Here is a 115,343-nt window from a genome sequence, read left to right as displayed (position 1 = left end):
TGCACGCATGGCGGTAAAGGCTTCGTGTCCGGGTGTATCTAAAAAAGTGATTTTTTGCCCATTGGAAAGCTTAACATTATAAGCCCCTATATGTTGTGTTATCCCTCCGGATTCACCGGCAATTACATTGGTATTTCTTATATAATCCAGCAAAGAAGTTTTTCCGTGGTCCACATGTCCCATCACTGTAACGATTGGAGCTCTGGTAACCAAATCTTCTTCTTTATCTTGTTCTTCTTCAATAGCAGAATCATCTACTTCAGAATCGGTAAATTCAATTTTATAACCAAACTCATCGGCTACCAATACCATGGTATCAGCATCTAACCGTTGATTCATGGTTACCATAACACCTAAAGAAAAACATGCAGAAATAATTTCAGTTGCTGCAACATTCATTAAACTCGCCAACTCGTTAACTGTAATAAACTCAGTTACTTTAAGAGTGTTATCTTTTCTTTCTTGTTCGTGTAATTCAGCTTCTTGCTCTCTTCTTTGAATTCTTTTATCTCTTCTGAATTTTGAACTCTTAGATTTTCCTCCTTTGGATGTTAATTTTTCTAAGGTTTCTTTTATTTGATTTTTTACTTGTTCATCCGTTAATTCTGCCGGACGAACATTTCTGTTTCCTCCGCCTGAATTTGGACGTCTGTTTCCTCCGCCTTTTTTAAAGTTTTTATTTTGTCCTTGACCTGATCCGCCTTTTTTATCTCCGTTGTTGTTTATTGATTTAGCAACCGCATTTACATCAACTTTAGAGTCTTTAACAATTCTTTTTCTTTTCTTTTTCTCAGAATTTGAATTTTCTTTATTGACTTTTTTAGGTTTTTGAAATTGTGTTAAATCAATCTTTTGACCTGTAATTTTAGGTCCGTCCAACTTTTGGTATTGGGTTTCTAACTTTTCAGGTTCGTCATCTTGTGATTTTTTTTCATTCTCCTCAACTACCGGTGAAGAAGAAACGACCTGTGGTTTTTCTGATTTTTTTTCTTCTTTAATTTCCTGTTTCGGCTGCTCTTCTGCATTTTTCTCTTTCTGTTTTTTAACCGGATGTGTAGGTTCCTTAGCTCTTTGTAGGTCTTCAGGAGATATTTTTCCAACTATTTTAATACCCGATTTTTTTTCTTCTACAGGTTTAGTTTCTTTTTGCTCAACATTTTGAGAGGAAGTTACTTTTTCTTCTTCTTTTTCTTTCTCTTTTCTAAAATCTTTTTTAGTCTTTCTATGAGCATCTAGGTCTATTTTACCTATTGTTTTAGGTGCAGCTATTTCATCGGCTTTAACCTTAAATATTTCCGGTTGCTCCACCTTCTCTTCCTTTCTTCTTTCCGGAATTTTGTTTATGACCACATCTAAAGACGCATCTTTTTTCATTTTATCTTCTGAGAATTCAGTAACTAAGAGCTGATACGCTTTTTGATCTAACTTTACGTTAGGGTTTTTCTCAATCCCGACATTTTGAGAATGTAAATATTCTACTGCTCTGTCAAGAGAGATATTAAGGTCTTTTAATACTTTACTTAATCGAATACCCGACATATTATACTTTGTTGTTATTCTATTTTTTTTACAAATATGATAATTTATTGAAAGAAATTTACATTATTCTTCAAATTCTTCTTTTAAAATACGGATCACATCTATAATGGTTTCTTCTTCTAAATCCGTAAGTTCTAATAAATCATTTACATCTTTTTCTAATACAGATCGTGCTGTATCTAATCCTACTTTTTTCAATTCTTCAATAACCCAGCTTTCTATTTCATCGGAAAATTCTGTCAATTCAATATCTTCTTCTTCCGGCTCATCTCTTCGTACATCAATCTCATATCCTGTTAACCAACTAGCCAATTTAATATTTTGTCCACCTTTACCTATCGCTTTAGATACTTCTTCCGGTCTTAAGAAAACTACTGCATGTTTGTTTTCTTCGTCTAATTCCATGGAAGATACTTTTGCGGGACTTAAAGCTCTTTGGATAAATAATTGCTGATTGTTGGTATAACTGATTACATCTATATTTTCATTTCTCAATTCTCTTACAATTGAATGGATTCTAGATCCTTTCATACCGACACATGCTCCTACCGGATCTATTCTGTCATCATAGGATTCTACTGCTACTTTGGCTTTTTCTCCCGGTATACGAACAGTTTTCTTAATAGTAATTAATCCATCATATATTTCAGGAATCTCAAATTCAAACAGTTTTTCCAAAAATTTAGGTGAAGTTCTTGAAAGGATAATTAATGGTTTTCCTCCTTTAAAGCCTACTTCTTCTACCACGGCTTTTACGGTTTCTCCTTTTCTGAAGAAATCGGATGGTATTTGATTTTCTTTGGGAAGTATCATGTCATTTTGATCTTCATCCATTAAGATAACCTGCTTATGACGAATATAATGGACTTCACCGCTTACAATTTCTCCTTCTATTGATTTGAATTTTTCATATAAATTAGAGTTATCGTATTCGGCTATTTTTGTGTTCAATACTTGTTTGAATGCAAGAATATTTCTTCTTCCTAATTCGTTTAATTCAATCTTTTGGGTATATTCTTCTCCAACTTCAAAACTTGGATCAATTTTTCTAACTTCACTGATTTCTATTTCTAACAAATCATCTTCAGACATTTCATCTTCAACGATTTTTCTATTTAAATATATCTCCAAGTCCCCTTTATCCGGGTTAACAATAACATCAAAATGATCGTCTGAACCATATCTCTTTCTTAAAACGGTTTTCATTGATTCTTCAACGATTGCCATTAAAGTAATTCTATCTATATTTTTCTCGTCTTTAAAATCTGCAAATGATTCTATTAACTCTATACTATCCATCGGTCCGTTCTAATTTAAATTAAAATTTTATATTAATTGTTGCTCTTTTTATATTGCTGTAAAATATTTCTTCTTTGACTTCTATAGTTACTTTTCCTTTACCTACTTCTTTAGCCCTTCTTTCCTTCCATGTAAGAACTACTTTTTCTTCGTCTGCATCAACTATAGTTCCATTTAGCTCTCTATTTTCTATAGTAATAATCTGTAGATCCCTTCCCTTATTTTTCACATACTGTCTTGGATATAATAAAGGATTGGTTATACCGTAAGAATAGACTGACAATTCAAAATCTTCTTCTTCTCTGTCTAAGTTATTTTCAATTGCTCTACTGCAATCTAAACAATCTTGCACAGAAACCCCTTCGTCTCCGTCTATGGTAACTTCAATTTTATTAGTTTGAGAAACTTTACAAGATATTAAAAACAAATCTGCTCTAGTTTGAAGAAATTCTTCTAATAATACATTTACTTTCTCTTCCAATGCCATAATAACACCCTCTAATAAACAACTAAATCTTAACAATAATTTACTATACTATTTTTTCTAAGAATAAAGTACAAAAAAAAGCCCTTGTAGATAGGCTTTTAATAATCTTTTAAATCCCAAAAACTTTACAAATGTAATACTTATTTTCTAAATAATAAAATTATACTCTCTATGTATAAGATAATTACAGTTTTATATTTTATAAAATTATTTAATAAACTCTGCCATATCGATTTTAACTGAAAATATATTAGAATATAATGCAACTGAAGAATTTCCGATATTAGTAAGTGCATAATCTACCGTTACTCCTTTATAACGAAACCCTATACCTGCATTGGGCTGAATTGTTAATTTTCTTGAATCGTCAAAACGGGTTTCATATTGCAAATTATTTAAACCTGCTCGTAAAAAAACCACATGATCATAATCTAATTCTATCCCTAAAGATGGGGACATACTCAACGCTTCTGATGAAAGCCAATCATTATTTTTATCAAATTCAAAATTTAAATCTAACTCAGCCAACAATCCGAATTTATCATTTAAATCGAATTTTTTGGCTGCGCCTAATTTTAATTTAGGCATGGTTAACTCTATTTTATCTTTAGGCGCTTCATTAAGTGTTTCTCCGTCTAATTCTAATTTATTTAATTTTTTTTCATTTACGGACCATGCATTAAAAGTGGTTGTTATATCTCTGGCCATAATTCCAAAATAAAATTGATCTTGGGTTCGATATTGCAATCCCGCGTCTAATCCAAAACCGAATGCATTAGCAAATTTACCGATATGCCTATATACTATTTTTGCATTTGCTCCTATTGAAAGATTAGGGTCATTGAATAAATTACCGGCATAGGAGGCCATAAACGCATAATCTGCCGTTGAAAATCGACTTATTTTATTGTAATCTATATTCCCTTGATTATCGATCAATTGAGTGGTATTCATAATATCATCTACCGCAAATCGATAGAGTGAAAAACCAATCGTTCCTTCCGTTCCACTGTTTAAAGGAATTGCTGCCGCAGCATATTCATATTTGGCGATGGATTGAAAATATTCTGCATGCATCAAAGCTCCTTGCCAAGCATCTCTAACTTCCGTCAACCCTGCCGGATTCCAATATCCTGCATTTACATCCGATACATTAGCTATCACTGAATTTCCCATCCCAAATGCACGAGCATCTGCTCCTATATTTAGAAATTCATTTGAATACTTTCTAAATGCTTGCGCATGAAGATTCATATTAAAATGAACAGCCCAAATGAGGATGCTTAAAGTAATTTTTTTTTGAATTTTCCCTTTCAACAAATAGTATTTTTTTTGTGTAAACAAACTATCGTATAAACGTTGAAAACCGTTATTTATTACTTGCGCTGCCTCGGATTTTTAAAAATAATTATTACTTTTATAACTTAATTTGCTTTGTATTTAACAATACATTATTCATAAATACCTGAAAAAATGAAATATCTTCCTAATACACTAACTCTTGCTAATTTACTTTGTGGTAGCATTGCGTGTATTTTAACTATAATAAAAGCTCCCATTGAATATATTTTAATCCTGCTTTTATGTTCTTTGATTTTTGATTTTTTCGATGGTTTTGCCGCCCGTCTTGCAAAGGTTTCCGGACCTTTTGGTAAGGAACTTGATAGTTTGGCAGATATTGTAACGTTTGGCGTATTGCCCGGTTTATTTATGTTTACCATGTTGGGAGGAGATGATTTTTATTCTCGTATAAGTACGTTTTCAAACGGATTTATTCATAATAAATACATCGTTTTATTTCCATTTTTTGGATTGTTGATTACTTTATTTTCCGCTCTTCGTCTTGCTAAATTTAATTTAGATGAGGAACAAAGTTATTATTTTAAAGGATTGCCTACTCCTGCAAATACTATCTTGATATTTTCATTATACTATTTACATCAAAATCATACGTATTTATTATTGGATAATTCTTGGTTTTTGTTATTCATTACTGCCTTATCAAGCTATTTACTGGTTGCCAATATTCCCTTATTGGCTTTTAAATTTAAAAACTTAACCTGGAAAGATAATTCTCTTGTATACTCTTTCCTTATAATTTGCATAGTATTATTAATTTTCCTTAAAATATCAGCTATACCAATACTTATATTAATTTACTTAATTTTATCAATTATATTTCGAAAAAAAATTATTTCAAATGGAACTAAAACTACATAAATCAATCTGCTTTTTCGATCTTGAAACTACCGGAATAAATATCAGCAAAGACCGGATAGTTGAAATTAGTATATTTAAAGTAAACCCTGACCAATCAAAAGAAAGTAAAACTTGGAGAGTTAATCCTGAAATTCCAATTCCAAAAGAATCGTCTCTAATTCATGGAATTTATGATAAAGATATTGTCGATGCTCCAACTTTTAAAGAAATTGCTCCTCAGGTTCTCGAAATGATTAAAGATTCTGATCTTTCAGGATATAATTCCAACCGATTCGATATTCCATTACTTGCGGAAGAACTTTTGCGAAACGGGTTTGAATTTGACATAAAAAAACACCGCCCGATTGATGTTCAAGTAATCTTTCATAAAATGGAACCCAGAAATCTTTCCGCAGCTTACAAATTTTATTGCGATAAGAATTTAGAAAATGCTCATTCTGCTTCTGCAGATACTTATGCTACGTATGAAATATTAAAGGCTCAACTTGAAAAATATGAGGATATTCAAAACGATGTGAAATTCCTTCATGAGTTTACCATGCAAAATAAAAATGCTGATTTGGCAGGATTTGTTGGAATAGATAAGGATGAAGACGAGGTTTTCAATTTTGGAAAATATAAAGGTAAAAAATTGAAAAATGTGTTTTTAAGTGATTTAGGATATTATTCCTGGTTAATGAATGCTGATTTTCCTTTATATTCGAAAAAAATTTTTACAAGAGCAAAATTAAAAAGTGTTTTATGAAATTTATCTGTGTAGGAAGAAATTATAGCAATCACGCGAAAGAATTAAACAATGAGATACCTAAAGATCCGGTTTTATTTATTAAACCGGATACCGCTTTAGCCAGACCCGGTGATGATTGGTATATTCCAGAATTCACTGAAAACCTTCAGCATGAAGTGGAGGTTCTTATAAAAATTTCTAAAGTTGGAAAATACATTCAACCGGAATTTGCCGGAAATTATTACTCCGAAATTGGACTTGGCATTGATTTTACTGCTAGAGATTTACAAGACCGATTAAAAGAAAAAGGGCTTCCCTGGGAAAAATCCAAGGCTTTCGATCGATCTGCTTTAATTGGAAATTTTGTAAGTAAAGAGAAGTTTAATTTAGATAATTTGAATTTTTCTTTAGTAAAAAACGGCAATATTGAGCAAAAAGGAAATACTTCAGAAATGATTTTTTCATTTGATTACCTCATCTCTTATATTTCTCAATATTTCACTTTAAAAATGGGCGATATTATTTTTACCGGAACGCCATCGGGAGTTTCAAAGCTTAGTGAAAATGATTTTCTGGAAGGTTTTATTGAAAATGAGAAGTTTTTTGAGATTAAAATCAGGTAATAGTTTTAATCATTAACCTTCAATTTATAATCCTGACTTTTTGGTACAATAAAAAATTTATTCGGAGACCACTGTGCAATGAAAATTTTGGACACATCATCATATCCTTGTTTTCGTAATTCATTTTTTAGCCAATCTTCTGTTTTATCAATTCCTTCTAAATAGACATGGTTAATTTTGCCATCAATAACCAGTAAGACTGCGTATTTATCATAATCATCCGTAAATGCGGTAATGGAACCGTCTTGTTCCATTTGAGCAAAATATACTTTAGATATATCGTATATACCATTATTTTTGAGTACACTGGCATAAGTCATAATATCAATCTTTGCTTTTTTAAATCCTTCTATATTAAATTTTCCTTTTAATACTAAAGGTATAATAGGACCTTCTACTAACCCTCTTAAACGACTATATTTTTTTGTGAGAAAGGCTATTAAATATACAATGAATGTCCAAATAAACAACACTAAGGCAAATTCCATAATTGAAATATTCGGATTATATATAATTCCACCTACCAAGCCCCCTAAGACTATATTCTGAATTAGATCAATTCCGGAAACTTGGTTTAAAATGGTTCTTCCTACTAATTTAATGTAAATTAAAACAGCGATAAATGCTACTACTAATTTTATCGATATAAATATGTTATCATATATATTGAAGCTTCCGAAAACTGCATTTTTTAAATCCATGATATTCTATATTTGTAATTTAGTGTTATATACAAAAATATAAATTAATTTAATACATTAATGTATAATTATCAAAATGTTTCTTATTTTATTTTAAAGAAATATATACATATAATATTATAATATAATGAAAATAAGCTGAAAGCATAATGCTTTCAGCTTATTCTTAACACATAAAATGTATAATCAACTTTTGTTTCTTATCCTATTTTAGCTATTTAAAATTAAAATACTACTAAGACAATTATGATTTAGTTTTAATAAATCATTTTTAAGTTTTAATTTATCGAACTCTAGAATTTTTTAAGTTTTCATTGCATTCTAACCTTTGGTTTAAACTACTTTAAAGAAGTTAGATCATATTTAAAAACATTTGTACGTATTACACCGGCCTATACAATGAAGATCGTTTAGTATTGTTCTCGCATTTCTGTTGCTGCTCCTACCATTTCAATTAATGCTTTTTCTGTTTCTTCCCATCCTCTTGTCTTTAGTCCGCAATCCGGGTTAATCCACAATTGCTCTACCGGTATACTTTTTATTGCTTTTTTCAATAAGGAAACCATTTCATTTTTGGACGGTATTCTCGGAGAGTGGATATCATAAACACCCGGACCAATATCGTTAGGGTATTTAAATTCTGAAAAAATGTTTAGCAACTTCATATCTGATTTAGAGCATTCTATGGTAATTACATCTGCATCCATATCTGCTATGTTTTGTATGATATCATTAAATTCAGAGTAACACATGTGAGTATGAATTTGTGTTTGATCTTTTACCCCACAGGATGCAATTCTAAATGCTTTTATAGCCCACTCTAAATAGGTTTGCCAATCTTTTTTTCGTAACGGCAGCCCTTCTCTTATGGCCGGTTCATCTATTTGAATAATTCGTATTCCCGCTTTTTCCAAGTCTACTACTTCTTCTCTAATGGCTAATGCAATTTGGAAACAGGTATCTTTTCTCGGTTGATCGTCTCGTACAAAACTCCATTGCAATATGGTTACCGGACCGGTCAACATACCTTTTACATTTTTATTTGTTAACGATTGTGCATAGGAAGACCATTTCACAGTCATAGGATTAGGCCTGAATATATCGCCATAAATGATAGGTGGTTTCACACAACGGCTTCCATAACTTTGTACCCATCCGTTTTTGGAAAATGCAACTCCTTCTAATTGTTCTCCAAAATATTCCACCATGTCGTTTCGTTCAAACTCCCCGTGAACCAATACATCTATACCTATTTTTTCTTGGAATCGTATTGTTTTTTCAATTTCCTTTTTAATCAGCTCTTCATATTCTAAAGGAGTTATCAATCCTTTTTTTAGTTTAGATCTCCAACTTCTGACTTCGGATGTTTGAGGAAATGAGCCGATCGTAGTTGTTGCAAATAAAGGCAACTGCAAAGCTTCAGATTGCTTTTTCTTTCGTTCTGAAAATACGGAATTTCTTTTATCTTCTACTTTTTCAATATTCCTTATTTTTTCTTTTACTTTTTCGTTATGTATTAAGGCTGATGTTTTTCTGCTGGTTGCAGCTGCTATATTTTCCTGTAATTTTTTTTGTAAATCCGGGGAATCTTCTTTAGACGCAAGCTTTTTTAAGGTTACTACTTCATCGATTTTCTGTTTTGCAAAAGCCAACCAATTTTTAATTTCCGATGAAAGGGCTTTTGTATCTGTTTCCAATTCCAAGTCAACCGGACTATGAAGAAGTGAACAAGAAGGAGCTATTAAAATTCGGTCTTTACCAATTTTGGAAACAGCTTTTTGAATAAGTTTCAAAGATTTTTCGAAATCATTTTTCCATATATTTCTTCCATCAACGATCCCTAAAGAAAGGATAAGTTTTTCCGGAATATTTTCTAAAACTTCATCTAATTGTTCCGGACAACGTGCCAAATCTATATGTAATGCTTGTACGGGTAGATTAAAAGCAAGTGCTAAATTGTCTTTCAATCCGTCAAAATAGGTAGTTAGTATTTTATTTATATAAGGAAATTGTTTATGAATTTCTTTATAGGCATATTGGAAGGATTCTTTCGCTTTTTCATCTAAATCCAAAGCTAAGAAAGGCTCATCAAACTGCACCCATTCAACACCTTCTGCCTTTAATTTATTTAGGATTTCTATATAGACAGGAAGAATATTTTTTAGTAAATCCAGCTTATTGAAGTTTTCCTCTTTTTCTTTTCCCAACAACAAATAAGATACAGGGCCTATTATTACCGGCTTTGTATGGATTCCCGCATTTTTAGCTTCTAAATATTCATCAATAATTTTTGTTGAAAACAAGGAAAATTTCTGATTACTTTCAAATTCAGGGACAATGTAATGATAATTGGTATCAAACCATTTGGTCATTTCCATGGCTTTTATATCAATACCTTCTTTTTGATGTCCTCTGGCCATGGCAAAATATAAGTCTAATTCTGTATTTGATTTATCCAGTATTACCTTATTATATCTTTTAGGGATAGCTCCGACCATTAGTGACATATCAAGCACCTGATCGTAATAAGAAAAATCATTAGATGGGATCCAATCAATCCCTAATTTTTGTTGAGTTACCCAGTTTTGGTGCCGGATATCTTTACTTGTTGTCATCAGTTCTTCGACTGACGCTTTACCTGCCCAATATTTTTCACAGGCTTTTTTAAGTTCTCTGTCACTACCAATACGCGGATAGCCAAGATTGTGTGTTTGCATTTTTATAACTTTTTAAACGATTATATTATAAAAAGCTCTTATTGCTAAACTTCACAATGCTCTCTTTCTTTGTTAAATAAAATCAAATTTCAAAACAATTTTGACATACAAGTAAACTAATTATTCTAATGATCTTAAAGTTTCTTGTAGCCCAATTATATTTTTTGTGATCTTGCTTTTACTCGCGAAAGCATTGTCAATTAAGAACAGGCAGGTCTCCTGGCTTATAACATTTTATCTACCTTCTCACCTTTTAAATCGGCAATGGTTTTTATTGATAAAATTTTTTTTAGGTTACTTACAGTTGCGCGTCAGCTCATGATTCACACATGATTCCCTATTAAGTCGTTTTTACACAGCACCTTATTCTTGTTGATAAAGAAATTAAGTAAAGAACTTATATATACAAAGATAAAAAACCTTTGTTTTTATTTCTTTATTAAAATAAATAAAAATTAAAACTTGGTTTTTGTTTTTATTTTACTACTATTTTATGTTTTTATTAGTACAATTCTTTAAGTTGATCCTTAGAAAATCCTTTAAACTCAGATAAGTTTCCATTTTTAATTTTTAATACCCATTCAGGATCTGCAAGTAGCGCTCTTCCTACTGCTATTAAATCAAATTCGCCCGCATCTAGTCTTCTATTTAATTCGTTAAGAAAATTATCAGACGCCTCAAAACTTTGTCCTTTGAATGCTCCTAAGAAATCTCCGGTAAGCCCCACAGATCCAACACTTATGGAAGGTTTGCCCGTTATTTTTTTTGCCCATCCTGCAAAATTTAAATCGGAATTTTCAAATTCGGGTTCCCAAAATCTTCGTTGTGAGCAATGAAAAATATCAACTCCGGCATCTGATAACGGTAGTAACCATTTTTCCATTTCTTCCGGTGTCTTTGCCAATTTAGCGGAATAATCTTGTTGTTTCCATTGTGATAAGCGTAAAATTATAGGAAAATCTTCTCCTACCGCATTTCGAACCGCTTTTACAACTTCAATGGCAAAACGGTTCCTTTCGGACAAGGTAGCTCCTCCCCATTTATCATTTCTTTTATTGAGCTTATCCCAAAAGAATTGATCGATCAAATATCCGTGCGCTCCATGCAATTCCAGGGCATCAAAACCTATTTTTTTGGTTTGGTAAGCTGCTTCCGCAAAAGCCTCAATTGTATTTTCAATATCACTTTCGCTCATTTCTTTTCCGCCTTTTGTTTCCGGATTTAAAAGTCCGGATGGCCCCTCAAAAGACTCTGATGGTTTCCAGTTTTTATGGGCCGGTATTATTCCCATATGCCAAAGTTGTGGAGCTATTTTTCCACCTTTAGCATGAACTTCTTCAACCACCTTTTTCCAACCTTCTAAGGCTTGTTCTCCATAAAATACAGGTATATTTGGGTCATTGGAAGATGCCGCCCTGCGAACAACGGTTCCTTCTGTTATAATTAAGCCCACTTCGGCCTGTGCTCTTCTTTGATAATAATCAGCTATTTGTTTTCCGGGTATTCCATCATAAGCAAATGATCGGGTCATAGGCGCCATGACTATTCTGTTTTTTAATGACAGTTTTTTTGATGTAAACGGTTGAAATAATTTATGTACCATTTTAATTTATATCGTAGTTATTATTTAATTTCATATTCTAAACGAATGGTAATGCTTGCTGTTTTTTTCTTGGATGATACATTAAATGCTCCTCCCCAAGAGTAATCATCTTCAGATGAATTTTGAGCAGTTATTTGAAAAACCCCTTGATTGGCATTTTTTAATTTGCCTAATTTACAACCGGCGTTAATTGCTATTTCTTCTGCTCTTTTTTTTGCATCTTTGGTTGCATCTGAAATCATCTGTATTTTTAAATCAGATAATTTAGTATAGTAATATAAAGGCGATCGGGAATAGAGCTCTACTCCGTTATTAATCAATTCTGTAATTTGACGGGAAAGATCTTCTACTTTTCTCACATTTTTAGATTCTATGGTTATGGTTTGATTTAATTCATACCCCGTAAATATATTTTGATTTATTCCTTCATTGTATCTACTATCATATTGTTTACTTATTTCTACTGAGGAAAAAACTATTTCTTTATCGGAAAATCCTTTGGAAATCAGATATTCTCTTACTTTTTTTCTATCTGCATCTAATTCGGCATAAGCTTGTTTTAAATCGAGATTTTTCTTAGAAAAATCGGCTTTCCATACTATTAAATCAGATTCAAAATCTTTTGTGCCTAATCCTTTTACTGTTATTGTATTGGATTGATTTCTTTTTTGGTAAGAATTACCTAAAAAATATGCAGCAAGAACGATTGAAATGGATGCTAGTAATGTTGATACTATTAGATAATTTTTCATACCTCTTTTTTTTCAAATATACAAAAAAAGCACCTCAAATAAAGGTGCTTTCATTTTTTATAAATAAAATTTATATTTTTTTACTATAATGTGTTGATATTATTTAAATCTTCAAAAGCTTTTTCCAATCTTTTTGAGAATCCTTCTTCACATTTTCTCATCCAAACTCTTGGATCATAAAATTTCTTATTTGGTGCTTCATCTCCGGTTGGATTTCCTACTTGAGTTCTTAAATAATCAATATTTTTTTCTACATAATCTCTTGCCCCTTCGGTATAAGCGAATTGTAAATCTGTATCAATATTCATTTTTACTACTCCGTAGCTTATAGCTTCTCTTATATCTAACAAGGAAGAACCTGATCCTCCATGAAATACAAAATTAATCGGTTTTGAAGGTCCGCCCACTTGTTTTTGAACGTATTCTTGTGAGTTGTGAAGTATTTTAGGCTCTAATTTAACATTTCCCGGTTTATACACTCCATGTACATTACCAAATGCTGCTGCAATAGTAAAATTAGGACTTATTGCGCTTAATGCTTTATACGTTTTATAAACATCCTCAGGTTGTGTATATAATTTTGAGCTTTCTATATCTGAATTGTCAACTCCGTCTTCTTCTCCACCTGTTATCCCTATTTCAACTTCTAGAGTCATTCCTAATTTTGCCATTCTTTCAAAATATTTGGAAGAGATTGCTAAATTTTCATCTAAGGGCTCTTCTGAAAGATCTAGCATGTGTGAAGAGTATAGTGTTTTTCCTTCTTTTTTATGGAATTCTTCACATGCATCTAATAACCCGTCAACCCAAGGTAATAGTTTTTTTGCACAATGATCTGTATGTAAAATTACAGTTGCCCCATAGGCTTCTGCCAACGTATGGACATGTTTTGCTCCAGCTATAGCCCCTAAAACATCTGCTCTAAGGGAAGAGTTTTTATATCCTTTACCTGCATTAAATTGAGATCCTCCGTTTGAAAATTGTATAATTAAGGGAGCATTTACTCTAACAGCTGTTTCAAGAGCTGCATTTACATTGCTAGATCCTATAACGTTACAGGCCGGTAAAGCAAACTGATTTTCTTTAGCATAATCGAATATTTCTTTTACTAGCGAACCGGTTGCTACTCCTGCTGGAAATTTTCTGCTCATGATATTATAATTTTTTTTGTTATACTTTTTTAAATTGTAAATGTAAAAACTATTTATATCCCAAAGAGTTATTTTATGTTGAAATTTCTCATGTTTTATTTTTTTTAACAAAAAGTTATAATTTTATTGAAATTATCGGGTTAATTTCTCATTATACATCTAACGTTTTATAAAAACTTTAGTACTTTTTTAGAATTTACTATATTTCTTTTAAAATATAAATTTTAATTACTATTTCAAGAGTTAATAACATTTTTTACTTTACATTGAATTCAAATAATTAGTATTCTCAATTATCATACTAATCTTTCATTTGGAGAAATTAGATAAAAATACAAATGCCTCATATTTGAAAAATATAAGGCATTCCTTTTTTTGATAGATTTTTTATTTTAATATAGCTGTTACTTTTTCATAATTAGGCTCATGAGTAGTTTCAGCTACTTGTTCTTCATAAATAATTTCTCCTGACTCATTAAGAACAAGTACTGATCTGCTAAGTAATCCTTTTAACGGGCCATCTGCAAATTCTAAATTATATACCTTACCAAAATCTGAACGAAAGGCAGAAAGCGGAATAACATTATCTAAACCTTCTGCGGCACAAAAACGTTTTTGAGCAAAAGGAAGGTCTTTTGAAATACATAAAACCACAGTGTTTTTCATTTCAGATACTTTTTCATTAAATTCTCTGACAGACATAGCGCATGTATCTGTATCCACACTTGGAAATATGTTTAAAACAACTCTTTTTCCTGTATAATCCGATAATTTTTTTTCTGATAAATCCGTATCCACTAATATAAAATCTGGAGCCTTACTTCCTATTGATGGTAGGTTTCCCAATGTATGAACTTCATTTCCTTTTAATGTTATTGTTGCCATTGTATTATTTTTATTTACGGTTAATTATTACTATGAAAGATTTACAAAGACTAATGTATGAAATAATATTAATTTTGAAGATTTGTAAAATATTATATTATATAATTCTTTTATTAATAATTTCTATTTAAATGTTACTATTTATTTTGAAAAGTATTTTCTATTATTTTCATATAAAATAATTTTTGATAACTATATTTTTAAAATACTTAATTAAATTTGGGTATTAAAACTTATGTGATATGCAACCCATTTTCAAATTCTGCCCAAATTGTAAAAGTGATCATTTAGAATATCCGCATGGATCTAAAATTGTATGTTTAGATTGTAATTTTGAATACTATCACAATACAGCCGGAGCAACCGCTGTGGTTATTCAGAAAAATGACGAAATATTATTTACTATTAGAAACAAAGAACCTAAAAAAGGCTTTCTAGATCTGGCAGGAGGATTTATTGAAGCCGAAGAAACCGCTGAACATGGAAGCTTTAGGGAATTACAAGAAGAATTAAATATATCGATTGATTTATCTAAATTAGAATATATATGTTCCCATCCTAATACTTATTTGTACAAAAACATCCTATACAATACCATTGATTTATTCTTTCTTTATAAAGATGAAAACTTATCTATCGGAGATTATGACCCGATTGAATTAAAAGGATATGTATGGAAAAAATTATCAGATATAGATCTTAATGAAATTGCTTTCGACAGTCACAAGAAAACGCTAACTCTTTTGAAAAATAATTTAAAGGGATCTTAAGTATACTTGTTTTCTTGTAATTTATGAAAGTGTAAAGGTATTTTGATTATTAATTTTATATTCAATTTTAAACCACTATAATTTAAAAACAAGTCTAAAAAAGAAAAGATTCTAATTAAATTAGAATCTTTTCTTTATTTTTACTTTCAAATTTAATAAAAAACAATAATTATTTATAGAAAGTAAAAATCTCAAATTCTCATTTTTTTTGATATGTTTGAAGCCTAAACTTCCTGTTCTGCTAATTTAATAAATTATATTTTATATATAAAATTTAAAGCAAATAATTTAATAATAATCAATAAATTTTATTCTTTACTTGTAAAATTATTAATAGAAGAACACAAAACGTATTATCTTTTTTTCTTACTTTTCAGTACTTAAAATGTTTTAAAAAAATTTAGTTACATCGCATTTTATTTGCTTACACTAGTTAGTTATTGAAAATTATTTTTTTCATTTATTCCATGGAATCTACCAATTTTTATGAAAGGGTATATGAAATTGTACGAAAAATACCTTACGGTAAAGTAACCACTTACGGACATATTGCGGCTTATTTGGGAGTTAAAAGTTCCTCCCGAATGGTAGGTTATGCCATGAATTCTTCCCATTCAATATCAGACATTCCTGCTCACAGAGTTGTAAACCGAAACGGAATGTTAACGGGAAAATTCCATTTTCCCACCCCTACACTTATGGAAGAACTTTTAGAAAATGAAGGAATCCCAATTAAAAACGATAAGATCATTAAATTTAAAGATTATTTATGGATACCTGAAAATGATTGATATTATTATTTTACAATGCAAAAATTTTATTTAAATTTGCAAATATTAGAAAAGCCTAACAATTGAGTAAGAAATCTCTTCAAGAAGTTCATGAAAGTATTAATACCGAAAATCCAAAAAGATGGAAAAGGATACTTTCTTTTTTCGGGCCGGCTTACCTAGTGGCCGTTGGATATCTTGATCCCGGAAACTGGGCAACTGACATTGCCGGGGGCAGCAAATTTGGATATGCTTTAATCTGGGTTCTATTAATGAGCAATATTATGGCATTATTGCTTCAAGCATTAAGTGCTCGTTTAGGTATTGTTCGCGGATTAGATTTGGCTCAAACTAACAGGGAGTATTATCCGAAATGGATGAACTATATTTTATATGGTTTTGCTGAAATAGCGATAGCTGCAACAGACTTAGCCGAAGTTTTAGGAATGGCCATTGGTTTACAGCTTCTTTTCGGACTTGATCTTATTTGGGGTGTTTGGTTGGCTGCATTGGACACATTGCTGTTACTTGTTTTACAACGGTTTGGTATACGAAAAATGGAAGCGTTTATCATCGCTTTGGTGGCTATTATAGGAGGTTGTTTTCTTATTGAAATGTTTTTAGCTAAGCCTGATCTTATTGAAGTTTCTAAAGGATTTAAACCTACTCTTCCCAATACTGAGGCTTTATATATTGCAATTGGAATTATTGGGGCAACTGTTATGCCGCATAATTTGTATCTTCATTCCGCTTTGGTTCAAACCAGAAAAATTAAACGAGATTATGAATCCATAAAACGAGCCATTAAATATAATTTTTTTGACAGTCTCATCGCATTAAACATGGCTTTTTTTGTAAATGCTGCCATTTTAGTGCTTGCTGCTTCAACTTTTTACAGTGCCGGATTACATGATATAGAAGGATTACATGATGCATATAAAATGCTATCCAATTTATTAGGTCCTCTATCTCCTATTCTCTTTGCTATTGCTTTAATTGCTGCCGGTCAGAGCTCTACCGTAACCGGAACGCTTGCCGGTCAAATTGTTATGGAAGGGTACTTGCACTTTAGAATGAATCCTGCTTTACGAAGGTTATTAACACGTATTATAGCTATTATACCGGCTGTGATTGTAATAAGTCTGCTGGGCGAAAGTTCCGTTGATGAAATGCTTATTTTTAGTCAAGTGCTTTTAAGTATGCAATTAGGTTTTGCCGTAATCCCTCTAATCCATTTTGTTAGTGATAAAGAAAAAATGGGAAAATTTGCCATTAAATTACCTTTAAAAATTATATCTTGGATAGTATGTACAATCATTATCTTGTTAAATATAAAGTTAATTTACGATGAAGAAATTAATGTTTATTACAATGAGGATATAATTTTAAGTGTAAAAATTATTTTGGGAATTATATCTTTATGCTTACTATTATTCTTGATTTGTATTGTTTTATATCCTTGGATAAAAAAGTCCCAAAAAATAAATTTTGGTATTCACCAATTACCTTCTCAAAAAAGTATTGATAAATTACATCCATTCAAAGTTATTGGCATAGCATTGGATTTTACTAAAGGCGATCAGCGGGTTCTGAATTACTTACCAATTTTCGCTGATATTAGTTCTCGAATCGTATTGTTTCATGTTACTGAAAGTGCTTCTGCAAACTATAACGGTAAATTAGCGAATGATTACGAAGTGAAGTTTGATCAAAATAAATTGGATGATTATAAAAATTTTCTACTAAAAGAAGGATATATGAATGTCGAGACTAAATTAGGCTTTGGTAATCCTACTATTTCACTTCCTAAATTAATTAATGATACTAAAGTTGATGTCTTACTAATGGCAAAACATGAATATAAGGGAATCCCTGATTTTACGTTTGGTATAATGGCTAATCGATTAAGCAATAAAACGAACGTTCCTATTTTAGTAGTATAAATTACGAATTTAGAATATTTTACTTCTATATTTAGCTTTATAATGATCATTTCACGCATCATACATGGTTTTACAATTATTTAAAAAGTGTGTATATTTTATTTAAATCAATTGTAAAAACGAACTCTAACTTTTTATGAAACTTATCTTATAAAATTTTTACACGAGTTAATCTTTAGTAAATTTACCATTCATGAGAATATTTTTTAATTTAATACTTATTTTTTTGGTGTTTTTCAGTATTGGTACAGAAACCTATAATTACGTCTATGGAGACATTCATCCATCGATCTTAAATGAAAAATCCAAATTCAATCGATTGATTTATTATTACAGCTATTTTACTGTTCAATCTAATATTGCGGTTGGTATTAGCTCTTTAGTCTTGCTTTTTAAACCTGATTATTCTAAAAAATGGTTTCGCATTTTAAGAATAGACGGTATTATTTGTATAGCTATTACATGCATCGTTTATAATTTAATGCTCAGGCATGACCATAATGTAAAAGGGATTATGCGATTTACCAATGAAGCTTTGCATGTATTCATACCTTTTTTGGCTGTATTGTATTGGTTATTATACGGTCCCAGAAAATTATTGGATAAAAAAACTATTTTTTTTGCGATTATTCCTCCTTTAATTTATGTTATATATATTTTTATAAGAGGTCATTTCACCAATATGTATCCTTATTCATTTTTGGATGCCGGTGAAATAGGCTTATTTCAAGCTTTATTGAATACGGGAGCTATTGTATTGCTGTTTTTATTTCTAGAATTTATCCTTATTTATATAGATAATCAATTGATAAAAAGGATCAATCTTAAATTAAAGTTTTAATTTTTAGAATTGTGGAAGATCCTTATTTAAAATAAAAAAGACTGCAATATGCAGTCTTTTTTATATATACTATTTTAAAATTATAATCGTATAAATCCGGTTATTTTAACTTCAGGATCAATTGATTTTACATAATCTTCTACTGAAGTTTTTTCACCCATAATATAATCTTGTTTTAACAAAGTGTTATCTTTAAAGAACTTGTTAAGTTTTCCTTTGGCTATATTTTCAAGCATAGCTTCCGGTTTTCCTTCTTGACGTAATTGATCTTTAGCAATTTCAAGTTCTTTTTCAATTACACTAGAATCCACCTGAGTTTCATCTAATGCAATAGGATTCATAGCTGCAACTTGCATAGAAATATTTTTAGCTACTTCTGCTGCCTGATCAAAAGACTTTGATAAACCAACTGCTGAAGCTATTTTATTTCCCGCATGTATATAGGAACCTACAAATGGAGCTTCCAAAGTTTTAAATCCGGATATTTCAATTTTTTCACCGATTACACCTGTTTGTTCTATAAGCTTTTCACTTACAGGAATACCATTGAAATCGGCAGCTAATAATTCTTCTTTTGTATTGAAATTTAAAGCAAGGTTTGCAAAATCCTTAGCTAATTTAACAAAATCTTCGTTTTTTGCAACAAAGTCAGTTTCACAACTTAATTTTATTACAACAGCTTTTGTATTGGATTCGTTAACTGCAGCTATTACAGCTCCTTCAAGATTTTCTCTATCTGCTCTGTTTGCAGCAACTTTTTGTCCTTTTTTTCTTAATAAGTCAACCGCTTTGTCGAAATCTCCTTCTGCTTCAACTAAAGCTTTTTTTGAGTCCATCATTCCTGCTCCTGTAGCATTTCTTAGTTTTGCTACATCAGCTGCTTTTGGTGAATATGACATCTTTATTTTTATTTAAATTTAACTTTATTCTGCGTTATTTTCTTCTTGATTTTCAGAAACTTCAGAGTCATTAGTGTCTTGTACTAAAACATCTTCTTCTTCTGCAGCACCTTCTTCTTTAGCTTTCGCTTTTTCTGCTTTTCTTACACTTAACCCTTCTTTAATAGAGTTAGTAACAGTTTCTAAAATCAAATCAATTGATTTGGATGCATCATCATTTCCGGGAATTGGGAAATCAACCAATTGAGGATCTGAATTCGTATCTACGATTGCAAAAACAGGAATACCTAATTTTTTTGCTTCTGTTACAGCGATATGTTCTCTTAGTATATCTACTACGAAAAGAGCAGATGGTAAACGAGTCATATCAGCAATAGACCCTAAGTTTTTTTCAAGTTTAGCTCTTTGACGATCTACTTGTAATTTTTCTTTTTTAGATAGAGTTTCAAAAGTACCGTCTTTTTTCATTCTATCGATTGAATTCATTTTTTTAACAGCTTTTCGGATGGTAACAAAGTTTGTTAACATTCCTCCCGGCCATCTTTCTGTAATATAAGGCATATTTACAGATTCTGCATGTTTGGCAACAATGTCTTTTGCTTGTTTTTTGGTTGCAACAAACAAGATTTTTCTTCCTGATGTAGCAATTTTTCCTAAAGCGTTTGATGCCTCATCTAATTTTACAGAGGTTTTGTGCAAATCAATAATGTGGATTCCATTTTTCTCCATAAAAATGTAAGGAGCCATATGTGGATTCCATTTTCTGGTAAGGTGACCAAAATGCACTCCGGCATTTAAAAGGTCTTTTACATCTACTTTTGCCATACTTTTTTTTAGTTTACGTTCCGCAGTTTTTGCAATCAACTTAAAGTTTAACTTTAAAGTTTGGATGCTAAACTAAACGGCAAGTTTAAATTGTTTATAAAATTGTTATTTTTTAATATAAAATAACCACTACAAAATAGTGGTTATAAGTATCGTTATTAGTCAGATTAACGTTTAGAGAATTGGAATCTTTTACGTGCTTTTTTCTGACCGAATTTCTTTCTTTCAACCATTCTAGGATCTCTAGTTAGAAGACCTTCTGGTTTTAAAACTGTTCTGTTTTCTTCATTTAAAGAAACTAAAGCTCTAGATATTGCTAATCTGATAGCTTCAGCTTGTCCTGTTACTCCTCCTCCATATACATTTACTTTAATATCATATTGACCTAAAGTTTCAGTTAATTGGAAAGGTTGTGCAATTTTGTATTGTAATACTTCTGTAGGAAAGTAAACTTTATAGTCTTTTCCGTTTATGGTAAACTCTCCTTTTCCTTCAGAAAGATATACTCTTGCAACAGATGTTTTTCTTCTTCCTATTTTATGTGTAACTGCCATTATTTTTTAGATGAAAGCGTTAATATCAAATGTTTTAGGTTGTTGAGCTGCTTGTTCATGCTCTACTCCTTCATATAAGTATAAATTTTTAAGTACTTTTCTTCCTAATTTATTTTTAGGAAGCATACCTTTCACTGCATACTCCAACAATCTTCTAGAATCCTTTACCTTAACTTCGGCAACACTTGAAAATTTTTGTCCACCGGGATATCCTGTATGTCTTACATATTCTTTTTGATCTGTTTTATCTCCGGATAAAACAACTTTTCCTGCATTGATAACAACAATATTATCACCACAATCTGCATGTGGAGTAAAATTTGTTTTGTGTTTTCCTCGCAAAATTTTAGCTATTTTAGAAGCTAAACGACCTAATTTTTGTCCTTCTGCATCAATAAGTAACCACTCTTTATTTGCAGTCTCTTTATTTGCCGATATGGTTTTGTAACTTAGTGTATTCACTTTTCTTATTTTTCCTTTATTAAAAAATCGCCCTAAATAGGGTTGCAAATTTAAAAAATATTTTTAATTTAACAAATATCTCCTGAACATTTTATCGTTTTATTTAAGTTATTGTATATACCTCTAGATCAATGAGTCTTCAACTCCTCTAATTTTCCCGCTTTATAAAGTAAATATCTTAAAATTTTAATTATGTAAAATTCTGTTTTTAATTTAAAATAATCTTAATTTTATTTTCTAACTTATTATAATGCACAAAAATAATTGTTATTTTTCAAGGTTAATTCTTTTCAATTTAAATTATTATTTATTACTCCTATTGCTTCATGAAATTTTACTGATTTGAAATTTCTAAAATTCAAAGACTATAATCCAATTTTATTTTTAAATAAAATAAATCTGTTATGAGATATTTTTCCCATAAATCTATTAATTTTACAAGCATTACATATAATTTCTATGAAAAAGCTTAGTTTTTTAATTTTATTAATTTTTACCGGTCTTTGCAATAGTCAAAATACCAGATGGAAAGATTATTTTTCTTATTTTAATATTAAAGCTATTCAAAAAGTTGACAATCTTATTTTCAGTGCAACTCAAAACGGTTTGTACTCTTATAATGAATCAACCGGGGAAATTAAGAAATTTTCAAAAGCTAATGGTCTTCATGAAGTTAATATTACTGCTTTCGCTTATAATTCAGATAATAAAGCTTTACTCATTGGCTATAAATCCGGTAAATTGGACATAGTAAAGCAAGACATGATCCAATTAATTGTGGATATTCCTTTTGATCGAAATTATCAAGGAAATAAAAGAATTAATCATATATATACTGAAGGTGATTATGCGGTACTTTCCATGGACTTTGGAATTACTTTATTCGATTTAAAGAAGCTTGAATTTAAAGAAACTTGTTATTTTAAACAAGGTCTTAACTATTATAAAGTACAGGAAAGCGTAATTGTTAATAATAAAATATTTGCCGCTTCAACTAATGGGATTTATTCTCATCCTATAGATCATTTAATTCCAAATTTTACTGCTTGGAATCTTACCAATTCCGGAAATAATTTTAATCAAATAATTAAAAATAATACAACTTTACTTATAAGCTCCAACCAAACCATTTATAAAAGTGATGATGAAGGGATTAGTTGGCAAAATAAAGGCAATTACATTGATTTAAAAGATATTATTTCTATTGATGAGGGCTTTTTATTGATTCAAAAAAATAAATTGGTTGTATTAAATGAATCTTTTCAAGTTTTAAAATCTATGAAATTTTCAGATGACCTTACTACCGGTTTTTACTCTAATGGAATTTTTTATGCAGGAACTCAATTAAAAGGCCTTATTAGAAATAACGCATACCTGGTTCCGGACGGCCCGTTTAATAACCGTTCTTATTCATTAACTATCTATGATAATCAATTATGGGTAGCACCAGGAGGAAGAAATATTGATAATTATTTCGAATTGAATCCCAACTCTTATGGTTTTTATCATTTTAACGGTCAAAAATGGAATCATATAGATTCTAAGAGTATTAACGATGAAAGTTATATTATGAAAGTTATACCTAATATTAACAATATTCATGAAGTTTTCATTATTTCCTATAGTAATGGGTTGATAAAAATGGTAAATGATCAGATGAAAATTATTTATAATCGGACCAATTCACCTATAATTGAATACGAGCGATTAGTTGGCGGTGACTTTGATTCCAATGGTAACTTAATTATGGTTCAATCATTTGCTGCGGAATCTAACAACGGTTTTAATAATGCCATTATCATAAAAACGCCTAATGATCAATTTAAATTTTTAAGTCTTTTACCTAAAAGATTTCACTTAGCCGGAGGAGCTATGAATCCGTATATTGATTCCCAAGGATATATATGGGTTCCTTCTCCAAGAAATAATGGATTGGTTGTATATAAATATAATCGAACCCCGCTTACTACGTCTGATGATAATATTTATTTAATAGATTCCAATAAAAATAGCGGAAACTTACCTTCTAATAATATATTATGCGTAGAATTAGATAAATTCGGAACTGCTTGGATAGGAACCGACAGCGGTCTTCGTATTTTTAGAAATCCTTACCAATCATTAGAATCAGGAAATTATAATACCGAAAGAATTATTATTACTCAAAACGGTTTAGGTGAAGAAGTTTTACGAGAAACTAAGATTACGGCAATAAAAACCGACGGTGCTAACAGAAAATGGATTGGTACACATAGTTCAGGTGTTTTTTACTTATCGGAAGACGGAACAACTCTTTTAAATAGGTTTACGGAAGAAAATTCTCCTTTACCTTCAAATCTTATTACGGATATACAAATCGATAAGACCGGTGAAGTTTATTTTGTTACTCCTTCAGGTATTGTTTCTTATAGAGGAGACATTATTGATTCAGGTGATGGTTTTGGAGAAATTGTTGCCTATCCTAATCCGGTTAGACCCGGTTATACAGGAAATATCACGATACGCGGATTAGCCCATGATGCTTTTGTTAAAATTACTGACGTAGCGGGTAACCTGGTGTATGAGACTAAAGCACCCGGAGGCGTTGCAACCTGGAATGGAACTAATTTTAATGGAAAACCTGTTGCTTCAGGGATTTATTTAGTTTTAATGAGCAATTCTGAAGGAAAAAAACATGCTACAACCAAAATTGCAATTATTCGTTAAGTTTAAAAGAAATGATTGAAACTACTAAAGCTATCGTATTGTCTTTTTTAAAATATGGAGATTCTTCCCTTATTGTAAAATGCTATACCGAAAATTTTGGTTATAAAAGTTTTATTTTAAAAAATTCTTTTTCTAAAAAAAATAGAAAAAGCCATTTTATCTTTTTATTTAATGAAATTGAAGTTACTTTTTATTCTAAAAAAAACCATTCTTTAGAATTGATTAAAGAAATTCATCAAGCTCATATTTTCAATACCATTCATACAAATATTATCAAGTCTTCGATAATAACGTTTATTGGAGAAATGGTGAACCAAACGCTAAAAAACGAGGAAGCACAGGACACATCTTTATATAATTTTATTAAAAGCAGTTTAATTGATTTAGATACAAAAGACAGTTACTTTTCTGATTTCCATCTTTATTTTTTACTGCATTTTTCGAAACATATTGGGTTTTATCCCTTAGAAAATGATTCAGAATTTCCTTATTTTAATATTAAAGAGGGTATTTTTTCTTTAAAAGCTGATACTGTTTCAAGGGAAGAAAATGCTCATTTATGGAAGCAATTACTTTCTTATGATTTTAACTCTTTAAAAAATTGCTTTACTAATTCAGAGCGTAAACAGATGCTTTCAGAAATAATAACTTATTTTGAAATGCATTTGTCTAATTTTAAAAAACCTATTTCTTTAGATATTTTAAAATTAATTTTTGATTAATATTACTAATTAAAATCAAGAGATTACTCCGCTTCCGATTAATTCATCTTCAACATACCAAGCCGCAAATTGTCCTCGGGTAATTGCTGATTGCAAATTTTCAAACTCAATGAAAATTCCTTCTTCAAATTGATACAAAACTGCCTCTTGCAAAGATTGTCTATATCTTATCCTGACTCGAACTCTCATTGTTTCTCCTATCTTCATTGGTAGGTCTTCTCTAACCCAATGCACTTCTTTTTGATCTATAAATAAGGCCTTTCTTAATAATCCGGGATGATTTTTACCCTCACCTACATAGATTGTATTGTTTTGCACATCGGTATCTAATACAAAGCATGGTTCGATATGCCCTCCTATTCCTAAACCTTTTCTTTGACCGATGGTATAATAATGCGCTCCTGAATGTTCACCGATCACTTTGCCATCCTCTATAGTATATTGAAAAGGAGTTGACAAATAAATCAATTCTTCTTTTTTAGTTGAAAATGATTGTTCTTCTTTTTTATATATAGGATTATCTGAAAAAATTTCAACCAGATTTCCTTTTTTAGGTTTTAATTTTTGTTGTAAAAAATCAGGTAATCTTATTTTCCCAATAAAGCATAATCCTTGAGAATCCTTTTTATTTGCAGTAACTAAACCAATTTCACTTGCAATTTGCCTTACTTCCGGCTTGGTTAAATTTCCTATAGGAAATAAGGTTTTGGAAAGCTGGTATTGATTAAGTTGACATAAAAAATAGGATTGGTCTTTGTTGGAATCTATACCTGCTAAAAGCTGATAAATTGTTTGTCCTTCGTTATTCAATGAATGAACACGTGCATAATGACCGGTTGCCACTTTATCTGCCCCTAAAGATAAAGCTGTTTTAAGGAATATATCAAACTTGATTTCTCTGTTGCATAATACATCCGGATTAGGGGTACGTCCTGATTCGTATTCATGAAACATGTAATCAACAATTCTTTCTTTATATATTTCAGAAAGGTCTATGACTTGATAGGGAATATTAAGTTTTTGAGCTATTAGCAGTGCATCATTGCTATCTTCTACCCATGGACATTCATCTTCCAGTGTAAATTCAGAATCGTTCCAATTCTTCATGAATAGACCTATAACTTCATGACCTTGTTGTTGCAATAAATATGCTGCAACACTTGAATCTACTCCTCCCGATAAACCTACTACTACTTTCATTTTATATAATTAAAAAGCATATTCTATGGTATATAGAATATGCTTTATGATTTATTTATAATCGTTTACTTCTTTGCAGGTGCATTTTCCGGATATCTTGCTATAGATAATTCTCTGGAAATTGCTGATTTTTCGATTTTTATTTTTCCCGCCATAGTTTCAATAATAAGTCCATCATCCATTATTTCCGCAACTTTACCATGAATACCGGAAGTGGTAACTATTCTTGTTCCTTTAGCTATATTATCTTGAAAATTCTTTTCTTGTTTTTGTCTTTTTGTTTGCGGCCTAATAAAAAAGAAGTAAAACACCACAAATAGAAGGACTAGGGGAAGGAATGCTCCTGCTTGTTCCATAAAACCTCCTTTTGCTTGTAAAATTATTGTTAACATTTTTATTTAAATTTATTTTTAATTAACTTTTGCTTGAAATTTAATTACTTTAGTTTCAAAGTTTCCTGAAACAGCTATTGTTTTAAGTACTTCTCCTTCAAAATTTGAAGAATCAAAAGTAACTGTAATTTCTCCTTTCTTGCCCGGATATACAGGTTCTTTAGTATATTTTGGAGTGGTACACCCACAGGAAGGACGTACTTCTGAAATTAATAAAGGACGTTTTCCAACATTGGTAAATTTAAAAACATGGGAGACTTCTTGCCCTCTTTTTATATCCTTAAAATCATACGTATCTTCATTAAATTTTATAATAGATTCTTCGGTTATTTTGGGTACACCATGAGTATTTTTAGTATTCGTATTATCTTGTACGGTACTTTTGATTTGCTTTTGAGAAGAATTTTCTTTTTTGCAACCGATGGTGAATAACATACCTATTAATAAAAATATTATTGCTGACTTTTTCATTTTTCAGGATGTTTAAACTTTATTCATATCTCTAGCATATCTGTCTAAAATACCATTAATAAATACATTACTTTTAGCGCTAGAATAAACTTTTGCTAATTCAATACATTCATTAATAACAACTTTAGCCGGAACTTGAGGGAAATAATTGAGTTCTGTAAATCCCATTGCCAATATGATTTTATCTATTTCCGCAATTCTATCCAACTCCCAGTTATTTGATCTTTTTTCAATTAATTTTAAACTTTCCGGATAGTGTTTAACCGTGGTCCTGAATAGATTTTTTGCAAATAAAATACCCTCATCCGATTTTAAAACTTGAATTAATGTATCAAAGGGTGCTCCTTCCTCAATAGACTTGATAGTCTTAAGGGTCATATTATTGGCAATATGAACATCATCTGCCCAAGAAAGTTTTAATTCCTCAAACCATTCATACATGATGTCATTATCTGCTATATGTTTTAAAAACAGTTTAAGCAATACCTTTTTTTCCGACTCAAAATCTGTTTCTTTACTTTGCATATACTCTAAATAACTTCGCGATGTTTGAAATTTTTTAAAGATAATTGCCGGATAATTATTATTTAAATGCCACGATAATTCTAAATGTTTGTCCGAATACTCTTTTCTAGCTTTGTTTTTCTCTAACAGCTCAAATATCTTATTATTAACAAACTTAAGATTAGGATTTTTTTCCTCATCTGTGGCAAAACGTTTTTGCTTTTTCCTTTCTATTACTTCAAGAGCATAATCTCTCACAGCCAATAGAAGATTTAATTGATATATATATAAATCATATATCTCATCTATAGACTGAAACATTCTATTTTCAACATATTCTAACTCATTCCCACTTATATTATACGCATACAGAACCTGTAGAATTTTTTCTCTAATTTGCCTTCTTCCTAACACAACAATAAATTTTTAAGAACTTTGTTAATACTATATTTTTAGTGTTAATTATTACAAGTATATTTTACTTAACGTTAGTTTTAGGCAAAGCCTGTTCTTGTTGAGGGGTTGAAGACTGTTTTGAGTTTTGGGTTGGAGTTGATGTATATATAGTTGGCTTTGCAATCAATACCGATGCAAAAATTGACAATACTACTATTACTCCTCCTAAGGTCCAAGTTGCCTTCTCCATAAAATCATTTGTTTTCTGAACACCGAACATTTGTGTTCCACTACCTCCGAAAGTTGAACTTAAACCTCCTCCTTTTGGATTTTGCGACAAAACAACTAATATTAGCAAAACGCATGCGATAATGATAAATATCATTAGTATTCCATATACTGCTGTCATATTATTTTGAATTTTTTATCTTTTTTATTCTTCTTATTTCCGAGGCAAAATAACTACTTTTTTCTGGATATTTCAAACTTAATATCTTAAAAGCTGTTAATGCTGTATCATATTTACCTTGCTCTACATATAATTGAGCTAAGGTAATAGTCATTAAATTTGCAATGTCCTGAATTTCTTCTTTTTTAAATTCTACGTCTTTACTATATTTCGTGTCTTTTGCAACCGGTTTTATCTTGGGATTATTTTCAATAAAATTTGAAATAATGCTATTTTGTTTTTCTTGTTGTGGTATTACTTTTTCAGATTTTAAAGCTTTTTTTTGCTTGGAAAGTGAGATCCATTGATTAAAAGTTAATTTGTCCGATTCCAAAGTAATTTCCTCTTGCTTGTTTTCAATACTTGGTTCGCTTAACTGAATTTCATTGATTTCATTTCCAACCAAATCTTCCTTTACTTCTTCTTCTTTAATTTCCGAATGTTCAATTTCAGTACTTTCTTCCCTATTCTCGAAATTTTCTTCATTTTCTTTTTCTAAGCTTGAAGTAAATAAATGTGATATTCCTAACTTTTCTATATTGGTATAGGTGACATCACTGTTTAAAAAGATTTTCTTATTATCCTTAGCATCTTCATTAGTTAAAAGTAATTGAATTTTAGAATGATCTTCTATAGGTTCAATTTCTATATTGTTGTTATTTACTAATTCTTCGGATATTTTTTGTTCATTTATAATTTCAGAATTTGAATCTATTGCTTTCAATTGGGTTAAACTGCTATCCTCTTCCATAAATTCATTACTAACAATATTTTCAAGAACTATAGTTTCTTCAAATTTATTATCATCTGCTTGTAAAATTTCATCTTCTTTTTTATCGATCAATTCCTCTGCTGTAATTGGTTCTACTAACTTCTTGTTAGTATCAATGGATTTTTTTATTAATTCTCGATAGTTCGTATAAATTGAAACCTTTTTAATATCTTCATTAGTTAACGGTTCTGATACATATCTATTTTTCCAATTTAAATAAATTAAATGAAACGATTGAGAAAATGGATAGTGAGTTATTAAATCTTCCACATAATTCTTATCGGAAAATTTAAGTTTTTCAGGGTTTTCTATTAACTGTATAATTCTACTATTATCCATAATTTACCAATCGGCTACTATCGCTAAAAATATTTGATCAATAATTCTTTGATTGATTTTCTGGGCAAGATCATCTTGAACGTTAATCAATAATTCTTTGCTAGAATAATCTTCATAATCGGAAAAAGTTTTTTCGAAACTCTTTTCAGGCTGCTTTTTATTTTCGTATCTAACAGAAACGCTTATCGTCAATCTGTTTTGCGTTGCTTCGTCGGAATTACTTTGTATATTTACCGGACTGGTTGAAAAGTTTGTTATTTCTCCTTCTAAAATGATATCCGGATCTATATTAGTCTCTACAAGCTTCGTTCTTTGATTAAATCTACTTTGTAAGGCGGTAGTAAAATCTACGCTTAAATTCGGGCTTTGATAAGCTGAATAATTAGGAAATGATTTTATTTCTATAGTTTTTATATCGGGATCCAAAGAAGCCCCTGTGAATGAATAACATCCGGACAAAGATATAAAAAAAATTCCTATTAAGAGTAATATGATTTTATTCTTCAATATCATATTGTTTTATTTTTCTATATAATGTTCTTTCCGAAATCCCCAACTCTTTTGCTGCTAATTTACGTTTTCCATTATACTTTTCTAAAGCTTTTTTAATAAGTTCCTCTTCCTTTCTTTGTAAAGATAAAGATTCTGAATTGTTGGACACATCTTCATATTCGTAGTCATCCAAAATTTCGTGATACTCATTAACTGATGAAGGAACTGTCGGTATGACGGGTTTTTCATCATAGTAAACAAGAGAATCTCCCGATTTAGGAATATCATAATCTTTATATACTCGTTGGAAAAGATCCTGATCATTTGAGTTTAGCATCAAATCGCCTTTATTTTTAATGAGTTCTAAAGTCAACGCTTTCAAATCGTTGAGATCTTTTTTCATATCAAATAAAAACTTATATAATATTTCCCTTTCACTGGAAAAATCGGAATGATTTTCATTTTGCTTTGAAAAGTTTACTAAAGACGTGGTTTGTGGAATATCTTTTAAATATTCTTTTACCTTATCTATAGACAAATTTCTGTTGGTTTCCACCACCGTAATTTGTTCGGTAAAATTTCTTAATTGACGGATATTTCCCGGCCAATAATAATTTTGAATATAGGACATGGCTTCTTCCGATAAACTCACTGAAGGCATTCTATATTTTTCTGAAAAGTCAACTGCAAATTTTCTGAAGAGTAAAGGAATATCATCCTTCCTTTCCCTTAAAGCAGGTATATCAATTTGTACTGTATTTAACCTGTAATATAAATCTTCTCTGAATCTGCCTTTTTTAATTGCTTCTAATAAATTAACATTAGTCGCAGCTACAATTCTTATATTTGTTTTTTGAATAGTAGATGATCCGACTTTCATAAATTCACCACTTTCCAACACTCTTAATAAACGAACTTGCGTTTGCAAAGGCAATTCTCCTACTTCATCTAAAAAAATGGTTCCTCCATCTGCTACTTCAAAATATCCTTTACGAACTTTATCTGCTCCCGTAAAAGCTCCTTTTTCGTGACCAAAAAGTTCTGAATCTATGGTCCCTTCAGGAATTGCTCCACAATTAACAGCAATATATTGTTTATGTTTTCTTGGTGAAAGATTATGAATTATTTTAGGAATAAACTCTTTTCCTACCCCACTTTCTCCAATTACCAAAACAGAAATATCTGTAGGTGCTACTTGCATAGCTTTTTCTAAAGCCCTGTTAAGTGCAAGGTTATTTCCAATTATTCCGAATCTTTGTTTTATTGCCTGTAATGAATCCATAATATTTATGTTACGTGATCTCTCCTATCAAGGTAGCTGAAGTGCAATCATTTACCAATACATTAACAAAATCTCCAACTTTTGTTTGATCTGTTTTAGTAAAAACCACCACTGCATTTTGAGAAATCCTTCCGTACCATTGATCTTTACTTTTTTTACTGGTTCCCTCTATCAAAACTTCGTGTACTTTGTTAGTATACGTTTTCATTCTTTCTAATGAAAGTTCTTGTTGAAGATTTATAATTTCTTTAAGTCTTCTTGACTTTATTTCCGCAGGCACATCGTCTTTCATTTTTTTATGAGCCAACGTACCGGGACGTTCAGAATAAGCAAACATGTATCCGAAATCGTATTTTGCATATTTCATTAGAGATAAGGTTTCTTGATGCTCTTCTTCCGTTTCACCACAAAAACCCGCTATGATATCATGTGAAATCGCGCAATCAGGTACGATTTCCCTTATTTTATCCACCAAATTAATATATTCTTCGCGTGTGTGTTGACGATTCATTCGCTGCAAAACTGTAGTGCTCCCACTTTGAACAGGTAAATGGATGTATTTGCAAATGTTATCATGTTTAGCCATTACGTGCAATACTTCTTCATGCATGTCTTGCGGATTAGACGTTGAAAATCGTATTCTAATTTCAGGACAAGCTTCAGCTACCATGTTCAATAATTGTGCAAAATTTATCGCTGTTGCTCTTTGCAATTCACTAGCTTTTAAGAAATCTTTTTTAGGACCTCCTCCATACCATAAGTAACTATCTATATTTTGTCCTAAAAGTGTAATTTCTTTATATCCGTTTTCTCTCAACTCTTTACATTCTTTAAGAATTGAATGTGGATCTCTACTGCGTTCTCTTCCTCTTGTAAAAGGAACCACACAGAATGTACACATATTATCACATCCTCGGGTTATGGACACAAAAGCTGTAACTCCATTTCCGCCTAAGCGTATCGGACTTATATCTGCATAAGTCTCTTCTTTTGATAAAAGTACATTAATGGCATTTCTTCCATCATCAGTATTTTTCAATAAGTTCGGAAGATCTCTGTATGCATCGGGACCTACCACTAGATCAACTAAATGCTCTTCTTCCAAAAACTTTGTTTTTAATCTTTCTGCCATGCAGCCGAGAACGCCTATAACCAGATCCGGCTTTTTTCTTTTTATTGCATTAAATTGAGAAAGTCTTTTTCTAACCGTTTGCTCTGCTTTTTCACGAATAGAGCAAGTATTGAGAAGAACTAAATCTGCTTCTTCCAGTTGAGAGGTGGTATTATATCCTTCGTTACTAAGTATTGAAGCTACTATTTCACTATCGGAAAAATTCATTTGACAACCATAGCTTTCTAAAAACATTTTTTTGGTGTTTTTAATAGAACTTTCTTGTATTAAGATTTCTCCTTGTCTTCCTTCTATAATTTCTTTTTCCATATTTAAACATTCCCTACGAAAAAAAGTACCGGGATATTACTAAATCAAAATAAAAATAGTCTGCAAAGATAAAACTTTATATGCCAAGTTGACAGATTATTGTTTTAAATATTTCTTAAAATATATGTTAAGTAAATATAATTTTATTTATCTGCTTGTTAAGACCATCTCAAAATACCCTGTAAAATTTTGCAAAAATAACACCCAAGCCATGATTACTATAGTTCCTACTATTGCTGCATAAAAACCCCCAAAATAAAAGTCTGATTGCTTAAGCATCCCTGTACTGTATACTATTGCATTGGGAGGCGTTGACACGGGCAGGAATAATCCGCACGAAGCACAAAGACCAATTACTAAACCGATCGGCAATATTTGTTCCGGAGGAAGTACTACCGCAGCAATATTTATGACGATGGTTGCTGTAGCCGTACTACTCATTATGTTAGAAAAAATCACAGTCACTATAGCAAAAATCATCATCATTAAATATTCATTAAACGATGCATCTCCCAATAATTCGGAATAATAGGGCGCCAGCAATTCCTTTATTGCAATCCCTAGTGATAATCCACCGGCGACCAACATTAAGGTATCCCACGGAAGCTTTCTTATATCTTCAGCCGTTATAATCCCTAACATAGGAAGGAAAACAATAGGAATTCCTGAAGTGGCTGCACTTGGGATTTTCAATTTTGAACCCATCATCCAAAAGAAAACGGTTATAAATAAAATTAGTATTACAAAAAACCTCTGCAATCTAATCTTTTTGGGAATCGGGGCTAATTCTTCTAAGAAATTTAAATTAATTTTTTCAACTTTAGAAGTATATTTTTGCTTAAGCAGAATCCAAAAGAACAACAACAAAACTATTGCTACGGGCAAGCCCAAGATCATCCAATCAAAAAAAGAAACCTCAATACCTTTGGATTTTAAAACATCTACTACAATCAAATTGGGAGGAGAAGATATTAAGCTGCCCATTCCTGCAAAAGTTGCCGAAGCCGGTATACTTATCAATATTGCTTTTGTCATGGGTGAATCTTTCCCTTCTCTGTCTAAAAAAGGCATAACAGCTGCCAAAATCATGGCTGATGTTGCCGTATTGGATATAATTAATGATAAACAGGAAGTAGTTAGCATAATTCCTAACAACATATGCGACGGCTTACTACCAAAAATAGATATGGTACCTCTAAATAAAGAAATATCTATTCCTGTTTTTCTCATACTTTCACTGAGAAAAAAACCGCCCAAGAAAATCCATATAACACTATCAGACCATGTATTAGAAATAGTTTTCGGATCAATTGTTGATCCTTCTATATTCCCCATGGTATAAATGAGAAAACCTGTGATCAGTATCCCTACGGCAAAGGGGGGTATTGCTTCGGTAACCCATAGAAGTATTGAAAACATCAGAATGAACAGGGTGTATTCTTGAGCTTTAGTAAATTCTTGAGGAGAAAGAAAATAAGTACCTAATAAAGCAATACCTAATGAAAAAAAGAATAATCCAACTTTAGTTTTTATATTCCAAACATCTAAAGATTTTTCTATAAGAAGATCACTATAGACTCTAATATTCGTATTAATCTTTTTAAAATCTTTATTAATTCTATGAAAATCAAAATCCATATATAGCCCTAAATTAAATTTTATCTACTCTTGAAAACTTTGCTTACCTTAATGACACATAGCAAAACTCTTTATAAATTTACTATTTATTTCTAATAGTTTACTCTTAATTGAGAAATTAATTTTTAAATTTGTATCCTAATTCTCACATTAATAATACAGGTAAAGTTTACCTCTAATATAAATTATGAATAATTTTTCTAAGCTCTGGGTTTTTCAATCTAGAAGATTTCTTACCATTGAAGAAATTCAAGATATCAACAAAATTCTTACTGACTTTTTGAAAACATGGGCGGCACATGGTGCTGATTTAAAATCTGAGCTTACGATTATTAAAAATAAATTCATAATTATAGCGGTTGATGAAAATCAAGCGAAAGCCACCGGATGTTCTATCGATAAATTGAATCAATGCATTAGACAAATCGATCAAAAATATCAATTAGAACTTTTAAACCGATTATGGGTAAGCTATGAAGATGATAAAGGGGAAATTACTACTGTTCCTATGAATTCTTTCAAGGAAAAAATCAAATCCGCCCAAATTTCTCCTGAAACCTATATTTATAACCTTGCTATAAGTACTTCCAAAGAATTCGAAGAAAAATTTAGACTTCCTCTTAAAGAAAGCTGGGCAAGAATATTTATGTAATTTTTATTTATATAAGGTTTTTATTTATTAAAACGCGATATTAGTTGCTTCTTAATAAATAATTTCTCTTTTTAAAATAATTTCAGATTCTATATATCTTATTTTCAATAAATAAACTAATTTTATCTTATAAAATTAGACATTCCCATTTATTGACTTCATTATATTATTTATCTTGATAATTTTGATTTATACTATACTATAAATCAAAAACCCTGTTTTTCATTTTATCTATTTTTTAAAAACTGTTGATAGTAAAATTACAATTTATAATTTTATAATTAATAATCATAAATAAACATTAATATTATTGCTTATTAATTTATAATATATATTTTTGTTTTCATAATAACATACAAAAATAGAAATACATGAAAATTTTCTTATTAATTATTAGTGTTTTTCTGCTTAGTATATCTCTTTCAGCACAAAATTATTGGAAGAGAACTAGCTTAACAGGAAAAAAGATTAGAAGTGAAAATATTAATTTACCCATTGAAGAACTATATACCGTTGATTTTTATTCTTTAAAAAAACAATTAAAATCTTCCGTATTAAGAGAAACTAACCAAGCTCCTATCATAGTATACGTTCCAACATCCGAAGGAAAAATAGAAAGATTTTCGGTTTATCATGCCCCTGTAATGGATGAAGAAATTGAAAATAAATACGAAATGTATTCATATGCAGGAATCGGTTTAGACGATGCGAACAAATATATTCGATTCAGTATTTCCCCCAATCAATTCAATTCAATGATTATGGATAATACGGGTACCATTCAGCTCATTGATCCTTATACAACCGATGGAGAAGTTTATTCAGTTCGTATTAGAAAGAAAAATAGCTTTAATGATTTCAATTGTAATACAGTTGATGAAATTATTTCGGAAGAATCAAATTCTTATAAAATAATATCGAGTGATCGAAAATTTCGCACGTATAGATTAGCTCTATCAGTAACCGGTGAATATACTCAGCATTTTGGCGGGGTGACCGGAGCTTTACAGCAGATAAATATCACCATGACCCGGGTGAATGGTATTTTGGAAAGAGATCTGTCTGTAAATCTTAAAATGATTAATAATATTTCTCTTATATATGAAGATCCAAATACAGATCCTTATTCTGATGCTTCTTTTATAAATAACTGGAATATGGAACTTCAAAAAACATTAACAGCAGTAGTTGGAGAAGATAACTATGATATTGGTCATCTTTTTGGCGGCAATGGTGGAGGGGGAAATGCCGGTTGCATAGGTTGTATATGTATTAGTCCTAAAATGGATCCAAACGGAATTCCTACTTCTGCAGGAAAAGGCAGTGGGATAACTTCTCCTTCAAATAATAATCCTTCCGGTGATCATTTTGATATTGATTATGTAGCTCATGAAATGGGACATCAGCTGGGAGCTAATCATACTTTTTCCTGTTGGCTTGAAAATACAGGGGTTAATATTGAACCGGGAAGCGGAAGTACGATAATGGGATACGCAGGTATCACTTCAGCCAATGTGCAATTAAATTCAGATGCTTATTTTCACTCAGCCAGTATTCAGCAAATTAATAAAAATCTACAGCCTAAAACCTGTGGAACAATCAATCAAATTCCTAATCATCCGCCTGTAGTAAATGTAGGCCCCTCTAGCGTGACCATTCCTATGGGGACACGGTTTTATTTGGATGCAGAAGGTACAACAGATCCTGATGGGGATAAGCTGACTTTTTGTTGGGAACAAATTGATAATGCTCGTAAGGATGTTATTCGTGTCGATTCTTCACAAACATACGGTCCTATATTCAGATCTTTTCTACCGACAACTTCTACAAGGAGATATTTTCCCGCTTTAACTACCGGTATTTACTCTCCAAATACATGGGAGACTGTTTCCAACGTCAAAAGAGCCCTGAATTTTACTGTAACCGTGCGAGATAATAATCCTAATAAACCTCAAACTAAGATTGAAACTAAAGAAGTTATGGTTTCTGATAGTGGGGGACCATTTATCGCAACATTTCCTACAGCTGATTATATAGCTAAGAAAGGAAGTTCAATCAACGTATTATGGAATGTTGCTAATACAACAGCACAGCCATTTAATACACAGTATGTAAATATTTCATTAGTTACAGATGAGGGGCAAACTATAACTCCTTTGGCTGATCAAATTCCGAATTCAGGAAATGCAACCGTGAATTTACCTGCTGATCTTATCGCTAAAAAAGCAAAAATAATGATTGAGGCCAGTAATAATATCTATTTTGCCTTAACCGAATATTTTTCAATAGGATATGAATCAGAAGTAATCTGTAAAAAATATAATTCAACCTTTACTCCTATTGCTATACCTGACGGGAATGGTGATCATTCAAATTCGAAGTATGCTGTTATGGCAGTTACTGTTCCTGATAATGAGAATTATGATAAACTGATTAAACTACAAGCTACTGTTGATGTAGATCATCCAAATATTGAAGATTTATTTATTGTATTACAAACTCCAGGTCAAAATGATTATAAATCTGCGGTTTTGTGGAATCATTCGTGCCCAAATAATTCAGGTTTAAATGCAACCTTTGATGATGTTGGAATTACAATGAATTGTTCCTCTCCAACTATAGGTACAATAAAACCTTATAATCCACTTCATTCTTTATTTAAGAAAAATTATAGCGGGCAATGGCTATTAGGGGTAGCAGATCATTATCCTAAAAATACGGGTACTTTAAAATCTTTTTCTTTGAATTTATGCAGTTTGAATTATAAGCAACTCCAAACCGATGAAAATTTTTCAGAAACCCCAACATTTAAAGTTTACCCTAATCCTTCTGAAGGAGTTTTTACTATCGATTTAGGTGCTATTCAATTTAGAGGGAATACAAGCCACGTTAAAGTTTATAATTTGGCCGGTAGCTTATTATTTTCAAAAGTTGAAAAAAATAAGCTTTTTTCTATAGATCTTACTAATTATCCTGCGGGTATATATACCATAAATATTACGGGGAATGGTAATTCTATATCCAAAAATGTAATTAAGAAGTAATCCTTTAAGCTAAAATAAATAAAGCACTCTTTTATGTTTTATGAGAGTGCTTTAAATTTTTCTTTATTTTTAAAATTTAAATTCTTTTTCAGGAATGATCTTGTTAATTTCAAGCGATTTAAATACAAGATTAAATTCAGAGTCATCCTCCTTGTTTTTGACGACCAAACGATAAGGAAAGATTAGTCCGGAGACTAATTTAAAGTCTGAATACAATTTACTTTCATTTGAAGTATCTTCTCTAACTAATTGATAGCTGGTTTTATCAAAATAATAAATTTCTGATTCTCTGTTGTTAGTTAGCTTAATTTTATAACAATTCTTGTTATCAATACGTTCTTCTCCGAGAAATATCGGAAGAAACCCTTTTGCAGAATAATCAATTAAATCCGATTCAAATGCTTCAGGAACGTAATTATTATTTTCTTCAAGAGAATTCGTTTGAAAGTTATATTGTATAGCTTTCTTTCCGTTGTAAGCATTTAAAATAATTTTTTTTCCCTGTATTTCAATACAAGTTTTATTAAGATTAGGCCTCTGCTGATAAATTTCTATAGGATATGACTCATTTAATCCTAAAATTATATCTCCTTTAATTATTATTGAATTCAATTCTTTCCAATGATCTGTTCCTCCGGTAACTTCCAAATGCTTTTTAATTATTTCTTCTACCGTCTGAGAATAACATATGTTCAAAAGGAATATCAGAAAAGCAAAAAAAAGTTTCTTCATATAAGATTAAAATGGGTTGACTGTAAAAAAATTCCAGGCAACTTTAAAGTTCTCCCGGAATTATCATTTTTCTTCAATTTATATCTTTACATTAATTGAACTATTATTTTTCGAATAATAGTATTTACATTTCTTCGTAAAGTGCTCTTAATTTTTCTTTAGTCATTATTTTCTGCCAATCTTTACCTAATGCATTTTCCCAAAGCGGTGCCATTCCATAAGAAACATTTATCATAGTATTGAATTGTTCATCAGACAATCCTTTGCATACACCTTGCGGAATTTCAATCTGATTTTTTTCAACCATATATTTAAATTCCTTAACTCCTTCCGGATAATACTCTTCTAATCGGTCAAAAACAATACAATTACCTACTCCATGATGAGTTCCTAGTAAATAAGAAAGTCCGTAACTCACCGCATGAGCAATTCCTACTTGTGAATAAGCGATGCTCATTCCTCCATGCCAAGATGCCATCATTAAATCTTCATCAGACTCATCATCCCATTCAGATTTATGAACATATACTTTTTGGCAAAGTTCTAATGCTTTTTCTCCGTAACTTTTACTGAAAGCATTAAGATATGTTCCTGTTAAAGACTCTATGCAATGAATATAACAATCCATACCGGTAAAAAATGCTTGATTCTTTTCTACTCCTTTTACTAAAGATGGATCCAAAATAACTTGATCAAAAGGGGTAAAATCTGAATTAATACCTAATTTTCTTTCCGGCCCGGTTAATATACAAGTTCTGGAAACTTCTGCTCCTGTACCACTAATTGTTGGTATACCTACATGATAAACAGCCGGATTCTTCACTAAATCCCATCCTTGATATTGAGAAGAAGAACCTTCACTATTCATCATGATTGCAACAGCTTTTGCCGAATCCATTACACTTCCTCCTCCTATTCCAATAACTCCGGAAACAGTTCCATATTCCTCTTTTAATGAATCTCTGATCGCATCAATTCCTTTGGTTTTGGGTTCATCAGTAGTATCTATAAATATAATTTTATCTTTTCCTTTTAAGGGAATTCTTTTTTCTAATTCTTTTCCTTCAAACACTTTATCTACTAAAAAAATAAATGGATAATCTTTATTTCTTTTTTCTTCAATAATTTCTGAAGTTTGATCAAAGCTTCCACGTCCATAAATTACACGGGGAACCATTGGAAAATTTCTGAATTTCATATTTTTATTTTTTCTCGTTTATCTGTTTTTTTAATATTTCATTTGCTTTTTCTAAATCCTCCGGCGTGTCTATTTCAACTCCTACAAAATCAGTCTCTATTACCTTAATTTTCATGCCATACTCTAAATATCGTATGCACTCCACCTTTTCTGCTTGTTCGTTTTGTAACATCGGTAATTTTGCAAAATCTAGTAAGGCTTGTTTACGGAAAGCATATACACCTACATGCTCATAGTAATCCGCTTGAAATGATTTTTCACGAGGATAAGGTATAACTGAACGTGAAAAATATAGTGCAAAGTCATTTTGGTCTTTAACTACTTTTACATAATTTGAATCTTCAATTAAATTCCAATCGTCCATTTTACGAATCAAAGTAGCAACATCAATTTTATTATCTTGATCTTTCTTAAATACTTCAATTAGCCTTGCTAACGGTTCGGTTTTTACAAAAGGTTCATCTCCTTGTATGTTTATGATGATATCGCATTCTAAATTTTCAACAGCTTCTGCAATTCGATCACTTCCTGTCTCATGTTCCTTTTTACTCATAATGGCTTTACCTCCGTTTCTGGTAATTTCATTATGAATTATTTCGGAATCAGTTACCACAAATACATCTGAAAAAAGCCGGGTTTTGATTGCATTTTCATAGGTTGACCGTATGACTGTTTTTTCCCCTAACATACCCATCAGCTTAGCAGGGAAACGAGAGGCTGCATATCTTGCAGGAATAACTGCTATTATTTTCACGTTATTTATAATTTAATTACAAAGTTAACTAAAATAGCTTTTGTTAACCGGTATTATCCTTATTAAAAAAACATTTTAAATGTGCTTATTTTTTATCTTTAAAATTTCTTTAACAGCTATTATTTTTTTATAAATCATTAGTTAATAATTGTATTATTTTATTATGCTTTTATAAATAATGAATAAAAAAAGTCATCCAAAATTTGGATGACTTTTTTATTAGAAAAGTTTGTTTAGTAAATTATCTTCTTCTTTGACTAGGAGTTTTTACTTTAACTTCTTCTGTGATTGATACTTTTGAACCGGTTTGATCTAAGATCACAACTCTTCTATTTTCTCTATCACAAGTTTCTTGATCCGGATAAAGAATATTTCCTTTATCGTCTTTCTTAGCATTGATATCTTGTTGTTTACATAACAATTCTGATTTACCGAATCCTCTTGCTATCAATCTATCTTTACTTACTCCGTTTTTAACTAATTCGTTGACTACAGATTGTGCTCTTTGTTTTGATATTCTATTGTTTACAGCTACAGATCCTACTCTGTCAGTATGTCCGTCTACAAAGAATTTTTTACCATCAAAACTTCCGTCATTTAACATTTTTGCAGCATCATTAACTAATGGTAAAGACTCTGCTGTTAATTTAGAACTATTAAATTCAAAATTAATATTTTTTAATTTGAATGTAACGTCTTTAGTTTCCCAAGGACAACCATTATTATCAATTGGTCCTTTTACTGTTGGACAATTATCATCAATATCAGGAATACCGTCTCCATCTGTGTCAGGACATCCTTGGAATTGTGCAGGTCCTGCTGCATTCGGACATCTGTCTTGATCGTCAGGGATACCGTCTCCATCTGTATCAGGACATCCTTGGAATTGTGGTAATCCCGGTGTATCCGGACATCTGTCTTGATCATCTGGAATACCGTCGCCATCTCTATCGCTTGGTGCTACCGGTGGTGGTGGTAATGGTTGTTCTTTCTTAGCTCCAAATTTAAATATTAAGGATGCTGAGTGTTGAAAGAAGTCAGAATAATCTTTTGATTGATTAGTTACCCAGTTATATTGAGATTCTATGTTTAAACCAAAGTTTCTGGTAAACCAAAAGTTAATACCTACACCCCCGTTTACTACGAACATATCATTTTTTCCTGTAAATTTTCCTCCTAACTTATAATTTTTATCTGAGTTATAATCATCATCATAAGCATCTAAGTGAGTAGAAGGATCATCCTCAACAATTTTAATTCCTTTATAAGAATATTTGTGATAGTTTGCACCTACTCTCACATATGGGTCCAGCCATCTTAATGATTTTGACTCACTAAGTGGTGTAAATCTAAGACCTAAACCTGCTAAAACAAAAAATTCGTCTTTTATTTTTAATCTTTTGTTATCCATATCACTTATTGAAGCTTGTAAATCAACTGCAAAGTTTTTACCAATACTTCTTGCTACAGTTAATTTTGATAATGGAAAAGAAAAACTATAATCATCGGTATCAAAATATCCGTCAAAGATACCACGCACTGACGTATGGTCAGTTGCATGCATCCCTATCCCCACATACCACTTTTCTGTAGTATTTTGAGCTTTAGTTACAATGGCCATTATAACAGCTCCTATTGTAATCAATAATTTAAATTTTTTCATATTAATTTCTTACTACTATGATTTATTTTATTCTACTAAACAAATTCTATTCCAATATATAAAAAAACCATCCTAATAAGGATGGTTTTTTTATTTGTAGATCAATTATTTCTTAATTTTCACTTCTTTTGTTACGGAAACTTTATCTCCTGCCTGATCTAAAACTACCACTCTTCGATTAGATCTATCACAAGATTCTTGGTCAGGATATAATATATTTCCTTCTTCGTCTTTTTTAGTATTGATATCTGCTTGTTTACATAATAATTCTGTTTTTCCAAAGCCTCTAGCTATCAATCTATCTTTTTCTACACCTTCATTAACTAATTCGTTAACTACAGATTGTGCTCTTTGTTTTGATATTCTATTGTTTACGGCCACAGATCCTACTCTGTCGGTATGTCCGTCTACAAAGAATTTTTTACCATCAAAACTTTCGTCTTTTAATAATTTAGCTGCATCTTTTACTAATGGTAAAGATTCTGCTGTTAATTTAGAGCTGTTAAATTCAAAGTTGATATTTTTTAATCTGAAAGTAACGTCTTTAGTTTCCCAAGGACAACCGTTGTTTTCAATTGGTCCTTTTACGGTTGGACAACCATCGTCTACATCAGGGATACCATCGCCATCTGTGTCAGGACATCCTTGGAATTGTGCAGGTCCTGCTGCATTCGGACATCTGTCTTGGTCGTCCGGAATACCGTCTCCGTCTGTATCAGGACATCCTTGGAATTGTGGCAATCCCGGTGTATCAGGACATCTGTCTTGATCGTCTGGAATACCATCGCCATCTCTATCACTTGGTGCTTCTACCGGTGGAGGTGGCGGAAGTGGTTCTTCTTTCTTAGCTCCGAATTTAAATATAATCGATGCTGAATGTTGGAAGAAATTTATATAATCTTTAGAATATGCTGTTGCCCAGTTATATTGAGATTCTAGATTTATACCAAAGTTTTTTGTAAACCAGAAGTTAATACCTACTCCACCATTTAATATGAAATTATTATCATGACCTGTAAATTTACCTCCCAGTTTATAATTTTTCTTAGGATTATAATCATCATCGTAAGCGTCTAAGTGAGTGGTTGGATCGTTTTCAACGATTCTAATTCCTTTATAAGAATATTTGTGGTAATTTGCCCCTACTCTAACGTATGGATCTAACCATTTTAAAGATTTGGATTCACTTAATGGGGTATATCTAATACCTAATCCTGCTAAAACAAAGAATTCATCTTTAATTTTTAATCTTTTATTGTCTATTTCTCCAATTGAAGCTTGCAAGTCAACTGCAAAGTTTTTAGCTATGCTTCTAGCTACTGTTAATTTAGACAACGGTGGTACAATACTATAATCATCGGTATCAAAATATCCGTCAAAGATACCACGAACAGAAGTATAGTCTACCGCATGAGCTCCAATCCCGATATACCACTTATCCGAAATGTTTTGAGCAAATACAGTAGTTGCTAACGTTGTAGCCAATCCTGTAAGTAACAAATTGAACTTTTTCATATATAAAAATCTAATTTTTAGGTTGCAAAGTAACATTTTTATTATCTAACTCCCAAGAAAAAATTAATATTTCTTTACCATTCTGTTAATATTTCGTTTGGATTCTCTTTCTTTTATCGCTTCTCTTTTGTCATATAATTTTTTCCCCTTCGCAAGATATACTTGGATCTTCGCGATTCCTTTTTCATTGATATACAATTTTGTAGGAACAATCGTTAATCCTGTTTCTTTAGTTTTTCTTAACAGTTTGTTAATTTCCTTTTTATGTAATAACAGTTTTCTTTCCCTTTTTATTGTATGATTATAACGAGTTCCGTAATAATATTCGTCAATGGTCATATTTATTACATATAATTCGCCATTAATAATCTGACAAAAACTCTCTGCAATACTTGCTTTCCCTAATCTAATAGATTTTATCTCAGTACCATGTAAAACTATTCCTGCCTCATATTTATCCAATAATTCATAGTTAAATCTTGCTTTTCTATTCAGTATATTTACTTTATTTTCAAATTTCATAATCAAAGTTTTTCTTACTACTTTTGTACAAATTTATTAAAGTATATGCTTACAGTATCAAATTTATCTTTACAATTTGGAAAAAGAGTACTCTTTGATGAGGTTAATGTAAAATTTACGAAAGGAAACTGTTATGGAATTATTGGAGCTAATGGAGCAGGAAAATCTACATTTTTGAAAATTCTATCCGGCGATGTTGAACCGACTACAGGAAGTGTAAGCCTTGAAACAGATAAAAGGATGTCTGTATTGGAACAAAATCACTTTGCTTATGATGCATATCCTGTACTGGAAACGGTTATTAAAGGGAATCAGAAACTTTTCCACATAAAGGAGGAAATGGATGCTTTATATGCCAAACCTGATTTTTCTGATGAAGATGGAGTTAAAGCGGGAGAATTAGGTATTATTTATGAAGAAATGGGAGGTTGGAATGCTGAGTCTGATGCAGGAACTTTATTATCTAATCTTGGAATAAAAGACGATGCACATTATAAAATGATGTCTGAATTGGAAAATGCTGACAAAGTAAGAGTATTACTTGCTCAAGCTTTATTCGGGAATCCTGATGTTCTTATTCTTGATGAGCCTACGAATGATTTAGACATTGAAACCATATCTTGGTTAGAAGATTTCTTGGCGGGATATGAAAATACTGTAATTGTTGTTTCGCACGACCGTCACTTTTTGGATGCAGTTTGTACTCATACCTGCGATTTGGATTTCGGAAAATTAAATTTATATACCGGTAACTATTCATTTTGGTATGAGGCCAGTCAATTAGCTGCCCGTCAAAGAGCTCAACAAAACAAAAAGGCTGAGGAAAAAAAGAAAGAACTTCAAGAGTTTATTTCCAGGTTTAGTTCTAATGTTGCTAAAGCAAAACAAGCCACGGCTCGTAAAAAAATGATCGAAAAATTAAATATTGAAGATATTAAGCCGTCCTCTAGAAGATATCCGGCTATTATTTTTGAACAAGAACGTGAAGCCGGGGATCAAATATTGGACGTTAAAGGATTGGAAAAAACTAAAGATGGTGAATTGTTATTCAGCAATATTGACTTGAACCTAAAAAAGGGGGATAAAGTTGCCGTTCTATCCAGAAATTCTTTGGCTATTACTGAATTTTTTCAAATATTATCCGGAGAGTCAGAACCTGATAAAGGGAGTTATTCTTGGGGTATAACTACTAAGCAAAGTTACCTTCCTTTAGATAATACTAAATATTTTCAATCGGACGATAACCTTGTAGATTGGCTTCGTCAGTATGTGAATACAGATGAGGAGAGACATGAAGAATATATCCGAGGATTTTTAGGTAAAATGCTATTTAGCGGTGATGAAGCTTTAAAATCTTGCAAAGTTCTTTCGGGAGGTGAAAAAATGCGTTGTATGTTTTCAAGAATGATGTTATTTAAAGCTAATGTTTTACTTCTTGATGAGCCTACCAACCATTTAGACTTGGAAAGTATTACGGCTCTTAACAACTCGTTAACCAATTTTAAGGGTACTATTTTACTTTCTTCTCATGACCATGAATTATTATCTACTGTTTGTAACAGAATCATTGAATTAACCCCTAAAGGTATCATTGACCGCTATATGAGCTACGATGAGTATTTATCTGACGCAAAAGTTAAAGAACTTAAAGCGCAATATTATAGCTAAGAAATTATTGGGCGAAATTTAAATCGTAAAGATTTTTATTTCACCAAAATGATAATACTATAAAACCTTTTAATCTTTAAGATGATTAAAAGGTTTTTTTATATAATAAACTTCGAATTATCCGGCTGGCAAGCGTGTTATTCTAAACAATATTTTTACTTTAACTTAAAGAATCCTTTGTGCTTTTTTAAATTTATTTTTCCAATAAGTTTCTTCGAGAGAACTAATTATAACCCCTTTAGATGTTGAGGCATGTATGAATGTTATTTCGCCTGAACCGGATATGTTATAGACTATACCTACATGATTTATTGAACTCCCCCCTGTATTAAAAAACAATAAATCGCCTTCTTTTATTCGAGAGATACTTACATCTTTTCCAGCATTAGACATATCTATGGAACGTCTTGGTAATTTTACATCTATTCTTTGGTAAGCATTGCAAACTAAACCGGAACAATCTATGCCACTGAAAGTATTTCCTCCATATTTATAAGGAGTCCCTTTATATTTTTCTGCTTCTTTCAAAACCAAAATAACATCCGTAGATTTTATATTTTTATGAACTCCGTATTTTTTTGATTCTAAATTCGAATCTTTCTTTATCGGTTTTGAAATATGGGGTGATTTATGCGATGGTTTTGATTTTGAAATATGTTTATTTGTTTTATTGGAATTATAAGTATATCTTTTCGAATGAGGATGTTTTGATTTTTTATATGAAGAAGTTGCCTCGTAAGATACACAAGATGTAATAAATGAAAAAAACATCAATCCGAACACATAGATTACCATTTTACTTTTCATATATCTTATTTTTTAATAATCTTTGTGCTAATTTATAAAATTATGAACATTTTTTTAACACGTTATTTACTAATTTATTAACAAATTATTTTTCTAACGGTTTAGACTATTTAATTAAAAAATATTTTTATTGTCTGATATAAGATTTTCATATCCCATATCAATGGACAGATTTTCTCCTTTAGCTGCAGCAGTTGCTAACTGATCCGCCTTTTCATTATAAAAATGCCCATGATGACCCTTTACCCAGTGAAAGGTTACTTTATGTTTTTTGTAAATTCTAATAAATCGAATCCATAGATCCGGATTTTTAACTTTTTCAAATCTTTTTTTCTCCCAACCATAAATCCATTTATTATTAACGGCATCGACTACATATTTTGAATCAGAATATATTTCAACTTCTTGATCGGGTTTATTAATTTTTTCCAAAGCAATAATCACGGCCAATAATTCCATTCTATTGTTGGTAGTCAAGCGAAATCCTTCTGAAAAGTTTTTTTCATATGAAGTTCCTTTCAGCTTCATTATTATGCCATACCCTCCTTTTCCCGGATTTCCAGAAGAAGCTCCGTCTGTATAAACCTCAATCATAATATCTATTTAATCTATTTAAAAGATATTTTTTAATTCTAACAAATTTTTAATTATCGGAATTTCTGCATTTTTATAATGATCTTCTTTTTTGTAATTAAAATAGACCGGATACATCCCTATTCTTTGAGAACCTAATACATCTGCCTCCCAATCATCTCCGATAAATGCGGATTCATTCACTAATGCATGGGCTTTTTTAAGGCCTAATTCAAACACTTCTTTAGCCGGCTTTCTTTTATTTATTTCTTCTCCGCTGGTTAGGGTGGTTATATAATCTTTAATACAAGTTTCTTGAACTTTTTGTTCGGTTTGTTGTATAAAGCCATTGGAAACAACATGTAATTGATAACCTTTTGTATTTAGATATTTCAAAATTTCATCTGCATACTCGATTAAATTATTGTTTTCCATGATCTGAGTTAAAAAATTGGCATTAAAATAATTCCAAATTTCAGGGTCATTTATATGAAATTCCAAAAACGTATCTTTGAATCTTTTCTCCAATATATCTGCTTTGCTTACCTTATCTTGCCTATATAAAGACCATAGATTTTCATTCCTGTTGTAATAACTTATATAAAAATCTGAAAATTGTAATTGATACTTTTCTTCAATTTTTAAATTTTCATAAATATTTTTAAGAGTTAACTTTGAATTTTTATCCGTATCCCAAAGCGTATTATCAAGATCAAAGAATATGTGTTTTATGTTATTTTTCATGTATAGTTTTTTTTAAAGACTTAATCCCATTCCAAAGAAAACGGAAAAACATAAGGCTAACAATGCTGTAGGTTTTAAGTATAAATCTAAATCTTTGGGGTTTTGGGTGTAAAGAATTTTTCTGCGTACTATAGTATTCGGAATAAATAGTATAAAGAATAAAAATGGTTTTAATGATGACCAACTATCGAGTTTTATAACAAATTCTTTCTGATGTATTAACAGGAAAATGAGACAAAGTATAAAAGGAAGATTCATTAGTACCATTTGATAATACTTAGCATTTTGAAATCCTAATCGTAATGCCAGCGTTTTTTTATGACTGATTCTATCCGATTCAATGTCTCTCATATTATTTAGATTCAAAACGGCTACACTAAATAAGCCAATTGCAGAGGCGGGAAGCAAATTATCCCAAGTAAAAGACTTTGTATAAAGAAATTCACTTCCTAAAACAGAAACCCATCCAAAAAAAATAAAAACAAAAAAATCCCCTAATCCCATATATCCGTAAGGCTTTTTTCCCATTGTATAAAATATAGCTGCTAATACACAAGCAATTCCCAAACCAATGAATATAAAAAATTCACTTTTATAATTGGGGATAAAAGCATACCAAAGCAGAACTACCGAAGAAAGTAGGGATAGAAATACAGTAATTAAAATTGCACGAAACATGGATTGTTGCGTAATAGCCCCCGATTGAATAGCACGAACCGGACCAACTCGTAACTCATTATCGGTTCCTTTGGTTCCATCGCCATAATCATTGGCAAAATTGGACAAAATTTGAAATAATATGGTTGTAAGACAAGAAAGCCCAAAAATAATTCCATCAAAATTTCCTTTCCATTTGGCAAGTAATCCTCCTAAAATGATTCCACTTAATGAAAGCGGTAACGTTCTTAATCTAGCGGCCTCAATCCAATTTTTCATCTGTTTTTCTTCTATTTTTTAACTTTTTACAAAAATACACTAATTATATGATAGATTAAACGCATCCTGAATTGGATAAATAATTGCGTCAAAATATATAGAATTATTAATTACTCTAAGATTACCGACTTATCAATATATTAAGGTAAGAAATTCATCAAGTGTGATTTTCCCAAAATATGTTGATAGATCAATATCTTTTAATGAATCGGCAACGGAAGCTTTTGTGTATTTTTTTCCTATTAATCTGTTCTCTATATCTTCAAGGTTTCCCACTCCGAAAAAATCTCCGTATATCTTAATTGCAGTAATGTTTCCTTCTTCTACATTTAATTTTAAATCAATGGAACCTATTGGAAATCGTTGACTTCTTTCCATATAAAATTTAGGAGAACGTCCATAATTCCAATCCCAATTTGAATACCTTTGATGTGAAATTTTATTTATTTCTTCCCAATCTGCTTCCGTCAATTCATATTTATTGACATCTTCTGTTTTATCTACATTAAAAATTGAAAGTAGTAATTTATCTCTAAATTCTTCTATAGTTAAATCTGTTGTGACAAAATCAGATATATTGCAAACTCTGCTTCTGATTGATTTAATTCCTTTCGATTCAATTTTATCTTTTCTTACCTTTAAAGAGTTAACAACTTCATCCATGTTGCTATTGAATAATAGTGTTCCATGGGTAAACATTCTTTTGTTTGTGGCAAATTGAGCATTTCCGCTTATTTTCTTTCCTTCTACTACTATGTCATTCCTTCCCTTAATTTCTGCATTGACTCCCATTTGCTGCAACGCTTCTAGTACAGGATGTAAATATTTTTGGTAATTTGAAAAACTATTACCATCGTTTTTGGTAATAAAACTAAAATTTAAATTACCTCTATCGTGATACACAGCTCCTCCTCCCGATAACCTCCTAACGACTTTTATGTTTTTTTCTTCTACATATTCTGTATTGATTTCTTCTATAGTGTTTTGGTGTTTTCCTATGATTATGGAAGGATCATTTATATAGAAAAGAAGATATGAATCTTCCTCAATTGGCAAGTTCATTACAAGATACTCTTCAATAGCTAAATTAATTTCGGGATTGTAATTGTTTTTATTATCTACAAATAACATTCTCATTTTTTTGGATCAAAAATACAATAAATAGTTTTTACGGCTTCTTTACTGAATATACAGCGGCTCATGGGTATTCATTATAAGTAAACCAATGTGATATTAAATATTATAATATATATTTAATTTGTTTAGTTAAAACCGTAAAAAAAGTATAATTTATGCTTATAAATGGAACATATTCATCGAAAAATTATAAATTTGCCTGTTGAAAAATCTAACATATGAATTCTTTTATTGAAGAGTTAACTTGGAGGGGATTAATTCATAATATAATCCCGGGAACAGAAGAACAATTAAATAAGGAAATGACGCTGGGTTATATTGGTTTTGATCCGACTGCAGATTCTCTTCATGTAGGAAGCCTGGTGCCTATCTTACTTTTAGTTCATTTTCAAAGACATGGTCATAAGCCTGTTGCTTTAGTGGGTGGTTCCACAGGTATGATCGGTGATCCATCCGGAAAAAGCACAGAGCGCAATTTACTGGACAGTGAAACTTTACAAAAGCACATTTTAGGAATAAAATCTCAATTAGAACGATTTTTAGACTTTGACAGTAACAAGTCAAATGCTGCCATACTGGTTAATAATTATGACTGGATGAAGGATGTTACTTTTTTAGACTTTGCCCGTGATATTGGAAAGCATATAACCGTTAATTATATGATGGCTAAAGATTCCGTCAAAAAAAGATTAAACGGTGAATATCAAGAGGGTATGTCTTTTACAGAATTTACATATCAACTTTTACAAGGTTTTGATTTTTATCATTTGTACAAAGATAAAGGAGTTAAACTTCAAATGGGTGGTTCCGACCAATGGGGAAATTTGACCACAGGAACGGAACTTATTAGAAAAAAAATCGGTGAAGAAGCTTTTGCTTTAACTTGTCCATTAACAACAAAGGCTAATGGTACTAAATTCGGTAAAAGTGAGGGCGGTGAAAATGTTTGGTTAGATGTAAATAGAACTTCCGTTTTTAAATTTTATCAATTCTGGTTAAATATAACAGATATTGATGCTGAAAAATATATAAAAATATATACATTCCTCTCCAAGGAAGAAATTGAATCATTAATTAGAAATCATAATGAAAATCCATCCCTTAGGATTTTACAAAAAAAATTAGCTGAAGAAGTCACCCGTTGGGTTCATGGTAAGGAAGAAACGGATAAGGCCATTAAAGCTTCCTCTATTTTGTTTGGAAAATCAACTAAGGAAGATTTCCTATCTTTAGATGAAACTACTTTTTTATCTTTATTCGAAGGGGTTCCGCAAAAAGAAGTTTCTTTAAATATTCTTAAAAACGGAATTTCAATTCTTGATGCATTATCAGAAATAACCGGTTTTTTATCTTCAAAAAATGAAGCTAAAAGAGCTCTAAAGGAAAAATCAATTTCTGTTAATCAAGAAAAAATTAGCGATGATTTTATTATTAATGAATCAAATTTAATTCAAGGAAAATACGTTTTACTTCAAAGAGGAAAAAAATCATATTTTATCCTTAAAGGAATTGAATAAAATAGTTTTTATTTTAAGTAAATAAATTTTATAAAATAACACAATATATATTTTTGCAACACGTTATATAACAAATAGATGAAAGGGCTTATTAAGTTTTATCATCCTGATGAAACCTTAGTGTATCACATCAGGAAATGTTTTTGTAAGGTTGTTTTTCTTAACAAGAAAAATACATTAGTAGTTGAAATAGAATCAGATGATGATTTAGATCACGTAGAAGAAGACTCATATCAAAATGAATACCCGCAAGTGTCTTTTTCCATTGAAGATTTCGAAATTCCAGTAAAAACTATACAGCAACTTTGCGGAAAATCATTTCAAATACCTTCATATGATGAAAAAGAAAATGAAAATGGCGAAGTAGAAGAATTATATTATACAAATCTGAATTTAAATGATGAGGAGGATTTGGAAACAGACAATAATGAATTGAAATTCGGTAAAGATGAACAGGGTAATTTAAAACTTATATGGCAAGGCTATTGTGAAGATTTTATTACTCAAGAAGAACCCTTACGATTTAAAGTATCTTGCTCATTCATCAACGATATCTTAGAAATAGACGATTAACCTGAACCATAATATAATGAAAAAATTATTAGTACTTTTTTATTTTTTAGGGCTGATTTCCTTTACCCATGCTCAGAGTTTTAGAGGTATTGGAGACCAAAAAGTACAGTTAGGAATTAATGCTTTTGGGTATGGAACCGGAATTACTGCTAGTTATGATTACGGAGTAATGGATTGGCTTTCCATTGGTGGTGGTACCGATTTTTACTGGAGTGCCGATGATGATAATTTTTTTATTTATGGACGGGCTAATTTTCATTTAAATGATCTCTTAGATCTTCCTCATACTATGGACTTATATCCCGGAATAAATATAGGAGGAAGAAATGGCGGTTTTGGTATAGGTGCACATATTGGGTATCGTTATTTCTTCGATGATAAATTTGGTGCATTTGCAGAGCTTGGCAGCCATGGTTCTATTGGAGTTATTATAAACTTATAAAAATAAATATACAGAATATCGGATTAAATCAGGAATTTTACTAGTAGTTTTTTTTCTGAACTTACTACATTTTTATTCAAAATGACGATAAAAAGGATCTGTCGCAAGTTCTAACATATTTTTATCTCCTTTACTATCTCCAAATGCGTATATTTTGGAATAATGGGCTAATTGTATTTCACTAATTATTCTAACTACTTTCTGCTTATAATTACAATTGGGTGTAGCAAATTTACCGTTAAATACTCCATCAATATATTCTGCTTCTGTAGAAATCAAACGTAATCCTAAATATTTTGCGAAAGGCTTAACCCATAGATCTAAGGAAGCTGTGACGATATATTTATTGGGTTCTCTTGATAACGCTCTTATGTATTCCAATGCCTTGGACCTGATAATAGTATTTTTCCTACTTTCAAAATAATATTGAGCTAATTCTTCTAATTCTAAACGTGTTTTACCTTTTAAAAATTGAGAGATAAATTTTTGCTTAATTTTTCCTGCATCGAATATTTTAAATCTTACCAATATAAATAAAGGAATAAATTTAATAAAGACTTTTTTGTATTTATGAGGAAAAGAAAATTGTAAAAAATCAAATAAAGTATCTTTGTTTGTTAACGTTCCATCAAAGTCAAATATATATAAACAATTATTCTCCATCTTTTTTAATATAATAATATTTTTTAAATAAATAATAATTCTTTTTATCTTTTTCGAAATCTTTTATCGAAACAACTTGGGCGTTTACCCCATATTCTTTAAAATAGAATTCTTCACTATCATAATCGACTTTTATTTTAATAGTTTTATCGCCAAAACACTTTTTTAACATAGACAGACATTTTCTTTTTTCATAACTATTATATATAGTTTTACTATAGTTGTATCCTCCTATAATAAATATCATAATAGCAACTAAAACTAAACTAATTTGGCTAACAACTTTTAATATTGTGTTGCCGAAATAATAAGTTAGAAAAAAAATTAAGATCGGAAAAATCCATAATTGTGGTATAAAACGAGCCCACCATGCCCCTTGTATATAAGGTAAGATGCTAGTAAAAATAAACATCACAAAGAATAACATTAAATTTCTTTGATCTTTTTTTAGATAAAAGCATAGTGCTATAAACAATACAATTGCTAGTATAAAAATTCCACTAAACCAGAAACCGAATCCTGAAATTCTAGCACATGCTATTGATGAATATTTAATCTCATAAAATTTAAAGGTAAAAGGTATTTTAAATTCTTCGATATTTTCATTTATAGTACCATTTGACCAAGAATGTGGAGCATGGTTAACTCTATAAAATAGAGATTTAAAAGCAGCAATAATTGATAAATCATCTTTTAATGATGGCGGCCTTTGATGTTCAATAATATCAATTTTATTTTTTCCAACAACAGGATATATGGGATTCCCCTTTTTAAGTAAATTTTGCCCAAAAGGATACCAGGAAACAATTCCTATTATTATTCCTGAAAGTATTAATAATTTTAAATTATATATAATTTCTTTTATCCTTTTTTTATTTAATAAGTAAATAAAGTAAAAAAAGAACAGACAAAGTACTAATACAAATGATGTCAACTTTATATTAACAAATAAAACAACGATCATTAATAATAGCAAGTCTAAATAAGGCCATTTCTCATTAAAGGATTTTAAGAGTAATAGTGACAAACTTATTAATAATGATAAATAAATTATTCCATCTACGTAAAAGGTAAATAGTTGATTAATTACAATAGGATTAGCATTTAAAAACAAAGTAAATACTACTGAAAATATTTTTTTATTAAATATTTTCTTGATACTAAGATATGTAAAACATAAAGATGATAATAAAAATAAAAAATTGATAACCTTGGAAGATTCAATATTACGAGTTAAACAGTAAACAGAATATTGCGAAAATTCAATTCCTTTTACATAATGATTATATACATATTGAAAAGGAATATCTTTTGTCATCTCTTCGTATATAGGATTCCATTTTTTACTAATTTCCAAGATAATACCTTTATGATATAACATGCCATCCTGACTAAAATCAATGATAAAGCTATTAATGACTATTGTAATTAATACAAAAGCAGTAAAATAAAACATGGTTCCATTTACCTTGCTTGTTGGAAATTTAAATAATGCTAAAAAATAGGACAGAATTATAGCTAAAGGAAAAACAAATAAGTTAGATTCTATCTTGAGATTTAAAAATAAATTTATAAGTAAAAAATTAAAAAATAAGGTTGATATACATAAAAAGCCAATTAAATATATATCAATTTCTTTTAAGGAAAAATATGATAAAATTTTTTTCATTAATTTAAATGATCATAATTTACATCTTTAATTTTTTAAATATAAATTCCGGAATATTCCTTACAATTAGCATTATATATCTCCAGATGCCCGTTATATAAATTTTATTTTTTTTCTTCTTATATGCTTTATAAATAATGTCTGCGGCTTGTTGCGGTGAAGCGGTTAGGAGTTTGGGTAATGCCATTCCCAAAGTCATTTTGGTATCCATAAATCCGGGAAGAACGGTCATAACATGAACATTTTTATGATAAAGATAATTACGCAAACCATCTAAATAAACCATAAATCCGGCTTTAGAACTCCCGTAAATAAAATTACTTTGCCTACCCCGAAGTCCGGCAACAGATGATAATCCGATGATAGTTCCTGATTTTTTATTTTCAAATTTTTGAGCAAAATAATTTACTAATGGTACAAGTTTAGAATAATTTATTTCAAGAATCCTTTGTGTATTATATTCATCATATAATCCCGCTTCTGTATTTTTCCCTAAAAAACCTGTCGCACAAAACAATAAATCCGAATCAATAAAATCAAATACAGAATAATCAACATCTTTAGTTAAATCAAAATTTATAATTTCGGAATCTTGTTTAAACTTAATTAAAATATGCTTTGATAATCGTTGGGTTTCTTCCGGGTTTGACGTTATTAAATATATTTTGGGATACCTGTTTATATTTTCAGATAATAATTTATTAATAAATGCTTGAGAGATGTCTGAAGTTGCTCCTAGAATTATCATTTTATTTCGGAATTGTATAATATTAAACTTTTATTTGTAATTGAATTGTCTTTTTGAATGGTTTGGATGTCAGGATTAATTGATCTTACAATATTAGAATTTATATAACCTGATTGTAAATAAGGATGAAAGTATTCAAATTTTTTATTAAGTAATGGAATTTTATATATCGAAACATGATCGTTACCCGTATCATTTAAAAAATATTTTAGATTTTTTCTTTCTTTTAAAATTTTTATCACTTTTACTCTATAAGAAAGGTAATTTACCGGCGATTTCAGTTGATATATTATATTTATTGCTAACGATAAAATACTTAACATAAAAATATAATGCAATTTGTTGGGATAAGTTTTAAAAAATAATATTAAAAATGAAAAACAAAAACAGAAAGATGCCGGAGCCAACATTCTTGTGTTTAATGATTCTATTCCCTGTGTAAATTCTGAAATAAACATTAAAATGAGATATATACATCCTATAGTCAGTAATAATTGATGAAATGTGGTAACTTTACCTTTAAAAGGCCTTTTATAAAACCATATATAGGTTAGTAAAAAGAATAAATCTATTATCAATATACCTATCATTATAAAAATTACTGCCGACGTTGGTTCCAGTATTTTAATTGAAAATATAGGATTAACAACATTTAGTACACCTAACAAATTATCTAAGGTATGTTTCCATAGGCTATCCAATGAGGGAGCTGATCTTATATGCTCGCCAAAAAAACTTCCAAATTCCAGGTAATTATATATTAAATATATACTGATTCCTAAAGATGAAAATAACAAATAATAAAAATAATTTTTATAAATAAGTTTATTGAAGAGCTTATATTTAATTGTATAACATATAAAGTATATTGTTATTGCTATAAAAATATATAAGCCTGTATATCGTACTAAAGTTAAAAATACAGTTAAGATAACTGCCGGATAAATAATTTTAAATTTTAATTTGTTTTCTGTCAATAATTTATTTAAATAAAAGATTAAAATATAAAAAAGTGTCAAGAAAATACTTTCAGAAATAGAAAGAATATAAAGAGATATAATAAATTTTAAAGTAACCAGTAAAGCCGTCTCCTTAAAATAAAATTTTTTAAAATATGAGATGCCAATTATAAGAGTAAAACTTAAGCAACTAATAATTCGAGAACCAAAATAAAACTCATTTGTAAAAAAATATCCAATTCTTAAAACTATTGGATATCCGATAGGAAACAAATTACTTTTACCATTCGGTATTTCCTTTGCAATCTTAAAATAAGATAATGAATCAGGTGTAATACCACCAAACGGCAAAAACAAAGGTAATAAAGTAATACTTAATAATGTAATTATGATGAGAATCCAATATTTAACTATCTTATAACCCGCCATTATCAAGATAAATAATTGGTAATTCTTTTTCTTTGTAAAGAATCAAATTTACCCGTTTCAGGAACTTTGACATAGTCTATAAGTGATTTTTTAGACATGGAATCTTTGGCTAAATAAATCCTTCCTCCATAATGTTCAACTATTTCATCTAATTCCTTAACTAGAAATGGTAATTTTTTATTGATTTTAAAATCCAATGCTAAACTGTATCCGTCAATAGGAAACGAATTATGAGCATTTATATTACCTTTTTTATATAATTTTAAAACTGCAAGGAATGAACCTTGGCCGCTTTTTGCTATAGTTTTTAAAATCTCTGTCATTCCCTCTTTACCTACCTTTTTGGGTATTATAAATTGATATTGTATAAACCCATTTTTACCATAAATTCTGTTCCAATTGTTGATCGCATCTAAAGGGTAGAAAAAGGTATCATAGTCTACTACATTACTTATGATTTTTTTTCTTTGTTTCAAATAATATAAAAAATTAAAAGCCTTAACAGACCATGTATTCAACACAAATGACGGAAAATCAAAAGGAACATTTAATTTTAATTTTTTCTTAGTTTGTAATGGATTTTCTTTCCATTGAGTGGGTAATTCCGACAACTTTGCATGTTCACCCACCATTAATATTGATCTCCCCATTTGGTTGCCTTTTTGTAGGCAATCAATCCATGCTACACTATACGTCCAGTTTTCACATTCCTCGAAAAATTTAAAAATTTCCTCAAGGTTTTCAGCCTTTAAAACTTTTTGTTTAATATAAGCCGTCTGTATTCTTTTTAAAGTAAATTTTGCAGAAATGATGATACCGGTTAATCCCATACCTCCAATGGTATTCCAAAATAAATCGGAATTTTCCTCACGGGAGCATTTTTTTATTTCTCCATCTTGGGTGATTATTTTGAAATCAATCAAATAATCTCCAAAACAACCTTCTGAATGATTATTTTTTCCATGAACATCAGATCCTATAGCTCCTCCAACCGTAATTAATTTAGTACCCGGTGTTACAGGTAAAAAATAACCTTCGGGAACAATTACATCAAGAATATCAGACAAAATAACTCCGGATTCACATTCAAAAATACCTTTTTCTCTATCAAAGGATAAAAATTTATTTAATCGCAGAGTAGATAAAATATGATCGCTGTTTAACGAATTATCGCCATATGACCTTCCGTTTCCCCTTGCAATAATTGAAGTACTATTTTTTATTATTTTTACTATTTCTTTTACGTCAGATGTTATATGAAAATTAGTTTTAACTACCGGATATTTCCCCCAATTAGTTATATTTATTTTATTTTCAATTTCACTCATCTTTTTAATTTAAATATTTTAGTATAAAAATCATCACAACCCAAATTGCCAAGTCTATTTGGAGAAATAAGTCTCTGTAAAGCACCTTGGTAGGAGATTCTGTTTTATTATATACAAAAGTTAATTGTAAATACCTTAGTATACCAATTAACGCAAACAAAGAAGTATATACAATATAATAATGGAAGTTCATTTTTATTACAGGATCTAAGGTATACATAATATAGCAAACGACAAAACAGGTAGAAACCATCGTAATTGCAATATCTATAAATTGAAGATTATATCCGTCTAATGCTTTTCTAGTTTCGCCGGTTAATTGAACGTTTATTAATTCTCCCCTTCTTTTCCCTAAAGCCATAACTAGTGCTAAAAAAAAGGTAACTAATATCGCCCATACAGTAATGGGTAAATTTGTTGCAAATCCTCCCATATAAATCCTTAGTAAAAATCCTAAGGCAATAATCACTACATCTATAATAGCAATTTGCTTTAATTTAAAGCTATAAGCTAAATTCATTACAAAGTAAACCGAAATTATTAAAATTACTCCCCAAGAATGAATAAGATACCCCATAAAATAGGATGCAAGAACTAGAAATAGAAAAACAATAATTGCATGATTAATTCGTATCTTCCCGGCGGCCAGAGGTCTATTTTTTTTTTCAGGATGCATTTTATCTTTTTCAATATCTATATAATCGTTAATTATATAAATTGAACTGGCTATAAATGAAAACGAAAAAAAAGCGACTATTGAATTTAACAATAAATGCAAATCCAAAATCTTACCTGCAAAAAATATAGGAAGAAATACAAAAAGATTTTTTAACCATTGCTTGATCCTTATTAACCTTAAATAATCCACTTTTATTTTATGTTCTTGAATATATAAGTTGTAAAGATAAAAAATTTATGTCAATTATATCTTTATACAATGAGCTTTAAAAGCTATAATTTATAAATTTAAGAATAATTGATTGTCTAACAGTTTAAAAGTCTTTCTATGAAGGTAAGTAATTCCATATTTTTTTATTGCTTGCCTATGAGCAATCGTTGGGTACCCCTTGTTCTTTTTCCATAAATAATCAGGAAATTCTTCATGGAATTTATCCATTAAAAAATCTCTGTGATTTTTAGCCAAGATGGATGCAGCAGCTATATTCATATAATTAGCATCACCCTTTATCGCACAAAAATGCGGTATTTCTTTATATTTATGGAATCTATTTCCATCAACTAATAAAAATTCGGGTTGAACTTTTAATTTATCTACAGCTAAATGCATAGCTAAAAAGCTGGCATTTAAAATATTAATTTCATCAATTTTTTGTGGAGAAACTTCTGCAATAGCATAATCAATTGCATTTTGTCTAATAATACTATCTAATTCTTTTCTTTTCCTTTCACTTAGCTGTTTGGAATCATTGATTTCTTCATTAAAAAAGTCTTCAGGAAGCACGACTGCTGCTGCAACTACAGGACCTGCCAAACAACCTCTTCCTACTTCATCCAGTGCAACTTCAAATTTATATTTTGAATATTTTAATTTCATTTAGAATATTCTTCTGATAAAACGCAACTGATGCGTATATTTATTAAGGTCTGAATTAAATATCCCTGTATAATCTAAATTGTCAATGCGCACTTTTCCGTGGGCATGTAAAATTTTCCGATCAGGAAGTATAAACCCCACGTGTATAATTTTTCCATCCTGATTTTCAAAAAAAGCAAGATCTCCCGGTTCTGCTTCTTCTATAAAACTTAATACTTGCCCTTCTAATGCTTGTTGACCGGCATCTCTTGGTAATTTATACCCGGCTAATTTATAAACCATTTGAACCAAGCCACTGCAATCAATGCCATAGGTTGTTTTCCCCCCCCACAAATAGGGAGTGTTTATGTATTTAAAAGCCAATTCTAAAATTTGATCTTTTTTTTGTTTTCCTTTTAATAAAGTCTCATCAATAAAAAAATGTTTATCGGGAGCTAATTTAAAAACACTATTATCAATAGCACCGTGAACCTCTGCCCCAATGGTAACCGGAAAAGGTTGATTATTTAAAATTAATAAGCTGAAAGGCTCAGATATATATGAATGATCTTGAGAAAAATTAGCAAATTCTATTTCACTGAGAATGGAAACCTGTTTATAATCTACCCATCCTTCATAGCCATCAAAATAAATTTTAATTTTAACCCATTGTTGTTTCACTTCTAAAATCTCACATAGCTCTCCAAACAACAATTGAGTAACCATTTCTGAAGAATCAGACGGTTCTTTTCGTACTGGGGCAACACTTACCTGGCAAATAGATTTACTCATAAATGCAAATTTATTTTTTTCTAACAATACTTATACCATCTCTGATAGGTAAAATTAGCACTTCTAGTGATGAATCTGATCTCATAAAAGAATTGAATTCCCTTATACTTTCCGTTTTTTTATCTTTAAAATCTTCGACAACCTTTCCCTTCCATAAAATATTATCTGCTATTATTATTCCCCCTGAACGCAACTTTGGCTTAACTATCTCAACATACTTACTATAATTCTTTTTATCGGCATCCAGAAAAACCATATCAATTTCCTGATTGATTTCTTGTAAAACATTTATAGCATCATCCAAAATAAAATTAATTTTGTGGGAGTATTCAGATTTTAAAAAGTATTTTTTAGGTATATATGCCGTTTCGCGATTATTATCTACTGTAATTATTTTACCGGACTCTGAAAGTCCTTCAGCTAAACATAATGTTGAATATCCGGTAAAAGTTCCTATTTCAACTATTAAATGGGGAGAAATTAATTTCGAAATCATACTTAGTAGCCTTCCTTGCAACAAACCGGACAACATATGTGGTTGTGTCGTTTTTAAATACGTTTCTCTCCTTAATTCTTTTAATAAAGTCGGTTCTTCTGTACTGTTTTTTTCAATATAATCTTCAAGTAAAGGGGTTATCTCCATTATTTTATATTATTCTTTACAAATATAATTCGTTTCTAAAAAATCGTTACCATTAAATGGTATTATATCTAACTAATAATTAGGACATTTAATCTTACTAATATTTACACCCTATTATATAAAACGTCTTCTATAAAGCAAATTATAAACAAAATTCTTTTATTAAAATTTAATTACACATATTTTTAATGAATTTAATAACATAAATTATATTAATTTTTTAACAGTATAACATAATGCTTAAAATACAATATTTTTGTACACATAAAGGTTACAAAGAAAAAATATAACCATAAAGTATATATAAGATAAACTAAAATCATATAAAATTGCATGCAACTAGTGAAAAATGCAAAAATGTCAGTATACAATTTTGTGTACACCGTTGTAAAAATTATCTTAAAAAATGTTAAAATTTAAATTATAAATTTTATTCAAAATAAGCTACAATCCTTTATTTTAGCCTATCCTATGATATTATCATATTTTTTATCTATTGTTAAAAAATACAGAATAGTTTTGTTTATAAAATAATGGCATGATTTTTTCCTACCTTATGCCATATTAACACTAAATAGTATAACAATATGTTTGAAATTTTCAAAGACAAAGAAGGAGCTTTTTTCTTTAGATTAAAAGAAAAAAATGGTCAAATTATTCTTGAAAGTGATGGATATACACAAAAAACAAATTGTCAAAAAGGAATCAGTTCAGTAAAAAGAAATTCCAAAAATGAAGATCGTTTTGAAGTGAAACAAGCTTCCAATAAAAAATGGATGTTTAGTTTAAAATCCGGAAACGGACAATTAGTAGGGACCAGTTCTTATTTTGATTCTGAAACCGATGCTAAAAACGGTATAAGAACAGTAATGAAAACTGCACCTGTATCCGAAACAGTTGACTTGTCAAAATAATAGATTCCATAAATTGTTATCAAAAAATGAAAAAACCATCCAGTGGATGGTTTTTTTTTATAATTAATACGATACTAATTACATTTTTAAAAAATTATTTATTTCCCTACCTTTGTATATACTATATTTATAGTAAAATAGCATTACTTTTCAATTTAGCTAATCAAATACAAACTTTTGAAAACAAATAATAAAATTAAAACACATCCAGATCAAGATGTGGTTTTCATAAAAAATGCACATCTTCATAATCTTAGAAATATAGATGTTTCCATTCCCAAAAATAAATTAACCATAATAACAGGGGTATCCGGAAGTGGAAAATCTACCCTGGCTTTTGATACCTTATATGCAGAAGGTCAAAGACGATATGTGGAAAGCCTAAGCTCCTATGCGCGGCAATTTTTAGGAAAATTAGAGAAACCTCAAGTAGATGACATTAAGGGACTTGCTCCGGCAATTGCCATTCAACAAAAAGTCATTTCAGGAAACCCTAGATCAACCGTAGGAACTTCTACTGAAATTTATGATTATTTAAGACTATTGTTTTCTCGTGTTGGTAAAACCTATTCGCCCATATCGGGACAAGAAGTAAAAAAAGATGAGGTTACAGATGTTATCGATTATATACTCTCTTTAGCGGAAGGTGGTAAATACATCTTATCTGCTCCGATTACTACGATAGATAAAGATTTTAAAGTATTTTTAAATACTTTGAAAGGCCAAGGATATGTCAGGTTGGAAGTTGGTGGAAATATTGCTACTATTGAGGATTTGGAAAGTTTTGGATTTGTACCGGATAGCAATACCCCTATAAATTTAGTTATTGAACGTTTTTCCGTTGAACATAATGAGGAATTCTTACAAAGATTTGCTGATAGTGTTCAAATAGCTTTTTACGAAGGCAAAGGCTCTTGTTCCATTAAAAATGTTGACACCCAAGAAATTAAAACCTTTTCTAATGCTTTTGAACTGGACGGAATTAAGTTTTTGGAGCCTACCATACATTTTTTTAGCTTTAATAATCCTTATGGAGCTTGTCCGGTTTGTGAAGGATATGGAAAAATTTTAGGTATTGATGAAGACCTGGTAATTCCTAACAAAAATTTATCCATCTATGAAGATGCTGTTGTTGCTTGGAGAGGAGAAAAAATGAGTAAATGGAAAGATGATTTTATTAAAAAATCATCTAAACTCAACTTTCCCATTCATAAACCGTATTTCGAATTAACAGATAAACAAAAAGATATTTTATGGAAAGGTACAGGGGATCATAGTTTTCCCAGCCTGAACCATTTCTTCAAAATGGTTGAAGAAAATACATATAAAATTCAATACAGAGTAATGCTTTCCAGATATAGAGGCAAAACTATTTGCCCAGAATGCAAAGGAAAACGTTTACGACCTGAAACCAATTACGTTAAAATCAATGGATATTCGATTAACGATTGGATTGATTTACCTATAGACCAGTTACACGGTATAATAAAAAATTTAACGCTTAATGAATATCAACAAAAAATTGCCAAACGATTACTTTTTGAAATTAATAGCAGAATTGAATTTCTTTTAGACGTTGGCTTAGGATATTTAACTTTAAATCGAGCTTCTAATACCCTCTCAGGGGGAGAATCTCAACGAATTAATTTAGCAACGTCATTAGGAAGTAGTTTAGTAGGATCTATCTATATTTTAGATGAACCTAGTATCGGACTACATGGAAGAGATACCAACCGCTTAATTACTGTTCTGGAAAAATTAAGAGATCTGGGAAATACCGTGGTTGTAGTTGAACATGATGAGGATATTATGAAAGCTGCCGATTATTTGGTTGATATTGGACCAAAAGCAGGTAGTCTGGGAGGGAATGTCGTATTTTCGGGCACTTATTCGGAAATGATGCAAACCCATACATTAACCGCCGAATATTTAAATGGTGAAAAGAAAATTGAAATACCTAAAACTCGAAGAAAAACTAAAGAATTTATTGAAATAACGGGAGCCAGACAAAACAATTTAAAAGGCATTGATGTTAAATTACCCTTACACTGTTTAACGGTTATAACCGGAGTAAGCGGTTCAGGTAAAAGTACCTTAATGAAAAATATCTTAACTCCTGCATTACAAAGAAAATTGGGAATAAACGGTGATAAACCCGGTAATTTTTCTGAATTAAAGGGAAATTGGAAGGAAATTAAACATCTAGAACTGATTGACCAAAATCCAATCGGAAAATCTTCTCGATCTAATCCTGCTACCTATGTTAAGGCTTTTGACGATATACGCGATTTATTTTCCAAGCAAAAACTAAGTAAGCTTAACAATTTCAAACCGAAACATTTTTCATTCAATGTAGAGGGCGGACGTTGTGAAACTTGTTTAGGAGAAGGATTTATAACTGTTGAAATGCAGTTTATGGCAGATATTGAATTAGAATGCGAAACCTGTCATGGCAAAAGATTTAAGCAAGATGTTTTGGAAGTAAAATATGAAGGTAAAAATATTGCTGATGTCTTAGAAATGACCATTGATGAGGCCATAGCCTTTTTCAACGAACACAATCAGGATAAAATTGCAACCAAATTGCAACCTTTACAAGATGTGGGCTTAGGTTATTTGGAATTAGGACAATCATCCGGTACACTATCCGGAGGAGAAGCTCAACGAATTAAATTAGCTTCATTTTTGGTAAAAGGTAATTCTTCCGAAAATACCTTATTTATTTTTGATGAACCAAGTACCGGTTTGCATTTTGATGACATAAATAAATTACTAAAATCATTTAATGCATTAATTGAGAAAGGCCACAGTGTAATGGTTATTGAACATCATCCGGATATCATCAAATGTGCAGATTATCTGGTTGATATCGGGCCGGATGCCGGAATTAATGGAGGAAATATTGTCTTTCAAGGCACTCCTGAAGAAATTATTAAATGTAAAGAATCTTATACCGGACAATTTTTAAAAGAAAAGTTTAACGAATAATGATACGTACACTCTGTTTACACGTTTAAATGTTTATTTAAAAATGACAAAATTTCAGTGGTCAATCATTATATTATTAAAAGAAAAAACACCGGAATGAACCGGTGTTTTGTTATGATTGTTTTTTATTTTAGATCTTACCCTCATTTTTCTTAATTAAATTTAATGCTGAGCCTGCCTTAAACCATTCGATTTGTCCATTATTATAAGTATGATTGGCTATGATATTTTCTCTAGTTCCATCAGAATGAACTAATTCAATAGTAATAGGATTTCCGGGAGCAAATTGATCTAAATCTAAAAAATTAAATAGATCATCTTCCTGAATTTTATCGTAATCTTCGGGATTACCAAAAGTTAAAGCTAACATCCCCTGTTTTTTTAAGTTTGTTTCATGTATTCTTGCAAAGGATTTAACCAAAACAGCTCTTACTCCTAAATGACGTGGCTGCATAGCTGCATGTTCTCTTGATGATCCTTCTCCATAATTATAATCTCCTACAACAATAGTAGGAACTCCATCTGCTTTATATTTTCTTGCCGAATCAGGAACAGCCATATATTCCCCCGTATCTTCATTCTTAACTTTATTTGTTTCCATGTTAAAAGCATTTACAGCACCAATCAAAGTATTATTTGAAATATTGTCTAAATGCCCTCTGTATTTTAACCAAGGTCCGGCCATAGAAATATGGTCTGTAGTACATTTTCCATAAGCTTTAATCAGCAATCTCATTCCGGTAATATTTTTGCCGTCCCATGCAGGGAAGCTTTCTAACAACTGTAATCTTTCTGAAGTAGGTGAAACTTGAACCTGTATTCCGGAACCATCTTCGGCAGGTTTTTGATATCCCGGATCATCTACTTCAAATCCTCTCGGTGGAAGCTCAAATCCTTGAGGTTCGTCCAACATAACCTCTTCTCCTAGATCGTTTATCAATTTATCTTTTCTAGGATCAAAACTTAGATCTCCTGCAATAGCCAATGCAGTAACTAATTCCGGAGATGCTACAAAAGCATATGTATTAGGATTTCCATCTGCTCTTTTAGCAAAATTTCTATTGAAAGAATGCACTATAGTATTCTTTTGTTGTTTTTCTGCCCCTTCTCTAGCCCATTGTCCAATACATGGTCCACATGCATTTGCAAAGACTTTGCCTCCAATTTTATCGAAAACAGCTAAATATCCGTCTCTTTCTACGGTATAACGTACCAATTCCGACCCCGGTGTAATGATATATTCTGCTTTAGGACTAATCTTTTTATCTGCTGCTTGTTTCGCTATCGAGGCTGCTCTTGAAATATCTTCATAAGAAGAATTGGTACAAGAACCTATTAATCCGACATCTACTTTTAAAGGCCATCCATTTTTTTCAGCTACTTCTTTAATTCGAGATATAGGTGTTGCTATATCCGGAGAAAATGGACCATTGAGATGAGGCTCTAAAGAAGTTAAATCTATTTCAACAACCTGGTCATAATATTTTTCCGGGTTTTCATAAACTTCTTTATCGGAACGAAGTTCCTCTTTAATTTTATCTGCCATGTCTGCAACCTCTGTACGTCCGGTAGCTTTTAGATACTTTGACATATTTTCGTCATAAGCAAATATTGAAGTAGTTGCTCCTACTTCCGCTCCCATGTTACAAATAGTTCCTTTTCCAGTAGCCGATAATGATTCTGCTCCTTCTCCGAAGTATTCTATGATACATCCCGTACCTCCTTTTACGGTCAAAAGACCTGTTACTTCCAATATGATATCTTTAGGTGCAGTCCAGCCATTGAATTTACCTTTAAGATGAATTCCAATTAATTTTGGAAATTTTAATTCCCAAGACATACCCGCCATAACGTCGACCGCATCAGCTCCTCCAACTCCAATGGCAACCATCCCTAAACCACCTGCATTCGGCGTATGAGAATCAGTTCCTATCATCATTCCTCCCGGAAATGCATAATTTTCAAGAATTACCTGATGTATAATTCCCGCTCCGGGTTTCCAAAATCCTATATTGTATTTGTTGGAAACCGATGATAGAAAATTATATACTTCGTTATTTTTATTGATTGCCTCTTGCAAGTCTTTATCGGCTCCAACTCTGGCCTGAATTAAATGATCGGCATGAACGGTAGACGGCACCGCTACCTTTTTCTTACCGGCTTGCATAAATTGTAATAAGGCCATTTGTGCAGTAGCATCCTGCATAGCTACTCTATCCGGTGCAAAATCTACATAAGATTCTCCTCTTTTATATGCTTCAGATGGATTTTCATCAAACAAATGTGAATATAATATTTTTTCAGAATATGTCAGAGGCCTCCCCACTACTTTTCGCGCCATTCCAACCTTTAACTGAAAGCGATTATATACCGCTTTTATCATATCTAAATCAAAAATCATATAGTAAATTTATTTTTTACTTTGTTTATTTAATGTAACATTTAAATTTTACTTAACTATTGCTGTTTAATGACAGCCTTTTAATAATACAAGTATTTTTAAAGGAAAATTTATTTGCTAGGTTTTTAAATATACAATTTTAAAATCAATATATACGATGTTTTAATTTTTTGACAGATATTTATAAAGATTCTAAATAATTTTAAGATATTTTACATGCATTATATTAAATAAAGCTTTTTATATATAAATTTATTTGATATAAGAATTTATTTTTTTTATTCAATTTATACACATTTATTAATATTTAAATATGACTAATTAAAATTACTGTAAAACTATCTATAATTAAAAAAAAGAGGAAGTTATTAACATATATTTAAATTATTCTAGTGTTACAAACGGATTTATTTGCCTATAAATTTAAAGCATTAAACAAACAAAAAATAATTTTATTTAATCGATTAAATTTTATTTGAGTTTTCAATTAAAAGCTCTCTTTTTTTTAAAAAAAAGAGAGCTTAAACTACACTAATTAGTTGTTTTGGCTATAACAATAGGTGCTTAAATATTTAAAATTTGTACTTAGCAAAGATATTCTATTATTACTATATTAAATTGAGGAATCCCGTAATAATTATTTTTTTTATTGATTTTTTTTTATCAAAATATAGTTTTTTAATTAAAAAAAATTTCATTATACAATAAATCTTCTTTATTATAGCTTATTCACGTATAATATAATTCATTATAAATTTATTTTATAATTTTAATTTTAAATATAAATTTAATCGAAATATGAAAAAAATCATATTAAAAAAAAATTACCTAATAATCTAAGATATATACTAAATACTATAAATAAATAAAAATATATTACATTTTGAAGAATCTAAAATTACAATTTTTATATTTAGTATATTTATATAATATTAACATACAAATAAACATTATAATTATATATTATTATAATATTTAATATTAATGCTTTTAATTAATGACAAAAATATATTTTTTCTTAAATTTTAAAATATTTACATCACTGTTGAAACGATTAAGCTGAATTTAATATTTTTAAATTAACAATTTTATTGTAAATATTGATTTTATAATATGCTAAAACTCTTATTATTTAAAATTTAAATCTTCATAATAAAATTATAAGCATATATTTTAATAATTCTTATGAATCATTAATTGCTTAAAGTATAAGAAACTAAATCTTCAATCTTTATGAAATATTTTCCTATTAATCTATTACTTAATTAAATTTTAAATTACATATTTATTATTCTTACTATACAAATAATAATCTATCGGTTGCGGAACACCTTCTAAATAATAATCATAATGATTAAATATATTTTTTTCTCGTTTAGAAGCTTCATACCATTCTTTAAATTTATGCAATCCGTAATAATTATTTTTTTTAAATTCTTTTTCATATCTACCATCATCTTTATAACGATAAAAGTGCCCCATAAACATCTGATTATAGTTGTAACATTTATCGTATTTAAATGATTCTCCCCAGTATAGAAGATAAGCAGCAATTTTTGCCTTTAATGAAATGTTCAATTCTTTTTCATGTTCTAATTTATTGGCAAGATATTCTGCAATATACATGATATATAAATTTTTATTAGGAGTTGACAGCTCTTTGAATACGTCCAACGTATTCTGATTGATATGTACGTTCCCATCATAATCTTTAGTCCATAATAATTTACCTAATTCCTCAAGATCATTATCATTAGCATGCTTATAAAAATTTGGCAATTTAGTATTCTCTATTACCCATTTCAATAATTTTTTATCTTCCGTATACCCTAAATCAATCACTAAGCTTCTCATGAAGCGTGAATCATGTTTAATTAACCAAGAAAATTGACTTGAATCATCATTAAATAAATACTTATTACGAGAAATTAATACTTTTTGATTTATGTTTACCTGTTGAGGCAATTCCTCAATATCTTTCCATCTTAATGTCATCGTAATTTCACCCGTAGAATCAATTATATATGGGGGCTCTTCAAATGGAATATCGCGATATATATTCTGATAATCTAAAATGTATGGTAATGGTAAAAATGATGTTATAAAATTTTTTTTATCAACTATATATACATTACTGTTAATATTTGAATAATCATATTGGTATTTAGATGACTTATCATTTTCTTTAAGACTACTAATTTTTAAATATGAATTTTCTGATTGTGAATCTATAACTTTACCAAAAATTGATTTAATTTTTTCATCAAATATTTCTTGATTTGGAAATTCAAATCCACTACTTTTTAGTATTATTTCTTCTATTGATACTAAAACATCAAAATCTTTTTTAGAATAAAAATTACTGAAAAATTTTGTATTAGCCCCAATTTTAACTTGATTTCTTAAAGTATTTAAAAGATCAGGAATTTCTTTTATATTTCTAATTTTTCTATTTTCTTTTGCTCCTTTTCTTTCTTCCTCCATACTCTTTTCTTGTGTTTTATTCTTTTTAGAATAAATAATTTTATCTTCATTACAATTATATAGGAATATGATAAGAATAGCAATAATTAAGTTTATTTTCATAGCTTTTGTTAAGAGTTTTACCCTTAGTAAATAATTATCATAAATTAAATTTAACCTTTACATCTTCTTATTTATAATAAATATACTTATTATGATATTTAAAATAATATTAACAAAAGAAACATGTCAAAGAAATAAAGCATGATTATACCTTAATATTTCTCCTAATATTTTTAAATCCAATATTTAATATTGGAAACCCAAAAATTTATAAGTATCATTTATTAATACTAAGATTTTAGCCTATATAGAGGCATTATCAATAAGATAATTATATCGATATTATTTCTTTAGCTTAACCAAACTTTTAAGTATAAAACAATTTTATTCTTTTTACAACGTATAAGATCAGTTTTAAGAAACAATTAATGTCGTTGCATCTTAAAAATCTAATTAGTTTAAAATAACTAAATTTATTTATTAATACAACTTTTAAATATTCGTAATTAATAAGTTATAATTTAATTTTTAATAAAAAATTATGATAAAGAATTATAAACATTAAAATCTTTTTCTTTCTGAATAAGAGGAAGATTAATTGCAATATAACTTAAAAATGAAATTTTTCTCTAAATAGTAGCTTTTGTGAAAAAAATAATAAATAAGATACTTTGATTGAGTAGAAACGAAAATTTTATTTTGATTTATAAATGTTAAATCAATATTTTTTTTCTCATAAGAAGACTTACAACTTATTTTATGAAAATTGATATCATAATTATTGTAAAATTTACGATGATTATTAATATTTATCTTATTATTTAAATTTAATTGAAAATTGATGAAATTTTCCTTTCTATTAATAAATTGAGGCAAACTTGAAAGCAAGAACGAACTTTCATAGCTTTCTTTTTCTCTGAATTTATCAAAATAAAATTTTTCATTTTTTTTGATTAGATAAAAAAATAATCCATAAAATAAATCATATTTGGCAGAAATATTCATATAAAATAATTTTTATTATTAGTAAAATAAAATTTTAAGCAAATTTAGTAATTATTTTGATATTATATTTATAATTAAAAAAACAAAAATTATCATAATAAATAATACACAAAAAAGTAAACATTTTGTTTTATATAAACATTATTTATACTTTTTAATCATCATTACATTTTTACATATTTTCATTAGTGTTATTTTTTTTATACTCTATAGTCAATATTGACAATTCATTTTTTACTAAATTAACTTAATAGATTACTCTTATTTTATAAGAATTCTGATTCTACCTAATTATATAATTTTAATTATAAAATTTATTATTTTTTAGATTTTATTTTTAACTTTTTTTTTATTCAATTAATTCCTATTTTATAAAATTTACAATTAAATCAATAACTATATTTTATATTTTTAACAATTTTATATTATTTTTACATTATAAAAATGATCGACTAATTTCTTAATTATCAACAACTACTTTATTATTCAAATTCATAAAGTAATTAATATTCTAAATTTTATGAATTCCTCTTTACAGTTGCAATACAGGCAATTAACTTCCTATTAGATAAACCCCATATAAGTTTTAGAATATTGTTGGTCATTATCTTTATTAATTATACCGTTTCAGATATGTGTATTTTAATCAAACAAATTGTGGATTTATATTTACCTAATCTTGAAATTTTACAAATTTTTCCAATAGAGAATATTCTATTGATATATAAGATTTAGTTGTTAAAAATTCAAAAAGTTTATCCTTGTATTTATTTATCCCCGCTAAAATATTCTTTATCGGTAACCCGATGAAGCCACACAGCCCCGCCTAAATTGCTATTAGTTCCAATGGCAATATGTGTCATGGACTGATCTTTTGAAGCTCCATGCCAATGCTCAATATCAGGCGGACATTTTATTACGTCTCCTTTTTTAATAATTTCAACGGGCTTCCCTTTTTCTTGATACCATCCTTCCCCTTCAGTTATCAATAATATTTGGCCTCCAGAGTGATAATGCCAATGAGTTCTTGATCCCGGCTCGAACCTTACAGAACCAATTACAACATTATAAACGCTATCGGATGGAGCTAAATAAGTTAACCATACGTTTCCTGTAAAATGCTCATTGGAAACCTTAGTTCCTTTAGGAAAAATCGCCGACACTTCCCGTGTATCCAATCTATTACTTTGTTGGGTACTCCTACACGCAATTAATAATAAACTACATAAAAGTATTCCTTGAAAAAATGAGCCCCTAATTTGATTCATGGTTTATTAAATTTTAAAAAAACTTGATGATTTATCCACTACTTTTTAAAGGTTTTTCTTATAAAATTCAACTAATTTATTTACTGCTTGAGATACATATTCAGGTTTCCAATAGGTTTGTATATGAGTTGCCCCTTCAATTTGGAATAACTCCTTATTTTTTGCATTAATAGCCTTAGAAAAAGCTTCTTCGGTCATGTATTTGGTATCTGCTTTACTTCCCGCAATCATTACTAATGGCTGATTAAGTAATTCTATTTGATCGGTCGCATCCCACGCCATTAAATATATAAGGCTACTAGTAGTATAAAGAAAAGTTGAATTGGGATGCGCATGAGTTCTGTAATAATATACAAATCCTTCACGATATAAATCCGTAGGAGTTTTATTAATCTCTTCATCTGTAACACTAGCTACTCCCGAATACAAAATTTCTCCTCCGGATGCTTCTTGGGCTCGAGCCTCGGATGCTTGTTTTAAACGTTCTTGAATCGTACTGACTTGTGAATTTTGGAATCCATTGCGTCGTACTTCTCCCGAATTAAACATACTAAGAGTGGCTATAGCTTTTAATCTTTTATCTGTTTGAGCCGCCTTAAGTGTATATCCACCACCCCCGCAAATTCCCAGAGCTCCGATACGATTGGCATCAACTCCGGGGTATTGAGAAATGTAGTCTGCCATTCCATGAATATCTTCGGTGCGATAGGCAGGATTATCCGTATGACGAGGCTCTCCCCCACTTGCTCCTTGAAAGGCAGCATCGGCAGCTATGGTAATATAACCTGCTTCTGCCAGTTTTTGCGCATAAAGTCCGGCAGTTTGTTCTTTTACTCCCCCGTTAGGATGGGCTACAACTACAGCCGGATATTTTTTTGAAGACTCGTAATGGGCCGGGGTATAAACATTAACCGCTATTTCAATTCCATGTAATTTATAGTTAACCGGATGTATATTTACTTTTCCCGGTTCATTTTTTTGGATCGCACCTTCATAAACTAAGGTAAACGGATTTTGTTGATCGTTTTTATGAGACGATTGTGCTTGCATTGCATCAGCCCCTACTAATGATGTTGCAATAGCTAATATTGAGGTTAATTTATTCATGATTAAAATGTTATGTATTTTTTTCTTGCTGTTTAACTATTTCATTTACAATTTTTCGCACAGAGGTTGCTTCTTTTCTTTTTAAAGTTGTTTTTATTATAGATGTAAATTGTTGAAGTTGTCGGGGAGACCATCCTATATTAAGACAGATATTTAAATGGGAACGAAGCATAGGTTCTGCTTTTCCTATTGCACTAATAACTGAAATGGTTACTAATTCCCTTTCAGCATAAGTAAGAATATCTCTTTCAAAAATATCGGCAAATAAATGTTCTTTCAAAAAGGTATCAATTATCGGAGCAAATGCTGAATAACCACTAAGTTTTTCTGGTTGTTGGGTTTTAGTCAATTCTTCCAGTATCTTTTTTCCTCTTTCATATTTGTTTTCGTTCCTCTTAAAGTGAGAAATATCTTTTCCATCTATATCTTTTATGCCTTGATTTTTACGATCCTCAATCACTTCCATAAAGGTTTGTAATCCCCGAATACTTCGCGGAAATCCACAATAGGCATATAAATGTACCAAGATCTCTTTGATTTCATTTACTGTTAAACCGGAGTTAAGCCCATTATTTAACGCTTTTTTAAGTTGAGATAAGTCTCCCTTAGCTGTATAGCTCGATATAATTATTATACTCTGCTGCCTGGAATTCAAAAGAGTATCCTGTATTTTATTGTTATATTGTGATTTAAGATGGCTAACCATACCAATGACAATAAATAAAAACAGTATGGTTTTATGATATATTATTTTCATCCTTTAAATACATGCAGTTGTTAACATGGATCTTTTAAAAATTAATTATTTCATCTCTACCCATACTCTAATTGCAATGATTATACCTTTATAAATTTTTAAATCGTTGACAAAGACACCGATGGTATTCTTTAAACTGTTTTTAAATTATTTTAATAATAATCTTGTTTATTAACATTGATAGAGCTAATGTAAATTTCTGATTTTAAATCATCTTAATTTGTATACTGATTACCTTTATTTCAACCAATATAACTGATTTTTAAATAGATTGATTTTCAAAAGAGAGGAGGTACTTATAGGTGTAGAAATTAGAGTTATTAAAAAAATAAAAGCACCGAAAAAATAATTTGGTGCTTAGATATTATGCTCAAGTTTAATTTCTATTTTAAATAGCAAAATAAAGAGCTAATTAAATACTAATCCGGTGTCCATCTCCAGCCCACTTTTACTGTTTATATATTCAACACTAAGTCTAACACCTTATTTAAATATTTTTTATCCATCTTTTTGATTAATATTATATCATACTAAAAAAGTCTTTTATAGTTAAGGTTGAATTTTTCAACAATTAACTCTAAAGTTTCTTCAAACTTAATTTTAGACTCATAATATTCTAAATATTTTAAAAAAGACATAATAAAATACGATAAATGTAAACCAGCATTGTCTTATTTGTTAAGATAAATGTTTTTATGAAATAACTTTAAAATTTAATTGTTGGATTACTTGATTGTATAATTTCATATCTCATTTTGTTTGCATCTGCCAATTGTTTAGCGTACTCACTTTTAGCTTTTACCACTTCATCATCAATCATATAATCAGCTTTCACTTCTAATATAACATATGAACCATCTTTGAGCAATACTAGAAAGTCAGGATAATAACTGCGTAATGTATGCGAAACATTATCTATGTAATGTATTACAAAATCAGATTGGCCATTTGCTAACATGCCTGTAAACCATACTTTGTCTACCTTGTTTTCATTAAGCAATGTTTGGAATAATGTTTTTTCTGGAACACTATCAAAACAATAATTGTCAAGATGGAACGATTTGTTTTTGAAAGGTTTGTATTTATTGTCTTCTAAACTTGCTAAGAGTTCAGGCTTAACCTTCATTTGGTAAAATCCTTCTTTTGGTGCTTTGACTAATTCAACTTTTATTTCATCCGTAGAGGTAAATTCCTGTATATCCCAATAATAATTGAATAGTTTGGGTATAACCCAATCGTATAACAATTCATTATAGTCATTTACCCATTTTAAAACTTCATCAAGCCTTTGTATGGATTCTTGTAATATCTGTTTTATAAGTGTTGGTTTGAGATTCAAATATCGTGATATTTCACCGATTAATAATAATGTTGAATATTTAAATTTCTCTTTTATATAAGTAATATCTTTAGAATATCTTTTTTTTGATAAATCGGTAATTGATCTTTCTGTTTGAATAATCCTATACCTTTCAATATCAACCTTTTCAAATTCAAAGTCTATACCCTCATTAAGTTTTCGTTCTTTCAGTTTGTATAATTTCTTAACCTGTTTTAATTTCAATTCTACTGGTGGTGGAACGAAACGAACCTCAACTAATTCTTTGTCATCGTTTTCTCCTTTTAAATCATCAATCGTTAGTCTGAAATTTTCTTCCAATTCAGCATTCAAAATATCAACGTTTTCTTTGGATAGGAATACCATGGCTGTTTCTTGATACTCTGTGATTTTACGCAAACAACGCATTGTCGCCTGAAGTACAAATATCTTTGACTTAGGGCATCGATGCATACCCACACCAAATAATGAACGACAGTTCCAACCCTCTTTTCCTTTGTTTACAAGAAGAACGAATTGTTTCTCTGAGCTTATGGTGTCCAAATTAATAAACTCTCTTAAATCATCATTATTTGTGATAGTTGCATCACCTACATTTACAAGAATTTTTGAAATTGGTATATTCAATTCTATTAATACCTGCTCAACTGCAGGACGTAATTCATTTTGAAGTTCATCTATTGAACTTGCAAAGAATGCTATTTTAGGTAACATCCCTTCAAAGCGTTTCCCATCATAAGCATCCCAAAATTTAGTAATTGAATATCTTACAAATGCTTGTGTTTGACTTCTTATATTTTCAAATTCTTCTACTTTGACTTTTTTCAAATACTTGTTATCAATCGCATCTTTCAAACCGTAATAATAAACTACCTCAGGTAATAAACGTTTACCAACGTATGGAGTTCCTGTATAATTGTAACAGCCTACAATGTGAGTTCCTGCGTAATTCAAACTTTCTGCTAACTTATTGATAGTGTTTCGTAAACTTGTAGCCTTGTTGGGATCAAAATCTTTCTTTAAGGTACTACCAAATACATGGTGAGCTTCATCAACATAAATTCCTAGTTGAGAAATACGCCTTAAGGATTCAAAACGTTGATTTGTAAGGAGATTGTGTTCATTTAGTTCTTCACCATACAAGTCTTTTCCCATTTTCAAAAATGCATGGGTTCGATCACTGAATAATTGTTGAATTTGAGTTTGCTCTTTTTGTTGCCTTCTCAAAATTATTTTTTGAGTATTGGATATGATAATATTAAATCTTGAACCTTCGAGCAGATTCAATGTAAGTCCTGTATCATCCAAAAAATGGAATTTTATATTTTCTATAAAATTGACATATTCAGGAGGTACAACTTTTGATTTGTCAAAAGTTTGAATCTCTTTTAGTGATTGTAAAACAGTCTTGTCGGGTGCAAATACCAAAGCATTGTGACAATATTTCGGGTCTTTGGGAAATTTATTTGCTAATAGGAATTCATAAAAGATCGATGTAGCCATCAGAACAGTCTTCCCTAGCCCCATTGTGAGAGAAAAGATATAGTTGGGATACTCTTGTTTGAACTCTTCTATTTGATTAAAGACTGCTTGATAAAGATCCTTATTTTCATCGAAGTTAAATTCGTTTTCAAATAAATCTATCTGTCCTTTAGAACTTAATCCCGTGGTTTCTCTGTCTTTAAATACATTTTTTTTATAAACCCATTCTACAAATATTTCGTTCAAATGCTTGTTTTCACAAAATTCTTTTAGGAAAACATACATTTCCAAGGCTTCAAATTGTGGTTTGCGAAGATAGGCTTCAACATTTTCTTCAGGATTATTAAAAATTAAATATTTCTTAGTTATTCCTTTAAATTCTTTATATATCCGTTTCCTTTCTTGTGAAATGAATAAGTTCAAATACCAATAAAAGGGAAAATCAATATGTGATGATTTTTTCTTTGCCATTATTTAATAGTCTTTTCAAAAGTTTCACTCAAAAGGTCTGTTATTTTGATATGGATTGTACCCGAATCTTTTGGTATATCATAGACTCCCTTTACCAATTCGTTTTTCTCCGGTATATCAACAATCTGAGGTTCGAAAATAGAACCATCATAATTGAAGTCTATCATTATACTTTCTGTCATTTCTTTCCAATTCTCTACATTTTCTTTTTGGATGGAAAGTTTTTGGAGTAAATTCATTGGATAGAATTCCCGAACTAACAAACGATTACCCTCGATACTGATTTCAGCATCGCTGTCATGTTTGAATTCTAAGTTCGATTTATCTCTCAAAACATCTACTATTTTCACATCTAATGGAAAGGGTACTTGTTCTTTCAAATGTGCTGCCAAGTCGGGTTCGTGTCCCATACACACCAAATGAATGGATTCGACAGGTTTGTTGGGGCTTTCATTGTGGCGTTTTTCGAAGGTCTTGTAGTCAAAGTTGACTATCAGCTCATTGAGGTCGGCACGTGTAGCAATACGATTTACAGGCATCACTTTTACAAAACGTCCATCTTTTTCACCATCATACAGCATACTGTTTGGCATGGGTTGTACTTCCAATGCTTTTAACAACAAATCTTTTGCTTCGATAGGATTACGAAACACATCGTAATTGTTGACATTATAAACTTGAAATCCTGTATAGTAATTTTCAATCTTATTTTCATCATCAAAGCCGATCTTATTTTGTTGACTATTCAACTCATTAGCTACCTTTATCAAACGTTTTGTAGTTGTTTGAACTGCTCCTAAATTGATATCTGCACCAATAAAACGCCTACCAAGTTTCATTGCTACCTTTTGGGTAGTTCCGCTACCCATAAAACAGTCAAAAATAAGGTCGCCTTTATTGGATGATGATTTAATGATACGTTCTAATAATGTCTCAGGTTTTTGTGTTGGATATTGAACACTTTGTCTCTCCTCAGACATTGGATTCAACATATTTATATCAGACCAAACATTTGAAATAACATTTCCTTTTAACTCATGTAAATAAGTTTTGTACTGAGGGTATTTAGCCCCATCAGTCCATCTTACCTTATCTTCCTCTTGAAGTCGGTCAAAAGTTTCTTGTGAATAAGATGCTAATGTATTCCAATAATAGTATCCATTTTTATCCTTTTCTTTAAAACGAGCTTTATACTCTTCTGATGGTGGCGTATACAATTTGTTAAAAGTATAGTTAGATATGTCTTTCGTATATACTAATAATGTGTCAGAAAGTATAGGGAATTTGTTTGCAATTGCTTTACTACTTCCAACAGTTGTCGAACGTTGCCATATAACCTCATTGAAAAAATTTGATTGACCAAATATTTCATCCATTATACATCTTAGATAATGCGATTTATGCCAATCACAATGAATATAGATAGTACCTGTATCAGATAGTAACTCACGAAGAAGAACAAATCGTTCATACATGAATTGGAGATATTCATCATTTGACCAAATATCTGTATATTGTTTTTCTTCAAATGCAGAATTATCATTTTCTACATTTTGCCCTTTTAGTGATATCCTTTTCTTATAATCTGCTTTACTATCAAACGGAGGGTCAATATAAATTAAATCTACATGTCCACGATATTTTTTCAAAAGATGAGACATCACTTGTAAGTTATCACCCCAAAAGATTTTATTCATCCAACCATCGGTTTCTTCACCATGTTGTTCCTTCAATTGTGCAGGGTAATATTGCGTACTTGTAAAAGGACGTTTACCCTTCCATCTCAACATGGGATAACCCTTGATAGGTTCAAATTTAAATTCTTCAACCGAATCTATTTTTCGTTCTGCATTCAGATTTAATCTATTATCTTCCATAGTAATTAATTCTTTCTTTTATTCACTAAACATATGTGGATTACAATAATATCGCATATCACATTCTCCGCATTGCTTTTCACCTTTAGGTGTACGACTCATATCGTAATCTTTTGATTCTATTCTGTTTACTACCTCAGAAAATATATCAATCGTAGCGTTTATGTTATCTATATTTGCTTTAAAAGTAATGTATGGAATACCATCATCTTCTTTTGGGTAGTACAAATGCAGTTTACTTATTTTTACACCTTTGTTTTTTTCGATAATATGTGCATAAACTTCCAATTGACGTTGGTATTGGTTCAACAATTTTCGCACTTTAGGGTCTGTTGAGTTTACATCAGGTTTATCTCCTGACTTAAAGTCTACCAATTCTACTGTTTCATTATCACCCTGTATAAGGTCTATAGTTCCTTTCAGAATATAATCTTCTTTTACCAAAGACACATCAACTTCGGTTTCTAATATCAAATTCCAACGACTCTGATTGCGGTCACGATACCTTAACACCTGTTTCAACAATGCGTTAAGCTGTCCTTGGTGTAGATAACTTCTTTGCTGTTTGGATAATAGTTGATAATTACGATTAAACCAATCGGTTATATTTTCATTAGTGAGCTTATTTTCTTCTTTCTTCAATACTGCACGATGAATATCTTCAATCGTTTGATGTAATAAACTACCCCCTAAAACGCCCCCTGTACGAACTTCAACAAATCCTAATTCTTTATAGAATTTATATTGTAAAGGACAGTTTTCATATAATAAGATATCGGATGTAAAAGCATATTCATGCTTTATATTGATGGGTTTTAGGTTTTCTAATTCAAGCAATTCGGGTTTAAAACGTTCATCTGTCCAAGATGGCAATTTATTAAAAGTATCCGCAAAATGTTTGGATGGTGTGCGTCCTTGTCCCTCTCTTGTACAAGCTGATAATACCAATAGGTTCTGAGGTCTTGAAAAAGCAGTATAAAACAACCTGTAAAAGTCATAATACTTAGTTTTTTTAATAGGTTCGAAGGGTGGCTTGTGATAGTAGTCTGATTGAAGTTTCAAGTCAATATCATCATATTGTTCTCGTGGTGATGCGTTTAATGAACCAACAATAACAATAGGGAATTCAAGCCCTTTGGATTGGTGAATAGTCATAAATGAAATACAACCTGAGGGAGCGTATTCTTCAAAGTCTTCATATTCTTCAAGACCACCTTCCTTCAAAAATCGTAAGAATTTATTAAACAATTCTTTTAAGGTTCTGTCAATATTCTTTTCTGTAAAAACAGTGATATTATAGGTATGTTCAAACTTAAATAATAGTTTGGAGAACATAGCGATATTATATGTTGCTCTCAGGTCTGTTTTCTTTTCTTGTAGGTTGACATCCAAATATTTTGAAAACATTGGAAATTCAAGAAGTTGATACAAAAGGGCAGCAAATGCATAGTTGGTACTTTGAGAAAAGTTAGTATGAGCTTTCATCTTACTCAAAGTCCACTTATAAAGTGTTTTGTGAGTTTGTGAGTCTTTCGTAAACTCATTCATAAATTCTACTTGACAACCTCTATAATAATACCATATATCCAATTCTGCTGTATCATTCCATTTCAGACGTTGAAATAGGTTAGGAAATATGGTAACAAATGCACCAATCAGCAAACGTATTTCTTCACGTTCAAAAAACATCTTGGAACGTGGTGAGAAAACAGGTATGCCCTTATCTTCTAAAAATTCAGCTAATCCAATGGCTTGGTCACTTTGAACAGATTTGAATAGAAATGCTATTTGATTGTAATCAGTCAGTACACCCTTATCTTTTAAATCTTTGATGAAATTATAAACTTCTTGATGATAAGCTTCTTTATCATTATGTTTAGATACTTTGATTACAGCAGGAATGTTTGGATATTCACCATCATTTGGTTTGATAGTCTTTTCGTATCTGAAAGTTTTACCATTATGATTCCAATTATGTCTGTTCATAAACCTGTTATAGAAATTGATAATATCAGGGTGTGAACGATAATTGGTATCTAATGTAACCTTTTTACAAGTCCCTTTTTCAAAGTGTGTAGAAAACTCTAAAATATTGCGTATAGAAGCTCCTCGAAAACGATATAAACTTTGATCATCATCTCCAACAACACAAATATTTTTGTGTTTATCAGCTAGTAATAGAATAAGACGTTCTTGAATAGTATTGGTATCTTGATATTCATCAATCATAATATATTTAATCTTATTCTGCAATTCTGCTAATATATCAGGATTGTACTCTAATAACCCAAGAGCTTTACTCTGTATAGTAGCAAAATCAATAACATTTTCTTCTTTCAGCAGTTTTTGATATTCTTTGTAGAAATCACCAATCACTTGTAAATCAGGCTCATCAGAATTGTATAGCTCATCAGGGTCGATATATTCTTCTGCTATTTTAGATACATATTTTACAACGATATCAGCTTTAATCCAATTGGATAAATTTATCTTCCAAATGAAGTCACTATTTTCAACTGCTGTGAATCTATTGATATTTCTAAATATAAGATATCGTTGGTCAAATTGATCAAGAATATTATAGTTTCGTTTAAGACTCGTAAACTCTCTATATTCTTCCAATATTCTAAGAAAAATAGAATGTAGTGTACCAATATACATTTCATTGAGATTAATATCTATCCCAAGTTGTAATAATCGATTTGAAATTCTTGTGACAAGTTCTTTTGCTGCTTTCTCAGTGAATGTAGCAACAAGTATAGTCTCTGCATTAACACCTTTTGATATAAGGTAAACTACACGTTCCACAAGGGTTTTTGTTTTACCTGCTCCTGGACCCGCAATTATTAGCAGGGGGCCTTCTGTATTTAAAATAGCTTCCTTTTGGTTTTTATTAAGAGCTTGTTTATCGATTTTCCATATTTCTTCTAATACCATTGTATATCAACATAACGTCAAAATTAAAGGATAAATATATATATTAATATAAAATAAAACAACAAAAAGTAAAAGACTTATATTACTTAATACTTTGACACTAAACAAAAACAAATCAATTTTATAAACCATTATTTGTTTCATGTATCTATAATTAATTGAATATAAAAACAATGATGGGAAAATTGTTTATAATAAAAAATGTTAGGGAAAACTTATTCTCGAGCTAGATCCAAATATGCATCATGGAAGAAATGTAATATCTTCTCGAATTATTAGGAGTTTAACCTGAAGAATAGGTAAATAAGTTGAAACTTTCTTAACAAACGGTATCTAAACTTGAGAAAAAGGAGTAAATAAATGATAAGATTCTAGATAAAAATGCTTCTGCTCTACATTTTCTTATTGAATCCATTAAGATTTATAAAGAAAAGGGTATTAATTATAATAAATATATGTCAAGATGAATCATTCAGTTACGCTGTTCATTATAAATATGCTATTTATCCTATTGAAAAAATAGTAGAATTCTATATTATAAAATAAGCACTTTATGAAAAAATGATTTAATAGAGAAACTGTTTAATAAGTAAAATAATATTTATTTATTGAAAATAAAAATCAAACCGGCTTTATAGATATTGCCTAAAAATAAAAAACACCAAATATTATAATTCGGTGTATCAGATATTTGAATTTTAATCTTGTGGAGCTGATGGGGCTCGAACCCACGACCTTTAGACTGCCAGTCTAACACTCTAGCCAGCTGAGCTACAGCCCCGAATTTTCGATCACAAAGATAACTTATTTTTCTTTTTTGCCAAACTTGCTAAGGTTGTTTTTCTATATATTTCTAAGGTAGCATCTCGAACTTCTATAAATACATCTCGTATGGTACAAGTATCTTCTGTTGTACAAGTATCACACGGTTGATGATACATAATCGACACACAAGGCAATAATGCGATCGGGCCATCCATTAATCGAATCACTTCTATCAAGGTTACTTTTTCGGGATCTTTATTCAATCGATACCCTCCTTTTGCTCCTCTTCTACTAGTTAAAAATTGTGCATTCTTAAGGTCTCTTAAAATATTCTCCAAAAACTTTTTGGGAATATTTTCATCATTAGAGATTTCTGTCGATAATATACTTTTATCCTTATCTTGTCTTGCTATATAAATTAAAGCTTTTAAAGCGTATTTACACCGGTTGGAAATCATAAATCTAAAGATACTTATTTTCCTTCAATTAGTAAAACTATTTCGCCTTTCAAAGGCTTTTCTTTGCATATTTTTACTATTTCGCCTACCCTGCCACGCAACGTTTCTTCATACATTTTGGTAAGTTCCCTGCTTATGCTAACTCTTCGATCTTCTCCGAAGATTTCAGAGATTTGTTCCAAAGTAGTATTTATTTTATGGGGGCTTTCATATAAAATAATAGTTCTGCTCTCTTGAGATAGCTCTTTAAGTTTGGTTTGCCTTCCTTTTTTGGCCGGTAAAAAGCCTACAAAAATAAATTCATGAGAAGGAAGACCTGAGATAGCCAGGGCAGGAACAAAAGCCGTTGCTCCCGGGAGGCATTCTACCGATATATTTTTTTCGATACACGATTTTACAAGCATATATCCGGGGTCCGAGATTCCCGGCGTTCCGGCATCGGTGATTAAAGCAATGACACGTCCTTCAGAAATTTGCTGAGTATATCCCTCTGTTTTTTGATGTTCATTAAACATATGATATGATTGCATAGGCGTTTGGATATCGTAATGCTTTAAAAGCTTACCGGAAGTACGAGTATCTTCAGCCAAAATTAAGTCTACTTCCTTCAAAAGACGTAAAGCCCGCAGGGTTATATCTTCCAGATTTCCAATAGGAGTTGGAATTAAATATAGCTTTCCACTCATATACTTTATAAACTTTTAAGAATCAAACCTGTGAACTATTAAACCGGATAGACGTTCCACATATTCTTCTTTGTTTTTCCAATTGTATTTTACGAACATTTTTTCCATCCATCTTTTTGCTTCTTCTATCGTTCGGGTTTGGTTTAACTGAGCAAATTCAGCATCCATATCTGATTTGCTGCCATTAAACAATTGACTGATAAATGCTATGGAATCATTAAAATCTAAATTAATTGGTCGTACAATTCTATTCTTTTCTTGAGGTTTTATTTCTGCAATTTGGATATTCAGAGAATTCATTTTTTTTAAATTTTCTTCCTCTGATTTTCTCATCTCTTCAGTTGTATCAACTGCTTCTACAAAAGGATCCTCAACTTTTTGTTCTTCTGTGATTACATTGTTTTCAACCTTATCATTTTTTGTTGAGTCTATAGGATCAGATACTTCACTTGCCGCCTCTTTGTCCGTTTCATAAAAATCTCTAACCTCTACTTTTTTTTCCTGAACTTTTCCATTACTTTCTAAATTTTCAAGAATCTGCTGATATTTAGAAGTAGATAATTGTTTTAAAAAAATAAATTTTTCGTATAAATTTTGAATTTTCTGCTGATGCGACAAAAGACCTGAAAAGCTTTGCACACGGCTAATTTCTCCGGCAATGGATTTTATTTCCTCTAGAACTTCCTTTTGAAATATTTCTTTAGCATTCATAATTTGCTTTTTAATATGTTCGTTAATTTCTACTTTTGTAAAAATTTTTATTAAAGACCCGAAATTTACAAATGTTTCTTGAAAATACAACAAATAGCACTCAACAAACTGGCTGGATTGAAGTAATTTGCGGTTCCATGTTTTCCGGTAAAACTGAAGAACTTATACGCAGACTTAAACGTGCAGAATTTGCAAAACAAAAGGTTGAAATTTTCAAACCTGCCATGGATGTAAGATATGATGAAACATTGGTGGTTTCCCATGACCAAACTTCTTATCCCAGCACTCCTATTGATAATCCTTTAGAAATTCCTCTTTTGGCAGCCGATTGCGATGTTGTAGGAATCGATGAAGCTCAGTTTTTTAGCGATACTATAGTGGAAGTTTGCAATCTACTTGCCAATCAAGGAAAACGAGTTATAGTTGCAGGTTTGGATATGGATTTTAAAGGCAGACCTTTTGGACCGATGCCCTTTTTAATGGCTACCGCCGAATACGTAACAAAAGTACATGCTGTTTGCGTAAAAACCGGAAATTTAGCTAATTATTCCCATCGAATTTCATCCGGTGAGAACTTGGTGGAATTAGGAGAAAAGGACAAATATGAACCTCTAAGCAGGCAAGCTTTTTGGGAGATAATGAATAAGGAAAAAGTACAGAAAAAGGATGAAATTTAATTAGAGATTCTACGATGAAATATTCCGTATCTCAACTGGCTCGAATTATCGATGCCCAACTCATCGGCAATCCTGATAGAATAATTAAACATGTATTCTATGACAGCCGAAATATAGTATCTCCTGCAGATGGTACTTTTATTGCATTTAAAGGAGTTCGAGACGGACATACTTATATGGAAGATGCTTATAATAAATCGGTTCGAATTTTTATAGCGTCACATATTCCCTCAATGCATCCCGATGCTACATATTTGATAGTAGATGATACGGTTTCTGCATTGCAAAAATGGGCTCGTCATCACGCAACTTCTTTTCCTAATCTTCTAACCATAGGCATTACCGGAAGTAATGGTAAAACTATACTAAAAGAATGGCTTGACCAATGTTTATGGGATGAATTTTCAATTATAAAAAGTCCTAAGAGTTTTAATTCTCAAATTGGACTTCCCTTATCTCTATTACAAATTACATCTAAACACAATTTAGGAATTTTTGAAGTCGGAATTTCCAAACCCGGTGAAATGGATAAACAGGAAGATGTTTTGCACCCTTCAATTGGAGTCCTCACAAATGTATTGGCAGCTCATTCCGAATATTTTAAAGATCGGGAAGAGCAAGTTATAGAAAAAATTAAACTTTTTAAAAACTCAAGGGTAATTATTTATCCAAGTGATCCGATTATTTCAAAAATAATTCAAAAAACGTATCCCAATAAAAAATTAATTTCTTTCGGAAAGGAAAATTCAGACATCCAATTATTAGATATTTCTCTTACCGGTAATACAACAGAATTGAACGTTTCCATTTGGGGGGAGAAGAGAAAATATACTATCCCTTTTACTGACAATGCCTCTATTCAAAATGTATTATGTTTAGTAGCCGTACTTTCTGAATTGGGTTGTAAATACGATATCATACAAGAAAAAATTTTTCATTTGCAACCGGTATCGATGCGTTTAGAACAAGTATCGGGAATTAATAATTGTACTATCATAAACGACACCTTCAACTCGGATTACCAATCTTTGGAAATAGCCTTACAGTTCCTTTTTCAGCAAAATAAACCTAAAAAAGTATTGGTATTATCGGATATTTTCCAATCTCGTCTTCCTGAAGCTGCATTGTATAAAAAAATTGCTGATTTAGTTAATTCTTTTCCTTTACATCATGTCCTTTTAGTTGGAGAAAAAATGCACCAATATCAAAGCTTATTTAATGCTATGTTAAAAAGCTTTTTGTCCACGGCAGAAGTTATTAAGTTTTTAGAAAATCGATCTATAAAAGATGCTGCCCTATTAATTAAAGGGGCCCGCGTGTTTGAATTGGAAAAAGTTGCTCAATTATTGCAAGTTCAATCTCATGATACCATATTGGAAGTTAATCTGAATTCACTTTTGAATAACGTAAATTATTTCAAAAGTCAATTAAAACCGAAAACTAAAATTATTGCCATGGTTAAGGCTTTTTCTTACGGTTTGGGAAATTTTGAAATTGCAGAAGTTTTACAATATTATCATATAGATTATCTGGCCGTAGCTTATGCGGATGAAGGTATTAAATTAAGAGACCGGGGGATTTATTTACCCATTATGGTTATGAATCCTGAAATCAGCAGTTATGATCGTGTCATTGAATATAACTTGGAGCCGGAAATATACAGTTTTAGGGAACTTGATTTATTTACACAAAAATTAAAAGAAAAAAGCGTATCGGATTATCCTATTCATATTAAAATAGATACCGGAATGCATCGTTTAGGCTTCCAACCCGATGAAGCTCAAAAATTAGGTGTCTTATTAAAAGATAATATTTATGTAAAGGTAAAATCGGTTTTCAGTCATTTTGCAGTGTCCGATGTGTTAGAGCAAGAAGAATTTACCAGATTACAAGCGACGAGACTGAAATATTCATTTGATCTATTAGTTAAAATATTAGGTTATCGACCTCTTCTTCATATAGCAAATTCAAACGGTATTCTTAATTATCCTGAATATCAATTTGACGCCGTTCGTTTAGGTATTGGTATGTATGGATATATTGATAACGAAAAGGCTTTAAAAATGCTGGAAAATGTAATTACTTTAAAAACTGTTATCTCTAATATTCACAATCTTAAACCCGGAGAAACGGTTGGATATGGCCGACATTATGTTGTTGAAAAAAATTCTTCTATTGCAACTTTACCTATTGGCTATGCAGACGGTATTCGTAGAATCATAGGAAATGGTAAAGGATATGTAACGATACATGGAATGAAAGCTCCTATCATTGGAAATATTTGTATGGATATGATGATGATTGATGTAACGGGCATTGCTTGTAAGGAAGGAGATCCAGTCATTATAATTGGTGAAAATCCTAGTTTGAAAGAATATGCTGACTGGTATCAAACAATTCCTTATGAAGTCTTAACCTCTATTTCGCCCAGAGTAAAGCGCATTTATTACAGGGATTAAAATATTACTTCCTATTATATTTGAGGATCTCATCTATATTCTTATATAATTTTAAACTAATGAGCCTTTAATTACTATTGATCACAATATTATTTATTTATAAAAAATTTATAATATCTACAGATTTAAAAAAAACGGTTAAGGTAAAAAAGTTACTTTATGAAGTTTTCAGATAAATTTTACTTAACCGTATAAAATCTCAAACGTATTAAATATAGTAATTTAATTATGCAACCGTATACTTGCTCGTATTAATGCAATAGCATTTATATTCTCCATTAACATATCTTTAGGCTGATGATGTTGATTCTGTGAAACCAGCTTTATATAATTGTCTCCTAATTCGGATTTTTGGACAAACTTAACGGTAATATATTCACTCCAATCATCAATTTTTATAGATAGTAAATACATTTCTCCCCAAAAAATTTTATCTAAAGTTATTTCTTTATATAATACTATATCACCACTTTTCAGTAATGGATACATGGAATCTCCTTTCACATATACTCCTCCATCGCAATTAGCTATACCCGGTATACGAATTCGATCCAGAACCGCTTCACTGGAAGTCCCCTTAAAAAGCTCAACCAAACCGGCCGTAGCTTCTAAATCATATAATGGAACATCTTGTATTTCTCTAACAGGATCCGCCGTTTTACGGTGCACATTTATCGGAACAGTAATAATTTCTTTTCCTCTCGGAAATCCTGATCCTCTTTTTAACATGGATTCCCTTCCGGTAAGAAGCCAATTTACATTTATTTCATCAAACTTATTGGCAATATCTTCTAATATATCATAAGAAGGTTTAGTTCCTTCCCTTTTTAATCGGTTTAATTTTTCCGAAGAACTATATCCCAACCCATTAATTGCAAAATCATGAACACTTCTAAATCCTTTATATTTAATGATCTCAGCTATTCTTTCAAAGAAATTTGTGTTATTTTTCATATTTTATTTATTTTTTGCAAATATGTTTGTATGTTTGCTTTGTATTATAACGTAAATATACATTAATTTTTTAAAAACCCATATAATTACCAGAAAATTAATTTATTAGATATCGAAACTTTTATTTCGATTTACAAACAAACAAGAAAGATGTTAACTAAATAGGAACTAATAAATGATTATATGAATATAAAGAACAAAATACCATTTTTAAGATTGATTCCACGAATTATAACGGTTTAGTTAAATATAGTGCGCGAATTTAGAATGATCCAATTATTAATATTCAATTATAAACCGATTTAGCTTAGTCTCAATTAGCATTTAAAGAGAAGCAATTCACCAATTAATACACCATACCATGAGAAAAAGAAAATTAAACATCCATGATTTAAGAACCTGTTTAAGCTATGATTCTGAAGTTCGAAAATTTCTTAGTTTAAAGGAAAGATGTATCATCCATCATAATCAAATTAAAATTTTAGAGTGGTCTTACCCTTTAGAAATACCCGTCGATCTCATTGATAAAATTGAAGATAAATTAGATGAAATACGTCGAAAAAGATGGAAACGACCTGAGTTTCATTTTGAAAGAGAAAGCAACCATATTACGAGAATACAAATAAAATGAAAGAAAATATTCTTTTTTTATGATTTATCTATTGATATGTTATCGATTTCATTTTGTAAGAATTTTCTTTTTTTATTCTTTTTTATTGAAAGCTTCTTTATTATTAGCTTTTCTTATCCCTTAATTTTCAAGAAGTAATAAGCTAATAATTTTTGTTATCGAAACTAGACACCCTAAAAATTAATATTTTATATGATATAATTAAAGTGTATTTCATATTAAAACCTTAAATAACAACCTTTAAAAAGCCCATATGATACCATATTATAAAGAAATTAACGAAACACTATTTGATTTTTTTATCCAAAACAAAGGTGTGATCCTTGTTACTGTGATCAGTATGATCGCTCGTTCCTTATATAAAGGAACTTCGGTATGCAGACTTCTTATTAAAACACCCATTTCCATAATAATAGGAATTTCCATGAGGATACTGATGCAAGAATTTACCGATGTATCCCACAATACTATATACGTATTATGTATGCTTACCGGTGCATATACGGGAGAAATTTTAGATGGCATTGAACAACTTTTAAAGTGGATTCCATCGGCTTTAAAGAAAATTATAAGTAAAAAACTGGATATTGACGATAAAGACCCTTAATTTAAAGAAAATCAACATCAATTGAATTCATTGAATTTATTATAACATACTTTTTAAATAAGAAGTATTTAAAAATGAGAGATTTTCTGTGAAATATTCCATTTAATAGGAAACCTTTGCATTAGTAAGTCTTTGAAAAATATTTATTTAAATAATGTTAATCAATTTAGAAATCAATAAAATTTATAACCTATTTTTTACAGCAGTTATAAAGGTAGTATATTTGTTTTTGAATAAGTTTAAGATAATATACGATAAAAATGCTATCAATAAAAAATTTGCACGCAAGAATTGGAGAAAAAGAAATACTTAAAGGAATAAATCTTGAAATCAATAAAGGAGAAGTACATGCGATTATGGGTCCTAATGGAGGGGGAAAAAGTACGCTTTCCAATGTAATTACCGGAAGAGAAGATTATGAAGTTACCGAAGGTTCTATTCTTTTAGATGGAAAAAATTTGTTAGACCTTGCTCCTGAAGAAAGAGCCAATGCCGGTATATTTATGTCTTTTCAATATCCCGTGGAAATTCCGGGTGTTAGCGTTTCCAACTTTTTAAAGGCAGCCATAAATGCTAATCGCAAAGCTCGTGGACAGGAAGATATTTCGGCACAGGAATTTTTACAAAAAGTTAAAGAAAAATCTGAAATGCTTGAAATAAGAAAAGATTTTCTTTCCCGATCTCTTAATGAAGGATTTTCAGGTGGTGAAAAGAAAAGAAATGAAATTTTCCAAATGGCTATGTTAGAACCTAAATTATCCATTTTGGATGAAACGGATTCAGGGCTTGATATTGATGCATTACGTATTGTTTCTAATGGGGTTAATAAATTAAAAAATAAAGATAATGCCGTTTTAGTTATTACTCATTACCAACGCTTATTGGATTATATCGTTCCTGACTTCGTACATGTTTTAATGAACGGAAAAATTATAAAATCGGGAACTAAAGAATTAGCATTGGAATTAGAAGAAAAAGGTTACGATTGGTTATAATTTTCGAATACGCCAATCAGTCATCCTCTTAACTAAAATTAGTAAAATGAACATTCCACAACATACAGAATTAGTAAAAATTATAAAACAAGCTCAACAAACATTAGAGAATAGCAGTCTTCCAACCTCAAAAAATGAAGATTGGAAATTTTCAAAAATAGCAGATTTTAATCCGGAAACTTATAAAGCTGCAAAAAATAATCCTGTTTCTAAAGAGATTATAGAGAGTATTTTAGGTAATGAATCGAATTCTTTTAAAATAGTTTTGATTGATGGAATCATTTCACCAATGTATTCCAATTACCCACAGGATTCATGGAAAGTGTTTCCTTTTTCTGAAGCTTTAAAAAATGAAACATATCAAACAATTATTCTCTCTAAGCTAAATTCCATTTCTAATAATGAGAATTATTTTAACGTATTAAATACGGCATCATATCAAGAAGGAACTTTTATTTATGTACCTAAACATACAATAGAGAATCAGTTAATTGAATTAATCTATATAAGCTCAAAACAAGAATATAAGGCCATTAGCAACCTTCGTAATTTATTTGTCATTGAAGATCAGTCTCAAATTCAAATTTCTGAAAGAATTCATACGCTTTCTGAATTGGACTTCTTCCATAATATAGTTACAGAAATTTTTGTTGGAAAAAATACGAATTTCAGCCTTTATAAAATTCAGGATGATAAACATTCCTCTTGTTTAATAGACTCTACCTATATTGAACAAGAAAAAGACAGCAACGCCTTTGTGCATACTTTTTCATTAGGCGGCAAAACGGTTCGCAATGAATTATCTTTTGATCACAAAGGAGAAAATATCAATTCTACATTAAAAGGGGTTACCCTTATAGGAGATGGACAAGAAGTGGGAAATCATACACTTGTTAAACATAACCAACCTAATTGTGAAAGCCATGAACTTTATAGAGGGATATATCAAGATTCTGCACATGGCATATTTAACGGAAAAATCAAAGTAAATAAAATAGCTCAAAAAACGAATGCTTTCCAGCAAAATAATAATATTTTGCTATCTGAAAACTCGAGCATCGATACGAAACCTCAGTTAGAAATTTTTGCAGACGACGTGAAATGTTCCCATGGGTGTACTGTAGGGCAACTTGATGATGATGCCTTGTTTTATATGAAACAAAGGGGAATACATGAGAAAGAAGCTAAAGCTTTACTTATGTTCGCATTCTGTGCGGATGTAATGGAATCTGTTTACATTCCTTATTTGAAAAATAAAATAAACAAGATTATTGCTCAAAAATTAGATGTAAATTCTGATTTTGAAATATAAAAAATATATATAATTTTTTCAAAGGTTAGGATTAATTCCTAACCTTTCGTATTTAAATAAGTTAAATTCAAAGTTTAAACTTCAATCTTTTTTAATAACTTAGCTTCATCGCTAATAAATTTTAAATGAAAATACTTCTTTCTCCGGCAAAAATTATGAGTTTGGAAACCAATTCAAGCTGGAATCAACACACTCAACCCGAATTCATTGATTATAGTAAAAAATTACAATTTGTTTTAAAGGAATATTCTCCATCTGAATTAGAAAATCTATTGAATATTTCATCAAAATTGTCAGAAGAAAATTGGGAACGAATTCAGAAATGGACTCCCAATCCTTTAAAAAAGGAGTGTGTACAGGCAATTTTTGCATTTAAAGGAGAAGTTTACAGAGGGCTAGATGCCGAATCCTTATCTAAATCCGCCTTAGATTATTTACAAAAAAATTTATTAATTCTTTCAGGCCTTTACGGTTTGCTTCATCCTTCAGATGATATTATGTTATATCGATTGGAAATGGGAAAAAAACTTAAAACCGAACAAGCCAACGATTTATATGGGTTTTGGAAAGATATATTGAATACTTATTTGAATAACTTACTTGAAAATGATGAACCTATACTAAACCTTGCGAGTAAAGAATATTTTAAAGTAATTGACCTAAAAAAGTTGAAAGGTCAAGTTATGGATATTGAATTTAAAGATTATAAAAATGGCTCTTTAAAAAGCATTATGATGTATTTTAAAAATGCCCGTGGAAAGATGACTCGATGGTGCGCTGAAAACTCTATATCCCATTGGGAGGATATCAAAACGTATAATGAGGACGGATATGAATATTCAGATCAATTATCTACAGAAAAAAGTTTAGTATTTGTCAGGTAATTAAAGTAAATCTTTTTTAAGATAAAAGCTTACGTGCTCTCATCAAGCTTACTTTTACATTAGCTAAAGATAAACCGGTTTCTTCAACTATATCTTTAAGCTTTTTACCTTCTACATATCGAGAATAAATTAATTTTCGATAATTTTCAGGAAGATTATTTAATCTTTTTTCAAATGCTTCTAAATTTTGTTTATCAATAAACAACTGCTCAGGCGATGGTTCCCAATCTCTTGGCTGTTGATAGTCATCGTCTAAAAATTTATTTTTATCCTTATTTTTTTTTCTTAAAAAATCTATGGCTGAATTATGCGCAATGGAAGTAACCCACGTTCTAAAATCAAAATCAGAATTGTATAAATTTAACTTACTTAAAACTTTTGTAAAGGTTTCAACAGTGAGCTCTTCTGAATAATTTTCATCTTTCACTAAAGAAAAAATATAGGACTTAATATCACTCCAAAATAAATTTACTATTTTACTTTGAGCCTGTTGCCTGGAATTTTTTGCTTCTTCGATTAGCTGTAATAGATCTAATTTATTTTTCAATTTGAAATTATTCTCTTTTTTAGTTGACAATCTACAATAATAATACCTAATTAAAAAAATAAAAATTTAATAGTTACACTTATTATATGAGCACTTAATAACCTTTATTTCATTTGTATATAACAATTTCATGGCATTATTTTTGAAATTATCTTATCCTAATAATTACATAAAATTTATATGAAATCTTTTATAAAAAATTGGTGGATTATGCTCCTTTTAGGCATATTGTTCATTTTAGCAGGTATTATAGTAATGGTGTCTCCTACTCCATCACTAATTTTCTTAACAACATTTTTTTCTGTCTCTTTTCTGGTTTTTGGTATTTTCGAAATTGTTTTTTCATTAAGTAATACTCATACTAGCAATTGGGGATGGTATTTGGCCGGTGGTATTTTAGATTTATTGGTAGGGATTATATTAATATCCTCCAATATATTTACTCAAATGGGAATCTTATCTTTCTTTATTGGCTTCTGGCTGTTATTTAAAGGGGTAAGTTTAATTGGCCACTCGTTTGATATTAAGAACATGGGGTTAAGTAATTGGGGATGGTTATTAACTTTAGGCATACTGGAAGTTATCCTTTCATTTGTAATAGTGGTATTCCCTCCAATCGGATTAGCCGCTTTGCTAATATGGGTTAGCATATCTATGTTGTTTTTAGGCATTTATTACATCAGTTTATCTTTTAGTGTTAAAAAAATAAAAAATAATATAGTTTAATTTTAAATTATCTATATTTCATTATAGACCTTTGATATTTTTATTTTATCAAAGGTTTTTTCATTTATACATAAATTTTTAAGCGTATTTTAAACTCATAGCACTGTATTACAAATACTTATTTACAAAAATAAATACCCCACTTAAACAGTATATATAAGTCATCTGACACCTTGACGCGTTTACTTTCTTTTTGTCATAAAACTTTTATTTGGCATATTTTTAGAAAAAAGAAAAGGGTATTACCAATTAGTTTAAAAAAATAATATAAAAATTAAAAATAATAGATATGTCAGAACTATCAATTAAACCATTGGCTGACCGTGTAGTAGTAGAGCCGGCAGCTGCTGAAACAAAAACAGCTTCAGGAATCATTATCCCTGATAGTGCTAAAGAAAAACCACAAGAAGGGGTTATAGTTGCAGTAGGAGCCGGAAAAAAAGACGAACCGTTAACTGTTAAAGTTGGTGATAAAGTTTTATATGGAAAATATTCCGGAACTGAACTAAAACTTAATGGAAAGGATTATCTTATAATGAGAGAGTCTGATATTTTAGCAATTGTTTAATTAAACCAAATACTCAAATCTTAAAAAAATTAAAATGGCAAAAGATATAAAATTTAATATTGAATCTAGAGATGCCCTTAAAAAAGGGGTAGACGCTTTAGCTGACGCTGTTAAAGTTACTTTAGGACCCAAAGGAAGAAATGTAGTTATACAAAAATCTTTCGGAGCTCCTCATGTAACTAAAGACGGTGTTACTGTTGCAAAAGAAATTGAATTAGAAGAGCCTATTGAAAATTTAGGAGCTCAAATGGTTAAAGAAGTTGCATCTAAAACCAATGATGTTGCCGGTGATGGAACAACTACAGCAACTGTATTGGCACAAGCTATTGTAAGAGAAGGATTAAAAAATGTGGCTGCGGGTGCAAATCCAATGGATTTAAAAAGAGGGATTGATAAAGCAGTAGCTGCTGTTGTTGAAGAATTAAAAAAACAATCTCAAGAAGTTGGTTCTGATTCAGAAAAGATCAAACAAGTTGCATCAATTTCTGCAAATAACGATGATACTATCGGTTCACTTATTGCTGAAGCTTTCGGTAAAGTAGGAAAAGAAGGTGTTATCACTGTGGAAGAAGCAAAAGGTACAGATACTTACGTAGACGTAGTAGAAGGTATGCAATTTGACAGAGGATACCAATCTCCTTACTTTGTGACTAATACAGATAAAATGATCACTGAGCTGGAAAATCCATATATTTTATTATGCGATAAAAAAATATCCAGCATGAAAGATTTACTTCCTGTATTAGAACCGGTTGCACAACATGGTAAATCTTTACTTATTATTTCTGAAGAAGTAGATGGTGAAGCATTGGCTACTTTAGTAGTAAATAAGTTAAGAGGGTCTTTAAAAATTGCTGCTGTTAAAGCTCCGGGATTTGGAGACAGAAGAAAAGCAATGTTAGAAGATATCGCAATTTTAACAGGAGGAACCGTTATTTCTGAAGAAGCAGGATTAACTCTTGAAGGAGCAACATTAGAAATGTTAGGTACTGCTGAAAAAGTATCTATTGATAAAGATAACACGACCATCGTTAACGGTGCTGGAAGTGATGAAAACATCAAACAAAGAGTAGCTCAAATTAAAGCTCAAATTGAAAATACTACTTCTGATTACGATAAAGAAAAACTTCAAGAGAGACTTGCTAAATTAGCGGGAGGAGTTGCTGTTTTATATGTAGGTGCTGCTTCAGAAGTTGAAATGAAAGAGAAAAAAGACCGAGTAGATGATGCATTACATGCAACTCGTGCTGCTGTTGAAGAAGGTTTTGTTGCCGGAGGTGGTGTCGCTTTAGTTCGCGCAATTAACGGAATTGAATCACTTAAAGGTATTAATCAAGATGAAGAAACCGGTATCAAAATCGTTAGAAGAGCTATTGAAGAACCACTTCGTCAAATTGTAGCTAATGCCGGTGGTGAAGGTTCTGTTGTAGTTAATAAAGTTAAAGAAGGAAAAGATGATTTCGGTTACAATGCCAAATCTGAACAATACGAAAATATGTTCAGTGCCGGAATTATTGACCCTACTAAAGTAACTCGTGTTGCATTAGAAAATGCGGCTTCTGTTGCCGGAATGTTATTAACTACTGAATGTGTAATTACTGATATTAAAAAAGATGAACCTGCAATGCCACCAATGGGTGGAGGAATGCCGGGAATGATGTAACAATCACATTTTTTCTTTATAAAAATAAAAAAATCTCGGAATTCCGGGATTTTTTTATTTTATTTTAAATTATTCAATTGATTTTTAGAATATTCTTTATTTTATACTTATACCGTTATTTGTTGAATTTATTTTCCCCCATACATTACAGTTACTTAACTTCTTTATTTAAAAAACCATCTATAACAAGGTAACTCGCTAATTAGATGAATAATAGCAATTATATCTAAACCTAAAAAAATTACTGATACGTATGCAATATCCCAAAATTTGTATACAATTAAGTTAATCTGTTAATTACTGAAAAATTTATGTCAACTTTTTCATTATCAGAATGAATATTTTGTTTTTATATCCACTGGATTTAGATAATTTTTAAAATTAGAAACTTTCAAAGGTTTATAAAAATATTAGTTAAATTTTAATTACAAAATTAATATAATGTGTAAATTTGTAATGTTTTTTGAAGAATATTAAAATATGAAGCATCCTTTATTTTATGCAAAAATTTTACTCTTTGGAGAATATGGAATTATTGAAAATTCAAGAGGTTTAACTCTACCCTACAATGCCTATAAAGGAACTTTACAGTTTTCTTCAAAACTTAATGAAATTGAATCAAAATCAAATAAATCATTGCATAAATTTGCAAATTATTTGAAAACTTTATCATTACCTGAAAAATTTTCGATTAATATTTCTCAGCTTGAAAAAGATATTGAAAAAGGAATGTTCTTTGATTCTAATATTCCTCAAGGATATGGGGTTGGTAGCTCCGGTGCTCTGGTAGCTGCTATCTTTGATAAATATTCTGTAAATAAAATTTCATCTGATAAGATTCTAAAAACTGATTTAAAAGATTTAAAAAACGTTTTAGGACAAATGGAATCTTTTTTTCACGGAAAAAGTTCAGGTATTGACCCTCTTATCTGTTATATGAATATCCCGTTGTTAATTCAGCCTAATGCAGATGTTGACAAAATAGGATTAACAGAGAGCAAAGACGGAAAAGGAGCTGTTTTTTTAATTAATTCCGGTATGCCCGGTGAAACAGAACCTATGGTTCAAATTTTTTTTGAAAAACTTAAAAATGAAGGTTTTAGAAAAACATTAAAAGAAGAATTTATAAAATATAACAACAATTGTATAGATTCTTTTCTCAATAGGGATATGGGATCCTTTTTTCAAAACTTGAAACATCTTTCTCTGTGGGCCTTAGATCATTTTACCCCTATGATCCCTCGAAAATTTTTAAAAATTTGGAAAAAGGGTATAGATACTAATACTTATTATTTGAAACTTTGCGGATCCGGAGGTGGCGGATATATATTAGGCTTTACCCAGGATTATGTAGCTACTGAAAAAATGTTAAAAAATTACAAAAAAGAAGTCGTATACCGTTTTTAATTATAAACCCCTTAATTTTTTTTGTATTTTTACCTGATTAATATCCTTATTGGATGTACTCTTCAGGAAAAAAAATATTTTTAATTAATCTTTCTTTTTTGGTTAGGGTTAGAATTTTTAATGTAATTATGCTAATTCTAGCCATGTATATTTCTGCAATTTATTTATTTGGTGATGAAAAAAATATTGTTGAGAATTTAAAAAATATAAAGCTTCATGGTATTATCTTATCCTCGTCACTAAGTGCCATGGCTGGTTATATTATAAATTTTTTTTACGATCAGGAAAAAGATATGATATATAAACCGATAACTTCTATATTGCAACGATTTATCAGTAATGGAATAGCTTTACGATTTTACATTTTTTTCAATATCATATCTTTAACTATTGCCATAGTGTTATCTTATCGTATTTTTATTTTTTTTCTAATTTATCAATTTATCATTTGGTTTTACAGCCATAAACTCAGTCGAATAGTTTTTATCAATAATTTGACTAATTCTGCTATCATGCTTTTTCCTTTTTTAGCACTGTTTTTATTTTATGAAAATTTTTCTTCTTACATTTTATATCTTTCTGGATTTTTATTCTTAATCATCTTCATCAAAGATATTTGTAAAGATCTTCTCTCCTATAAATATGATCATCTTTTTAATTACCATACTTTGCCTAATACTTTGGGAATTATACCTACCAAAATTATATTAAACATATTATTTTGTTTATTATTATGTATTTCCTTTCAATTAAGCTGTGAACCTCATCTCTATGAAATAAGACTTTATTATTTACTAACCATACTATTATGCGTTTGTTCGATTGTGGTTATCTGGTTAAGTAAACCTCAATATATTCAGATATTAATATTTATGATCAAATTTTGGATTTTTTTAGGCACTATTTCTCTAGTATTTATTGATGGGAATCCCTTAACTTTGCACTTTTAAAGAAGTTTGTTTAAAAACAGCTTTCTACCCATTTATATTCACATATATCATTAAGGTATATTAACATAGATTTGTAACAGATGAAAAATAATAAATCATACGACAGAAGAGGCTCTGGAAGAAATGAAAAGTCTCATAAAAAAGAATATTTCAAAGCCAATGATAAAAAGGAAAATAAACCCGGTAAAAAAAATAAATTCGAGGATAAAAAACAATTTGCAACAACTACTCCATTTAGAAAAAGATTACCTAAAACTCCTAAAGAAAATGACGGAACAAGACTCAATAAATATATAGCAAATTCAGGCGTTTGCAGCAGAAGAGAAGCGGATATATTTATTCAAAATGGAGTTGTTGAAGTTAACGGAAAAATTATTACAGAATTTGGGTATAAAGTACAACCGGGCGATGAAGTATTTTTTGACGGGAGATATATTCGTCCTGAAAAAAATGTATACGTACTTTTGAATAAACCCAAAGGTTATATTTCAACTACTAAGGATGAAAAGGCCAGAAAGACCGTATTGGATTTAGTCGCCAATGCTTCTCCTTATCGTTTATATCCTGTTGGACGATTGGATAGGCAAACCACCGGTGTACTTCTTTTAACTAATGATGGAGATCTTACTAAAAAATTAACCCATCCTTCCCATGAAGTTAAAAAGATTTATCATGTCACACTAAATAAAAAAGTATCGGTTGAAGATTTTGGCAAATTGCTGGAAGGTTTACGATTTGAAGAGGGAATAGCTAAGGTTGACAAGATATCCTATATTGAAGGAGCTCCAAAAAACGAAGTAGGAGTTGAAATCCATATCGGGTGGAACCGTATAATTCGAAGAATGTTTGAAAGGTTAGGCTATGAGGTAGAAAAGCTCGATCGGGTAATGTTTGCCGGATTAACAAAAAAAGCATTAAAACGAGGTTACTGGAGAATTCTCACAGACCTCGAAGTTAATACTTTAAAAATGCTTTAAATATTTGTTATTATAACTTTCCTATTGGAAAGTTTTTTTTTTCTTTATAGTTATCTTATTTACAATATTGTCAATTAATTTTTGCCATACATACGCTAAAATAAATGTTAAAATGAATGCACATATATTTTCAATATTGGAAGGCAAAAACAGATGAAATAAATAGAGGATTTTCTCATGAAATATAAATAAGGTAAGGCTATGTATTCCTAAAAATGTAAGAATCGGAAATTTATACGACTTAAATAAAGAAAATAAATAACATAAGAACATACACAATGGCAAGGTAATAAGAATGAAAGGGGCTACATAAATTCCATACTCTTCAAAATAGGGAGTATAATAATAAAAATAATAAAGAAGACTTACTCCTACTATTAGACTTAATGCAAACAAAACTATTGTAAATTTATTAAATTCATATTCCTTATTTCTAATTAAGAAATCGGCTAGCCAAAAACCTATAACGTAATGAGGTATTCTAAATGTTAAATTATAAAGATATTCGTACGTATTATAGGTTGAATAGCTAAAAATATAAGCTGCTGCTATGGCACATAGTGTAGTTGCAGTCTTATTTATTTTAAAAAACTTGTAATATAAAGGTGTTACAAGGTATAAAAACAAAAGTGCAGGAATATACCAATCATATATTTTTCCTAAACCCACATTTCTCCAATAGCCTAAAGTAGTTAAATTATAAAATAATGAATCTGTATTCCAAATCCCTAATTTTATCGCTATGATAGTAACTATTAAAACAACTGGATAATAATAAGGTAATATACGTAATGCTCTTTTTTTATAAAAATGTCTAATTGAATCATCATTATGTATAGAAAAATAGACACCAAAACCGGATACTAATATAAAAATATCCACCCCACCATAGCCTATCCGTTTAAAGAATTCTAAAAATTTTGATGTACCTACATACACGTGAGAATGGTAAAACATAACCCATAAAATGGCAAAACCCATCAATAAGGTTCTGTATTTACTAAGTAAATTTAATTTCATAATATTTATTTTAGTTTATTTTGAGCGAATTTAACCAATCAATGTAGTCTCTGGCATTTTTCATATGCTCTGCCGGATTGGAGGTGAAGGCATGTCTGCCGGTATTTCTTATGGCACACATATACAAATAATCAGTTTTAGCCGGATTTAATACGGCATCAACTACGAAATCATTAGGAATACAAATAGGTAGAGGAGGTAAACCTTTATACTTATAGGTATTGTACGGAGAATCAATAGATACATTTTTTACTCTCTTAACTTGAACCTTAAAGCCATATACTTTTCTTTCAGCATACTGAACGGTAGGATCCGATTGTAATTTCATATCATTTTTTAGACGATTAAGATATAAGCTGGCGATGATAGGCAGTTCGTCTTTTTTTACATATTCCCTTTGAACTATGGAAGCTAAGGTATAAACCTCTAGAACAGACAACCCTAATTTATCGGCTTCTGCTTTTCTTTTTTCATTCCAAAAACGGTTATGAATAGTTTCAAATCTTGAAAATAATTTTTCAGGCGAAGTATTCCAGTCCATATAATAGGTTTCAGGAGTGAAATATATTTTCAGTTCTTCCACATCATTATATCCTTTTAACGATGCTTGTTTTTTAAAATAATTTATAAAATGTAAAGAATCATCTTCTAAATTCTTGCCTAAATCGGAAGCTAATTCATAAATGTCATCATATGATTTAATTCTTAAATGAACTTCATCTTGCTTGCCTAATAGTAATCGCCTGATTAAATCTTTATTATTTTCGCCTACATTTAATTTATACCTTCCTGCTTTTATTTTATCCGGATATTTTTCAGCATAAGCTACTTTGTCAAAAGATTCGATGTCTTTAAGATATGGAGCAAGCATTTTTTTTACCTGATGGTAACTAGCTCGAGTTGGAATATATATAAGCTTTTCCTGAATAACATTAGAGCTGTAATATTTTTTGTAATAAGGAACGCCTACTATAATTAATCCCAACGAAAATAATAAAAACAAAATTATTATAACAATAATTATTTTTTTCATATTCGATTACTTGGTTCGACAAACATCCAATTAGGATTAAACGCTACAAAAATACATATCTTTATTTAATTTGTATAATATAAACTTGGGTTTTTATATATTTGTTAGTAACTTCAAGTTGATTAAATATGATTTTAGGTTTATTAGGGAAAAATATTTCTTATTCTTTTTCCAAAAATTATTTCACGGAAAAATTTAAATTACTGGGATTAAAAGATTTTTCTTATAAAATATTTGATATTCCTTCCAAAAATGATATTTCAAAACTCTTTAACACGCCAGATTTAATCGGTTTTAATGTTACCATTCCTTATAAAAAAGATATACTAGATTTTCTAGATGAATTAAGTCCTGAGGCTGAAAAAATTGGAGCTGTTAATACGGTTAAAATTAAAGGTAAAAAAAGAATAGGTTATAATACCGATGCTATTGGTTTTAAAAACTCATTAGTTCCTTTATTAAAACCCCATCATCAATCGGCTTTAATTCTCGGTAACGGTGGAGCTTCCCAAGCGGTTACTTATATTTTACACCATCTTTCCATACCTTATACAATCATATCCCGAAACGGAATAAATACCTATAGCTCATTAACCCAAGAAATAATTTCATCTCACAATTTAATTATAAATACAACACCGGTAGGAACTTATCCTAATATAGATGATTGTCCCCCCATACCCGCTCATTTTTTTACCCCTCAACATTTAATTTATGATTTGATATACAATCCGCAAGAAACTAAATTGTTACAACTGGGAAAAAAAGCAGGTTCACAAACTAAAAATGGATTGGAAATGCTCCATTTACAAGCTGATCATGCCTGGAATATTTGGTATGAAAATAAGTAACAAAAAAATTATTTTCTGTCAAATAACGTTCCTGAAGCTTGAGCTTTCGGAAATATGGTCATGTCCGCAATTTGTACATGGTCGGGTCTTGAAACGGCATAATAGATAGCATCCGCTATATCTTCTGCAACTAAAGGCTCAAAACCCTGATAAACAGAGTCTGCTCTTTTTTGGTCTCCTTTAAATCGAACTAAGGAAAATTCTGTTTCAACAGCACCCGGAGCAATATTGGTAACCTTTATCCCTTGAGTTAACAAATCCATTCTCATTCCTTTACTGATTGCTTCCACGGCATGTTTGGTAGCACAATATACCGTTCCTTTTGGATAAGTTTCCTTTCCTGCAATAGAACTTATGTTTATTATATGCCCTCCTTTATTGGCAACTAAAATAGGCACAACGGCTTTAGATACATACAGAAGTCCTTTAACATTCGAATCGATCATCGAATCAAAATCATCAATTGAAGAATCCAAAAATGTGTCTAATCCATGGGCATTTCCTGCACAATTTACTAATATATTTATATCTTTCTTGTTTTGATCCGACAAACTTTCTATTGCAGAAAATACCGCTTCTCTATTTCCAACATCAAATGAAAGAGTGGTTATTTTCACTTTATCTTCCAATTCTTTTTTTATATCTTCCAATCTACTTTTTCTTCTTCCACAGAGTATAAGGTTGATTCCTTTTTCAGCGAAAATTTTCGCCGTAGCTTGGCCTATACCTGAAGTAGCCCCGGTAATTAAAGCTGTTTTTTGCATATACTATTTTTAAAGAATTAACTTACTAAATATACAAAATTATTCCAATTAAAATAGCTTATAAAAAACAGTTTGTTTATTATTTACCTTTATTCAAAATTCGGAAAATTCTCAACCAATTCAATATCATCAACTCTAAAACCTCTATCATTACTTGACGCTTCACTAATCAATTCTAAGGTTGAAATTTCTTTTAAAATTTCATCCGGAATTCTGATCATTATGCCTTTGTATTTGTTTCTATTGTTGAATGCATTGAGTTCAATATCGGGTAATGTCAGCTCTTTCTCATTAAATCTAATTCTTAGCTTGTTTGTATTAGAAATTTCATCTGAATTATAAATATTTGCATTGAAATTATATCTCAAGGCTATATTTTTTCGGTTTCCTAATGAGATATTACTTATGATTAAAGATGATTCTTTGTTTGCCGGAAACCATATAAAAAATTCTTTCTTGGCAATTTCACTGGATCCGTTTAATTTTCTAATATCAGCCAACCTAAATGGATCCGAATAAACTGCTCCTTCAGCCTCTCCATCAAAATTAGTAACCGCAGATACTTTAGGCCATGGACTTGAAATAATTATTCCTCCCTTGACTTTAGTTACCTTATTAAAAGTTTCTTTAAAAAATCCGCTTGGAGGAATCGGTGGCGTTGAGTAGTCATCATTATCAACACAGGAGATAAGAAACCCCTTAACCACTAATCCAATTATTATAAGTGAATATGTGTATTTTAATTTCATCATTTCAATAATTAATCTTCCAAATGTATTGTATCAATCCTAATTCCTTTTTTATTTTTACTTGCTGATCCAAAAAATTCAATTTTTTGAGTACCATCCGGAATAGGAATTCGCACAGTATAAAATGTATTTTTATTGTTGCTTATATCTAAAGTAATATGGGGCAGCTCCACTTCAACATCATTACATTTCACTATTAAATCATCCACAAAGCCAATATCCAATGAATTAAAAATGCCTACATTGAGTTTAAACGATAAAACCATTTGTTTATGACCGGATGTATTGATATGGTCTATAATTAATGAAGCATTAGTATTTGCCGGAAACCATACCAAAGGGGAAGGAAATGAAGTTCCTGAAGTTCTAATATCTGCTTTTCCATAAGGATCACTATAGGCGACCGATTGAGAATTATCAAAACCGTTTGCATTATTTATTTTAGGTCTTACGGATACATTTGAAACCTTATTAAAAGTTTCAATAAAAAAAGGTTGAGTAAGTGGAAAATCTTTGACATCTTCTATAGTTCTCAGGTTCAACCTATAGGTTTTATACTTTCCATCATATCGGGTCATAATTCCTCTCAATTTACCCTCTCCATAGGGAATTTTATATCCCGCAAAAGAAGCATAATTACTTATAGGTACAGCAAAATAATTGAGATTTATAGTATTTACCTGATTGTCTGTGCTAGAATTGTTTCTAACAAATGTTTTTCCCGGTTCATTAAATTCTACTCCACTAATTTCAACCAAAGTACACAAATATTTTTCATTATTATTGACCTCTCTTGCAGTTAACAATTTACCGGCTGAATTTCTTTTAATAACCAATTCTTCTTCATTTTTTTGATCTTTACCCAAGATAATATTCGATTTCATAACTGAAGGAGTTATTTGATCGACGATATATTTTTCCGGCTGAGTGGGAAGCATACCAATCTGAACCATACCGTTTTGCTTTCCATAATAGAGATCATCTAATTTAATATATAGTTTAGATCCAAGCGGATAATAAGTATATAAGCTGGATTTATTAATGCTGAGTACAATCCCTTGAGTTCCATCTTCAGTAACTAAAAATAAATTTTTATAAAAATTTCCGGCATGATCTGTTGAAATAACATAGCCCTCTAAAATTTCGCCATTTGTAAAAGCTTTTGCCTCTATACCATTTTTTCCGGTAAAAACAGGAGCTGTTTTTAAAAGATCAGAAATGTATACAGTCGCTTGCATTAGCCGACCTTGATTTACTGAGGGATTTTTATAATCATCATCATGTACACAGGCCAATAGAAACCAAGATATAAATATAAATAGTACACTATTTTTAATCATTTTTTCAATTTTAAAATTTATCGTTTATTTCAGCATTAATTTAAAATCTAAAAGAAACGTTTATGAAATACGATCTGCCTCTATCGTAAAAAAGCTTATTACCAAAAAGCGGATAGGCCAACGATTTATCTTTTTCCAATTGTTCATAATTGGAATATCTTCCTTGCTCAAATGATCCGGTAACATAACCTCTTTCATTTAAAATATTATTTATCGAAGCACTTAAACTCAAGGAATACTTACCCATTTTAAGAGATTTACCCAAAGAAGCATTTAACATAAAAACATCTTGAAATTGCTTCTGTTTTATAATTGATTTAACATTTTCTTGAGTAGCTCCCTCATATGGAAAAGCATCATCTTTCATAACAAAGTTTTTGGTTCTTGATAGAGAAGATATATTCGAATAATTATCTTGTAAAAAATTACCACTAACTCCTACCCACCAATAGTTAGGCGAATCATATTTAATTCCAACAACATATGCTTTTTGTGGTGTTCCGGTAATCTTATAATTTTTAATGAAAGAAGACCCGTAATCATGTACACCCGGTGAATTATCACTAAGTATGTACAAATTAGGATTATTTTTATACGTATATTGTCCCATAGATGCTATACCGGAGAGGGTTAAAGATGGTGTTAATTTCCATTCCAACCCTATTTCGGACCCTAAATATTCTTTTTCAACACCTGCTAAAACTTCTGAAACAAACGCGTCTTCACTTTCATCTAAACTAACTCCTTTAGCATAATAACGAGTTATTTCTACCGCATCTTTTATCTTTGTATAGTATCCGGTAATCCTGGCTTTCACAGAAGGAGACCTTAAAATATATGTTAAATCATTAGTATTTATTCTTTGATTGGATATATGAGGTGTTATGTCATTATTTAATCGGGAATTCACAAAAATTTCATTTAAAGTTGGTGAAGACTCAAAATAGGCGGAGTTTAGTATAATGAAATTTCTTCCATTAATCTTATAAGTTATTCCTGTTCTAAGACCCAATTCCGTAAAATTGGCTTTATTAGATTTTCCGTACGAATTATTCGGATATAATCCGTGTTTAAATTTTCCGTCTCTATAGGCTTCACTCCAACCGAATACTAATGATACTGCCATCTCCCAATGGTTAAACGTTACTCTTGAGGTAGCATTTCCCGTTATTTCCTGCCTGAACATTCGGTAATCATATTCTGTTTTCTCGCCTTTTCTTGCTACACTACCGGGTTTTAAGCTGTTATAATCATCGGTAGATGAACCGGAACCATCACCCTTTATAAATGAACTTTTATTTACGACAAAATCTGCTCCCAATAAATCATTTACCTCTCTATAATTATCTGAAACTAAATTTTGATAATTTAAATTGAGAAAAAATTTCCAATTATCGCTCAAAAAAGTCTGCAAATGAATGGCAGCATTAAAGGTTTTATCTTTATAAACATCATCCACCAGGAAATAGGAAGCTCTTCTGCCTATTTGCCCGCTGTAGGGATCTTGATATGTTGGAGCATGATAATTTGTATTATATAAATATCCCCAATCGAGTTGAGTCACGTTGAGATCATTAGTCTTCCAAGCATGAAGAAAATTTTCATATTCCGTCATATTTTCCTGACTAAGCCAGTAACTAGGTAAATTTTTATAATAAGTTGGAGTTGGGTTATCGGCTTCATACCTATTTAGACGGGAACTTTTATTATATCCAAATTGATATGAGGCTGTAGTTGTTATCTTTGATTTATCGCTTAAATTCCAGTAATGAGTTAACATAAATATCGGCTCAAAAATTCTTTTAACCCTTTCATTTCTTTTATCTCCATCTTGCCAGCCCCAATATGAATTATAATTCTTACCTCTTAGGTCATATACTTCTTGTGTATTAGGACTCATTCCTGTTTTTCTTGTTGGAGTACCGAATGCAGTAAGATTTAGTCTGTGGTTATCATTAATTTTTTTCTCAAGAGATGCGAAGTACGCATAGGAATTATTATAGGTCCCATCAATTACTCCTTCTTCCATCCATCTTCTGGAACCTGAAAAAGTGAAAGCCCATCCCGACGGAAGCATTCCCGAGGAATACGTTGTCATGATTCTATGTTGATACGTACGATTTGAAAAAGAATAGGTTAGCTGAAATCCTTTCCTGTAAGAAGAAGAACGTGTATCGTAATAAGTTGTTCCTCCCAAATTGCTGAAAGAATAATCAGAGATGGTATTATTTTCCGCTAATTCGTAAGGATATTTAACAACATTATTTAAACCACCCCAATTACCAAAATCAGGTTTTCCTGTATGATTTTTAGACATTGGAATACCATTAAACATAATATTTGCATAACTGTTATCAATTCCCCTTACTTTGAACCAGTAAGATCCTAATTCAAAAGAGGCGGTTTTAGAAAATACATCTTTAGAAGATTGTAATAACCCAATTCCTGTCATTGATTGAGAACTCTCTTCATCCGACGAAAAATCATCTTCCATCAAAGTCAATAAACCTTCATCCTCTTGAGAAGGATTATATTCTAATTTTATTACTCCTAAATCTTTCCTTGTTTCTTTAGGAAAAACTTTTACCGTTAGAGTTAAGGGCACATAGCCTACTTTATTAATGATGATTAGATAAGTTCCTACAGCTACATCTTTAAATTGAAAATATCCTACCCTATCGGATTTGGATTGTATCAAACGATCTTCACCTAAGCTAACGACAGCCTGATCTAAAGGTTTATCTTGATCTCCTTTGAGATAACCATAGATCATAGTTTGCGCAAATATTACCTGATTTACAAAAAGTATCCAATACAATAACTTAAATTTCATCATCTTTCAGTAATTTCAAGAAGCCTATTGAAGCAAATATAATTATTTATTTTTAGTTTTGTTAATATAAAAAAAACGGATCTATGCGTATATTATTAAAAAATATATTTGTTTTTATTTTTTTATTACTTGATAATACCCCCATTGAAGCACAAATACGATATAAATCAGCAACCGTCATGTTTTATAACGTAGAAAATCTCTATGACACCATTCCATCTGCTGATCTTATTAACGGCACTCTGGATCCTAACGATCCAAAGTATCAAATAAGCGTATCCGAAGATGAAGCTTTACAATCCGGATATGAGGTGTACCGAGATGAACTATCCTTCAATAAACTAAAAGGAAAAAAAGTAGTCAGAAAGCATATTTTAACCGATGAATTCCATTATAAAGGACCAAAACGCTGGAATACAAAAAAATATAAAGAAAAAATCAATAACATCAGCCGAGTTATATCCGAAACCGGAAAGGCCGAAACTCAATCTATGCCGGTAATCATTGGTTTATGTGAAATTGAAAATGAGCATGTATTGAAGGATCTATGCGAAGCCATCAATAAAAGAGGAGGAAATTATGAATTTATTCATCTCAATTCTTTCGATGAAAGAGGCATAGACGTTGGCTTATTATATAACAAAACAAGGTTTATCCCCCTAAATAAACAAAAGCTTTTCATAAATTTACCCAGACAAGAAGGTTATAAAAATTACACACGCGATATACTACTGGTAGAAGGTCTGTTAGAGGGTGAAAAAATGTATTTCTTGGTCAACCATTGGCCTTCCCGACGAGGAGGTGAACAAAGAAGCCTACCCAAAAGGATGGCAGCTGCAAAAGTCTTAAAACAAGCAATGGACAGCCTTATAAGCATCAACCCAAAGGCAAAAATAATAGCTATGGGTGATTTTAATGATGATTGTACCAGCCCCAGTATTAAAAAAGGGTTAAATACGGTATCTAAAAAAGAAAACGTAACAACCGGTTCTTATTATAATCCCGCAGAGAACTTATTCAAAAAAGGATTGGGGACTATTGCTTATCAAGATTCATTTAATTTTTTCGATCAACAAATTATGTCTCCTACCCTTGTTACAGATAAAGAAGGTTATCACTTTTATAGAATGAACGTGTTTGCGCCTTTTTATTTAGTTACTCAAGAAGGTCCTGATAAAGGTTACCCTTACCGTACTTTTTCTAATAATAATTACACGGGAGGATATAGTGACCATTTTCCGGTTTATACTATTCTTATTAAAGAAATTAAATGAGTGTAATTTAATATAAATTATCCATATAAAATACCATCCTACTATAACAGCTTAAACTTACCAACATACCAATAAAAAAAGCGAGATAATTCCCGCCTTTAATGTTTTCACAACGGAATAATCCTTATTGTGAATTGCTTTCAAATTTTATTTGCTTCAAAGATAATCAATAAATCAAACTAATTCATCATAAATATACATTTTTTTTATTTCTAATTAGTTTATACTTTTATTGAATAATTACTAAAACCAAATAGATCATTATGTCTTTTAAGAAAATTCTTGGCCTGAACGTAGGAGTATCTTCAATTGGCTGGGCTGTTGTCCATGAAAATGAAGAAAATCCAAATTTAAATTCTATTACTAAATTAGGGGTGCGGGTAATTCCTATAACCAAAGATGAAAAGAATAATTTTGAGAAAGGATTGTCTGTTACACCCAATGCAGAAAGATCTTCAGTAAGAAGCGCTAGAAGAAACCTTCAACGTTTTAAGCTGAGAAGAAATAACTTAATCGCATTACTACTTCAAAACCAAATTATTTCATCCAACTCTTCCTTGACAGAAAAAGGTAAATTTACCTCTTTCGAAACCTTAAAAAATCGAGCAAAAGCAACAAAAGAAAGAATAGAACTGGAAGAATTAGCCAGGGTTTTACTGCATATAAACAAAAAGAGAGGATATAAAAGCAGTCGAAAAGCAAAAAACAATGAGGATGGGAAAGCAATAGACGGAATGGATATTGCTAAGCTTTTATATGAAAGAAAGTTAACTCCCGGGCAATATATTTACCAACTTATAAAAAAAGGGAAAAAGCAAATTCCAGACTTTTACCGTTCCGATTTAGAAAAGGAATGGTCTACATTATGGGATTTTCAAAAAAAATATTATCCCGATATTTTGACCGAAGATTTTAAAAAAGAACTGGAAGGAAAAGGACAAAGAGCAACTGCCGCTTTATTTCTAAAAAAATATGGAATCAGAATCGCCATAAATAAAGGGAAAAGAGATGAAAAAAAGTTACAAGCCTTTAAATGGAGAGACCAAGCAGTCTCGGAAAAAATAACTCTTGAAGAAATAGCCTATGTTTTGGCTGAAATAAATAACCATATTGCTAATTCCAGCGGATATTTAGGCGCAATTAGTGATCGCAGTAAAGAGCTATATTTTAATCAACAGACAATAGGCGAAAATCTTTTTTCCCAAGTAGCAAAAAATATTCACACTAAATTAAAAAATCAAGTATTTTTAAGACAAGACTATCTTGATGAGTTTGAGCAAATATGGGAAACTCAAGCGCAATTCCACCCTCAACTTACTCCTGAGCTAAAAAAAAAGATTCGAGATTCCGTTATCTTTTACCAACGTAAACTTCGTTCCCAAAAAAGATTAATTAATCTTTGTGAATTTGAAAACAAAGAAATTGAAATAAAGAAAAACGGAAAAAAGAAAAAGAAAAAAATCGGTTTAAAGGTTGCCCCTAAGTCCTCCCCTCTTTTCCAACAGTTCAAAATATGGCAAAGCCTTAATAATGTTCTCATCAAAAGGGATGGAAACGATCGTCCGTTGACGTTAAAAGAAAAAGAATTACTATTTACAGAACTGAATATTAAAGGAAACCTATCCGGACCAAAGGCTTTATCCCTATTAAAATTGCCCTCTAAAGAAACTAAAATCAATTTTACAATCCTGGAAGGAAATCGAACTCAAGAACAGCTTTACCGAATTTATCTTAAAATTTTAGATATGGAAGGATATAATGTTTTTGAACTTTTGGACATACCGGAAGACCAAGAAGAATTAAAACCGGGAGACAGTAAAATCCCTGCCGCAGAAATCAAAGAAATAGTAAAATCTGTTTTTGAAACATGTTCTATTTCTACTTCTATATTAGATTTTGACCCGTTGCTTCCGAATCCTGAATTTGAAAATCAAAGCGCATATCAGCTTTGGCATTTAGTATATTCTTATGAAGGAGACAATTCTACCTCGGGAAATGATAAATTGTTGGAACTGTTAACTACTAAATTCGGATTTAAAAAGGAATATGCACAACTCTTTGCTTCTATCTCATATGATTCAGAATATGGTAATTTAAGTAGTAAGGCAATGCGAAAAATTTTCCCCTATTGTAAAGAAAATACTTTTAGTGAGGCATGCCTATTGGCGGGATATAAACATTCTAAACATTCCCTGCCCCGTGAGGACAGTAATAATCGCAAATTAAGAGATCGACTCGAAATTTTACCTAAAAATTCTTTGAGAAGCCCTGTAGTGGAAAAAGTCATAAACCAATTAATTAACCTGGTAAATTCATTAATGGATGAGTATGGTGCATTTGATGAAATACGCCTTGAATTAGCAAAAGAGCTCAAAAAAAATGCTAAAGAGCGAGAAAAAATTTCAAAAAATAGGGATGCTGCTAAAATTCGATATCAAAAATATTCAGAAATACTAAAAAAAGAATTTAATATTTCGAACCCCTCAAAGAACGATATGATTCGCTATCGATTATATTTAGAATTGGAAGCGAACGGTTTTAACGATTTATATACTGATACTCCTATAAATAAAGATTATCTTTTTACAAACAACTATGACGTTGACCATATCATCCCGCAATCCAAAGTATTTGATGACAGCTTTTCCAATAAAGTACTGGTTCCCAGGCAAGCAAACCTTGAAAAAAGTAATTTAACTGCTTTCGATTACCTATCTAATCAAGGAAAAGAGAAAGAAGAACGCTTTCAATATGTTATTTCAGAATTATATAAGAAAGGAGCTATTTCCGAAACCAAATATAAAAACTTACGTAAAAAAGGATCCGAAATAGGTGAAAGTTTTATCAACAGAGAGTTGCAAGATACACCATATATTGCCGGAAAAATTAAGGAACTCCTTTTTGAAATTGCTCCCGATGTGGTTACTACTTGCAGTGATATTACTTCTAAATTACGTAAAGATTGGAACTTATCTGATCTTATGAAAGAATTGAATGTTGAAAAATTCCGTAACGCCGGACTTACAAAGTTGGTTGAAAATTCAAGAGGTGAAAAAAAAGAAATGATCATCGATTGGGACAAAGGAAATGACCATCGTCATCAAGCTCTCGATGCTTTACTTGTTGCTTTTACATCCCGAAATCATATTCAATATTTAAATCATATGAATGCTCGGGACGATGAAAAACATAAACGGCATGCAGTTATTCTTGCTATTGAAAAGAAGATCAAATATGATAAAATCAATGAAAATGGAAGCAGCTCCTCTCGATTTACTTTTCCAACTCAAAATTTTCGACAAGAAGTCGAAAAGCAATTAAAAGAAATATTGGTTTCATACAAAACTAAAAATACGGTAACCACTGTAAACTTAAATAAACCTAAGAAAAAAGGGGGATATTCGCCCAAGCTTGAACTTACGCCAAGAGGCCCTTTACATAAAGAAACCATTTATGGGATGTCAAAAATTTCGCGGACTAAAGAAATAATGATTTCTTCAAAATGTAACTATGAGACGGTATCAATGGTTCAAAATCCTATATACAAAAATGCTTTATTAAAACGATTGAATGATCATTTCAATGATCCTAAAAAAGCTTTTTCCGGTAAAAATTCAGTAACTAAAAAAACAATTTTTTTGAATGCTTATTCAACCGATACCATTCCTGAAAAAGTTACCATCCAATGGTTTGAAAAAGTTTATACTATAAGAAAAGCTATTACCCCCGAAAATTTTAAAAATGAAAAAACTATTGAAAAAGTATTGGATCCCACTACCCAAAACATACTAAGAAATCGATTAAAAGAAGCCCATGGAAATGCTAAAGAAGCCTTTTCAGATTTGGAAAAAAAACCCATCTGGCTAAATCAAGAAAAAGGAATCTGCATTAAAACAGCAACTATAATCGGAGTTAGTAATGTGGAATCGCTACATACTAAAAAAGACCATTTCGGAAATGAACTTTTAGATTTAAACGGCAAACCTATTCCGGTGGACTTTGTGAGTACGGGAAATAATCATCATGTAGCTATTTATGAAGATGCAGAAGGAAACCTACAGGAAAAAATAGTCAGTTTTTTTGAAGCGGTCGAAAAAGTAAATCAAGGACTTCCCGTAATTGATAAGTTCTATAATGAAAACCTGGGTTGGAAATTTCTTTTTACCATGAAACAAAATGAGATGTTTTTATTTCCTTCAGAAGATTTCAATCCGAATGATATAGATATCAACGATGAAAAAAACTTAAATCTAATTTCCCAACATCTATTCAGAGTCCAAAAATTAGCTTCTAAAGACTATTATTTTAGACATCATTTGGAAACCGGCATTGAATTTAATGATGCAAATTTAAAAAGAATAATCTGGAGGAGGGAAAGACCTAGTGGGGTTAGAAATATCGTTAAAGTTCGTTTGAATCATATGGGGAAAATTGTTCATATTGGTGAATAAAAACAACACTCCAATCCCCGTAATTGCATAAACTACAACAAGATAGCCCATACTTAATTTTAAAGTAACCCTGAAACCAACCCATAACTTTGTTCAGACAACCCAACAGCATCTTTGTGATGATCAATAAGTTAAAGTAAAAATAACCGTAAAAGTTACAAATTCT

At 30.3% G+C, this 115,343-nt stretch carries 96 protein-coding genes, 1 tRNA gene and 1 riboswitch (1 of these 98 running past the window's edge); of the genes, 33 read left to right on the top strand and 64 right to left on the bottom strand.

What is annotated here, in order from left to right; all coding sequences use genetic code 11:
* From infB to GFV00_RS06400, 4 genes are all read right to left on the bottom strand, one after another.
* Positions 1–1,539: the 5' portion of a translation initiation factor IF-2 gene (gene infB / locus GFV00_RS06415; RefSeq protein ID WP_105296344.1), read on the bottom strand. Its footprint begins 1,308 nt before the window's first position; the window shows 1,539 of its 2,847 coding nt (coding positions 1–1,539); the start codon lies at positions 1,537–1,539; its stop codon lies beyond the left edge, outside the window.
* Positions 1,540–1,602: 63 nt separating this feature from the next.
* A complete protein-coding gene (nusA, locus tag GFV00_RS06410) occupies positions 1,603–2,838 on the bottom strand; it encodes a transcription termination factor NusA (RefSeq protein WP_105296345.1) in 1,236 nt (411 codons plus the stop codon).
* Between the two features lie 19 nt (positions 2,839–2,857).
* Positions 2,858–3,325 carry a ribosome assembly cofactor RimP gene (gene rimP, locus GFV00_RS06405; RefSeq protein ID WP_160542514.1) on the bottom strand — a complete coding sequence of 156 codons (468 nt, stop codon included), beginning with the start codon at positions 3,323–3,325 and terminating at the stop codon, positions 2,858–2,860.
* 207 nt (positions 3,326–3,532) lie between these two features.
* Positions 3,533–4,642 carry a PorV/PorQ family protein gene (locus GFV00_RS06400; protein ID WP_255448831.1) on the bottom strand — a complete coding sequence of 370 codons (1,110 nt, stop codon included), beginning with the start codon at positions 4,640–4,642 and terminating at the stop codon, positions 3,533–3,535.
* 156 nt (positions 4,643–4,798) lie between these two features.
* Between GFV00_RS06400 and GFV00_RS06395 the strand changes: the two genes are divergently transcribed.
* The 3 genes from GFV00_RS06395 to GFV00_RS06385 are packed head-to-tail and all read left to right on the top strand — an operon-like array spanning position 4,799 to position 6,895.
* A complete protein-coding gene (locus tag GFV00_RS06395) occupies positions 4,799–5,545 on the top strand; it encodes a phosphatidylcholine/phosphatidylserine synthase (RefSeq protein WP_160542515.1) in 747 nt (248 codons plus the stop codon).
* Entirely contained in the window at positions 5,526–6,290 is a 765-nt protein-coding gene (locus GFV00_RS06390; RefSeq protein WP_160542516.1) for a 3'-5' exonuclease, read from the top strand. The genes GFV00_RS06395 and GFV00_RS06390 overlap by 20 nt, the downstream gene beginning before the upstream one ends.
* Complete coding sequence (locus tag GFV00_RS06385) at positions 6,287–6,895, top strand: fumarylacetoacetate hydrolase family protein (RefSeq protein ID WP_160557600.1); 609 nt, start codon at positions 6,287–6,289, stop codon at positions 6,893–6,895. Before GFV00_RS06390 ends, GFV00_RS06385 begins: the two co-directional genes overlap by 4 nt.
* 5 nt (positions 6,896–6,900) lie before the next feature.
* On the opposite strand, the gene GFV00_RS06380 is transcribed toward GFV00_RS06385, so the two are convergent.
* From GFV00_RS06380 to tpx, 6 genes are all read right to left on the bottom strand, one after another.
* The gene (locus tag GFV00_RS06380; RefSeq protein ID WP_160542518.1) at positions 6,901–7,596 is read right to left on the bottom strand and encodes a DUF421 domain-containing protein; all 696 of its coding nucleotides are present in this window, start codon (positions 7,594–7,596) and stop codon (positions 6,901–6,903) included.
* A gap of 410 nt (positions 7,597–8,006) precedes the next feature.
* Positions 8,007–10,313: a 5-methyltetrahydropteroyltriglutamate--homocysteine S-methyltransferase gene (gene metE, locus GFV00_RS06375; RefSeq protein WP_160557601.1), complete on the bottom strand. Its 2,307-nt coding sequence runs from the start codon at positions 10,311–10,313 to the stop codon at positions 8,007–8,009.
* Positions 10,314–10,504: 191 nt separating this feature from the next.
* Positions 10,505–10,694, bottom strand: a riboswitch (cobalamin riboswitch).
* A gap of 121 nt (positions 10,695–10,815) precedes the next feature.
* Positions 10,816–11,916: an NADH:flavin oxidoreductase gene (locus tag GFV00_RS06370; RefSeq protein ID WP_160557602.1), complete on the bottom strand. Its 1,101-nt coding sequence runs from the start codon at positions 11,914–11,916 to the stop codon at positions 10,816–10,818.
* Between the two features lie 20 nt (positions 11,917–11,936).
* Positions 11,937–12,668, bottom strand: coding sequence for an SIMPL domain-containing protein (locus GFV00_RS06365; RefSeq protein WP_160557603.1), 732 nt, complete (start codon positions 12,666–12,668; stop codon positions 11,937–11,939).
* Positions 12,669–12,751: 83 nt separating this feature from the next.
* Complete coding sequence (gene fbaA, locus GFV00_RS06360) at positions 12,752–13,819, bottom strand: class II fructose-bisphosphate aldolase (RefSeq protein ID WP_105296353.1); 1,068 nt, start codon at positions 13,817–13,819, stop codon at positions 12,752–12,754.
* A 387-nt stretch (positions 13,820–14,206) separates the two neighbouring features.
* The gene (tpx, locus tag GFV00_RS06355) at positions 14,207–14,704 is read right to left on the bottom strand and encodes a thiol peroxidase (RefSeq protein ID WP_160542522.1); all 498 of its coding nucleotides are present in this window, start codon (positions 14,702–14,704) and stop codon (positions 14,207–14,209) included.
* Positions 14,705–14,946: 242 nt separating this feature from the next.
* Between tpx and GFV00_RS06350 the strand changes: the two genes are divergently transcribed.
* From GFV00_RS06350 to GFV00_RS06335, 4 genes are all read left to right on the top strand, one after another.
* The gene (locus GFV00_RS06350; protein WP_105296355.1) at positions 14,947–15,474 is read left to right on the top strand and encodes an NUDIX domain-containing protein; all 528 of its coding nucleotides are present in this window, start codon (positions 14,947–14,949) and stop codon (positions 15,472–15,474) included.
* A gap of 467 nt (positions 15,475–15,941) precedes the next feature.
* Positions 15,942–16,265 carry an MGMT family protein gene (locus GFV00_RS06345; RefSeq protein WP_160557604.1) on the top strand — a complete coding sequence of 108 codons (324 nt, stop codon included), beginning with the start codon at positions 15,942–15,944 and terminating at the stop codon, positions 16,263–16,265.
* A 62-nt stretch (positions 16,266–16,327) separates the two neighbouring features.
* The gene (locus GFV00_RS06340) at positions 16,328–18,187 is read left to right on the top strand and encodes an Nramp family divalent metal transporter (protein WP_160557605.1); all 1,860 of its coding nucleotides are present in this window, start codon (positions 16,328–16,330) and stop codon (positions 18,185–18,187) included.
* Positions 18,188–18,380: 193 nt separating this feature from the next.
* The gene (locus GFV00_RS06335; protein ID WP_160557606.1) at positions 18,381–19,028 is read left to right on the top strand and encodes a Pr6Pr family membrane protein; all 648 of its coding nucleotides are present in this window, start codon (positions 18,381–18,383) and stop codon (positions 19,026–19,028) included.
* A gap of 80 nt (positions 19,029–19,108) precedes the next feature.
* Here GFV00_RS06335 and tsf read toward each other — a convergent pair whose 3' ends face one another.
* The 4 genes from tsf to rplM form a co-directional block, all read right to left on the bottom strand.
* Positions 19,109–19,927, bottom strand: coding sequence for a translation elongation factor Ts (gene tsf / locus GFV00_RS06330; RefSeq protein ID WP_105296358.1), 819 nt, complete (start codon positions 19,925–19,927; stop codon positions 19,109–19,111).
* Positions 19,928–19,951: 24 nt separating this feature from the next.
* Entirely contained in the window at positions 19,952–20,752 is an 801-nt protein-coding gene (gene rpsB, locus GFV00_RS06325; RefSeq protein ID WP_160542526.1) for a 30S ribosomal protein S2, read from the bottom strand.
* Between the two features lie 167 nt (positions 20,753–20,919).
* The gene (gene rpsI, locus GFV00_RS06320) at positions 20,920–21,306 is read right to left on the bottom strand and encodes a 30S ribosomal protein S9 (RefSeq protein ID WP_105296360.1); all 387 of its coding nucleotides are present in this window, start codon (positions 21,304–21,306) and stop codon (positions 20,920–20,922) included.
* A gap of 6 nt (positions 21,307–21,312) precedes the next feature.
* The gene (gene rplM / locus GFV00_RS06315) at positions 21,313–21,768 is read right to left on the bottom strand and encodes a 50S ribosomal protein L13 (RefSeq protein WP_160542527.1); all 456 of its coding nucleotides are present in this window, start codon (positions 21,766–21,768) and stop codon (positions 21,313–21,315) included.
* 459 nt (positions 21,769–22,227) lie between these two features.
* Between rplM and GFV00_RS06310 the strand changes: the two genes are divergently transcribed.
* Together GFV00_RS06310 and GFV00_RS06305 are read left to right on the top strand one after the other, a co-directional pair.
* On the top strand, positions 22,228–24,474 hold the full coding sequence (locus GFV00_RS06310) for a two-component regulator propeller domain-containing protein (RefSeq protein WP_160557607.1): 2,247 nt from the start codon (positions 22,228–22,230) through the stop codon (positions 24,472–24,474).
* 11 nt (positions 24,475–24,485) lie between these two features.
* The gene (locus tag GFV00_RS06305; protein ID WP_160557608.1) at positions 24,486–25,196 is read left to right on the top strand and encodes a DNA repair protein RecO; all 711 of its coding nucleotides are present in this window, start codon (positions 24,486–24,488) and stop codon (positions 25,194–25,196) included.
* A 15-nt stretch (positions 25,197–25,211) separates the two neighbouring features.
* Here the strand turns inward: GFV00_RS06305 and mnmA are convergent, their stop codons facing one another.
* The 10 genes from mnmA to GFV00_RS06255 form a co-directional block, all read right to left on the bottom strand.
* Positions 25,212–26,396: a tRNA 2-thiouridine(34) synthase MnmA gene (mnmA, locus tag GFV00_RS06300; protein WP_160557609.1), complete on the bottom strand. Its 1,185-nt coding sequence runs from the start codon at positions 26,394–26,396 to the stop codon at positions 25,212–25,214.
* 65 nt (positions 26,397–26,461) lie between these two features.
* Positions 26,462–26,788, bottom strand: coding sequence for a preprotein translocase subunit YajC (gene yajC / locus GFV00_RS06295; RefSeq protein WP_105296364.1), 327 nt, complete (start codon positions 26,786–26,788; stop codon positions 26,462–26,464).
* Positions 26,789–26,806: 18 nt separating this feature from the next.
* A complete protein-coding gene (locus GFV00_RS06290) occupies positions 26,807–27,259 on the bottom strand; it encodes a DUF1573 domain-containing protein (RefSeq protein ID WP_160557610.1) in 453 nt (150 codons plus the stop codon).
* Between the two features lie 12 nt (positions 27,260–27,271).
* Positions 27,272–28,177 carry a transcription antitermination factor NusB gene (gene nusB / locus GFV00_RS09885; protein WP_105296366.1) on the bottom strand — a complete coding sequence of 302 codons (906 nt, stop codon included), beginning with the start codon at positions 28,175–28,177 and terminating at the stop codon, positions 27,272–27,274.
* A 64-nt stretch (positions 28,178–28,241) separates the two neighbouring features.
* A complete protein-coding gene (secG, locus tag GFV00_RS06280) occupies positions 28,242–28,568 on the bottom strand; it encodes a preprotein translocase subunit SecG (protein WP_105296367.1) in 327 nt (108 codons plus the stop codon).
* 1 nt (position 28,569) lies between these two features.
* Complete coding sequence (locus GFV00_RS06275; RefSeq protein ID WP_160557611.1) at positions 28,570–29,718, bottom strand: hypothetical protein; 1,149 nt, start codon at positions 29,716–29,718, stop codon at positions 28,570–28,572.
* Between the two features lie 3 nt (positions 29,719–29,721).
* Positions 29,722–30,231: an LptE family protein gene (locus tag GFV00_RS06270; protein WP_160557612.1), complete on the bottom strand. Its 510-nt coding sequence runs from the start codon at positions 30,229–30,231 to the stop codon at positions 29,722–29,724.
* On the bottom strand, positions 30,215–31,492 hold the full coding sequence (locus GFV00_RS06265; RefSeq protein WP_105296370.1) for a sigma-54-dependent Fis family transcriptional regulator: 1,278 nt from the start codon (positions 31,490–31,492) through the stop codon (positions 30,215–30,217). Before GFV00_RS06265 ends, GFV00_RS06270 begins: the two co-directional genes overlap by 17 nt.
* 10 nt (positions 31,493–31,502) lie before the next feature.
* Positions 31,503–32,933: a tRNA (N6-isopentenyl adenosine(37)-C2)-methylthiotransferase MiaB gene (gene miaB, locus GFV00_RS06260; RefSeq protein ID WP_160557613.1), complete on the bottom strand. Its 1,431-nt coding sequence runs from the start codon at positions 32,931–32,933 to the stop codon at positions 31,503–31,505.
* A 147-nt stretch (positions 32,934–33,080) separates the two neighbouring features.
* Positions 33,081–34,571, bottom strand: a complete 1,491-nt coding sequence (locus tag GFV00_RS06255) for a DASS family sodium-coupled anion symporter (RefSeq protein ID WP_160542534.1) — start codon at positions 34,569–34,571, stop codon at positions 33,081–33,083.
* A gap of 187 nt (positions 34,572–34,758) precedes the next feature.
* Here GFV00_RS06255 and GFV00_RS06250 point away from each other — a divergent pair, with 187 nt between their 5' ends.
* Both GFV00_RS06250 and GFV00_RS06245 read left to right on the top strand, forming a co-directional pair.
* Positions 34,759–35,223 carry a hypothetical protein gene (locus GFV00_RS06250; protein ID WP_160557614.1) on the top strand — a complete coding sequence of 155 codons (465 nt, stop codon included), beginning with the start codon at positions 34,759–34,761 and terminating at the stop codon, positions 35,221–35,223.
* Between the two features lie 371 nt (positions 35,224–35,594).
* The gene (locus GFV00_RS06245; RefSeq protein ID WP_160557615.1) at positions 35,595–38,267 is read left to right on the top strand and encodes a reprolysin-like metallopeptidase; all 2,673 of its coding nucleotides are present in this window, start codon (positions 35,595–35,597) and stop codon (positions 38,265–38,267) included.
* A gap of 69 nt (positions 38,268–38,336) precedes the next feature.
* On the opposite strand, the gene GFV00_RS06240 is transcribed toward GFV00_RS06245, so the two are convergent.
* From GFV00_RS06240 to smpB, 6 genes are all read right to left on the bottom strand, one after another.
* On the bottom strand, positions 38,337–38,999 hold the full coding sequence (locus GFV00_RS06240) for a histidine kinase (protein ID WP_160557616.1): 663 nt from the start codon (positions 38,997–38,999) through the stop codon (positions 38,337–38,339).
* 124 nt (positions 39,000–39,123) lie between these two features.
* Positions 39,124–40,197: an iron-containing alcohol dehydrogenase family protein gene (locus GFV00_RS06235; protein ID WP_160542538.1), complete on the bottom strand. Its 1,074-nt coding sequence runs from the start codon at positions 40,195–40,197 to the stop codon at positions 39,124–39,126.
* A 4-nt stretch (positions 40,198–40,201) separates the two neighbouring features.
* Positions 40,202–40,951, bottom strand: a complete 750-nt coding sequence (gene kdsB, locus GFV00_RS06230; RefSeq protein WP_160557617.1) for a 3-deoxy-manno-octulosonate cytidylyltransferase — start codon at positions 40,949–40,951, stop codon at positions 40,202–40,204.
* A 241-nt stretch (positions 40,952–41,192) separates the two neighbouring features.
* On the bottom strand, positions 41,193–42,614 hold the full coding sequence (locus GFV00_RS06225) for an OmpA family protein (RefSeq protein WP_160557618.1): 1,422 nt from the start codon (positions 42,612–42,614) through the stop codon (positions 41,193–41,195).
* Positions 42,615–42,719: 105 nt separating this feature from the next.
* Positions 42,720–44,129, bottom strand: coding sequence for an OmpA family protein (locus GFV00_RS06220; RefSeq protein ID WP_160557619.1), 1,410 nt, complete (start codon positions 44,127–44,129; stop codon positions 42,720–42,722).
* 63 nt (positions 44,130–44,192) lie between these two features.
* Entirely contained in the window at positions 44,193–44,651 is a 459-nt protein-coding gene (gene smpB / locus GFV00_RS06215) for an SsrA-binding protein SmpB (RefSeq protein WP_105296380.1), read from the bottom strand.
* Between the two features lie 45 nt (positions 44,652–44,696).
* Here smpB and GFV00_RS06210 point away from each other — a divergent pair, with 45 nt between their 5' ends.
* Positions 44,697–46,319 (top strand): ABC-F family ATP-binding cassette domain-containing protein, encoded by a 1,623-nt coding sequence (locus GFV00_RS06210; protein ID WP_160542542.1) that lies wholly within the window; start codon positions 44,697–44,699, stop codon positions 46,317–46,319.
* A gap of 165 nt (positions 46,320–46,484) precedes the next feature.
* Here GFV00_RS06210 and GFV00_RS06205 read toward each other — a convergent pair whose 3' ends face one another.
* The 5 genes from GFV00_RS06205 to GFV00_RS06185 form a co-directional block, all read right to left on the bottom strand.
* The gene (locus GFV00_RS06205) at positions 46,485–47,126 is read right to left on the bottom strand and encodes a C40 family peptidase (RefSeq protein ID WP_255448833.1); all 642 of its coding nucleotides are present in this window, start codon (positions 47,124–47,126) and stop codon (positions 46,485–46,487) included.
* A gap of 114 nt (positions 47,127–47,240) precedes the next feature.
* Positions 47,241–47,723, bottom strand: coding sequence for a ribonuclease HI (gene rnhA, locus GFV00_RS06200; RefSeq protein WP_160542585.1), 483 nt, complete (start codon positions 47,721–47,723; stop codon positions 47,241–47,243).
* A gap of 15 nt (positions 47,724–47,738) precedes the next feature.
* Positions 47,739–48,443 (bottom strand): HAD family hydrolase, encoded by a 705-nt coding sequence (locus tag GFV00_RS06195; RefSeq protein WP_160557620.1) that lies wholly within the window; start codon positions 48,441–48,443, stop codon positions 47,739–47,741.
* Positions 48,444–48,455: 12 nt separating this feature from the next.
* Positions 48,456–49,379, bottom strand: coding sequence for a 1,4-dihydroxy-2-naphthoate octaprenyltransferase (menA, locus tag GFV00_RS06190; RefSeq protein WP_160557621.1), 924 nt, complete (start codon positions 49,377–49,379; stop codon positions 48,456–48,458).
* A gap of 132 nt (positions 49,380–49,511) precedes the next feature.
* A complete protein-coding gene (locus tag GFV00_RS06185; protein ID WP_304505488.1) occupies positions 49,512–50,516 on the bottom strand; it encodes a lipoate--protein ligase in 1,005 nt (334 codons plus the stop codon).
* Positions 50,517–50,734: 218 nt separating this feature from the next.
* Between GFV00_RS06185 and tyrS the strand changes: the two genes are divergently transcribed.
* The 3 genes from tyrS (at position 50,735) to GFV00_RS06170 (ending at position 53,048) form a co-directional block, all read left to right on the top strand.
* Positions 50,735–52,033, top strand: coding sequence for a tyrosine--tRNA ligase (tyrS, locus tag GFV00_RS06180; RefSeq protein WP_160557622.1), 1,299 nt, complete (start codon positions 50,735–50,737; stop codon positions 52,031–52,033).
* A gap of 78 nt (positions 52,034–52,111) precedes the next feature.
* Positions 52,112–52,606 carry a hypothetical protein gene (locus GFV00_RS06175; protein ID WP_160557623.1) on the top strand — a complete coding sequence of 165 codons (495 nt, stop codon included), beginning with the start codon at positions 52,112–52,114 and terminating at the stop codon, positions 52,604–52,606.
* 16 nt (positions 52,607–52,622) lie between these two features.
* Entirely contained in the window at positions 52,623–53,048 is a 426-nt protein-coding gene (locus tag GFV00_RS06170; RefSeq protein ID WP_160557624.1) for a DUF6646 family protein, read from the top strand.
* A gap of 72 nt (positions 53,049–53,120) precedes the next feature.
* On the opposite strand, the gene GFV00_RS06165 is transcribed toward GFV00_RS06170, so the two are convergent.
* From GFV00_RS06165 to GFV00_RS06125, 9 genes are all read right to left on the bottom strand, one after another.
* The gene (locus GFV00_RS06165; RefSeq protein ID WP_160557625.1) at positions 53,121–53,711 is read right to left on the bottom strand and encodes an HAD-IB family hydrolase; all 591 of its coding nucleotides are present in this window, start codon (positions 53,709–53,711) and stop codon (positions 53,121–53,123) included.
* On the bottom strand, positions 53,701–55,380 hold the full coding sequence (locus GFV00_RS06160; RefSeq protein ID WP_160557626.1) for a hypothetical protein: 1,680 nt from the start codon (positions 55,378–55,380) through the stop codon (positions 53,701–53,703). The genes GFV00_RS06165 and GFV00_RS06160 overlap by 11 nt, the downstream gene beginning before the upstream one ends.
* 19 nt (positions 55,381–55,399) lie before the next feature.
* On the bottom strand, positions 55,400–56,128 hold the full coding sequence (locus GFV00_RS06155; RefSeq protein ID WP_160557627.1) for an SDR family NAD(P)-dependent oxidoreductase: 729 nt from the start codon (positions 56,126–56,128) through the stop codon (positions 55,400–55,402).
* Complete coding sequence (locus GFV00_RS06150; protein WP_160557628.1) at positions 56,125–56,925, bottom strand: hypothetical protein; 801 nt, start codon at positions 56,923–56,925, stop codon at positions 56,125–56,127. The genes GFV00_RS06155 and GFV00_RS06150 overlap by 4 nt, the downstream gene beginning before the upstream one ends.
* Positions 56,926–57,518: 593 nt before the next feature.
* Positions 57,519–58,844, bottom strand: a complete 1,326-nt coding sequence (locus GFV00_RS06145) for an FAD-binding oxidoreductase (protein ID WP_160557629.1) — start codon at positions 58,842–58,844, stop codon at positions 57,519–57,521.
* A gap of 4 nt (positions 58,845–58,848) precedes the next feature.
* Complete coding sequence (locus GFV00_RS06140; RefSeq protein WP_160557630.1) at positions 58,849–59,712, bottom strand: decaprenyl-phosphate phosphoribosyltransferase; 864 nt, start codon at positions 59,710–59,712, stop codon at positions 58,849–58,851.
* 90 nt (positions 59,713–59,802) lie between these two features.
* Complete coding sequence (locus GFV00_RS06135) at positions 59,803–60,399, bottom strand: ribonuclease HII (RefSeq protein ID WP_160557631.1); 597 nt, start codon at positions 60,397–60,399, stop codon at positions 59,803–59,805.
* Entirely contained in the window at positions 60,400–61,170 is a 771-nt protein-coding gene (locus GFV00_RS06130) for a C40 family peptidase (protein WP_160557632.1), read from the bottom strand. It abuts the gene before it with no gap.
* Positions 61,171–61,180: 10 nt separating this feature from the next.
* Positions 61,181–61,813 (bottom strand): O-methyltransferase, encoded by a 633-nt coding sequence (locus GFV00_RS06125; protein ID WP_160557633.1) that lies wholly within the window; start codon positions 61,811–61,813, stop codon positions 61,181–61,183.
* Positions 61,814–62,400: 587 nt separating this feature from the next.
* On the opposite strand from GFV00_RS06125, the gene GFV00_RS06120 reads away from it, so the two are divergent.
* The gene (locus GFV00_RS06120; RefSeq protein ID WP_105296398.1) at positions 62,401–62,727 is read left to right on the top strand and encodes a YegP family protein; all 327 of its coding nucleotides are present in this window, start codon (positions 62,401–62,403) and stop codon (positions 62,725–62,727) included.
* Positions 62,728–62,904: 177 nt separating this feature from the next.
* The gene (gene uvrA / locus GFV00_RS06115) at positions 62,905–65,715 is read left to right on the top strand and encodes an excinuclease ABC subunit UvrA (protein ID WP_185149996.1); all 2,811 of its coding nucleotides are present in this window, start codon (positions 62,905–62,907) and stop codon (positions 65,713–65,715) included.
* A gap of 130 nt (positions 65,716–65,845) precedes the next feature.
* Here the strand turns inward: uvrA and GFV00_RS06110 are convergent, their stop codons facing one another.
* The 12 genes from GFV00_RS06110 to GFV00_RS06055 all read right to left on the bottom strand — a co-directional run bounded on the left by GFV00_RS06110 (position 65,846) and on the right by GFV00_RS06055 (position 85,505).
* A complete protein-coding gene (locus GFV00_RS06110) occupies positions 65,846–68,116 on the bottom strand; it encodes an aconitate hydratase (RefSeq protein ID WP_160557634.1) in 2,271 nt (756 codons plus the stop codon).
* A gap of 1,272 nt (positions 68,117–69,388) precedes the next feature.
* Entirely contained in the window at positions 69,389–70,702 is a 1,314-nt protein-coding gene (locus tag GFV00_RS06105) for a hypothetical protein (protein ID WP_160557635.1), read from the bottom strand.
* A 1,712-nt stretch (positions 70,703–72,414) separates the two neighbouring features.
* Positions 72,415–72,915 (bottom strand): cupin domain-containing protein, encoded by a 501-nt coding sequence (locus tag GFV00_RS06100; RefSeq protein ID WP_221411019.1) that lies wholly within the window; start codon positions 72,913–72,915, stop codon positions 72,415–72,417.
* Between the two features lie 45 nt (positions 72,916–72,960).
* The gene (locus tag GFV00_RS06095; protein ID WP_160557636.1) at positions 72,961–74,022 is read right to left on the bottom strand and encodes an alpha/beta hydrolase; all 1,062 of its coding nucleotides are present in this window, start codon (positions 74,020–74,022) and stop codon (positions 72,961–72,963) included.
* A gap of 10 nt (positions 74,023–74,032) precedes the next feature.
* The gene (locus GFV00_RS06090) at positions 74,033–74,779 is read right to left on the bottom strand and encodes a carboxymuconolactone decarboxylase family protein (RefSeq protein ID WP_160557637.1); all 747 of its coding nucleotides are present in this window, start codon (positions 74,777–74,779) and stop codon (positions 74,033–74,035) included.
* Between the two features lie 706 nt (positions 74,780–75,485).
* Positions 75,486–78,071 (bottom strand): TnsA endonuclease N-terminal domain-containing protein, encoded by a 2,586-nt coding sequence (locus GFV00_RS06085; protein ID WP_160557638.1) that lies wholly within the window; start codon positions 78,069–78,071, stop codon positions 75,486–75,488.
* The gene (locus GFV00_RS06080) at positions 78,071–79,948 is read right to left on the bottom strand and encodes a site-specific DNA-methyltransferase (protein WP_160557639.1); all 1,878 of its coding nucleotides are present in this window, start codon (positions 79,946–79,948) and stop codon (positions 78,071–78,073) included. The genes GFV00_RS06085 and GFV00_RS06080 overlap by 1 nt, the downstream gene beginning before the upstream one ends.
* 18 nt (positions 79,949–79,966) lie before the next feature.
* Entirely contained in the window at positions 79,967–82,885 is a 2,919-nt protein-coding gene (locus GFV00_RS06075) for an ATP-dependent DNA helicase (protein WP_160557640.1), read from the bottom strand.
* 707 nt (positions 82,886–83,592) lie between these two features.
* Positions 83,593–83,666, bottom strand: a tRNA-Ala gene (locus GFV00_RS06070).
* 10 nt (positions 83,667–83,676) lie between these two features.
* Positions 83,677–84,108 (bottom strand): Rrf2 family transcriptional regulator, encoded by a 432-nt coding sequence (locus tag GFV00_RS06065; RefSeq protein ID WP_105296402.1) that lies wholly within the window; start codon positions 84,106–84,108, stop codon positions 83,677–83,679.
* A gap of 14 nt (positions 84,109–84,122) precedes the next feature.
* Positions 84,123–84,794, bottom strand: coding sequence for a 16S rRNA (cytidine(1402)-2'-O)-methyltransferase (rsmI, locus tag GFV00_RS06060; protein ID WP_160542561.1), 672 nt, complete (start codon positions 84,792–84,794; stop codon positions 84,123–84,125).
* Positions 84,795–84,809: 15 nt separating this feature from the next.
* The gene (locus tag GFV00_RS06055; RefSeq protein ID WP_160557641.1) at positions 84,810–85,505 is read right to left on the bottom strand and encodes a hypothetical protein; all 696 of its coding nucleotides are present in this window, start codon (positions 85,503–85,505) and stop codon (positions 84,810–84,812) included.
* Between the two features lie 71 nt (positions 85,506–85,576).
* Between GFV00_RS06055 and GFV00_RS06050 the strand changes: the two genes are divergently transcribed.
* Together GFV00_RS06050 and GFV00_RS06045 are read left to right on the top strand one after the other, a co-directional pair.
* Positions 85,577–86,182: a thymidine kinase gene (locus GFV00_RS06050; RefSeq protein WP_160557642.1), complete on the top strand. Its 606-nt coding sequence runs from the start codon at positions 85,577–85,579 to the stop codon at positions 86,180–86,182.
* A gap of 14 nt (positions 86,183–86,196) precedes the next feature.
* A complete protein-coding gene (locus tag GFV00_RS06045; protein ID WP_160557643.1) occupies positions 86,197–88,641 on the top strand; it encodes a bifunctional UDP-N-acetylmuramoyl-tripeptide:D-alanyl-D-alanine ligase/alanine racemase in 2,445 nt (814 codons plus the stop codon).
* A 222-nt stretch (positions 88,642–88,863) separates the two neighbouring features.
* Here the strand turns inward: GFV00_RS06045 and GFV00_RS06040 are convergent, their stop codons facing one another.
* Positions 88,864–89,595 (bottom strand): S24 family peptidase, encoded by a 732-nt coding sequence (locus GFV00_RS06040; protein WP_185149995.1) that lies wholly within the window; start codon positions 89,593–89,595, stop codon positions 88,864–88,866.
* A 361-nt stretch (positions 89,596–89,956) separates the two neighbouring features.
* Here GFV00_RS06040 and GFV00_RS06035 point away from each other — a divergent pair, with 361 nt between their 5' ends.
* From GFV00_RS06035 to yaaA, 5 genes are all read left to right on the top strand, one after another.
* Positions 89,957–90,226, top strand: coding sequence for a hypothetical protein (locus GFV00_RS06035; protein WP_105296408.1), 270 nt, complete (start codon positions 89,957–89,959; stop codon positions 90,224–90,226).
* A 253-nt stretch (positions 90,227–90,479) separates the two neighbouring features.
* Entirely contained in the window at positions 90,480–90,833 is a 354-nt protein-coding gene (locus GFV00_RS06030; protein WP_160557644.1) for a hypothetical protein, read from the top strand.
* A gap of 260 nt (positions 90,834–91,093) precedes the next feature.
* Positions 91,094–91,828 carry a Fe-S cluster assembly ATPase SufC gene (gene sufC, locus GFV00_RS06025; protein ID WP_160542566.1) on the top strand — a complete coding sequence of 245 codons (735 nt, stop codon included), beginning with the start codon at positions 91,094–91,096 and terminating at the stop codon, positions 91,826–91,828.
* A gap of 46 nt (positions 91,829–91,874) precedes the next feature.
* Positions 91,875–93,140 carry a Fe-S cluster assembly protein SufD gene (gene sufD, locus GFV00_RS06020; protein ID WP_160557645.1) on the top strand — a complete coding sequence of 422 codons (1,266 nt, stop codon included), beginning with the start codon at positions 91,875–91,877 and terminating at the stop codon, positions 93,138–93,140.
* Positions 93,141–93,265: 125 nt separating this feature from the next.
* A complete protein-coding gene (yaaA, locus tag GFV00_RS06015) occupies positions 93,266–94,024 on the top strand; it encodes a peroxide stress protein YaaA (RefSeq protein ID WP_160557646.1) in 759 nt (252 codons plus the stop codon).
* Between the two features lie 16 nt (positions 94,025–94,040).
* Here yaaA and GFV00_RS06010 read toward each other — a convergent pair whose 3' ends face one another.
* Complete coding sequence (locus tag GFV00_RS06010; RefSeq protein WP_158254190.1) at positions 94,041–94,571, bottom strand: RNA polymerase sigma factor; 531 nt, start codon at positions 94,569–94,571, stop codon at positions 94,041–94,043.
* 180 nt (positions 94,572–94,751) lie between these two features.
* Between GFV00_RS06010 and GFV00_RS06005 the strand changes: the two genes are divergently transcribed.
* The 6 genes from GFV00_RS06005 (at position 94,752) to GFV00_RS05980 (ending at position 100,862) form a co-directional block, all read left to right on the top strand.
* Positions 94,752–95,297 (top strand): HdeD family acid-resistance protein, encoded by a 546-nt coding sequence (locus GFV00_RS06005; RefSeq protein ID WP_105296414.1) that lies wholly within the window; start codon positions 94,752–94,754, stop codon positions 95,295–95,297.
* A 289-nt stretch (positions 95,298–95,586) separates the two neighbouring features.
* Positions 95,587–95,865: a co-chaperone GroES gene (groES, locus tag GFV00_RS06000; protein WP_055426187.1), complete on the top strand. Its 279-nt coding sequence runs from the start codon at positions 95,587–95,589 to the stop codon at positions 95,863–95,865.
* 34 nt (positions 95,866–95,899) lie between these two features.
* On the top strand, positions 95,900–97,528 hold the full coding sequence (groL, locus tag GFV00_RS05995) for a chaperonin GroEL (RefSeq protein WP_105296415.1): 1,629 nt from the start codon (positions 95,900–95,902) through the stop codon (positions 97,526–97,528).
* Between the two features lie 480 nt (positions 97,529–98,008).
* Positions 98,009–98,935 (top strand): mevalonate kinase, encoded by a 927-nt coding sequence (locus GFV00_RS05990; protein ID WP_160557647.1) that lies wholly within the window; start codon positions 98,009–98,011, stop codon positions 98,933–98,935.
* A gap of 53 nt (positions 98,936–98,988) precedes the next feature.
* Positions 98,989–99,885 (top strand): UbiA family prenyltransferase, encoded by an 897-nt coding sequence (locus GFV00_RS05985; RefSeq protein WP_160557648.1) that lies wholly within the window; start codon positions 98,989–98,991, stop codon positions 99,883–99,885.
* 80 nt (positions 99,886–99,965) lie between these two features.
* The gene (locus GFV00_RS05980) at positions 99,966–100,862 is read left to right on the top strand and encodes a pseudouridine synthase (protein ID WP_160557649.1); all 897 of its coding nucleotides are present in this window, start codon (positions 99,966–99,968) and stop codon (positions 100,860–100,862) included.
* A 21-nt stretch (positions 100,863–100,883) separates the two neighbouring features.
* On the opposite strand, the gene GFV00_RS05975 is transcribed toward GFV00_RS05980, so the two are convergent.
* Positions 100,884–101,882, bottom strand: coding sequence for an acyltransferase (locus GFV00_RS05975; RefSeq protein ID WP_160557650.1), 999 nt, complete (start codon positions 101,880–101,882; stop codon positions 100,884–100,886).
* Between the two features lie 10 nt (positions 101,883–101,892).
* The gene (gene mltG / locus GFV00_RS05970) at positions 101,893–102,915 is read right to left on the bottom strand and encodes an endolytic transglycosylase MltG (RefSeq protein WP_160557651.1); all 1,023 of its coding nucleotides are present in this window, start codon (positions 102,913–102,915) and stop codon (positions 101,893–101,895) included.
* Between the two features lie 128 nt (positions 102,916–103,043).
* Between mltG and GFV00_RS05965 the strand changes: the two genes are divergently transcribed.
* On the top strand, positions 103,044–103,766 hold the full coding sequence (locus GFV00_RS05965) for a shikimate dehydrogenase (RefSeq protein WP_160557652.1): 723 nt from the start codon (positions 103,044–103,046) through the stop codon (positions 103,764–103,766).
* An 8-nt stretch (positions 103,767–103,774) separates the two neighbouring features.
* On the opposite strand, the gene GFV00_RS05960 is transcribed toward GFV00_RS05965, so the two are convergent.
* The 4 genes from GFV00_RS05960 to GFV00_RS05945 all read right to left on the bottom strand — a co-directional run bounded on the left by GFV00_RS05960 (position 103,775) and on the right by GFV00_RS05945 (position 109,455).
* On the bottom strand, positions 103,775–104,530 hold the full coding sequence (locus GFV00_RS05960; RefSeq protein WP_160557653.1) for an SDR family NAD(P)-dependent oxidoreductase: 756 nt from the start codon (positions 104,528–104,530) through the stop codon (positions 103,775–103,777).
* 89 nt (positions 104,531–104,619) lie between these two features.
* Entirely contained in the window at positions 104,620–105,282 is a 663-nt protein-coding gene (locus tag GFV00_RS05955) for a hypothetical protein (protein ID WP_160557654.1), read from the bottom strand.
* 8 nt (positions 105,283–105,290) lie between these two features.
* The gene (locus tag GFV00_RS05950; protein ID WP_160557655.1) at positions 105,291–106,619 is read right to left on the bottom strand and encodes a DUF5689 domain-containing protein; all 1,329 of its coding nucleotides are present in this window, start codon (positions 106,617–106,619) and stop codon (positions 105,291–105,293) included.
* A 40-nt stretch (positions 106,620–106,659) separates the two neighbouring features.
* Complete coding sequence (locus GFV00_RS05945; RefSeq protein ID WP_160557656.1) at positions 106,660–109,455, bottom strand: TonB-dependent receptor; 2,796 nt, start codon at positions 109,453–109,455, stop codon at positions 106,660–106,662.
* A gap of 80 nt (positions 109,456–109,535) precedes the next feature.
* Here GFV00_RS05945 and GFV00_RS05940 point away from each other — a divergent pair, with 80 nt between their 5' ends.
* On the top strand, positions 109,536–110,726 hold the full coding sequence (locus GFV00_RS05940) for an endonuclease (RefSeq protein ID WP_160557657.1): 1,191 nt from the start codon (positions 109,536–109,538) through the stop codon (positions 110,724–110,726).
* A gap of 263 nt (positions 110,727–110,989) precedes the next feature.
* Positions 110,990–115,177: a type II CRISPR RNA-guided endonuclease Cas9 gene (cas9, locus tag GFV00_RS05935; RefSeq protein ID WP_160557658.1), complete on the top strand. Its 4,188-nt coding sequence runs from the start codon at positions 110,990–110,992 to the stop codon at positions 115,175–115,177.
* The last annotated feature ends 166 nt before the right edge of the window (positions 115,178–115,343 follow it).

This window comes from Apibacter sp. B3935, assembly GCF_009827705.1.
Taxonomy (GTDB): domain Bacteria; phylum Bacteroidota; class Bacteroidia; order Flavobacteriales; family Weeksellaceae; genus Apibacter.
The sequence above is the reverse complement of the archived record's forward strand: the minus strand, read 5'-3'. Positions and strand labels throughout refer to the sequence as shown.

What these genes read in the sequence shown, in the direction of transcription:
- nusA (WP_105296345.1), bottom strand. Translation starts at nt 2,838, where the DNA reads ATGGATAGTATAGAGTTAATAGAATCATTTGCAGATTTTAAAGACGAG.
- rimP (WP_160542514.1), bottom strand. Translation starts at nt 3,325, where the DNA reads ATGGCATTGGAAGAGAAAGTAAATGTATTATTAGAAGAATTTCTTCAA.
- GFV00_RS06395 (WP_160542515.1), top strand. Translation starts at nt 4,799, where the DNA reads ATGAAATATCTTCCTAATACACTAACTCTTGCTAATTTACTTTGTGGT.
- GFV00_RS06390 (WP_160542516.1), top strand. Translation starts at nt 5,526, where the DNA reads ATGGAACTAAAACTACATAAATCAATCTGCTTTTTCGATCTTGAAACT.
- GFV00_RS06385 (WP_160557600.1), top strand. Translation starts at nt 6,287, where the DNA reads ATGAAATTTATCTGTGTAGGAAGAAATTATAGCAATCACGCGAAAGAA.
- GFV00_RS06380 (WP_160542518.1), bottom strand. Translation starts at nt 7,596, where the DNA reads ATGGATTTAAAAAATGCAGTTTTCGGAAGCTTCAATATATATGATAAC.
- metE (WP_160557601.1), bottom strand. Translation starts at nt 10,313, where the DNA reads ATGCAAACACACAATCTTGGCTATCCGCGTATTGGTAGTGACAGAGAA.
- GFV00_RS06370 (WP_160557602.1), bottom strand. Translation starts at nt 11,916, where the DNA reads ATGGTACATAAATTATTTCAACCGTTTACATCAAAAAAACTGTCATTA.
- GFV00_RS06365 (WP_160557603.1), bottom strand. Translation starts at nt 12,668, where the DNA reads ATGAAAAATTATCTAATAGTATCAACATTACTAGCATCCATTTCAATC.
- fbaA (WP_105296353.1), bottom strand. Translation starts at nt 13,819, where the DNA reads ATGAGCAGAAAATTTCCAGCAGGAGTAGCAACCGGTTCGCTAGTAAAA.
- tpx (WP_160542522.1), bottom strand. Translation starts at nt 14,704, where the DNA reads ATGGCAACAATAACATTAAAAGGAAATGAAGTTCATACATTGGGAAAC.
- GFV00_RS06350 (WP_105296355.1), top strand. Translation starts at nt 14,947, where the DNA reads ATGCAACCCATTTTCAAATTCTGCCCAAATTGTAAAAGTGATCATTTA.
- GFV00_RS06345 (WP_160557604.1), top strand. Translation starts at nt 15,942, where the DNA reads ATGGAATCTACCAATTTTTATGAAAGGGTATATGAAATTGTACGAAAA.
- GFV00_RS06335 (WP_160557606.1), top strand. Translation starts at nt 18,381, where the DNA reads ATGAGAATATTTTTTAATTTAATACTTATTTTTTTGGTGTTTTTCAGT.
- tsf (WP_105296358.1), bottom strand. Translation starts at nt 19,927, where the DNA reads ATGTCATATTCACCAAAAGCAGCTGATGTAGCAAAACTAAGAAATGCT.
- rpsB (WP_160542526.1), bottom strand. Translation starts at nt 20,752, where the DNA reads ATGGCAAAAGTAGATGTAAAAGACCTTTTAAATGCCGGAGTGCATTTT.
- rpsI (WP_105296360.1), bottom strand. Translation starts at nt 21,306, where the DNA reads ATGGCAGTTACACATAAAATAGGAAGAAGAAAAACATCTGTTGCAAGA.
- GFV00_RS06310 (WP_160557607.1), top strand. Translation starts at nt 22,228, where the DNA reads ATGAAAAAGCTTAGTTTTTTAATTTTATTAATTTTTACCGGTCTTTGC.
- GFV00_RS06305 (WP_160557608.1), top strand. Translation starts at nt 24,486, where the DNA reads ATGATTGAAACTACTAAAGCTATCGTATTGTCTTTTTTAAAATATGGA.
- mnmA (WP_160557609.1), bottom strand. Translation starts at nt 26,396, where the DNA reads ATGAAAGTAGTAGTAGGTTTATCGGGAGGAGTAGATTCAAGTGTTGCA.
- yajC (WP_105296364.1), bottom strand. Translation starts at nt 26,788, where the DNA reads ATGTTAACAATAATTTTACAAGCAAAAGGAGGTTTTATGGAACAAGCA.
- GFV00_RS06290 (WP_160557610.1), bottom strand. Translation starts at nt 27,259, where the DNA reads ATGAAAAAGTCAGCAATAATATTTTTATTAATAGGTATGTTATTCACC.
- secG (WP_105296367.1), bottom strand. Translation starts at nt 28,568, where the DNA reads ATGACAGCAGTATATGGAATACTAATGATATTTATCATTATCGCATGC.
- GFV00_RS06275 (WP_160557611.1), bottom strand. Translation starts at nt 29,718, where the DNA reads ATGGATAATAGTAGAATTATACAGTTAATAGAAAACCCTGAAAAACTT.
- GFV00_RS06270 (WP_160557612.1), bottom strand. Translation starts at nt 30,231, where the DNA reads ATGATATTGAAGAATAAAATCATATTACTCTTAATAGGAATTTTTTTT.
- GFV00_RS06265 (WP_105296370.1), bottom strand. Translation starts at nt 31,492, where the DNA reads ATGGATTCATTACAGGCAATAAAACAAAGATTCGGAATAATTGGAAAT.
- miaB (WP_160557613.1), bottom strand. Translation starts at nt 32,933, where the DNA reads ATGGAAAAAGAAATTATAGAAGGAAGACAAGGAGAAATCTTAATACAA.
- GFV00_RS06255 (WP_160542534.1), bottom strand. Translation starts at nt 34,571, where the DNA reads ATGGATTTTGATTTTCATAGAATTAATAAAGATTTTAAAAAGATTAAT.
- GFV00_RS06250 (WP_160557614.1), top strand. Translation starts at nt 34,759, where the DNA reads ATGAATAATTTTTCTAAGCTCTGGGTTTTTCAATCTAGAAGATTTCTT.
- GFV00_RS06245 (WP_160557615.1), top strand. Translation starts at nt 35,595, where the DNA reads ATGAAAATTTTCTTATTAATTATTAGTGTTTTTCTGCTTAGTATATCT.
- GFV00_RS06240 (WP_160557616.1), bottom strand. Translation starts at nt 38,999, where the DNA reads ATGAAGAAACTTTTTTTTGCTTTTCTGATATTCCTTTTGAACATATGT.
- GFV00_RS06235 (WP_160542538.1), bottom strand. Translation starts at nt 40,197, where the DNA reads ATGAAATTCAGAAATTTTCCAATGGTTCCCCGTGTAATTTATGGACGT.
- GFV00_RS06225 (WP_160557618.1), bottom strand. Translation starts at nt 42,614, where the DNA reads ATGAAAAAATTTAAATTATTGATTACAATAGGAGCTGTTATAATGGCC.
- GFV00_RS06220 (WP_160557619.1), bottom strand. Translation starts at nt 44,129, where the DNA reads ATGAAAAAGTTCAATTTGTTACTTACAGGATTGGCTACAACGTTAGCA.
- smpB (WP_105296380.1), bottom strand. Translation starts at nt 44,651, where the DNA reads ATGAAATTTGAAAATAAAGTAAATATACTGAATAGAAAAGCAAGATTT.
- GFV00_RS06210 (WP_160542542.1), top strand. Translation starts at nt 44,697, where the DNA reads ATGCTTACAGTATCAAATTTATCTTTACAATTTGGAAAAAGAGTACTC.
- GFV00_RS06205 (WP_255448833.1), bottom strand. Translation starts at nt 47,126, where the DNA reads ATGAAAAGTAAAATGGTAATCTATGTGTTCGGATTGATGTTTTTTTCA.
- GFV00_RS06195 (WP_160557620.1), bottom strand. Translation starts at nt 48,443, where the DNA reads ATGAAAAATAACATAAAACACATATTCTTTGATCTTGATAATACGCTT.
- menA (WP_160557621.1), bottom strand. Translation starts at nt 49,379, where the DNA reads ATGAAAAATTGGATTGAGGCCGCTAGATTAAGAACGTTACCGCTTTCA.
- GFV00_RS06185 (WP_304505488.1), bottom strand. Translation starts at nt 50,516, where the DNA reads ATGAGAATGTTATTTGTAGATAATAAAAACAATTACAATCCCGAAATT.
- tyrS (WP_160557622.1), top strand. Translation starts at nt 50,735, where the DNA reads ATGAATTCTTTTATTGAAGAGTTAACTTGGAGGGGATTAATTCATAAT.
- GFV00_RS06175 (WP_160557623.1), top strand. Translation starts at nt 52,112, where the DNA reads ATGAAAGGGCTTATTAAGTTTTATCATCCTGATGAAACCTTAGTGTAT.
- GFV00_RS06170 (WP_160557624.1), top strand. Translation starts at nt 52,623, where the DNA reads ATGAAAAAATTATTAGTACTTTTTTATTTTTTAGGGCTGATTTCCTTT.
- GFV00_RS06165 (WP_160557625.1), bottom strand. Translation starts at nt 53,711, where the DNA reads ATGGAGAATAATTGTTTATATATATTTGACTTTGATGGAACGTTAACA.
- GFV00_RS06160 (WP_160557626.1), bottom strand. Translation starts at nt 55,380, where the DNA reads ATGAAAAAAATTTTATCATATTTTTCCTTAAAAGAAATTGATATATAT.
- GFV00_RS06155 (WP_160557627.1), bottom strand. Translation starts at nt 56,128, where the DNA reads ATGATAATTCTAGGAGCAACTTCAGACATCTCTCAAGCATTTATTAAT.
- GFV00_RS06145 (WP_160557629.1), bottom strand. Translation starts at nt 58,844, where the DNA reads ATGAGTGAAATTGAAAATAAAATAAATATAACTAATTGGGGGAAATAT.
- GFV00_RS06135 (WP_160557631.1), bottom strand. Translation starts at nt 60,399, where the DNA reads ATGAAATTAAAATATTCAAAATATAAATTTGAAGTTGCACTGGATGAA.
- GFV00_RS06130 (WP_160557632.1), bottom strand. Translation starts at nt 61,170, where the DNA reads ATGAGTAAATCTATTTGCCAGGTAAGTGTTGCCCCAGTACGAAAAGAA.
- GFV00_RS06125 (WP_160557633.1), bottom strand. Translation starts at nt 61,813, where the DNA reads ATGGAGATAACCCCTTTACTTGAAGATTATATTGAAAAAAACAGTACA.
- GFV00_RS06120 (WP_105296398.1), top strand. Translation starts at nt 62,401, where the DNA reads ATGTTTGAAATTTTCAAAGACAAAGAAGGAGCTTTTTTCTTTAGATTA.
- GFV00_RS06110 (WP_160557634.1), bottom strand. Translation starts at nt 68,116, where the DNA reads ATGATTTTTGATTTAGATATGATAAAAGCGGTATATAATCGCTTTCAG.
- GFV00_RS06105 (WP_160557635.1), bottom strand. Translation starts at nt 70,702, where the DNA reads ATGAAAATAAACTTAATTATTGCTATTCTTATCATATTCCTATATAAT.
- GFV00_RS06100 (WP_221411019.1), bottom strand. Translation starts at nt 72,915, where the DNA reads ATGAATCAAATTAGGGGCTCATTTTTTCAAGGAATACTTTTATGTAGT.
- GFV00_RS06095 (WP_160557636.1), bottom strand. Translation starts at nt 74,022, where the DNA reads ATGAATAAATTAACCTCAATATTAGCTATTGCAACATCATTAGTAGGG.
- GFV00_RS06090 (WP_160557637.1), bottom strand. Translation starts at nt 74,779, where the DNA reads ATGAAAATAATATATCATAAAACCATACTGTTTTTATTTATTGTCATT.
- GFV00_RS06085 (WP_160557638.1), bottom strand. Translation starts at nt 78,071, where the DNA reads ATGGCAAAGAAAAAATCATCACATATTGATTTTCCCTTTTATTGGTAT.
- GFV00_RS06080 (WP_160557639.1), bottom strand. Translation starts at nt 79,948, where the DNA reads ATGGAAGATAATAGATTAAATCTGAATGCAGAACGAAAAATAGATTCG.
- GFV00_RS06075 (WP_160557640.1), bottom strand. Translation starts at nt 82,885, where the DNA reads ATGGTATTAGAAGAAATATGGAAAATCGATAAACAAGCTCTTAATAAA.
- GFV00_RS06065 (WP_105296402.1), bottom strand. Translation starts at nt 84,108, where the DNA reads ATGATTTCCAACCGGTGTAAATACGCTTTAAAAGCTTTAATTTATATA.
- rsmI (WP_160542561.1), bottom strand. Translation starts at nt 84,794, where the DNA reads ATGAGTGGAAAGCTATATTTAATTCCAACTCCTATTGGAAATCTGGAA.
- GFV00_RS06055 (WP_160557641.1), bottom strand. Translation starts at nt 85,505, where the DNA reads ATGAATGCTAAAGAAATATTTCAAAAGGAAGTTCTAGAGGAAATAAAA.
- GFV00_RS06050 (WP_160557642.1), top strand. Translation starts at nt 85,577, where the DNA reads ATGTTTCTTGAAAATACAACAAATAGCACTCAACAAACTGGCTGGATT.
- GFV00_RS06045 (WP_160557643.1), top strand. Translation starts at nt 86,197, where the DNA reads ATGAAATATTCCGTATCTCAACTGGCTCGAATTATCGATGCCCAACTC.
- GFV00_RS06040 (WP_185149995.1), bottom strand. Translation starts at nt 89,595, where the DNA reads ATGAAAAATAACACAAATTTCTTTGAAAGAATAGCTGAGATCATTAAA.
- GFV00_RS06035 (WP_105296408.1), top strand. Translation starts at nt 89,957, where the DNA reads ATGAGAAAAAGAAAATTAAACATCCATGATTTAAGAACCTGTTTAAGC.
- GFV00_RS06030 (WP_160557644.1), top strand. Translation starts at nt 90,480, where the DNA reads ATGATACCATATTATAAAGAAATTAACGAAACACTATTTGATTTTTTT.
- sufC (WP_160542566.1), top strand. Translation starts at nt 91,094, where the DNA reads ATGCTATCAATAAAAAATTTGCACGCAAGAATTGGAGAAAAAGAAATA.
- sufD (WP_160557645.1), top strand. Translation starts at nt 91,875, where the DNA reads ATGAACATTCCACAACATACAGAATTAGTAAAAATTATAAAACAAGCT.
- yaaA (WP_160557646.1), top strand. Translation starts at nt 93,266, where the DNA reads ATGAAAATACTTCTTTCTCCGGCAAAAATTATGAGTTTGGAAACCAAT.
- GFV00_RS06005 (WP_105296414.1), top strand. Translation starts at nt 94,752, where the DNA reads ATGAAATCTTTTATAAAAAATTGGTGGATTATGCTCCTTTTAGGCATA.
- groES (WP_055426187.1), top strand. Translation starts at nt 95,587, where the DNA reads ATGTCAGAACTATCAATTAAACCATTGGCTGACCGTGTAGTAGTAGAG.
- groL (WP_105296415.1), top strand. Translation starts at nt 95,900, where the DNA reads ATGGCAAAAGATATAAAATTTAATATTGAATCTAGAGATGCCCTTAAA.
- GFV00_RS05990 (WP_160557647.1), top strand. Translation starts at nt 98,009, where the DNA reads ATGAAGCATCCTTTATTTTATGCAAAAATTTTACTCTTTGGAGAATAT.
- GFV00_RS05985 (WP_160557648.1), top strand. Translation starts at nt 98,989, where the DNA reads ATGTACTCTTCAGGAAAAAAAATATTTTTAATTAATCTTTCTTTTTTG.
- GFV00_RS05980 (WP_160557649.1), top strand. Translation starts at nt 99,966, where the DNA reads ATGAAAAATAATAAATCATACGACAGAAGAGGCTCTGGAAGAAATGAA.
- GFV00_RS05975 (WP_160557650.1), bottom strand. Translation starts at nt 101,882, where the DNA reads ATGAAATTAAATTTACTTAGTAAATACAGAACCTTATTGATGGGTTTT.
- mltG (WP_160557651.1), bottom strand. Translation starts at nt 102,915, where the DNA reads ATGAAAAAAATAATTATTGTTATAATAATTTTGTTTTTATTATTTTCG.
- GFV00_RS05965 (WP_160557652.1), top strand. Translation starts at nt 103,044, where the DNA reads ATGATTTTAGGTTTATTAGGGAAAAATATTTCTTATTCTTTTTCCAAA.
- GFV00_RS05960 (WP_160557653.1), bottom strand. Translation starts at nt 104,530, where the DNA reads ATGCAAAAAACAGCTTTAATTACCGGGGCTACTTCAGGTATAGGCCAA.
- GFV00_RS05955 (WP_160557654.1), bottom strand. Translation starts at nt 105,282, where the DNA reads ATGATGAAATTAAAATACACATATTCACTTATAATAATTGGATTAGTG.
- GFV00_RS05950 (WP_160557655.1), bottom strand. Translation starts at nt 106,619, where the DNA reads ATGATTAAAAATAGTGTACTATTTATATTTATATCTTGGTTTCTATTG.
- GFV00_RS05945 (WP_160557656.1), bottom strand. Translation starts at nt 109,455, where the DNA reads ATGATGAAATTTAAGTTATTGTATTGGATACTTTTTGTAAATCAGGTA.
- GFV00_RS05940 (WP_160557657.1), top strand. Translation starts at nt 109,536, where the DNA reads ATGCGTATATTATTAAAAAATATATTTGTTTTTATTTTTTTATTACTT.
- cas9 (WP_160557658.1), top strand. Translation starts at nt 110,990, where the DNA reads ATGTCTTTTAAGAAAATTCTTGGCCTGAACGTAGGAGTATCTTCAATT.